We start from the raw sequence: 97,269 nt of genomic DNA on the forward strand, positions 1-97,269 counted from the left end.
GCCGGGCGGCCCCGTTTAGTCCGTGTTTTGGAGTTTATTCTCTCAAATTGGTCATTCTAACTCACACGGACTAAACGGGGCCGCCCGGCGGTCCGTGGGTACGGTATGCCGACATTTTTTGCAACGCCCGCCGAATTTCGCCAGTGGTTGGCGGAGAACCACGAAACCGAGAAAGAAATCTACGTCGGTTTCTACAAAGTCGGATCGGGCAAACCGAGTGTGACCTGGCCGCAGTCGGTCGATGAAGCCCTGTGTTTTGGCTGGATTGATGGCATCCGGAAATCCATCGACGAAACCAGCTACCAGATCCGGTTTACGCCCCGCAAACCCAAAAGCATCTGGAGCGCCGTCAACATCAAACGCATCGGCGAACTCGCTGAACAGGGGCTGGTGCATCCGGCCGGTCTGAAGGTATTTGAGGAGCGGGATTTAAAAAGAGCCGGGCTGTATTCGCACGAGAACGAGGCCAAAGAGCTGGATGCGGTTTCGGAAGCCCGGTTGAAAGCCAACGAAAAAGCATGGGCATTCTTTCTGAAACAGGCCGGTTCATACCGAAAAGCGGTGGTGTACTGGCTGTTGAACGCCAAACAGGAAGCGACCCGCCAGAAGCGCCTGGCCCAGCTAATCGAAGATTCCGCGAATGGCCGGAAAGTCACACCCTTCCGGCGTCCCGGTGAGTAAGTGCCTGTCAAAATTTCAGCCCCAAATCCAGCGAAACCGTGTGGTTTTTTGATACCAGATCCCGCGCCCGGGCCACGTCGGTCAGGCCACGCTGGTAGCTGACGCCCAGGATCAGCGCCTGGCTCTGGTTCAGACGATATTGGATGCCTGTGCCAAGCAGCAAACTGAGGCTGCCCCGGCTATACTGGCGGCTGTAAGTGCCGTTGTCTTCGGCGTACTGAAACAGGCCATTATGGTCGGAGTCCAGCGGTTTTTCGGCCAGTTTGATGTTGATCAGCCCGCCGGTCTGGATGTAAAACCGGGCGTTCGGGAACAGGTTGTTGGCGTACATTTTGACCGAAGCCGGAAGTTGCAGATACTGAAGGTTATACACCGAGCGTTGCAGTTTAGCGCCGGGGTCCCAGACGGGCTGGCCAAACTGCCCCGGAATCAGGTAGCCCGACCGGTGAATGGTGTACCAAATCCCCGAACTGAATGAATACCGGTCTTTGAAAAAGAAATAATCGATGCTGGGGCCGATACTCATGCGCAGGGCGGCCCCGTTTTTCCGAAAACCGGCGTACGAACCGAAGCCTTCGGCCGTGTTAAACGTCACGGAGGGAGCCACCCGGAAGCTCATCTCGATCAGCTTCTGCGGGGGCGCGTAGTCGATGTCCGGTTCCTGAATCCGGCGAAAAACCCGCTCGGTTTCGCGGCTGGTGCGTTCCTCGTCGTTGGTCCGGCGGGTGCGGTTGCGGGGGGGCGACTGCCCCCAGCCGTCGTCTTCATCAGCTGTTCGCTGCGATTTGCGGGGCTCCTGCACCGTGACGCGGCCCTGGCCGTGAGCGTTCGTCAGCGAGATCGCCAACAGGAGGATACCAGCGATTGCCGGTTTAGAAAGCCGGTAGAAACCCAACTTTTTCGTAAATTTGTATGTTTCCAAGAGAACGCTCATTAGTACGAATGAAAATCCGGTCTGTTGTTTTTGGTCTAGTAAGTATACTCATTTTCAATGCCTGTTCCAAAACGGAGGAACTGGTAACCATCGAACGGCCGGAACAGCAGCTTTTTGGCTCCCGAAAACCGGAACAGATCCGCCAGTGGCTGGACGAGCACAAAGCGGTTGCGCAGGCGTATTTCGGGACCACCCGCTTCGGGCAGGATACGGCGTTGGTGAATGAATTGCTCAAACGAGTTAACGATAAGGAGCTTGACGTATTGTACAAGCAGGTCAATGCCGAGTTTGGCACGATGGGCGACGTTCAGGATCAACTCTCGGAAGCTTTCAACCGTATTCACGAAAATTTCCCCGACTTCAAACCGCCGAAGGTCGCCACGATGGTGTCGGGCTTTATGGGGCCGGACCTGGTCATCACCGACAGCCTGATCGTGATTGGATTGGATTATTTTGCGGGACCAGCGGCCAAATACCGCCCCATCGGCGTGCCGGGCTACCTGCTGCGCCGGTACCAGAAAGAATACATCGTTCCGACGATTTTGTTTGCGGTTTCCGAACGATTCAACAAAACGAACGAACAGGACCAAACGTTGCTGGCCGACATGGTGTATTACGGTAAAGGCTACGTGTTCACGAAAGCCATGCTGCCCCAAACGCCCGACAGCCTGGTTATCGGATACACCGAAAAGCAATTGACGCAGACCTACAACGTGCAGGAAGACATCTGGGCGTATTTTATCGATGCCAAATTGTTGTACGAAGTGAGCCCGGCCATCAAAAACCGGTACCTCAGCGAACGCCCTTTCACGGCCGAAATCGGCAGCAAAAGCCCCGGTGCGCTTGGACGCTGGGTCGGCTGGCGGATTGTCGGGAAGTATTTTGACGAAAAAGAACCCGGCATCAAGGCGCTGATGGACAACGCCAACGCCCGGCAGATTTTCGAACAGTCGGGCTACAAGGGATTAAAAGACGAAGACTGATACAATAAACGAAGCGGTTGGCCGACCCTACTGAAAAAAGAATGGCAAAGCGAGGACGAAGTTCGGACGAAAACGAAGAAGATAAAAAAGTAAAAGTGACCCGGGATGCGCTGCAAAAATCGCTGCGGCTGTTCCGGTTTATCCGGCCCTACCGCTGGTATTTCATCGTCGGGCTGGTGTTTTTGCTGCTGTCGTCGGCCACCACGATGGTGTTCCCGAAACTGCTGGGCGATATTCTGAAGGTGGTCGAAGAAAAGGTGTCGACGGGTTCGCTCAACCAGTTGACGCTGGCGCTGTTTGGCCTGCTGGTGATTCAGTCGGGTTTTTCGTTTGCGCGGGTGTATCTGTTCGCGCAGGTCAGCGAGCGGTCGATGGCCGACGTTCGGCGGGCGGTTTACCAAAAAATCATCACGCTGCCGGTTTTCTTTTTTGAGCAACGGCGCGTAGGCGAACTGACGAGCCGCATTTCGTCGGACGTGACGCAGTTGCAGGACGTGCTGTCGACGACGCTGGCCGAGTTTCTGCGCCAGATCATCACGCTCTTTGCCGGGATTGCCCTGATTTCGTTTACCTCTCTGAAACTGACCGGTTTTATGCTGGCGACGGTGCCGGTGGTGGTCATCGCAGCCATTTTCTTCGGGCGGTTTATCCGGAAACTGTCGCGGAAAGCGCAGGACGAACTGGCCCAGGCCAACGTCGTGGTCGAAGAAACCTTGCAATCGGTGAGCGTCGTCAAGGCGTTTACGAACGAACCCTACGAAGTCCGGCGGTATTCGACGGCCCTCGATAAGGTGGTGATGAATGCCCTTCGCGTCGCTAATTACCGGGGCGGTTTTGTCTCGTTCATTGTGTTTGCCCTGTTTGGCGGCATTGTCGGCGTGGTCTGGTATGGCGCGCGGCTAATGCTGGCGGGCGAGCTGAGCTTTTCGCAACTCGTCACGTTCGTAATTTATACCATGTACATCGGCGGGGCCGTGGGCGGTTTGGGCGATCTGTACGCCCAGATTCAGCGGACCATCGGAGCCTCGGAGCGGATTCTGGACATTCTGGAAGAACCCTCCGAAGTGGACTTGCCCATGACCGAATCGACGGCATTGACGGTGCCGTTGCAGGGCGATGTGCGGTTCCAGAATGTGCAGTTCTCGTATCCCTCGCGGCCCGATGTGGAGGTGCTGAAAGGCATCTCGTTGCAGGTTCCGGCGGGGCATAAAATTGCGCTCGTCGGCCAGAGCGGGGCCGGAAAATCGACCATTGTGCAGTTGTTGCTGCGGTATTACGCCACGACGGGCGGTTCGATTACCGTCGACGGACGCCCGATTCAGGACATCGACATCCGGTATTTGCGCCAGAACATTGCCGTCGTGCCGCAGGAAGTGATCCTATTCGGCGGGACGATTCTGGAAAACATTGCCTACGGAAAACCGGGTGCCACCGAAGCCGAGGTGCTGGAAGCCGCCCGGAAAGCCAACGCGCTCGACTTTATCGAATCGTTCCCGGAGAAATTCCAGACGGTGGTGGGCGAGCGGGGCGTCAAGCTCTCGGGCGGTCAGCGGCAGCGGATTGCCATTGCCCGCGCCATTCTGAAAGACCCGGCCATCCTGATTCTGGACGAAGCCACCAGTTCGCTCGATGCCGAGTCGGAACGGCTGGTGCAGTCGGCGCTGGACGAGTTGATGCAAAACCGTACGACCATCATCATTGCCCACCGGCTGGCGACCATCCGGAAAGTCGACACGATTTACGTCATCCGCGAAGGCCAGATCAGCGAAACCGGCACGCACGACGAACTAAGTTTGCTGGAAGACGGTTTGTACGCGAATCTGGTTAAATTGCAATTTGAAACCACGGATCATTAAACGCCGTACCGGCTTTTGAGCCCATGAAAACAGCCATTAAACAGACCCTGGATGACTTCCATCTGCGGCACACAAGTTGTCGGGAAGGCGTACTGGATACGTTTTTCTCGGCCAATTACGCCCTGGCGCACCACGATATCGAAGAAAGCCTGAAAGCCGACTTCGATCGGGTGACCATTTACCGGACACTCAAAACGTTTGTCGATAAAGGCATTCTGCACAAAGTTCTCGACGACGAAGGCGGGTTAAAGTACGCCCTATGCCGCGAAACCTGCGCCCAGGATCACCACCAGCACGACCACGTTCACTTCAAATGCCAGCAGTGCGGCCAAACCACCTGCCTGGAAAATACGCTGATTCCGGCTGTCAGCCTGCCGGATGGGTACAGCCGCAAAGAAACCAATCTGCTGATTCAGGGCGTTTGTTCGCTTTGTAATAAAAACGTTGCGCACTGATGCCGGAGACGATTTTTTCGGAGCGCGAAACCCGGTTTTTGCAGGAAGAACTGAAAGCCCGGGCGGGCTACAACCGCCTGGCAATTTTGCGGGTCGTCTGGTTCGTCGGGGCGGTTTTTGGGCTTTATTTTCTGATCGACCGGGGGCAAACCGCCGGGGCCATTGGCCTGGGCTTGCTCGCGGTGGTCGGTTTTCTGGTGCTGCTGAAACGCCACCAGGCCGTACAGCGCCGACGGGACCGCGCCCGCTGGCTGGCCTTCATCAACCGCGACGAAACCAACCGGCTCGACCGTAAATTTCTCCGCCCCGAAACCGGCCTGAACTTCGCGGACCCGAACCATCCCTACGCGGGCGACCTCGACGTTTTTGGGAATCATTCGCTGTTCCGGCTGCTGAACCGGACGCATACCTACGCGGGAAGCCGCAAACTGGCCTCGTACCTGCTCTCGCCCGTGCCCCTCAGCCAGGTGCTGCTCCGGCAGGATGCCGTGGCTGAGTTAAAACCGCTGCTCGACTGGCGGCAGGAACTGGCGGCTTTGGCCTACCTGAACCCGACCGTCGGCGATTCCCCGCAGGAACTGAAAAGCTGGGCCACCAAACCGGCCGAACCGCTGCCGGGCTATCTGCTGATCCTGCGCTGGCTGCTGCCGACCCTGACGCTGGGGCTGATCGGTTTCTGGCTGGCCGGGCTGCTGCCGGGCTGGTCCGTGACGGTGTCGCTGCTGGTTCATGCGCTCGTACTGAGCCGCGTGGCCGAGCGGGCCAAAAACGTCAGCGAACAGACGTATGCGATGGTCGAAGCCCTGAAGACGTACCGGGATCTGCTCAAACACCTCGAAAATCCGGTTTTTCAATCCGCCCTGCTGCACCGGATTCAAACCGTAACGAAACTTGAAAACCGCTCGGCGGCTGATGCGATTGGCAGGCTGGGCCGCTTAGTCGAAAACCTGAATTTTCGCCGAAATCCGTATTTCTTTCTCCTGTTCGGGATTCTGACGCTCTGGGATGTGCATTACCTCCAGGCACTCGACCGCTGGAAGAACACCTACGGTCCGCATCTGGCCGACTGGCTCGACGCCCTGGCCGAAGCCGAAGCCCTCAACAGCCTGGCCGGTCTGGCCTACGCGCACCCCGACTACGCTGTGCCGGATTTTCAGGAAGAAACGCTGCACCTTGACGCCCGGCAGGCCCGGCATCCGATGCTGGTGACGGGCCGGAGCGTGGCCAATTCGCTCACGATCAACGGGAACGGCCAAACGGTTTTGATTACCGGTTCGAATATGTCGGGCAAAAGTACGTTTCTGCGGACCATCGGCACTAACTTGGTGCTGGCGCTGGCCGGGTCGGTGGTGGCCGCCGAACGGTTTGTCTGCTCGCCGGTGCAGGTGTTCACGAGCATGCGGACGCAGGATTCGCTGGAAGAAAACACCTCCTCGTTTTACGCGGAATTGAAACGCCTGAAAACGCTGATCGACCGCACGCGGCAAATCAGCAACTGGCCGGTTTTGTATTTTCTGGACGAAATTCTGAAAGGCACCAACTCCGCCGACCGGCATCGGGGGGCACGGGCACTGATTCTGCAACTGCACGAAACGACGGCTTCCGGTTTTGTCTCGACCCACGACGTGGAACTGGGCGAACTGGCCGCATCGCATCCCTTTGTGCACAACTACAGCTTCAATTCGGACGTGATTGAGGGCCAATTACACTTCGATTACCAACTGCGCCAGGGCGTTTGCCGCAGCTTCAACGCCAGCCAGTTGATGGAAAGCATTGGCATTGAAATGCATAAGTTTCAGGAGGGGTAGTTATTACTCGTACTTCAACGGAATCGAAGGAAGGTCTAAACGAGCCAGACTCCAGTTTAACCCCGTTAGGATGGAAGCCGGTGCCAGTTGCCATTCCCGCTCAGAGTGAACTTTCCAAACCACATCGATCTGGTGTTTCAGGAAATACGTTTCCGAAGTACCGTCCGTAAGATCATTTGTCCAGACTGGATTGATCTGGTATAGTTTTTTCCCTTTGGTAATTCGTAACGCAGACCCGCCCTGATCGGCTAAATCAAAAGGCAAATAGCACGTAGGCTGATCGGAAAGCAGCATATTTTTCCAGAGATGAATTAATAAAGCTACCTCGGTTTTCTTTTCGGTATTTTCGTCTTCTATTTTGAAGAAATCACCCAGCCAGGTTGTATCCGCTATAAATACGTGCGATATGGTTCCATCAATTTTGATGAACAGATCATTCGTGCAACCTCCATGTTCATCCAGCAAAATTCTTAGCATCACCTTTTTGGGGCATGGTTAATTCGTCGGTTTGTCCGGAACCGGGGCCGATGCGTGGTAGTCCCGGTAAATCCGCTCCATGTAGTCGTCCAGGAGGTGCAAAACCCGCTCCCTTGCAGGTGATTTGACGAGAAAACCGACGTGGTATTCCTTGTTGATGCGCCAGACGATTTCGGCGTCCGAAAAACCGTCGGTGTTCGGCCATTGCTGGCGGGCGAGCGAGATGATCAATCCGGCATAGTGGTTCTGCACGTCCGGCAATTCATACGCTTCGTCGCGGGCCAGGGAGGTTTCGAGCTGGGCCCATTCGCGCCAGAGGTTGATGCCTGACGAGGCTTCGACCAGTTCGGCGATGTTGGCCCCGCCCACGCGCGAAGAGGTTTCCAGAAAATAATATTCGCCGTCGTGGTCGCCCCGGATGTACTCGGAATGCGACGCGCTGGACTGCATCCGGAACGCCCGTAAAACCGCTTCATTCAGCGCGTACAAACTCCGCGCTTCGTCGGAATCGAACGGCAGAATGGCCGTCCGGAACACGCCCCCGCCGTGGGCCACTTCCATCGGCGTCGCCAGGTACTGACTGGCCCGGGTAAACAGCACCTGGCCGTTCAGCGACAGCGAATCGACGTGGAAAACCCGGCCCGGCCGGAACTGCTCGATCAGAAACTGGTGCCGGTGGTCGCCCAGCGAATGAATCACCTGCCAGGCTTCGTCCAGCGAATGAACTTTCTTGATGCCGGTCGCCGAGGCTTCCGAACGCGGTTTGATGAGCCAGGGCGCTTCCGTGCTGCGCAGAAATTCCGTAATGGTTTCGTCGTGAAACAAGCTGCTGAAGGCCGGAACCCGGATGCCTTCGGCGGCCGCCCGCATCCGCATCGCCAGCTTGTCGCGGAAAAACCGGGCTGTGGTCTGCCCCATGCCCGGAATCCGGAACGTCTCGCGCACGAGGGCGGCTTTTTCGACGTCGAAATCATCCAGCGCCACCACCCGGTCGATCCGGCAGGAACGCATCGTGTGGGCCAACCCAGTGATCATCACATCCAGATTCTGTGACGAGTTGTCCTGCGAGGGCAGGTAAAAGAATTCATCAACGGCATCGCGGGGCCAGGGCTGGTCGGCCAGCTTCTCGTAGGTGAGCAGATACACGGTATTGCCCGCTTCCTTGCAGGCTTTCAGAAAAGCTTCTCCCTTAAAATACGTCGAAATGCAAAGAAAGGACAACGGCTGAGTCATATCGATTGGAGGATTAATTTTTGATGGGAACACTGATCCAACGGATTGAACGGATTTAAACTGATTTATCCGTTTTTATCTGTTAAATCCGTCCAATCCGCGTTCCCATCCATCACAGATTTCGCAAAAAATCAAGTAATAACCGAATTCCAAAACCGGTGGCGTTCTTTTGTGTCCCGAATTCGGTGTCGGCGAAGGCCGTACCAGCAATGTCCAGGTGGGCCCAGGCCGGGTGCGATTCGGTGAACACTTCCAGAAACTTGGCCGCGCTGATAGCACCCGCCATCGGTTTTCCGCTGAAATTTTTCAGATCGGCCACATCCGACTGAATGTCTTCCTTGTACACATCCCAGAGCGGCAACGGCCAGAGCTGTTCGCCGGTTTGTTTAGCCGATCGCAGAAGTTGGGCCGTCAGATCGTCGTTGTTGCTGAACAACCCGGCGGCATGGTAGCCGAGCGTGGCAATAACGCTGCCCGTCAGCGTCGCGAGGTCGATCAGCACATCTGGTTTAAAATTGCGGACCATGTAGCCCAGCCCATCAGCCAGAATGATGCGGCCTTCCGCGTCGGTGTCGATCACTTCGATGGTTTTGCCGAGGTACGAGCCAATCACGTCGCCCGGTTTGGTGGCGTTGCCGTCGACCATGTTTTCCGTCGAGGGTACAATGCCGATCAGGTGCACCGGCAGCTTCAGTTTGGCGGCAATTTCGAGCGTACCGAGCACCGCAGCGGCCCCGCCCATGTCACTCTTCATCAGGTGCATACTGGCCGACGGTTTGATCGAAATCCCGCCCGTGTCGAACGTAATGCCTTTGCCGACCAAACCAACTTTTTTGGTAGCTGGCTGGCCTTCCGGTTTGTATTCGGCAATGATGAAAACCGGCGGATGAGCGCTGCCCTGATTGACGCTCAGGAGTGCCTGAAGGCCCTGCCGCTCAATCCCGGCCTGATCGAAAACCGTCACCGAATACCCATATTGCTGACCCGAAGCCACGGCCCAGTCGGCCAGCGTTTGCGGGGTTTTGTAATTCGAGGGCGAATTCATTAGGTCCAGCATCTGGCGGTGCGTGGTCGCCAGGGCGTCGGCACGGGCGAGAATGGGCTGAGCGGTTTCCTGCTGGTTTTCCGCAATGACGATCTCCAAGTGGCCTTCGTCGCCGTAGAACTCACCCGGCTGCGGTTTGTCGGTCACGTGCAGTTTGAGGTCGTAGCCGCCCCAGCGGATGCCCAGCACGACCGATTCGATGAACTCCGCATCAAAATCGCTCAGGTCGACGGACACGGTTTCGGTCAGCCGGTTTTTTTGCCGGAAAAACAGGTCACGAAACGCCCGCAGCCAGATCATCGCGCTGGGCTCTTTGCCCAAACCGAGCAGGTAAATCTTTCGGCCATCGGGCTGGTAAACCGGCAAGGCTTCCTTGAAATCGGCTTTAAAATCGTGTTGCAAGGCCGAAGCGGGCAGGTTCAGCCGACTCGCCAGGGCGTCGAGGACGTTGGCAAGTTCGTCGGTTTGCGCAACCGGAATGATCAGCGTTTGACCGGCTGGCTTTTGTCCGGCGGTGAGTTGAATTTGCATCGTTAAAAATACGATCAAATTGAAATGCTTACGACGTATTTCGCGGTTCTCGTACGCGATTTTTGTTGGCCGTTGTGAATCAGCTACTTTCGCTTTCCCGGTTGGAAAACAAGTAACAAAACTAAAATTTAACTAGCCACAAGCGGCTTGTTTTCGGAACTTTACGGGCCGAAATGTAATACGATGACGTACCAACCGCTACCCCAACCCGAAAAATACCGCCTGCTCGACCATTCGGTTCGCCTGGTGTGGGAGAATTTGACGCTGCCCCAGATCAACTGGCTAGTCAAACAGTCTTTCTATTTCAAGGAGTTTCTGTTTGCCGATCTTTCCTACTACGGCCAGGTCTTCTCGCTCGACATCAAGATTGGGCCGGACCAGTTGACGACGCTGTATTTTCCCAAGTCCGAGGTGGGCACGATGACCGACGAAATGATTCGGCAAATCATCGATGAACTGAGCCGGGTTCCGGTCGAAGCGCCCGACGTGATCGGAGCCGACTAGCCGCCGGTTGAGCCATCAGGCTCCCCAAGTTGGCGGAGTTGACTTAAAAAAACAACCATTCGACGGCTGGCGGAAATTCCCGGCCCCAACGACTCTCATTGTGTTCGCCCTGTGGATCGACCGCGAGCCGGATGTCGACGGTTTCGCTGCCCGGTCGTTGCAACAACGCTTTTTGCAACCGCTGGATGGCGGGCACCATGTATTTCGATTCCTGCTCCCCGCCGTACAAATAGACCTTCATTGCTTCCCGATGCGAAAACCGCAGCGCATCGCCGTACACCTTCGGCGTCGTCCAGAGCGACGGGGAGAAAATCAGCAGCCGTCCGAAAACCGTCGGGTGGAGCAAACCGGCGTACACGCTAATCAACCCGCCCATCGAACTGCCGCCCATGCCCGTCTGCGCCCGCTCCGGTTGGGTGCGGTAGGTCGCGTCGATGTACGGTTTTAGTGTCTGAACCACAAAATCGAGGTACGCGCGGCCCCGGCCCTCGGCCAGGCGGGTGTGGTACGGCTGGTATTCGGCAATGCGTTCGGTTTCGCCGTGGTCGATGGCAACGATAATTAGTTGATGGTGCTGCCGGTGGGCCAAAACCGCCAGTTTCTGGTCGATGGTCCAGTTGCCGAACGGCGAACCTTCCCCGAACAGATTTTGCCCATCGTTCAAATACAAAACCGGGTAGCGGGTGTTGGTCGAATCGTAATCGTGTGGCAACAACACCTGAATCCGGCGTGTGGTGTCGAGTTGCGGGATGGGAAAGGCATCGCTGAGCAGGTCGACGCGGGGCCGAAAAGCCGGGTTGAACGGCAGGCCCTGCCAGCGCCAGTGCGGCACCACGTCGTGAACGGTTCTGCTTTCGGGCTCAACGCGCCGGTTCGGCACGCTCTCCCCCGCATCGCTCAGTTCCACCGAATCCCAGCCACCGCGCGTGTATTTGTATTCCAGCGTCGACGGACTCGCCCCGTCGACCGGAAGCGCCAGTGTATACTGGCCGGGGCCGGTTTTTTGCATTCGAAAGGCTTCGACGTCGGGATACCACTGGCAAAACGGGCTAGAGACGAAAACCGGGCGGTCGTCGTCGGATGGCGTGGTCAGGAGCAGGCGGAGGGAGGCAGCCATATGTGCTGACAAAGGTTATGATTGTGTTGAAAGTACATATTGAAAATTGTCTTATCTTGTTGCAAAATTGGACATCCACGACCAAAAAGTTGGCAAACGGTCGTGCCGGGATAGTCAATTTGCCATTTTACACAAAATAAACCATGATGAAAACCCTGTTAACCTGGATGGCCTTGAGTAGTACGCTCCTGGCGTCGGTTGCGGAAGCGCAGTCGGGCAAAGCGCCACAAGTCAAAATTGCCAACGGGACGCTGGAAGGTGTTACCGAAGCCAGCGGCATCCGCGCGTTCAAAGGCATTCCGTTTGGTCAGCCGCCGGTGGGCGAGTTGCGCTGGAAAGAACCGCAGCCGGTCAAAAACTGGACGGGCGTCCGGAAAGCCGACCAGTTTGGCCCCCGCGCCATGCAACTCGCGGTGTTTGGCGACATGAATTTCCGCTCCAACGGCATGAGCGAAGACTGCCTTTACCTGAATGTATGGACGCCTGCCAAGTCGGCGAAGGAAAAGCTGCCGGTGCTGGTGTATTTCTACGGGGGCGGTTTTATCGCGGGTGATGGTTCGGAGGGCCGGTACGACGGCGAAAGCATGGCGACGAAAGGCATTGTGGCGCTGACGGTCAATTACCGGCTTGGCGTATTCGGTTTTATGGCGCACCCCGAATTGACGAAGGAATCTCCTCACCAGGCGTCGGGCAATTATGCGTACCACGACATGGCTGCGGCCCTGCGCTGGGTGAAGCAGAACATTGCCGCGTTCGGGGGCGACCCCAACCGGGTGACGATTGCCGGGGAGTCAGCGGGTTCGATTGCGGTGAGCGGCCTGATGGCATCGCCCCTGTCGAAAGGCCTGATCAACGGCGCGATTGGTGAAAGTGGGTCGCTGCTCGGCGGACTGCCGCCGGTTCCGCTGGCAAAAGGTGAGGAGGCCGGGGTGGCTTTTGCAAAAGCCGTCGGAGCCAATTCATTGGCCGACCTACGGGCCATTCCCGCGCAACAACTGCTCGAAGCGACCGGCAAACCGGGAATGCCCCGGTTCAGCGCGACGGTCGACGGGTATTTCTTCCCGAAAGCACCGTTGGAAATCTTTACGGCGGGCGAACAGGCTCACGTTCCGCTGCTCGTCGGCTGGAATTCGGAGGAAATGACCGGCCGGGCCATTCTGGGCAAGGAAGCACCCACGCCCGAAAATTACGCCAATGCCGTGAGAAAACTCTACGGTGACCGCGCCGAGGAAGTCCTGAAACTGTATCCGGCTACGAACGAAGAGGAAGTGCTGGAAGCGTCCACGGCGCTGGCGGGCGACCGGTTTTTGGGCTACAGTACCTGGAAATGGGCCGACGTGCAGAGCAAAACCGGCGGCAAACCGGTGTACCGCTACTATTACTCCCGGCCGCGTCCGCCGATGGTGCCCGAAATGGGCAATGCCACGCCCGGTCTGGCCGGTGGCGTTGTGAAGTCGACGGACCCGAACGCCGTGAAAGTGCCACCCGCCCGGGGTGCGGTTCACTCGGCCGAAATCGAGTACGCGATGGGCAATTTGCCGAAAAACAAGGTGTTTGCCTGGACGCCCGACGACTACAAAGTTTCCGAGGTGATGCAGCAGTTTTTCGCGAACTTCATCAAAACCGGCAATCCGAACGGCAATGGCTTACCCAACTGGCCCGCTGTCGACCCCAGCGGCCAGGCGGTTTCGTTCATGCAGATTGATGTGAACACCCGGCTGGAAACCGAGAAAAACCGGGGGCGTTACCTCTTCCTCGACCCGTATTACACGAAGCAGTGAGTAAAACCGGAAGCCCTGTCAGCGCCAAACCCCTGACAGGGGTATCGCTGACAGGGAATTCAACCAGAAAAACCAAACCCATTAACCATGAGTGAACTCAAAAAAGAAAACATCAAACAGGAGGTGTTTGACCTGTACGACGATTATGCGCACAACCGCATCGACCGGCGGGAGTTTGCGCAGCAGTTGTCGACCTATGCCGTGGGCGGCCTGACGGTGGCGTCGTTGATGAGCTTTCTGATGCCCGATTACAAAGGCAACATTCAGGTGAAAGCCGACGACCCGCGCCTGAAAACGGAAACCGTCACGTATCAGTCACCGAAAGGGGGCGGTAGCATCAAGGCGCAGTTGGCCATGCCCGCCGACGCGAAGAAAAAGCTGGGCGGGATTATTGTTGTCCACGAAAACCGGGGCCTAAATCCGTACATCGCCGACGTGGGCCGCCGGGCCGCGCTGGCCGGTTTTGTGTCGATTGCGCCGGATGCCCTGACGCCCCTGGGCGGTTATCCGGGCAACGACGACGAGGGCCGGGCGCTGCAAAGCAAGCGGAATCGCGACGAAATGCTCGAAGATTTTATTGCCGCCTACGATTTTCTGAAAACCAACAACAACTGCAACGGCAAAATCGGGGTGGTCGGGTTTTGCTTTGGCGGCTGGATTTCCAACATGATGGCAGTTCGGATTCCCGGTCTGGCGGCTGCGGTGCCGTTTTACGGGGGCCAACCGACGGCCGAAGATGTGCCCAAAATCAACGCTCCGCTGCTGCTGCATTACGGCGAACTCGATACCCGGGTGAACGAAGGCTGGCCCGCCTACGAAGCCGCCCTGAAGAAGAACAACAAAGTGTATCAGGCGTATATGTACCCGAATGCCAACCACGGTTTTCACAACGATACCACGCCCCGCTACGACAAAGCAGCCGCCGAACTAGCCTGGAAACGCACGATTGACTTTTTCAGCCAAAAACTGGCGTAACCGTTCGCGGGCTGAGTACTCAGTTAAAATAAGTTTAGAGTTTTTGGTTTATAGTCTATTGTTGCCTGGGATAAGTGTCTGACTAAGCCAGATGTGCTTTTTTTTCACTATAAACGATAGACTATCAACTACTTAACTCCTTACCCCTTCTCCCTCCTTGAATCATGAAACCGTCAAGACGTAATTTTTTGCAATCGCTGGGCGTCAGTGTGGCCGGTGTGGGCCTGGCGCAGGAAGCGGTGGCCGCTCCGGTGCGCCCGCCCAAAACCGCCAAACCGGCGGGCGACGATCAGGTGCTGTTTGTGGGCGATACCATCGCCATTGCCAACACGGAATACGGCAAAGTCCGGGGCTTTGTGCTGCGGGGCATCCATCAGTTTTTGGGCATTCCGTACGGGGCCGATACCTCGGGTAAAAACCGGTTTATGCCTCCGCAAAAACCGACGCCCTGGACCGACGTGCGGCCGACGCTCTGGTGGGGCAACTCGGCTCCGCAGATCATGGAAAAACGGTATTCTAACGTCTATGCCTCGTTTGTCGATCACTGGAACTACGACGATGTGTCGGAAGACTGCCTGAAACTGAACGTCTGGACGCCCGCGCCGGATGCCCAGAAACGGCCGGTGGTGGTCTGGCTGCACGGGGGCGGTTTTACCAACGGCAACGGCATCGAGCAGGATGGCTACCACGGCGAAAACCTGGCCCGGCTGGGCAACATCGTGTTCTGTTCGATTAACCATCGGCTGGGGGCGCTGGGCTACACGCACCTGAAAGCCGCCGGGGGGCATCCGGCCTCCGGGAACGTCGGGAATCTGGACATGGTGGCCGCGCTCGAATGGGTGAAAAACAACATTGCCAACTTCGGCGGAGATCCCAACAACGTCACGATCATCGGGCAGTCGGGGGGCGGGGCCAAAGTGACCACGCTGATGAACATGCCGTCGGCCAAAGGCTTGTTTCACAAGGCGGTGGCCCTGAGCGGCAGTTCGCTGTCGGGCGTCAATCCGGAATATGCCGAAAAACTGGGACTGAAAGTGATGGAGGAAGCGGGACTGAAACCGGGCGAAATCGACAAACTTCAGCAGATTCCGTGGCGGCAATACATCGACATTGCCAACCGGGCCGTCGACAAAATGGCCGATGAAGCCAAACGGCTCAACCTCCCGAGGGGCGGTTTTTCGCCGGTGGCCGATGGCGTCACGATGAACGGCGGGGCATTTTTCAGCGATCCGAACCATTTCTCGGCCGACATTCCGCTGCTAATCTGCTCGACCTTCCATGAGCAAAGCCCCAGCCGGACCGACGCGGCTCTGGAGAACATTTCGCTGGCGGAGGTGAAAGAACGGGTCAAACCGCGCTTTGGCGACAAAGCCGGGGAGGTGGTGGATGCCTACGCCAAAAACTTCCCGAAGGCCCGGCCGATCGAGATCTGGTCGCTGGTGGTGTCGAACCGCAAGAACGCCGTAGCAGCCGCGAATGCGAAGGCGTCACAGCAGAAAGCGCCCGTGTACGTGGCCTGGTTTGGCTGGCAGCCGCCCCTGTTCGACGGCCGGATGCGGGCGTTCCACTGCAACGACATTTGCTTCTGGTTTTACAACACCGACCTGATGCTGACGCACACGGGCGGGGGCAAACGACCCCGGGCGTTGTCGGAAAAGATGGCCCGGTCGTTCCTGAATTTTGCCAAAACCGGCAACCCCAACGGGGGCGGTTTACCGACCTGGAAACCGTATACCGTCCAGAACGGCGAAACGATGGTGCTGGACGACAGCCCCCTGCTGGTCAACGACCCCGACCGCGAAGCAAGGAAGGCGCTGGTGTGACCGGTTTTGTCGCCGAGTAAAGCTGAACGCCCCGATTGGTCCAATCGGGGCGTTTTTTGTTAGGAGGGAACCCATTCATCAATACCCGACTGGAATAACAAAAAGTCGGGAAGGGCCTGTCTTATAGCCCATTCGCCCGCGGGAGAAAAGAAAAGCCGAAGCGGTTTGATAAGGGCTGGGCAGTCGTTCGTTGATAAAATTAACATTCGAGACCGGGAACGACTTAAAAATCCGGATATTTGTTCATACTAAAATCGGAGCGGATTTATTTATCCTAAAAAAATGATACTTTCGCTTACCTGAATCACACGCTATGTCTATAAAAGTCCCCTTTATTGAAGCCGAAATTCAGGACCAGTACCTGCACGACGAAAACTCAGATAGACCCTGGATATTGGGTTTCAGCGGTGGCAAAGATTCTACCATGCTGCTGCAACTTGTTTGGAAGGCTCTGCTTAAAATTCCCCGCGAACTTCGCCGACGCGAAATCTGGGTGGTCTGTAACGATACTCTGGTTGAAAACCCGCATATTGTTAACTTCATCAACCGGACACTGGATACAATCAAGGTAGCCGCCGTTGAGCAGGATTTACCTATACTTGTACAAAAAACGACTCCGCGATTGGAGGATACGTTTTGGGTAAATTTAATCGGTCGGGGATATCCGGCACCCAATAACGTGTTTCGCTGGTGTACGGAACGGTTGAAGATTGACCCGACGACGCGCTTTATCAAAAGTAAAATTGCCGAAGACGGCGAGGTCATTATTCTGTTGGGAACCCGCTCGGCCGAAAGTGGCAACCGCGCCCGTTCTATCAAACGGCACGAGGTGAAAGGGCAACGGTTACGGAAGCATTTGCTTCCAAATGCCTATGTCTTTGCACCAATTAAAGACGTCGATACGAATGAGTTATGGCAGTACCTGATGCAGGTATCGCCACCCTGGGGCGGTACGCACAAAGAACTGATGACGCTCTATCGCAACGCCAACTCCGGCGACTGCCCGCTGGTGATCGACGAAACCACGCCTTCCTGTGGCAACAGCCGGTTTGGTTGCTGGGTTTGTACGGTGGTCAAGCGTGACAAGAGTATGGAGGGGCTGATTGGCAATGGTGAAGACTGGATGGAACCGCTCGTTGCGCTCCGCGACTATTTTGTGGAAACCCGGGATAACCCCGAACAATACCGCGAAAAGCGTCGTCGGGACGGAACCGAGAAAGAAGGCGTTTGGGGGCCGTATAAACCGTGGGTTCGGGCCGAATTTCTGAGACAGCTTCTGGAAGCCCAACGCGACATTCAGGCCGAGCAGGGGGAGTCGATGCAACTCATTTCGCACCAGGAGTTGGTAGCCATTCAGGTAACGTGGTATCGCGACAGTATTTTTAACGCGAAAGTGGCCGATATTTATAATTCCGTCTATAATGTTCAACTGGATATGCAAAAGCACGAAGAAAAATTCCGGCAGGAAGAAGAATTGCTGCGGGAGGTATGTGCCGACCAGCCTCAGGACTTTGACCTGATTCAACAATCGTTGAAGGTGCTGAAAACCAAAACGCTCATGGTGAAAAAACGCGGCCTGCAAAACGAAATCGAAAACCTGTTGGACCGTCACATCCGCACGGAGAAAGAAGCCGCTTTGAGTCATGCAGCGTAAAGATTTAGCATATTATATTGAAGCATTCACAACGCTAAAGCAAGACAGAGCGAGCATTAAAAAAAATGGGTTTGCTGCACCGCATATGCCCATATTAGTACTCAGCATTATTCAAGGGTTTGAGCGCAAGTTATTTTCAGACGAACGTATCTATTTGATACCAGAGCTTATAGATCTTTTTACCTCTAATTGGGCTTTGTTAGTTAAAACCGGCAACTATCACCCATTAATCGCTCAGCCATTTTATCATTTAAAAAGTGAAAGTAAAATCCCTCTATGGTGGCTGCTGATTCCTAATCCCGGTTGCGAGTTATGGCTTGAAAATGCGGGCTCTATGCGGTCATTGCGAAACCTCACAAGTGCTGTTGACCATGCTGAAATAGATGTAGAGCTATCAGTTATTCTAAATGACACAAACAGTCGTCAAGTTCTACGCTATGCTGTTTTGCAAAAGTATTTTCCTGAACATATAAACGTTAATCTGGACACCGCCGGTAATCATTTTGAAGAAATCAGTCGGCAGATTGTCAATGAAGATCCTGAGACGTATATAGCGTCCGTTAAGAATCTAAAAGAAGAAATGTCTGGCTCGGATGTACAACGCGAATTGTTTCAGCAAGAGATTATCATTAGGAGCGGGGCATTCAAGAAAGAGGTGCCGAAGCTTTACGGTTATCGTTGTTGTATCTCAGGGCTGAAGATTGATGCTACATTTAACGTGTCAATGATTGATGCCTGTCATATCGTCCCTTTTGCTAAAAGCTACAATGATACGATAACCAACGGTATCGTCTTGTGTCCGAATCTTCACCGAGCGTTTGACAGAGGAATGATTGGTGTAGACGAAAATTTTAAAGTAATTGTTAGTGAACGCTTTACAGAGAGTATAGATAGCTTATATTCAATTAAGCAATTAGCTGGCAGACCGATTTTGCTACCCACCGAGCCACGTTACCGCCCTCTAATCAATAATTTCGCCTGGCACCGGAAACACACGTTTAAGCCGTAAGAAATATGCTTAATTGGAAAAACAACGTGGCTGTTGCTCAAGATGGTGATACGTATGTGATGTACGAAATAAGTGAGCAAGGTGACTTGCTCATTTCAGGCAACAATTGGCGTGGCAAAAAAGGTATTGACGGTTTATACGAGTACCCGAACGTCATATCAAAACTTGGCTCTGTAGAAAAAGCAAAACAGATTGCTGAAGAAATCCAGCGACTTATCAGTTTGGAGCCTTATCAAAAATGAAGTTGCCAACAGCACTAGCGGCTTCAAAATCTTACACGATTTTTCGGCTACGGAGCAAAACGAAGTTGTAACGTTGCTGAACAATTTACGGCACTCGTTTCGTGAAACCTTCAAGAGCACGACCCGCGACTACGAGCGTACGACACTGGAACTGCGCCAAATCCGTAACCGCATCCGGCTGGCCGAAGCCAACGCCGACGGCCCCATCATTCAGGCCGACCGCAACCACAAACAGGATATTGACCGTAAAATTGACGAGATCGACAACGAGTTAATCCGGCTGTCGGGCAAAATTGACGTTTGTCGGTCCGAGATTTTGGTCAATGAACGTCGGCTTAGTGAACTCCGCGACCAACTGACGGTGATCGATAGTCTGAAGGAAAAAGACGAGCGGGTTGAACGGATCATTCAGCGACTCAACGAGTTTATTGCCCATTTCCACGCCCGTAAAAAGAAATCGTTGGAACAGCAAATCCGCGATGGGCTAAAAATGCTCATGCACAAACGGCAATTTATCGATCAGGTCGAAGTGCGCATCGGTTTCGAGAGCATTGAAATTGACCTGCTCAACGGCCGGGGCGACATTATCCGCAAAGACTCCCTCTCGAAAGGCGAGCAACAGATGTACGCTACGGCCCTGCTACGGGGACTGGTTGAAGAATCCGACATCGAGTTTCCGGTTTTTATCGACTCGCCCATGCAGAAGTTCGATGAAGAACACGCTCTCAACATCGTCAAGGATTTTTACCCAACTATTTCCAAACAGGTCATTCTGTTCCCGCTGATCAACAAGGAACTGACCCAGCGCGAGTATCAGTTGCTGCGTCCGCACGTGGCGCGTACGTACCTGATTCATAACCTCCATGCTGACAAATCGGAGTTCCAGCCGGTTGAACCCGGCAAATTGTTTGAAGCCTACAATACCCTTTACAACTAACCCACCCCATGCTCATTAATATTCGGACTTCCGAAGCCGCCGAAGCCATACTGCTTCGTTTGTCGAACCGCTTTAACCTGGCTTCTAAAAACATCCTGATGCGGATGGCCCTCGGCTATTCGCTCTCGCGAAACGTGCGGCTGTCATTGTCCGATTTGGCCGACACACGTGGCAAAGATTACAAAGACATTACTGTCCTGAGCGAAAAATACCGCAGCTTCTACATCGCGCTCATTTGCCAGCACTACAATCTGTATAAAACCGACCCCGACATCGGTAAGTACGTCAAAATGCATATTGATGATGGACTAAACCAGTTAAGTAACCTCTTTGAGGAAAACCCGAGTCATACTTTCACGGATTTTTTGGTGCAAAACATTGAACAGGGCATTAGCGCGCTCGACGGTTTTGGCGGTATTCCGGGCACGGTGAGCAATTACAATCAACGCGTGCAAAAAGGCTATTTCGACGGGCCGCTGACAATTGAAGTGGGTAAATCGCTCATCGATGGGTCACCGGTACGGGCAACGTTCAACGACAAAGAACTCCGCAACAACGCCCACGTCGCCGTGGCCGGTAATTCCGGAACGGGCAAGACGCAGTTTGCTCTCGAACTGCTCCGGCAATTTTCGGATGTTTCGGGCGGCAACGTCAACTTTGTTTACCTAGACTTCAAGGGACTGAAGCAGGACGATCAGCGGCAATTGAAGCCGTTTTTTGAGCAGACCAACACCACACTCGTGGACGCGCCCCAAACGCCCTTCCCGCTCAACCCGCTGACGTTTATTGATAACGTGAATGAGAAAAACCGGTTGATGGGCATCAGCAAGTTTGTGGACATCATTGCTACCTACGCCCCGCGCATCGGCCCGGCGCAGGCCCAAACGCTGAAAGAAGCCACGAAAGAAGCGTTTTCCCGCAAACGCGGGGGCGAATACCCCACGCTGCGCGACGTGGCCGACTGTTTGTTTGAGGTGACGGGCGGTAAAGCCGACTCGCTGACGCAGATCATCCAAAGCCTGAGCGAGTATGAATTGTTTGCGCCAACGACTGACCCCAAAGAGAGCTTCGTCAACCGCAACTACTATTTCAGCCTCTCGGGCGACCTCGACCGAACCATCCGCTTTACGGCTACGTTCCTGACGATCAACTACATCTACAACACGTTCATGAACATGGAGAACGCCCCCGTTGCGGGCCAATACCAGGCAATCCGGTACGTGTTACTTATCGACGAAGCCCACGTCTTATTCAAAGAGAAAAAGGCGCAGGATCTTTTGGAAAAGTTTTTGCGGGAGATTCGGTCGAAAGGTGTCATTGTCGTGCTATTATCCCAGGGCATCGAGGAGTTTAACCAACCCGGTTTTGACTTTTCGAGTATGTGCGAAAACGCTTTCCTGCTCGACATCAAAGACAAAAACCCGAAGCAAATGGCCCGTTTCCTCGGTCTCTCCGACCGCGATACGCAACTTCTCGGCCGAAGTATGGAGCGAATTCAGAAAGGGCAGGCGGTTAGCAATTTGAAAGACCGCGAGTTTAAAAAAGGAGAGTTGTTTGAAGTTAAGCAGTATTGGAAAGGATAGAACATTTATAAAAAAATACAATGTTTATGGGTCAATCCTTAATAGATATGTTGTCTGAATTATTCAGATGGATTTATGAAATTGTTAAATCAATTCTGTTACTACCAGTTAGCTGGGTATGCCAATTTACTGACTCACAAGAGAAGCGTATAGAAGGGTTATGTAAGGAAAACTCTGATGAACTGTGGACTTGGACGGTTCTTACAGCATTACTTCCTATAATTACTTTTCTGTTAGCTGCCTTTGTAAATACCTTCTTTATTGATTACAGTGGCGATATTATACAGCAATTAGGCAAAATTCTCAATAATGGATCATTGCCAATTATTGCTTTCGGAATCGTTACTTCAAGTGTTCCGTATTTAGTAGAGAAGCTTAAAATGAATGAATCAAATGAAGAAGACGAAATATTCAATATTAGAAAGCGTATTATGGCTGTCGCCACTTTGTTAATTTTCTTAACCTCGGGTCTCTTTTTATTACAGTCATTATCTATTCTAACAGATAGGTTCCAACCAGTTCACCATTTAATCTCAATAGCTCTTTCCTTCTTGCTTGCTATTTACTGTGTAGTTATTGGTAGGAAAATGTTTGTGCTGCAGACCACGAAAGTGGTACCTAATGCTAATGAACAGTTGACTAAGAAAACAGAGCAACACAATAACGTTTTGGCTGAAAGATATGGAGAACCAAACTGAGATTCGTCCAAATATTATTCGGGCAAAAAGAGTAGTGCAAAATCAGCAGGAATTTCTAATTTCTGTTGTTTCGGTTGATGGACTACTACGGTACACTAAATACACTGAGCGGATGATATATGGCTTTGATGAAAACAATTTGCCCATATATAATGACCAAGTACAGCGAAAGCCAGATCCCGCCAAAGTAAATTCTATCGTAAATTTTCTGCTTTCTGACCCATACGCAATGTTTCCGACAAATATTGTGTTAGCGCTACCATCTTTTGTTATTGAAGATTTTAAGGAAGATGAAGATGGCGGAGTAGAAATAATCTTATCTGATAAAGTTGAAAAAGAATTGAATAAAAATGGTGATGTTTTTATCACTATAATCGATGGACAGCATAGACTCCGTGGAATCGAAGCAAGCAAAGAAAAGCTTCTAAATGATTTAAACCACCAAGATATTTTCTTTAAAGAAAAAGACCGTATTCAACTGCAAGAGAAGTTAGAAGCACTACGTCGGTTTCAAGTAGCGGTAACTTTTTTCATCGATCCAGTAATTCAGTATCAAGCCGCCATCTTTGCTTCTATCAACCGTACGCAAACCAAAGTTTCTGAAAGTCTCGTATATAGTCTTTTTGGTTTAACAGACACAGAATCTCCTCAAAAGACCGCATTAGAAGTGGCTTTGGCATTAAACAGTTTCAAGAAATCACCTTTTTATGGTAAAATAAAGCTGGTCGGATATAAATACCAACGTGGAGAAACACCTGTATTAACTCAGGCCACTTTAGTTAAGTCTATAATTCGCTGTATATCTCCTTCAGATAGAATAGCAGAACGAGAGAGGTTTTTAAAACGGAGTGATTTGCTGTCAGGTGTTATTCCTGAGTTGTGTTTTAGAAAGTATTATGCAACAAACCGAGATACGGATATTACACAAATAATGTATGCGTTTTTCAAGGCCGTAGAAGAAACTTTTCAAACAACTAATGGAGAGGTTTTATGGAATAATGATAAGATTGATAATATACTAAATACTACGGTGGGATACGAAACTATGCTTAATTTATTAAAACGTTTGATAATACGTATTCCAGATGATGAACGTCGTTTTAATGTAGAAATTTATAGGGAGTTCCTCAGCCCTATTAAGTATTTTCCATTCACAGATGTTGACCGTTACCGAAAAACAAGTGGAACAAAGAAGATATTGTTAATCGATATACTGGCTGCACTAAATATGCCAGTATAGTTTCAGTAAAACCCAACCACCCCAACTTTTCGTTATCTTGCTGATAGCTAAGCATAGTGTTCATACAGAGTACAACACATACCATTATGCAAACAAGTCAGGTACAAGAAGTTCCGCTTTCGGATATTCGCCTTCAGGGAATCAACGTCCGCAGTGACCTTCAGTCGGCTAATTCGCAGGCGGCTTTGGACGAACTGGCCGAAAGCATACGCGTAAATGGCCTGATGCAGCCCATTCTGCTGCGGGGGCCGGAAGGCAACAAACCCTATGATGTGGTGGTGGGTCAGCGTCGCTTTCTGGCGCATCAACGTCTGGGGTGGCCGACTATCAAAGCTACGTTTACCGATACCATCTCCAATACCGATGCCATTATTCTGTCGTTATCCGAAAACCTGCTGCGTCAGGATTTGAACGAAGCCGACATTATGCGCGTCGTTACCAGCTTGTACAACGAGTTTGGAAAAGACGAGTATAAGGTAAAAGATAAACTAGGGCTGAGCATTACGGCCATTCGTCGGTACATCAACGTGGAGGCCACGGCCACACCAAAAATCCTGTCGATGATTAACGACGGGAAATTGTCGATGCTGGATGCCAAACGAGCCATCGAAGCCGCTCAGGGTGATGGCAATAAAGCCGATGCCATTGTTGATCAAATGGTCACCATGACCAAACACGACATACGGAGAGCGGCCGATTACGGAAAGTCTAATCCAGCAGCCACGGCCGAAGAGATTGTCAACTACGCGCTCGCTCCTGTTTTGGAACCTACAATTATTTTAAACTTACACCCTCGGATTAAGAAAGCTCTACAAAAGGCTTCAGAGGCCTTAACAAAAGACTCTGAAGAGATCATCATGGATGCGCTGACAGAGTGGTTGATAACCAATGACTTCATCAGTAGCGACTTCTTAACGAATCAATCGGCATGAAAACGGAGACTGAAGTAATCGGAAGGCTGCTTGCCAATACACGCAGGCCCAAACGCGCCCTATCTATTTTCGAGATTGCCGAAGACATCGATTGGCTGAGCAATCACCTGGGAAGTCTGTCGGCTGCGGCTGCTTTGTTAAGTCTCTCAACCAGCATGTTGAATCAGTTCCTGCGGGTGCACAAGCTTTCGCCAAAGGCGCAGACATTAGTAAAGAATCGAGCGATTGACAGCGTTTCGGTAGTGCATAATCTGGCTAAGTTTTCCAACGCCGATCAAGATGTTATCGTCGATCAGATTAAGGAAGGCCAGTTAGCTTACGCGGACCTTCGGTTGCTAAATCCGTTGCGAAAACAGCTACCTAATGAGCCTATTGAAACCCTGATTAGGAAGCTGCAAGACTCGAAAAATATCAAGGTCTCCGTCGTTCAGTTTCCGGCCGAGTCGTTGCAGCGGGATATTAACGAGCTACGTACCGAGTTATCTAAAATAACCGGCCCTTCGGAAATTGTAGATGTCGTTCTGGAGGATGGCGTTGGTTCGATGAAGCTAACCCCTAAAGGCGAACAGGCTTTGCGTCAGGCGGCCCGCCGTCAGCACAAAACACTCCGAGATTTTACCTACGCCTTATTGCAGTAATGGAAGACGGACACAAGAAAGTTTTGATACGGCAGAAATTTCAAACCATTAAAGCGGGGCTACAGGAATATCGTCTTGATAAGTTCATCCGGATGCTTGAAAGCCAGCCGGGTAAAAACAAAGGTAATATCCTCCCTTTTGTACGTGGGTTACGTTTTTCGGCATTGCTGATCTATACAATCCGTGAGTTCTTACAGGGAACCGGCTTGACAGCAAGCTGGGGGCATATCATCGACGAAAACGGAGTCTTCTGTTCCCGCGAGTGCGACATCATTATCCACAGGGAAGGGCACATTATGCGCTGGAACGGCGATGGGGGTATCCACCCGGTAATGGATTTTAAATTTATCGAACAGGAGGACACGATTGCTGTAATTAGTTGTAAATCATACCTGGAAAAAAGTCATATCGAGAAAGAGTACTGCGAAGACTTAAAAAAGTACGTTTCCAAGGTATGGCTTTTCTCGGAGTGCTGCCCACCGGATAAAGTAGCGACGATACGCGAAGCCGCTGCCCAGATTGGCTATGAAAGCTTCTGGTCGCTCTATACCTGGGATAGAACTACTGATGCGATTACAGATTTACTGGAAGATTGGGAAAACTTTGTAAGTGAGGTAAAGAGGCTGGGAGGCAAATAGCGATTCGGCAAAGATAAAGTAAGTTGGATGCTCACGAGCAACAGCACCTTGAAGACGAGTTTGCCGAATTTGACCAGCGATTTCCAAGAGTAAATCACCAATACCTTTAACCCTGCAAATTTAAAGTCGCACTTTAAATTTGCAGGGTCTTTATCCTGCTATCGCCCGCAGTCCTTCTACGACTTCCTTCATCGCCTTGACGGTTTGGGCAATCTCCGCTTCGGTTGTAAACCGCCCCAGGCTAAACCGCAGGCACGAGAAGGCTTCGGTTTAGCTGAGACCCATCGCCAGCAGGACGTGCGAGGGAGCCGCTAATTTTGATGATTATCGCACAAAACCGGTGCGATTCCGTTATCTTAGCAGACTACTTACCCCGCAGCGCTATGGAAGCGACGTTTGTACTGAAACAGGAACAGTTGACACCCGAATGGCTGGAGCAGTTGAAACGGCTGTTTGATGAGCAGGGAACGCTTACAATCACGGTTAGCGGATCGGGAAAGCCGCTATCGGCTGAGAATCAGCGAGTTGTTGATCAGCAGAATATGGTGAAGCGTATGCTGGAAACCCAAAAAAAATATCCGCCGAAAAAGATTTCTCCTGAGATCGACATCAACAAGCTGATCGACGAAATGTATTGGGAGGGCAACCACTAATGATTTATTTTGACACGGATCTTCTGGTTAACTTTTATGTTGAGCAGGATAACGCCAAACATGAAACGGCCAGGCGACTCATCGAACAGGCAGCTAGTAAGGGCTAGTTTTTCATTTCGACTCACTCGCTCAACGAACTAGCCTTCGTGCTGGCTAAGTGTCGGTTAAGTTGCGATGCGATTAGGGAAAGCTTATCCGATTTGTCCATTTCCGAGCCCGTTGCCGTTACACTAAATCATTTCAGGCGAGCAACCGCTATTGCCTATCAAGTTGGCTTTCATCATACCAGCGACTGCCTGCATACCGCCATTGCCGAAGAGTTTTGCGACGAACTGATAACCTTCAACCGGTCTGATTATCAGCTTATCCAGCATCATACTCCGTTGAAAATTACCATTCTGTAAGCACGCCCGCAGCCCCTCTACCACGTCCCTCATTGCCTTCACAGTTTGGGTAATCTCCACTTCGGTCGTAAACCGCCCCAGGCTGAACCGCAGGCAGGAAAAAGCTCACGGACTGATGGGATAAATTAATAAACCGCAGGCCCTACATACCCCTGATGCAACTGCGAAACCGGAAAAATTAAATCCCAATCCTGGCCCCAAACAACATTTCCCCGTTCAATCCGAAAGCGTTTAAAATTAGCTAATTGACGATACTTGTTGTGCTGAGGATGTGGATGAGTATGCAAAAAAGGGCCAAAGTCAACAACCTGGCAGGTTCCGTCTGAAAAATGCAGCCGAAGCCGATACTCTCCTTCGTATGCTGCCTCCGTTATGGCTAATGTTCTCATAACCTTTTAGTGATTTTTCGAAGCGCAGGCTTCTTTTTCAAGACAAAAAATTCAAGCCATTTCTGGGCAATTTCGTCGGCATAGGTTTCAACTACTTTCAAGGCTTCTTTCTGGTCTTTTGCCGGCAGCATCTCAATACCGTCGGCCTTCCGGATTTGCACATCTGTTAACTGACCATCCTCGAAAAAAAGTTCAAAAATAGTCTCATATTCCGCCTGGCTCACATGGACGTGAACCGGTAAATGCTCGTTACTATAGAAGTAAAAAATAAGTCCAAAGTATTCAATAACCTTCGGCATACGTATGACTTTCTGATTGAAAACAAAACATGACTTACCCCACCATCGCCCGCAGCCCCTCCACCACGTCCTTCATCGCCTTCACGGTTTTTGCAATCTCCGCTTCGGTCGTAAACCGCCCCAGGCTGAAGCGCAGGCACGAAAAGGCTTCGGTTTCGGTGAGGCCCATCGCCAGTAAAACATGCGACGGGTCGATGGAAGCCGCCGTACAGGCCGAACCGTTCGACACGGCAATGCCTTCCAGTCCCATAATCATCGCGTCGGAGTCGCAGTGTTCGAACAGGATGTTCGTCGTGTTGTAAAGCCGGTTTTCCCGGTTTCCGTTGACGCGGGTGCCGGGGATTTCGAGGAGGGCGGTTTCAAGGTGGTCCCGTAGAGACGCAATTAATTGCGTCTCTACCACCATCCCATGCCGGGCCAGCTCACACGCCTTGCCCAACCCCACAATCCCGGGCACATTGAGCGTTCCGCTTCGCAACCCGCGTTCGTGGCCACCCCCGTGCAACAGGGCCGGAATTTTTACTTTGTGGGGCCGTCGTTGCCGCACATACAACGCACCAATGCCTTTCGGGCCGTAAAGTTTGTGTCCAGATAGCGTCAGCAAGTCAACCGAAGCGTCGGACCGTCCCAGGTGATCCACAGCAATCGGCAGTTTACCCACGGCCTGGGTGGCATCGGTCATGAACAGCGCCCCGGCTTCGTGGGCCAACTCGGCAATGTCGGAAATGGGCTGAATAACGCCGGTTTCGTTGTTCACCAGCATCACCGACACCAGGATGGTATCGGGCCGGAGAGCGGTTTTCAACGTGTCCAGGTCGAGCAGGCCGTCGGGTTGCACCGGCAGATAGGTTACCTCAAAGCCTCGGGTTTCCAGGTATTCGCAGACATCCAAAACCGCCTTGTGCTCGGTTTGCACCGTTATGATGTGCCGACCCTTTAATTGATACTGTTCGGCAACGCCCTTGATCGCCAGATTAATGGCTTCGGTGGCCCCGGACGTAAAAATGATCTCGTGCGTTTCGCTCCCGATCAGGTCGGCAATCTGTTGCCGGGCGGTTTTGACGGCTTCGTGCGCCACCAGTCCAAACAGGTGCGTGCTGGCGGCATTGGCGTACGTGTCCGTCAGGTACGGCATCATCGTTTCCAAAACGCGCGGGTCGATGCGGGTCGTAGCGTTGTTGTCGAGGTAAATCATCACAAAACAAATCTACCCAAAAACCGCATCGCGTCGGAGCGAACGGTCCCTTTTTTGCCCCACAAGGTTTTCGGATCGGTTTTGGTAGAGACGCAATAAATTGCGTCTCTACATTTATCGCGTCTCTACTTCCGCAACACCACCTGCACCGCGCCCAGCAAACCCGACGGCAACAACGGTGCGTTGGCGGGATAAAACGGCATAGTCGTGAAGGTAATCTTGTTGGCAACGCCGGGTTGCGCATCGCCAATCAGGCGGTTGACCCAAAGATTCGTGACGTTGACCTGTACGGTATTCCGGCCGGTTTTCAGCGCGTCCGTGATGTCGAGCCGGAATGGTTTTTTCCAGGCCGTCCCGACGGTTTTGCCGTTCACGATCACCTCCGCCAGATTCTTTACTTCGCCCAGATCCAGTATGTAACGGCCCGCGTTGGCGAGGGTTGGCAGGTTGAATGCGTTTTCGTAGGTGGCCGTTCCCGAGAAATATTGGATGCCGGGCTCGGTGTGTTCGGTCCAGGAGGTTAGTTGGGCAAAGGTCGCCTGCTCCGGCGCCCCCCGACCCGCCTGAAACCGTACCGTCCAGGGGCCGTCGATTTGGGCGACGGCCGACTCGGAAACCGGCGGTTTTGTGTACGCGGTGGTCGTCGCTTTTTGCCGGAACACCAGAAAATACGCATCCCAGGGGTCGAATGGCAGCGGCACGATGGTCCGCCCGTCTTTGATCTGGTACGATACCTTCTCGACTTTTCCGGTTTGCGGGTGCCAAAGCTCGGGTACTTTGCCCGTCACCCGAAAGCTCACCATGGCTTCGTTCGGAGTCTCGCTGCGGCTGTTGAGCCAGTAAATGTCTTCGCTGGCGGTTTGTCGGTGGACGTATAAAACCGGGGCTTTCGCGTTCGAGACGGCCACATCCTTCGCCAGTTTCAGCGTTTGTAACGTTTCCTGAATCGACGCTTTCGACACATTCGGGTGTTGCCAGAGCGCGTCGGCTACCGCCCGGAATTCCACCGGATTGTCGCTCAGGCTCGGGGAGCTTTCCGGCTTGGTTCCGGCGAGTTTCATCCCGCTTTTCACCAGCTCATTCAGTTTCTTCAAAACCGGCAGCGTCATCTGCCGCGCCGACGAATCGAGCACCATCAGGCGGTAGCGCATCCCGCTCGGAGCCACAATGTTGCCGCCTTCGACTTTCAGCGCCGTCCGGATGGCCGTTGCATTGACAAAATCGTATTCGTAACCCGCCGGAACCGGGGGCAACTGGCTGGCAAAGCGCGAGGTGATGTTCTGGTTCTCGCCGTAGTAATAGAGCACATCCACCACCGGTTTTCCCTGCTGGAGCAGATAGGAGCTTCGGGCCAGGTAATCGACCCAGGATTTGGCCTGCTCGGCCCAGGTTTCCTGCCGGGTAAAGTATTGCCCGAACGGCCCCAGCGAAAAACCGGGTTTCCTGTCGTCGAGCGGCTGGTGGACGGAGGTGTGAATTACAAATCGGTTCAGACCCGAGGCCATTTCCATGTCGGCCGTGCGTTTCAGTTTCTCCGGATGGAACGAAAACGCATTGCCTATGGAGGTCATCGACTCGGCCGCGACCAGGTTTTGCCCATAAATATGCGCCACCGAGGCCGATTCACGGATGTCGGCTTTGCTGCGGGTTTCTTCTTCACTGCCACCCGCCAGACTGCCCGGCATCCACATGGCCGACATCGGAATATCGGCTTTGCGCTTCACGTCCATGCCGTCGGCCAGGTAGATCCGCTTGTTTTCGTGCGACTCGGTGTAGCGTTTCATCCCGCGCTGGTGCAGGGCATCGCCAATGACTTCGTAATGGTTTTCGGTAATTAGTTCGCCGATGGTTTTGCGAAAATCCCACAAAAACCGCTCGCTATCTTCGGTGCTTTTCACGACCCGGCCGGTCAGCACCGGAATCCACGGTTTGAGGTCGTAGCCGCGCCGACGGGCAAACTCCTCGGGCAGGGTTTTCGTCCAGGTCATGTGCCCCGCTTCGTAGCTATCGAGCACCATGTACTGAAGTCCTTTGGCACCCATCAGTCCGCCCGTCGCGTCCTTGTACAGATCAAGGTAGGTGTTGATGTAAGTCCGAACGGCGGTTTTGTCGAGTTTGTCCACTTCCAACCCGGTCGCTTCGGGCGAAGCCGGGTGGTTTTGCCGACCCGTCAATGAATAGCCCAGCCGGATAACGACCCAGTTTCCGGCCGGAGCGTTCCAGTCCAGCGAACCGTCCGGTTTCAAGCTGGCCGTCAAATCCACGATGTCCTCCGTGGGAATAGCGTCGGCTTTTGGGTTGGTGGCCAGGCTTGTCGTTTCTTTCCAGGGCGTAAAACCGGCTTTGTCTTCGAACAAGTTAATGCGGTCAGTGTTGTACAAGACCACTTCGGCCACGTTCACGCCCACCGGTTTCGGAGCTTCGGCTTTTCCGCCTGCCATTGCGGCAAACACATTGACTTCGGGCGGCAGGGTTTTGAACGTAAACCGGAAAAACCGGGCCGTCGTCGGCGGAATACTGAGTGTGTTTTGCGGCACAATACTCCCCGGAATAGCCGCAATCTCCCGAAAATTGATACCATCGTCGCTCACTTTCAGCATCCGGTTTTCGGGTCCGCCGTTGAACTCCTGCAAGGCCGTCTGGCTGGCCCCGGCAATGGAAAAGGCTTTGAACGTTTGCGGGGCGTCGAATTCGTACTGAATCCACATCTCTTCGCCGACTGCTAGGGGCGGCAGGTACTTCGCATTGGTCAGGTCGCCGTCGGTCAGCTCGTTCAGGCTGAATGTGCCGCCACTGGACGTTACTTTCGGGTTGAGTTCGGTAAACGGTTTGTCGCTGGCCGGTAAGCGGTAGGCCATGACGGCGGCATCCTGGTAAAAATTGGGCAGGTTGGCAGGGGCTTGTCCCAGCATACTCGATTGCAGGGCTACCTGCTGAAATGGCCCGGTTTTGTCCGATGGCTGGGGGAGTTTGCCCGAAAACCGCTGCCCGCCCGCGACGCGCGTTTCGGTCCAGACGTACTTCTTCATGGCGTCCGGCGGCTGCACCCACGGCCCACCCGTCACGCTCCAGCCCGGCGATCCGGCAATGGCCATTTCGAGCTGGAGTTTGGTTGCCAGGTCGGTGGTGTGCCGGAAAGCGTCTTTCCACTCCGGGGTCATGAACACCAGTTTTTTGGCAACCACCTGGGGCGTAAACAGGCTGGCGTCGAAGTTCTGAAAACCGCCAATTCCGATGCGCTGCATCCACTCCAGGTCTTTCTGAATGCCGTCTTTCGTGATGTTGCCGTTCATCCAGTGCCACCAGACCCGGGGCCGGGCCGCGTTGGGCGGATTTTGAAAACCGGTTTGCAAGGAACTGGCTGTCTGCGACAGCGCGGGCAGACCAAGCAGCGACAAGGCCAGCAAGCCAATGGCTTTCCCGGCCGGTTTGGTAAAAAAGGTCATGGATCAATGGGGGGTTAGGAAAAAACGGGGTAACGGGGTAGGGTAGCCGGTATACGGTTCACCGACATTTCGATATTCGTTATTCAGTGTTCATTATTCGATATTCCGTGGTCGTTGGTATGTCGCTCGTGACAACGGAGTAGTGAATAATGAACGCTGAATAACGAACACCGAATCCTGAAAACTGTATACCGAAAACTGTAAACCGTAAAACCGTCAGGATTCTTTCTTGCCTTCAAAAACCGATCCCTGCGCTTCCAGGGTTAGGCCTATCACCTTCTTGTCGGCATCACGCACAAATTTCAGTGTGGCCTGTCCGGACGCATCGAACGTGTCGGGATCTTTCATTGGTGTCACAGGGCCGCCTTCGCTGCCGGTGCTGACGGTCAGCTTCCCATCCTGCACCTCGATCGTCAGTCGTTCGAACGGAAGACCCTCAAATTTGTACTTGCCCACGTACTGCGTCAGATCGACGGAATCGGCCAGCACCTGCACGTCCGGACGGTTGGGGGCCGCGACGGATGGAGCGGAAGCATAAGCCGCAGAGAGGGTAGTCAGACAGGCGATGGTAAATACAAGCTTTTTCATGCGATAGATTGGTTTGCGTATCCCGGCCTTAAACAGGGAAAGTCAATAAAATCAGTAATGTGTAGTTTATACGCATTAAAGGTAAGGGATAATTTTTCGATTGCAAGAATAGTATTGATTAAATTTTTAATACTCTTTTATCAAGAGTCCAGGCTTTGTTTTTGGGACGGAAAGATACCTGCGAAAAGCTTGTTCAGGCCGTCCGCAGAAAGGGAAGCTGCGGGGAAGGTCGGTCTTTAGGTGATAGAAAGCGGCCCTTGGCCTGACCAGTTGCCACAGAAAAAAAGTAATGCCCTGTCAGGGTGTTCAACCGCCGACAGGGCATTGCCAAATCTCTGAATTAACAGGAACTAGGAGATTTTTTGACCCCATCGGGGTCGAATGGTTATAGAAAATCCGGTTTTCTATACACTTTACGCGTGCCGTAGGTACGCAACCCAAGTTGAATGGCGTACCTACGGCACGCTGATAAACAAAATAACCGTGATTCTCTACAAACATGACGTGCCGCTGGCACTGAAACGGCTAATAATCAGAAAATAATTCCATAGTTCGCGTTGAATCAATACCCCGGATTCTGCTTCAATTTGCTGTTGTTCCGGATTTCGGCGGTCGGAATCGGGAAAAGCAGTTCGCGTTCTTTCAAAACCGGGCCGTACGAGAACTTGTGGCCCACGTAGTTGTCGAAGCCTTTCGTGGTCACGTTGAACGCTTTCCGGAGCCGGACCATGTCGAACCAGGTGATGTTCTCGAAGCTCAGTTCGTACCAGCGTTCGCGCCAGACGGCTTCGCGCAACTGTTCTTTGGTCAGGCCGCTGAGGTTGGGCAAATTAGCCCGCCGGCGGATTTTGTTGACCGCTTCGTAGGCTTCCGGCGTCGGTCCCGACACTTCGTTCTGGGCTTCGGCGTAGGTCAGCAGCACCTCGGCATACCGGATCAGTGGCCAGTTCAGGTCGCTGCTGGTGGTGGTCAGGTGAGCGGCCGTGTCGAAATGCTTGTAGATGTAGTACCCGCCCAGATCGACCGTGCGGGAGCGGTTGTCGCTCAGCGTGTACGTTTTGTAGTAAAACTGCTTTTCCTCGGCCCGTTTGTCGCCTTTGGCGTACGATTCCACAAATTCTTTATTGGCAAAAATAGCCCCGGTTTCGTCGGAATAGGCCGAAATGCCCTGGTTGTAGGGAATGATGGACGTTTGCCAGTTAGATGGCTGAATGTTGGCGGCAAACTGCACCATGAAGATGTTTTCGCCGGTATTTTTCTTCGTCGGGTCGTGCAGGTCGTCGTACGACGCAAACAGGCTGTACTGGTTGGACGTGATGACTTCGTTGGCCTTGTCGGCGGCTCTCTTATAATACTCGGCCCCTTTTTGCAGCGGGTAGCCCGCCATCGTCAGGTACACACCCGCCAGCAGCGACTTCACAGCACCCAGCGACACCCGGCCGCTTTTGTCGAGATACGGCAAACCGGAGGCTTCGGCTTCCGTCAGGTCGGCCACGATCTGGGTGTAAATGGCTTCTTCGGTGGCCGCTTCGGGAATCAGATTTTCGGAGGTCAGGCCGATGGGTTCGGTAATCAGCGGTACTTTGCCGAAAATTCGCACCAGGTTATAATAGTACCAGGCCCGCAAAAACCGGGCTTCGCCCAAAGCTTTCTTTTTGGCCGCTTCGTCCATCGCAATACCCGGAATTTTGGCAATCGCCAGGTTGGCATTGCCGATGCCCTTGTAGCTGCTGGCCCAGTAAATCCGTCCGTATTCGTTGTCCGAGGTGTTGTTCAGATTCCGGACGAAAATGCTGTTGACGGCCTGCCCGAGTTCGGTGTTGGCCAGGCCGGTCGCAAATTCGAGCATCATCCAGGGTGCGCCGTTAAAACCGCCCCCGGTGGTTGTTTTCAGGGCGTCGTAAATCGAGTTGACGGCGCTGGTAGCGTGTTCGGGTTTGGTAAAATAGCTCTCCACCGTAAAGTTGGACGGGTCCGTTTCGTCCAGAAAGTCGGAACAACCGGCTCCGCTCAGCAACAGCGCGGAGCAAAGCATCCATTGGCCGACGTTTTTTTTATTCAATTTCATCGTGATGGGCTGTTTTGAGTGAATTAGAAACCAACGTTCAAACCGATCATAAACACGCGCGGTTTGGGATAATCGTACAGCGCAACTCCCTGATCGAAGGCGTTCCCGGTGGTCGATACTTCCGGGTCGTAGCCCGGATACTTCGTGCTCAGGAAGAAGTTCTGGACGGAGGCATAGGCCCGCAACCGGTTCAGTTTCAGCTTACTGGTGACAGGGCTCGGGAACGTGTAGGCCAGCAGCAGGTTGCGGCCCCGCAGGAACGAACCGTCTTTCACGCGGTGCGTGTCCTCGTTGGTGTTGTACCCCGCCGAAACGGGCCGCAACTGCGCAATGGGCGTGTTCTGGTTTTCCGGCGTCCAGGCATTCAGGACGGTTTTGAAACTGTTGGCAATCCCGGTGCGGTCTTCGGCCGAGTGTTCGCTGCGGTACAGCACGTCGTTGCCGGTCATGAATTGCAGATCGACCGTCAGATCGAAGTTTTTGTACTTGAACGTGTTCAGGAACGTACCGAAGACATCCGGAATCCCTTTGCCGATGATCACCCGGTCGTTGTTGTTGATAATGCCGTCGCCGTTGACATCCTGGTACTTCACATCCCCCGGCTTTTTCAAGTATCTGGCCGCTTCCGACTCTTCGGACGTGCTCCAGGTGCCCTGGTGAACGAAACCGAAGAACGAACCGACGGGCTGGCCCTCGCGCACGACCGTCGAGCCGATGAAAATGTCGGAACCGCCCGTCAGCGCAATGACCTTGTTTTTGTTGTAGGAAACGTTGAAGGTCGTGTTCCAGGCAAAGTCTCCGCTATTGATGTTGACGCTGTTCAGGGCAAACTCAATCCCTTTGTTTTCCATACTGCCCACGTTTTTCGAAACCGTCTCGTACCCACTGCTGTAGGGCACCGGCGCGCTCAACAGCATATCCGTCGTTAGCTTCCGGTACACGTCGACCTCGAACGAGAAGCGGTTCTGGAGCAGCCCGAGTTCGATCCCGGCGTCGATCTGGTGCGTTTTTTCCCAGCGCAAATCCGGGTTCGCCAGCCGCCCGGTTCCGATGCCGATGGCCCGCGCACCCCCGAAAATCACCGAGTAGTTGCTCATCCCGGCCAGGGCCTGGTAGGCCGTAATTTCGGAGTTCCCCGTGACGCCGTAGCTCGTCCGGATTTTCAGGTTGGAGATGGCCGGAAGGCTTTTCATAAAATCCTCTTCCGTGACGCGCCAGGCCAGAGCCGCCGAGGGGAAAAACGCATACCGGTTTTCGGAACCGAACTTCGACGAACCGTCGATCCGGCCGGTCAGCGTTAGTAAGTACTTGTCTTTCAGTCCATAATTGACCCGGCCGAAATAGGAGTTCAGCCCATAGGCCACGGCCGACGAACTCGGTGCCTGCGGGTTCGAACCGGCCCCGAGGTTGTTGAACAGAAAGTAGTCGTCCTGAAAATTCTGCGTGGAAGCCACCGCCGTAAACCGGTCGACGTGCTGCCACGACAGCCCGAGCAGCCCCGTAAACGAGTGGATGTTGTTGAACTGCCGGTTGTAGGTCAGGTAGTTTTCAAATTGCCAGGAGTTATGCCGTTCGTTGGTGACGGTGGCAATCCCGTTCTGGTTGCGCGAGATGTAATTGAGCGTCCGGCCGCTGTACAGGTCGATCCGCTGGTTGATGATGTTGGTGCCGACGGTTGTGCGCAGTTCGAGTCCTTTCGCCAGGTTCAGGTTGGCGTAGACGTTGCCCAGCATGGTCTGGGTTTTGATGTAATTCAGCCGCTCCTTCAGGATGTTGATCGGGTTGCCGCCCCCTTCCATACCGGGGTAATCCTCATTGCCGCCCCAGCGACCGTCGGGGTATTTCACCGGAATGATCGGCAACGCTTCCAGCACCTGCCGCATGGCAATGATGCCGCCCGCGCCCAGTGGATCGATCTGGTTTTCGTTCTGGTCGTTGTAGCTTAGGCTCCCGCCCACTTTCAGCCAGCTTTTGAGTTGGCTATCGAACACAAACCGCCCGGCAAACCGCTTCAGCCAGGATTCTTTGACCAGACCGTTCTCGTTCCGGTAGCCGAGGTACACGCCGTAGCTGTCGGTAGCGTTTCCGCCCGAGAACGACAACTGGTGGTTTTGGGTGAAGGCTCTCTGGAACGCTTCGTCCTGCCAGTCGGTGTCGTACAACGGTTTTCCGCTGGCGTCGAACAGCAATGGGTTGGTGCGCTTGGTTTTCGGATCTTTGTATTTTCCGCCCGCCCAGCCGACGGGGTCATATTTCTGGGCATTGACGTACGCAATATCTTCCACCCGCAGAAACTCTTCCGAATTCAGGAGTTCCAGTTTTTTGGGCAAAACCCCGATGCTTACGTCGGTGTCATACGTGACCCGTCCGCCGGTCTGGCTGCCGCGTTTGGTCGTGACCAGAATGACGCCGTTCGCGCCCCGGGCACCGTAGATGGCCGTAGCCGACGCATCTTTCAGGACTTCGATGCTTGCAATGTCGTTGGGGTTGATGTAGTCGATGGGTGTACTGCCGTTGGTCAATCCAGTGGCGTTCAGAATGACACCGTCGATGACATACAGCGGGTTATTCGCTACACTGACCGAGGTGTTTCCCCGGATGCGGATGTTGGCCCGCCCGCCCGGCCGACCCGAGTTAACCGACACGTTCACGCCGGTAATGCGGCCCGCCAGCCCCTGGTTGAGCGAAGCCGCCGGGCGTTCCTGCAAGGCTTCGGCTTTCACGGTTCCGACGGCCCCCGTCAAATCCGATTTGCGTTGCACCCCGTAACCCACCACCACGACTTCGTTCAGCGTCTTCTGATCGGGCGCGAGTTGGACGTTGATGGTGGAGCGATTTCCAATCGCAACCTCCTGATTCAGATATCCGACAAAGGAGAAAACCAGGGTCGCGGCCCCATCGGGAACGTTCAGCCGAAAGGCACCTTCGGCGTCGGTCGACGTGCCGCGCGTGGTGTTTTTGACCACCACGCTGACGCCGGGCAGGGCTTCACCGGTTTCACTCTTCACGGTTCCGCTAATCGTTCGGTCAACGGCGGCAACGGGAGCCGGGGTGACGGACGGGTTTGTTGCGTCCGGGAGTTTTTCGGCGGCTGCCGATTCAGCGGGTAGGGTGGTGGGGTCCAACTCAAGCAGCGAACCGTCGATACCGACCAGTTTGCGCGTCTTTTTGTCGCTGATGACCAGGTACGAGCTGTTGTTGACTTTCTTATACCGGAAGCCAAGCGGTTTCAAGATGGTGCTCAGGTTTTTCTCAAGGCTCACGTCAGGGCGGATGCTACCAGCCGCCACCGAAACACCTTCGACAGCCCGTAGTTCAAACAGAATATCGACGCGATACCGGGTTTTGAGTTCGGTCAGCACATCTTTCAACTGCCGGGAGGGACCGTTGAACAACTTCAGGGTGCGCTGCTGCACACTGCTCGCCAGCAAACCTGCCTGCGCCCAGCCGGGCTGCTGGCTGAGTAGCAGCAAAGTTAAAAGAAGCCCCGTCTGGGTAACTTTCTGAATAGAGTTGGTCATAGAACAAAGGGATAAGGGAATGAGTATTCAGTTTAAAGTTTATAGTTTAAGGTTTATAGCAACAGGTTGATAGATAGTTGGTTATGATTAACTATAAACAATAAACCAAAAACGATGAACTACTTAGAATCAATGGTTGGTTAGTTGAACGCGGTTACCCTGGCGAACGACGCTGATGTCCAGCAGTTCAGAGATCGATGCCAAAAGCTGATCGACATTGTCGGCCCGAAACGAGCCCATCAGCACCCGGTCGGCCAGCGTCGAGTCGCTGATGCTGACCTGCAAGCCGTAGTTTTCTTCCAGTAGGTAGGCCACTTCCTGCAGCGAGGTTTCTTCAAAGACAAACCGCTTTTCGCCCCAGGTCGGCCGGAGTTGCGACGAGCGGACTTTCCGGAGGGCAATGCGGTTTTGGCGGTCGAGCGTCACGAGTTCGCCCGGTTTCATCGTCACTTGTTTGTAGGTAGCGCCTGCCTGATAGTTGAAGCGGACCTGCCCCTTGGTCAGCGCGACCCGGGCGCCCCGTTTGCGGGCAAAAACCGTAAACTCGGTCCCCAACACGACCACCTCGAAGTTTTTCCGGGTTTTGACAATAAATTTCTGACTATCAGGCGTGTGGACCACCGAGAAATTGGCTTCGCCGGTGAGCAGCACTTCGCGGGTCTGGCTACCAAAGCCCCAGCGCGGAACCCGCAGGCAGGAGTTGGCATTCAGCGTGACTTTGCTGCCATCGGGTAGCCGGAGAGAGCGGGTTTCTCCATAAGCGGTTTTGTAGGTTTTGAACAGCAGTTGGTTTTTAAACAGCAGACCGCCCAGCCCCAGCAAACAGATCACCGAAGCGGCCACCAGCCAGGGACGCCAGAACCCGGTTTTAAAGCCGGGAACGGGCGGTTGCCAGTCGGGTGATGGTTCCGAATGTGGGTGGCTGGTCAGAAAATCCGTATAGCGTTGCTGCGCCCGATCCGTTTCTGTCAGGTATTGCGGGTGGTTATTTTCCCATTCTTCCAGCCATTCATAATAAAGCTCTTCATTCTTTTCGTCCCGCAGCCATTGTGCAATCAGCTCCCGTTGCAAGGGCGAGGCTGTGCGGCTGAAATAGCTAAAAATCAGGTTCTTGTTCACTTCAGATTCCATAGTTCATCATAGTGTAAGTACTCAGTTTAAAATAGTTTATAGCTTTTAGAAGAAGGGGCTGACAATTAGATGATTATCTTTAACTATAAACCATAAATTAAAAACCATAAACTACTTGGTAGGCATAGAATTCCGTTGGCCGGACGGTTTCGGCTAGGTGTGGTGAATCAGAAAAAAAGGAAATGCCCGCAGATCGGAAAGGTCATCAGCCAGTAATCTTTCAGGCCTTTGCGGACAATGCTAAGCGCCTTAACGATATGAACTTCAACGGTTTTGATGGAAAGGCCGAGTTCGGTAGCGATGTCCTGGTATTTTTTGCCTTCAAACCGGCTCATCAGAAAGACTTTGCGGCATTGCGGAGAGAGTGACTCCACGAGGTCTTCGACTTTGTGGGCTACTTCCTCAAACTGAAGCACCTGGTCGGGGCGCTGGCTGAGCGCGCCCTCACGAACCTCGGCGGTCTCGATGCCATCGAGCTTCTGAAATTCCAGCCGGAGGTAGTTATACGCTTCGTTCCGGACGCTGCGGAAGAGGTAAAGCCGATAGGAGGTTGTAACGGTCGCATAAGCCCGGGTTTTCCAGAATTTGCAGAAGACGTCACTGACCAGATCTTCGGCGGTTTCTTTCGAGTACACATACCGCACGGCGTGGCTGCACAGGGCCTGGTGATAGCGCCGGAACAACAGTTCACAGCCCTTCTGGGGACTTTCCTCGAACGTCCGGCGGATGAATAACTCGGTATCGACCCGACCCGGTTTTTCGTCCACAGCCTCACCTTCCGACGCGGCAGGCGTCAGCGGTTTGGCGTTTACCTGAAATGGCTGATTAGAAAAGTCGATCCGTTGACGAGGTGGCATGATCTTGGGTTTAGCCTATTTGATCCTACTAAAAGTCAATCCTCTCTTTATAAAGACAACTTTTCCATAAAACCACCTTAGTTGGTTTTAAAAATTTCTGAAAAAAGTTAAAAAATGATCGTTTGATACCTTCCGAAGTAAAGCCGTAGGGAGGGGCGATGAAGGCGAAAACCGGTTGATTCACTGGATCAAATGATGATTTTTAAGTCATTATTATTTCTGAGTCAGCGAGTTATCAGGCGAGCGATTCCGGACCTTTTGTCAGGCCGTGACTTTTTTGCTACCTTGCTTCAGGTCCGTTCCGACGGTTTTTTCTTCAATTAAACGTATGACTGAAGCGCTGGCTGCCCAACCTGGCCCGATGGATATAACGGGGCTGCGAACCGTGCTGAATTTTGTGGCTTGCGGAGTCGTGCTGTATGAGCCTTCGTATGATGAACAGCAAGGTATTACCGATTTTCGGCTGTTGACATTGAACGAAGAGGCAGAACGAATTACCGGGCAATCTGTAGCGGATGCAGCCGGTCGTATGGCCCACGAATTGTGGCCGGAGGGATGGCAGACCAACCTCTGGGAATGCGCGGTCCGGGTGGTTGAAACGGGCGTTGAACAACAGACCAGCGCCTGGCTGACCAACCGTTGTACCGGTTTTCGGACATTTTACCAGGTACTGGTTCGACCGGCGTTTCAGGGAATTGCCATTTCATTGACGGAAGCCACCTTTCTGGCTCCTGAACACGAGTTGCTGGCGACCATCGTCGACCACTCGCCGAACGGGATTGCCGTATATAGGGCCGTTCGCGATTCGAATGGCCAGATTGTGAACTTCCGCACGGTGCGCTACAACCAGAAGGTGCTTGAACTCTGCGGTTTCAGCCCGGCCGACATGGAAGAAAAAACCATGCTCGAGCGTTTTCCGGCCGTTCAGGATTACCTGCCGCGCTACCGGGCGCTGATCGATGAAGGAGCCCCTTTTGTCGGCGAGCATTACTTCGAAAAAACAGGTCGTTGGGTTGAAAATCAGGCGCGTAAGCTTGGTGACGGCTATTTCTCGATGCTGCGCGACGTAACCGAACAACGCCGGGCCATTGAGGATCTGACAGCCCAGCAACACCTCCTGCAGACTATTCTGGATACGGTAGAAGCGGGCGTCATGCTGTATTCGCCGGTTTATGACGATACAAATCAACTGATCGATTTCCGGTACGAACTGGCGAACCAGACGATGGCTACCTACGCGGGCGTGTCGGCCCATGAACTGGTTGGGACGCGGGTCAATGAATGGTTTCCGTCGTACTACGACAACGGAAATTTTGCGGTCTACCGCCGGGCCTACGAGTCGGGTCAACCGGAGCAGTTCGATCAGCATTACGCCGATGATGGGCTGGATGTCTGGCTGACGGTCAATGCAAACCGGCTGGGGGATAAACTGCTGGTTACCTTCACGGATTTTACGCCCATCAAGCGCGCCGAGCAGCAATTGAAAGCTACCCTGGATGCATCAATCAACAGCATCCTTGCCATGACGGCGATCCGCGACGGGCGGGGCGAGATTATTGATTTCAGCATGGACATGGCCAATGGCTCCGTCGAGCGGAGTTTGGGCCGAAAACCGCAGGAACTAGAAGGTCATACCTTGCTGGAACTGTATCCGGGAAATATCGAGAACGGTTTTTTTGACTTGTACGCAAAAGCTACCGACACCGGGGTTCCGCAACAGGGAACGCTGCACTATACCGACAGCAATGGGTTTGAAGGTTGGTTTGAGGTATCGGCGGTGCGGCAGTCTGAAAACAAGGTAGTGATCACGTTTATGAACGTGACCCAGCAGAAGCAGAACGAACTCAAAGTCCGGGAGCAGGCTGAACTGGTCGAAAGTGTACTCAACGCCACCCTGACGGCGGTAGCGGTTTATGAACCGGTGCGCGCCATTGACGCAGATGGTCAGCCCGGCCCGATTGTCGACTTTCGGTTTACGCTGGCCAATCAGGCATCGGTGGATACGCTGGGTTTATTGCCGGAGGTGCTTTATACCAAAACGCTCTGTGACATGAATCCGGTGCTGCGAAACAGCCCGGCCTTGGCCCGCTACGTCGAAGTGGCTGAAACCGGAGTGCCGGTTACGCTGGAGCGGCAGGTCGGCGACCGCTGGTTTCTGGTTTCGGCCGTACGTTTCGGCGAAGATGGGCTGCTGACGTCGTCGATCGACGTAACGGAAATCAAACAAGCCAAGGAGCAGATTGAACAGATGAATGCGCAACTGAAACGCAGCAACGAAAGCCTGGACCAGTTTGCAGCCATTGCCAGCCACGATTTGCAGGAGCCCCTCCGCAAGATCGAAGCTTTTGGCTCCTTGCTGTTGGACCGCTATGGCCCGGCCCTGGGCGAGGGCGTGACCTTACTGGAACGGATGCAGTCGGCAGCCCGGCGGATGAGTAGTTTAATTCGGGATTTATTGACGTATTCCCGCCTTTCCAAAACCGGGGCGTTAGCCCGCAAACCGGTGAACCTGAGCCCTATCGTGACTGAGGTGCTTGTCGATCTCGAATTGGCCATTACCGACAAGGGGGCCGTTGTCGAGGTTGAGCCGTTGCCCACGCTGCTGGGTGACGAGCTGCAACTGCGGCAGGTATTCCAGAATCTGCTGGCCAATGCGCTCAAGTTTACCCAGCCCGGCCGGTCCCCACGCATTACCGTCCGGGCCGAACGTCTTGACGCGCAGCAACTCCCAACCGATATCCCGCTGCCGGATCGCTCCCGGCCGTATCACGTTCTGACGGTTGCCGACAACGGCATCGGCTTTAACGACGAATACCGCGAGCGCATCTTTGGTGCTTTTGAACGGCTGCACGGCAAAGGTAGCCCCTACAGCGGTTCCGGAATCGGCCTGACCATTGTTCATAAAGTGATGGAAAATCACGAGGGCATCGTCTCGGCCCGGGGCGTACCGGGCGAAGGAGCCGTCTTTCAGCTCTATTTTCCAATCGGCTGAGGGCGACTGGTTTCGAATCCTTGCAGGGCTTTGTGCTTCAAAATATCAGCTTCGGCTGGTGTCGGGTTCTGACCGCGCCAGAGGGCGGACTCCCAGTCGCCGTAGATCACGTTGGGCAGCACAATGAATTTTGTCCCGAATAGCATATGGTGATTGGCTACCAACTGGTTGCGCTTCTCGGCATGCTGTTGGTAAAACATGGGATCAAAATCGTTCAGGTTATCACCCAACAGCATGACGATCTGGTGCTTCTCGGCGACGGTTTTCCGGCGCGGCTCTTTGTCGGCCGAGGTGGTTTTCATGAGCACATGGGCCGAGTCGGCCTGCGGAAAACCGGCGGTTTTCAGGTTCCGGATGCTGGCGTCCAGCTCATCCTGGCTGCGGTTGCTGATGTAAAAAATCTGAACGCCATTCCGGGCGGCAAACTGAAAAAACGCAACGGCGCCCGGCAGCGGTTTGGCGCTGGCCTGAGCGGTCCAGGCTTTCCAGCTTTTTTCGGTGTATGTGGTATGATTCAGCAAATCCTGCGCCTGCTGCGGGCTATTGTCCAGCACGGTTTCGTCGATGTCGGTCACAATGGCCAGCGGTTTTCCGGTCGGCTGGTTTTGTCGCAGGGCTTCCTGAAGCTGCATACGGGCCAGGGTGAAAGCCTGGTAACACAGCGCCCGGTATTCGCCTGCGTGCTGCTGCCAAAGTACGGCATTCAGGCTATAGTCGAGACTGGTGATGCTTCGCGAGCTGCTTTTGTGGGTGACCGTTGTGACGGCCGGCGTAGTCCGGGGTGAGCAAGCCGAAAGCCAAAGGGCCAGCAGCGTTCCCGGTAAAAAATACGTTCGCTTCATGGTGTGGAGTCGGTTTCTGTATGGCGCAAACTTAGTCCGCTGACCCGTATTTGGGCAACGAGTGAGCGATAACGAGAGCAATTGAACTGGCAGCCAGTCTGGAATGGCTAATAACGGGCCGGAGACGAAGCCAACTATTGTTACAATTAAAATATACCAATTTGTCAACAAGGGTAACTTAAAGGGCTGCTCCGGCGAAGGATGGAAAACCGGCCGGAAGAATCAACCATGAAAAAATGACCGATTAAAAAATTATCGTAGATTCACTTAGTAAATCTACTTATCTTGCCGGGTAATCATTTCGGATCTTTCCTATGGCTTTGTTACAGACGCCTTTTCAGTCGGGCGAGATGGAACAATGGATTGACGGTCTCAGTCAGCTTCCGACTTACACCATTGGGCGACGGGCGGATAATGCGATTTCGATTCCGAATACCAAAGTCAGTGGGCAGCACGCCCGGTTGATTCGGTGTACGGATCATCTGTTTGTGCTGGAAGATCTCGACAGTAAAAACGGGACATTCGTCAACGAAAATCGGATCACCCGGAAAATCATCGACCGCAAAGACCGGGTACGACTGGCTGATGCCGACTATAGCGTCGAGGAATTGCTGGGGCTTTTGCCGTCCGAAACGGTTCCGTCTGCTGAAGCTAATGTGGTTTCTGTGCCTAAAGCGGCTGACGTTTTGGAAAAACAAGGCCTGGATTTTCGGCAAGAATTCGCTGAGCTTCAACAGGTTTTTGAACAATATCCGAAGCTGCGGAAAGCCTGCCGCAACCGCGAAAAAATGATCCGGACGGGCAGCGTCATTCTGTCGTCGGTGATCGGTATCAGCGCCGTGCTGACGACGGGTGGAGGGGCCGTGCCGTTTATTCAGATCATGTCCGGCGCGGGCCTGAGTATGCTGATTCCGACGCTCTGTTCTACGCTGCTTTCGACGGACGAGAAACTGGAAATTATTGATAAAGAGTACCGTGAACGCTACCGATGTCCCAATCCACGCTGCCACGATCCGTTTGGGAACCGGGAGTGGAAAGTGCTGGCGCAGCAGAAAACGTGTCGACGCTGCCAGGCAATCTGGGCAAATTGAAAAAATATCCGGTTTTTCATTCACCTTTTCGTCGTTTCTCCGATATATCGGCATCGTTCACGTTTCCGAAGTAAACCGCATGGCACACGTTACCGACCAGACCGAATCGCACACGGACGCCTTTCCGCTGGCTCCGCCGACGCGTCCCGCCAAACCGACATCCGACATGGATCAGAAAAAAGTATTGGGAGTTTCGGCAGCAGCCCTGCTTCTGGGCGGAGCTGCCTGGGCCGTTGCCCAGAAAATTCAGACAACTACCGGTGAAAAAGATTCAGATGGAGAGTCAGGGGTGGGCATAGGAGAACCTTTTTCCGTCGAACTCCCGGCCGATATTGAGGTGGCCCGAAACGTAACCGATGAAATGTCGTTTGACAAGGCGTTTGCAGCCGCGCGCGGGGAAGTTGGCATGGGCGGGGTGTTCAGTTGGCACGGGCGCTGGTTCAATACGTTCGAAAAAGAAGAATGGGGCAGCCTTTCGCTCGAACAGCGGAAAGAATATACCGAGCAGGTGCTGGGTGAAAAACTCCCGATCAAAACCTATAACCTGGTTTCGGAACCGCTGGCGCAGAATCAGCCGGTTTCGCCCGGAACCGAACCAACCGTGATCGAAGGCTTCCTGAACGGCCAACGTGTAATGGGGCTGGATTTTGATCAGGACGGCATCATCGATTCGGTGGTGCTCGACGGTGCGGATGGCTACGCCTACAGCGTGGTCGATGCCTCCGGAAACGCTGGGCTCGATACCCTGTACCAGTACGACACGCTCAGTGGCGAAATCAGGACCACCATTTGGCTTGACGAACCCTTTGTGCTAACGAACGACGATTTTAGCCAGGCGCTGGAAAACACGATGTCGCAGGAGATCATCGACTCAATTCTGGAACCGGATGCGGCTGCACCGGTCGTGGCCAGCACGATGCCGGAATTTTCGGATGGCAGCGCCGATGCGGAGGACAGCTATGTCGGAGAGGAATTGCCGGAAGACGATACGTACGTCAACGATGGCGACGTGCGGGATATGGACCAGTAAGCGTTATGCGTAGTGGTTTTAAACTAACGCTCATCACCTGCCAGCAGTGCGGTCGGCGGATTATGGTGCGGGCTTCGGATGCGGAGCGCGGGTCGATTCGCTGTACCCACATCGGGTGCGGAGCGGTAAATGGGTTATCCGCCGGTTTTCACTATAGCGACGCCCTGGTGCAGGGGTTGCCCGCCTTTGGGCAGTTGACGTACCTGGAAAATCCGGCTATGGCGTACCCCCTGCGGTTTGGACCGAACGTGATCGGCACGGCGGGAACCTGTACGGTGCCGGTCGAACGGTTTACGCACGAGGGACGCTGTTTCATCAGCCGACGCCACTGTACCTTGACTGTAACGTTTGATAAATGGACGGGGCGGTTGCGTTACCAGTTGCAGGATGGGGTTCAAAATGCCGGTCAACTCAATCGGCAGCACAGCCTGAACGGAACGTTTCTGAACGGGGTGCCGCTGAAGAAAATGGAAATTATCGATGTGGAAAACGACGGAATCATCACCCTGGGCGGGGTCGATCGGTTCCGGCTGACGCATTACGTGATTCCCCCCGCGATGCTCGATACGTATCGCGTTGCCGTAGCTTTTAACCCCGACCGTACCGAATAACCCATGCAGATTCAGATTCGTTTGCCCTATGCGTTTTCGCACATTGGTCAGCGGACGACCAATCAGGACGCTTTGTTTCCCGGCGGAACGGCCGATCCGCAGACGCAGCTTTTCCTGGTGTGCGACGGCATGGGCGGGGCCGATAAAGGTGAAGTGGCGAGTGCGTTGCTTTGCCGGGGCATTGCCGATTACGCCCGTTCGATGGGCGAGCCGGTTTTCGATATTGTGCATTTGCAGGTTGCGCTCGATCAGGTGTACGAATCGTATCACGAGTACCTGCAAGAGCACCCGTTTGTTCACCGCATGGGGTCCACGCTGGCACTAGTGCAGTTTCACGAACACGGCGTGACCGTGGCTCACCTGGGCGACAGCCGGGTTTACCAGCTTCGGGCGGGAAAGATCATTTTTCAGACGAAAGACCACAAGCAGGTGAATGACATGGTCGACGCGGGCATCATCACCGAAACGCAGGCGCTGAGCCACCCCTGGCGAAACCGGCTCAGCCGGGCGGTTGTCGTCCATGCCGGCGAAAACCCGGCGCAAACATCCCATCCGATACCGGATATTCTGGTGCTGGACGATGTTCGGGCGGGCGATTATTTTTTTATGTGTACGGATGGGGTGCTGGAACGGGTCGACAACGCCACGCTGGAATCGGTGCTGGGCGGTGACATTCCCGATAAAGCCAAGATGGCGGCTTTGATCGGGCTGTGCAACGGCCAGACGCAGGATAATTATTCGGGGTATCTAATTGGTATCGAAACAGTTAATCAGGCTGAAGAAACTACAAAGCCGCAGGTTGTTCGCTCATGAGTCTACCGTTGTTTTGGGTGTTCTGGCTGTCGGGCTGGCTCGGGAAAGCGGTTCCACTGATCAACGGAGAAACCTACGCCGTAGTGGTTGGGATTTCGGATTACCAGGCGCTTTCGTACGCAACCGGCGACTTGCGGTATGCCGACCGCGACGCCCGACAGGTGGTGGCGTTTTTGCAGAGTAAACCGGGTGGGCGCGTATCCGACGCCCACATCCGGCTGCTGACCAACCGGCAGGCGACGCTGGCCGGTATTCACCAGGCCATGCACCTGTTTCGGCAGGCCAAAACCGGGGATCGAATTATTCTGTATTTCTCGGGTCACGGCTTGCCGGAGAGCTTCGTGCCGTACGATGTGAACCCGGGAAATCCGAATCGGGCGCTGACGCATCGGGCGATTAAAGAAGCGTTTCGGGCGTCGAAGGCAACGACCAAATTGTGTATTGCCGATGCCTGTCTGTCGGGAAGCCTGACGAAACCATCGAACCGGCAGCGCGTTGCTCAGGCGATTGGCCGCGAGCCCGGACCCGGCAGCACCGTGGCCATGCTGCTGGCCAGCCGTTCGACGGAGTTTGCGGTGGAGGCCCGGAAACTGGCCGGGGGCGCGTTCACGCATTATTTGCTGAAGGGCTTATACGGGCAGGCGGATTTCAACCACGACCGGGTCGTAACGATTCGCGAGTTGCACCGGTACGTATCACTCAATGTCCGGCAGACAACGCGGGATCGGCAGGCACCGGTTTTTTACGGTCGTTTTTCGGATGATCTGGCGTTATCCAACCTTTGAACGAAAAAAAGTGTCAAGATAAGTAGTTAATGGTTTTTAGTTTATTGTCCAACACAATCATTCAATTATGGCTTCCAAAACTTTAAACCTTAAACTATAAACTACGTTGAGCGACCACCCATGTAACCAGAACAGACCTTAATGACCGAGTCAATTACGTCGTTTCAGGAATTTAAACGACGCTACCCCATCCGCCCGAGTGATCCGGCGGCTTTATTGGGTAGTGGTTCCTACGGTCGTGTCGTCAAAGTGGAAGATCAACTGGAAACCGAGTGGGTTGCCATCAAAATCAGTGAGTTCAAGGGTCACGACGCCCGCTCGCTGAAGGCGGAGGTCGAACTAGCCCGGCGCGTGCCCCGCCAGGCCAATATCGCCCGGTACGACGCCTGTTACCGGCTGGAAACCGACACCAGCATCAGCGATTTTGCCATCATGAGGTACTACCCGGATGGTAATCTGGCCGATCTGCTCCGGCGCGAAACCCTGTCACCGCAGCAACTGGACGATATCACCCGGGGCATCCTGCTGGGGCTGCAACACCTGCACCGAAACCGCATTGTTCACCGCGATTTCAAACCGGCCAACATTCTCATTTCCCGCGATAATGCCGGGCGTTATATTCCCAAAATTGCCGATTTTGGGCTGAGCAAACTCGTCAACAACGACGAACTCGACAGTTCGGACTTTGACCTCAGCGACGGGCGGGGTACGCCCTCCTACAAAGCACCCGAGCAGATCGAAGGCAGCCGGGTGAGCTTTAACCTCGATTTGTGGGCGTTCGGCATCATCCTCTACGAAATGCTGACGGGTGAAAAACCGTTTCGGGCCGATCCGAGAAACCTCAGTGAGCAATCCGCCCGGCGCGAGATCGAGCTAAAGATCATTACGGTTGAACTGCCCGACCGGCTGAATGACATCCCCGAACCGTACCAGACCATCATTCGCCGGTGCCTGGTGCGCGACATTCACGAACGGGTCCGGAAGGAAGACGAATTGCTGGATTTGCTCGATAACATCCCGACGCTGCTGAACGAAGCCCGGAACCAGTTCACGGAGCACCACTACAGCCAGGCGATGTGGCTCTACGAGCAGGTACTAACCCGGCGCGAGCAGCATCCCGAAGCCAAAGAGGGCCTGACGAAGTGCCGGGCCGCCCTGGAGCAACAACATAACATCCAGACCCTGCTGGACGAAGCCGACGAATGGGTCAACCAGCGGCAGTATGAGCAGGCCCGGATTCTCTACGAACAAGTGTTGCGGCTCAGCCCCGACGACGACCGGGCGGTTCAGGGATTGGTGCAGTGTTTCGAAGCGGTAAAACCGAAGCGGGTGGTGCCAGAAGCCGAATCGACGGATGCCTACGAACCGGAGCGAACGGACGTGTACGTGGATGACTACAAAGGCCCTTCGTTTCTGACGCCAACCGAAACGCCCACGGACATCCTGACCGATTTGCCCGTGCCGCCCACGTCTACTCCGGTCGTTACCCGGTTTTCGGAATCCACTCTATCCAAATCTCAGCCCAAACCGGCTCCGGCAGTTTCGTTGACTCAGCCCGTTGCGCGTCCGCTGGGTGGTCTTTCGCGCTGGAGTCTGCTGGCTGCTGCGGTGCTGGCTGGCGGGTTGGGATGGTATTGGATTACTAAATCAACTGGTATTAAGATCATTGGTAAAGCAGAAAAACCGGTTTTCCAACAACCGGGGAGTAATACCCTTGACGAACCGGAAAAGTACGATTCGCCAACACTCTCAAAACCGCTGGTAACCAGAGCCGATACCATAAGAAGAGTTAACGTTGCTTTTGGCAAAGCGCGCCGGGCTTTTACCGGGAAAGATTATGAAACGACGCTGATGTTTACAAACAGCGCCCTGCAACTTGATCCGACCCGGAAGGATGTGCAGCGACTACGCGACGCGGCTGAGGCAGAGAAAGTCAAACTCGGTCAGGGGCTGGTAGTAGATTCCGGAAAACCGGAGGCTCCCAAAGAAAACCCGGTAGTTACAGCGACAGAGACTGCAAAACCGACCGAACCCATCGAAAGTCCGGCTGAAAAGCTCCGGAAGGAAAAGCAGGAACAATATGACCAGTTGATTGAGCAGGGCCTGAAAGCCGTCAACGGCAGCAACAACAAATCCAAAGCGATGACAACCTTCACGAGCGCTCAGTCTTTGGCGAAAGAACATGATCTGAATACCACGAAAGCCGACGGCGCTTATTCCCAAATGATGAGTAAGGGTAACAAGTACTTCGAACGGGACGAACTGGAAGGGGCCAAAGCCTGGTACGAGGTGGCACAAACCCTGAAAAATACCGACGAGGTGCGCCGACGAATCAAACAATGTTCGAACTAGTGACCTCATTTTATGAATACAACGCTACGCCATTTTCTCTTTTTCCTGTTGTTTGCCTTTGCCGGTTTGGTTCACGGACCGGCAAAGGCCCGACCGGTTCCGATCCCAGTCGTGGTCGACGAAGAGTACGACCGGTATAAAAAACGCGGAGACGATTTTTTCAAGGAAGGCCGCTATTTTGAAGCCCGTCGGCAATACCAGAACTGCCTCGATGTACCCGGTTTTGAAAATGATGCCTACGCAAAGAAAAGAATTGACGAATGCAATACCGGTATTGAGCTTCGCGACAAGGTGCAGGATGCGCTGGATCAGAAAAGCGGTCAGGTGGCCATCGACCTGCTGCATCAACTGCTGGCGCTGAACCCCGACGATATCATCACGCAGGGACAGATGGCCGATTTCTACGAGCGCGAGGGAAATCGGCTTTTCAATGAAAAACGGTACCGCGAGGCCCGGACGTATTACAATGAAGCCCTCCAGTTTGCGAGTGCCACGAAACGGGAAACACTGACCATTCAGCTTCGGACCATCGAAGATCTCCTGCGGCCGAAATACCCGAACCGGATGGGCCTTAAAATCGCTGCGGGTGTCGTGGCGGTGGGGGCCGGGGCTGCTGCGGTGATGCTGTGCAGTGATTACCAGTCCAAAATCAGGGCGCTTAACCGGATCAGCCAGGGCGCCGATCCGAACAATACCGGGGTGATTGACAATCCGCTCCAGTACGACGAATACGAAAATGCCTACAAGGCTGCCGAAGCAGCCAGCCAGCGCAGGGGCGTATTTGTGGCCTGCGTGGGGGTAGCCGCCGTGGCTACGCTGGCCGAAGCGTATCTGTGGCTCAAAAAACCGAAACCCCGAATGTCGGCTTTCCGCTGGCAACCCGCGTCGCAATCGCTGGGGCTGGCCGTTTGGTATACCTTTTAACTTTTCCGCACCCGGTTATTTGTCAAACGTATGAAATTTGTTGTCCGTGTATGGTCTTTTCTGCTGATTATCAGTCTGGCAGGAGGGAGTTTTGTGGGTTGTGAACGCTGGGAGTTGCCCGAGCGAAAAACCAAGCGCAACTGCGTGAAACCGGAAGGAACCCTGAACCACCAGGCCCAGCAACGGAAGGTGGATTTTGCCATTACCAACAGCAGCGGCACCATCGACGGCATTTCCTGGGATTTCGGCAACGGAAGCACCACTGTCACCACCGGCCTGACCGCCAGCATTACCTACGCAACCGCCGGGACGTATAACGTCAAAGCGATCCTCAGCAACACCTGCACCCAGGAAACCACGTTGCTGCTGACGGTAACGGTGAGCGATGCCGTGCGGCCCACCGTCAGCGTCTTGTCGGCCGCCGACCTGACCATCAACTCGGCCCGATTGGGCATGACCATTATTTCGTACGGAAATGCCACCGTGACGCGGCACGGCATCTGTTATTCCAAAACGAACACAACACCGAGTTTAGCCAATGATAAGACGAAGGAGAAAGACGGCACCGCGATGCTGAATACACCGGTTTTCTTTACGCTGGATGGGCTGGAACCCAATACGCTCTACTACGTTCGGAGCTTTGCCATCAATCAGGCGGGTGTGGGCTACAGCGAAACCATTCAAACCTTCCGGACGGGCTCCAAACCGGCCGTGAGCACCGTCACGGCGACGAACATCGGCGTGACGACTGCGAATGCCAATTTTGTGGTGACAAACCCCGGCGACCCGGCCGCCATTGAGTACGGAATTTGTTATTCGTCGAACAGCACCCTGCCCAGCGTCGAGAACGCCACGACGGTCAAGGTCGTCACGCCGACCGTTGGTTCCGCAACCCCGGTTTCGCTGACGAACCTCAACCAGAATACCACCTACTACTACCGGGCTTACGCCAAACTAGCCTCGGGTGAGATCATTTATGGCGAGGTCGAATCCTTTAAGACGCAGCCGGATACGCTTCTTCAGGATCTGGTCGCGTCGGTTTCGTTTACCAATGGCTCGAAAAACGACGAAAGTGGATTTAACAACCACGTCATTTTTGTCAATAACCCGACGTTTGTGGCCGACCGGAAGGGCAAGACCAATTCCGCCGTGCAACTGAATGGCCAGGGCGATTATTTTTACATGAACGAAAACAACGTGCTGCGGCCCGCCAACCTGACCGTCAGCATCTGGATCAAACCGATTACAGTAGACCGCCGGATGCAGATTTTCAACAAAGGGCGGTTTAACGACGGAGCGTATGAAATGTACAGTTCGCTGATCAAACCCAACGAAGCCGGGCCGGGCATTGTGGTGAATACGGATGTGAAGCAGAACAGCAATTGTCAGCGCGGCATCGGCTGGCAAACATTTACGTTCAACAGCAGTTTCCCGCTGAACACCTGGCACCACATTGTGATGGTGTACAGCGGCAACACCGGCCGGATGTACTTCGATGGGGCGCTGCTGTCGACGACTTCTAACCTGCCCAAAACCACCATCGACGACTGCATCGGGGGCGAGCTGAAATTCGGAGCACAATCGCTCGATTTCCCGAATTACTTCTACGGTGCCATCGATGATATCCGGATTTACCGCAAGGCGCTGACCGACAGTGAGGTACAGGCATTGTATAACCAGTGATTACCGTTACTGGATCTTGTTCAGAACGCGTTGCGCCAGTGAGTGAAAGGGGTGGGCCTGATCCGTGCTGATCCGTGTCAGAATGGGCAGAGCCTGTTCTTTCTGACGGTTTTTGACATACGCCAACGCCAGAAACCATTCCGCTTTTTGCTGTAAAACCGGTGAGGGAGTTTCCCGGGCCTTCGCCAGCAACGGAATGGCCTCGGTCGACTGGTCGTTAGCTAAGTAGCTCAATCCCAGTAAATAGTTTTTGTAATGGATGGTCTGGCGGTCGGCCGGAAGCACCTTGAGCTTCTCAATGGCTTCGTCGTAGTTTCGGGCTTTGTAGTTTTTCAGGGCGTCGAGAAAACCGGTTTTTGTCGAGGATGCGGGGAAACTCTTCAGTAACTCGTCGTCAGTGGTCGCGCCAACCGATTCAGTATAGATGCCATCCACTTGCCGACCCGCCCCTTGCCGATATTGGTACAGCCCGATGCCCAGAACCACGACGACGGAAGCCGCTGCGGCCCAGTACTGCCAGGAAATGAGCGGGCGGACGACGGGCTTCGTTTCGCTAACTGGCTCCGGTTTGACCACCGATGCCTGATAGCTTGCTTTGGCCTGGTCGAGCGCCTGCTGGATGCCCAGGGCCCTGAATCCCAGCCGCAGGTTGCGTTGCAGGTCCACTTCGGCGGCCAGTTCCGGATCCGCTTGCAGGTCGGTTTCAAACGATAACCGGTCGGCTTCGGACAGTTCGTTGTTCAGGTAAGCTGAGAGTACTTCGTACTGATCTTCGGTTAGTTTCATTGTGCTTTTCTTAGGGATTGGTGGTTTTCTGAAAAATGGCCTTCAGTTTTTCGGCGCACTGGTACCGTTTCGATTTCACCGAGTCTTCCTTCATGCCCAGCCGTTCGGCAATTTCGCGCAGGGGCAATTCGTCAACGTAAAACCATTCCAGAAGCTTTCGGCAGGTGTCTTTCAACAGGCTGAGGGATTGCTGTACCGACTTAACCACGTCCATTCGTTCCAGATCTTTTTCCACATCACTGGTGTCGGCCAACTCCAGATGTGCCGGCATTTCTCCGCGATGCCGGTGTCGGGCGGACCTCAACTCCGTGATCCAAAGGCGTTTGCAGTATTCAAAAGCCACGGTGGTAATCCGGGTTCCGGCCTGAAGCTGGTATTTGCCGGTTTCCAGATTCAGCATAAAATTTAGCAGCCCTTTCTGAAACGCATCTTCGGCATCCATTTCGTTCCCCTGGTTATTGAGAACCCAGTGGCGAAACGACGGATATGTGCTGGCATACAGAAAATGGTACGCCCGTTCGTCGCGACGCAGCAATGCTTCGTAAAAATCCTGATCGGTGGGATAAACGGATAAAGGGTGTGTGGCCATAACAATAGGGTGTGAACAAAGATAAACCCGTACCCGGTATTCGTCTCACCTGTTCGTATGCCTGAATCGGTACAGGCTCAAAAAGGTAATCGGTTCACGGCTGATTTTTTGACACAATTGTCTGATAATCTAAAAAGTCTGCCCAAACCATTCACCTTTCAGCGGTGAGGCTGATAAAGAGCAGTCGGGATTTGCATACCACCTTTCCGGCTATTTCCACACTGAACGCGTTGACAGAAACATGGCTGACGCCGTGTTTCTGTTTACTTCCCGGCATTTGGTTCCTATAAATCTTGGTCTGGCGCAAGATTTTTTGGTCGGCACCAGGCTAGCTTTGGCCACACATGAACTTATCAAAGCGATGGAGCCGCTTGCTATTCCCTGGTTGGACCGGGCCGAATACCCATTTCGGTCCAATTTTATTACCCTCAACGGACAAAGACTGCATTACATTGATGAAGGAGCGGGCGAAACTTTGCTTTTTGTGCACGGAACTCCTTCCTGGTCATTCGATTTCCGGAACGTGATCAAACCACTGTCCAGTCAGTTTCGCTGCGTCGCTCTCGATCATATCGGTTTTGGCTTATCAGCAAAACCCCGGCAGTATGACTATTCAACCCAGCGACATGCCCAAACGCTGAGAGAGTTTATAGAATCCCTTCATTTGCAGGATATTACGCTGATTATGCATGACTTTGGCGGCCCAATTGGCTTTTCGTATGCTTTGCAGCAGCCCGCGCAAATCCGGCGGATCGTGGTGCTCAATTCCTGGCTATGGAGCAGTGAGTTGGAGCCTGGTTTTCAGAAAATGCGCAAGGTGTTGAGGAACCCCTTGCTGCCTTTTTTGTACCGTTATCTGAACATTTCGCCCAGGTTTATAGTACCGGCTTCGTTTGGCGATAAATCCAAACTGACACCGGCGATTCACCGACATTATACCAGGCCATTCGCCCGACCTGCCGACCGCAACGGCTTGCTGGCTTTTGCGCGCTCCCTGCTGCATGATCAGCCCTGGTTTGAAAGTCTTTGGGAGCAACGTCATCGCCTGACCAACAAGCCGATGGTCCTGGTCTGGGGGTTGAAAGACCCGCTGGTAACCCCGGAGTATCTGCGAAGGTTTCAGGCCGGTTTTCCGCAGTCACAAACACTGACCTTACCCCAAAGTGGTCATTTTCCGCAGGAAGAAGAAAGCGAAGCCGTGGTCGGAGCTATTTTCCGGCTTATGCAGGAAACACCCTGACGGGCCGGTGAAACGATCTGTTGCTATCTTTGCAAAAGTCCATTTCTCTCTAAACGACCGTTCATGCTAGCTGCCATCACACCCGCCGATTACCCCGAAGTGGTGGACGTTTGGGAAGCCTCCGTCCGGGCCACGCACCATTTCATTACAGAAGACGATATTCAAACCTTCAAGCCACTGATTTTGAACCAGTACCTGGACATGGTCGATCTGTTCGGCATCCGGGATGAAACCGGTAGGCTACTTGGGTTCCTGGGCGTGGCCGATCACAAGGTCGAGATGCTCTTTCTGCACCCGGATGCGCGCGGCAAAGGGCTCGGCCGGATTTTTATGAACCACGCCATTAACACCCTGGGAGCCACGAAAGTAGATGTGAACGAGGACAATCCGCAGGCCGTCGGTTTTTACCAGCACCTGGGTTTCCGGACCGTCGGCCGCTCGGAACTAGACCCCAACGGGAACCCGTACCCCATTCTGCACCTGGAATTGGTTTAACTTTACCCCCAACCTCCTAAAGGGGGGCTTCTTGATCTGGGTCCAGAAAGCCCCCTTTAGGGGTTGGGGTAAAGGATAGAAACTGCCTGGATTAGCGGCCACTTTCGGTCGATGACGAACCGGCCGGTTTTGGGCCGAACTTCGTCCCGAAAAAGTCACCTTTATTCCAGGTCGGGCGTTGCGGATTCTGGGCTGCGAGGTAGCCGATCAGAAACTGCAACTGGGCGTGTTTGGCGGCCGCGCCGAAGTCGAACGGCTGGTCGATTTCGTCTTCGGGTGAGTGATAAATCGTCGCGCGCCAGTCGAGGTTCAGCTTCAGACCGTCGAGTTGCGGATTGCCGGTTTCGGTACCGCTTTTGATGTAAATCGCCGGAATACCCTGCCGCACGAAGCTGAAATGGTCGCTGCGCATAAACACCACCTGCTCCGGCATGGGGTCTTTGGCAACCTTCACACCAAGGTAGTTTGCAACGGTGTTGACTTCCTTCGCCAGGCTCGAATGCTCCGAACCGTAGGGCACGATGTCGACCAGCGGATGGAAGAAAAACGGCATATCCAGGCAGAGGTTTGCAATGATCTTGTCTTTCGGAACGGTAGGGTTACTAGCAAAATAATCGGAACCGAGCAGCCCCATTTCCTCCGCCGTGACGGCGACGAACAGAATCGACCGTTTGGGTTTGGTCGGCAGCGAGGCAAACATCCGGGCCGCTTCCAGGTTGATGCCGACGCCCGAGGCATTGTCGTGCGCACCGTTGAAAATCGAATCGCCTTTAATGGGACGTGCTACGCCGAGGTGGTCGAGGTGCGAAACGTAAACGACGTACTCATTTTTCAAAACCGGGTCGGTGCCGGGCAGCACACCCACCACGTTATAACCCGCGATGTCGCCCCCGGAGCGGGTTTCGGTTTTCATCCGAACCGACAGATTGAGCGGAAAGGCTTGTGGAATGCTCCGGTTGGCAGCCGCAATGATGTCGGCCAGCGACCGGCCGGAAGCCGCAAAAACCGTCCGGGCCGTCGAGTCGCCGAGGGCGGCCACGCCTTTCAGCTCCGGAAACACCCGTTGCGGGTTGCCGTCTTTGCCGAGCCAGCGGTAAGTGCCTGCCCGCGCCCGGGCCGACGAAGCCTCCATCCGGTTTCGGACGTCGGTGGGCAAACTGAACGAGATGACGCCCACGGCCCCGTGCGCAGCGGCATTTTCGAGTTTGGCCGAACTGTGGTAGGCGCGTTGGTTGGACGGAAAAGCTGCCGGAGCGCCGTTGAAGTAGGCCACGATCTTTCCCTTCACGTCTACGTTTTTGTAATCGTCGTAGTTGAGATCGGGCGCGGTGACGCCAAAACCGACAAACACGACGGGCGCGGTGATCTCGCTTTTTTCGTCGCCATACACCGGGCTGAGTGTATAGTTTTTGCCGAAAACGAGCGGTTGCTCCTTGCCATTTTTACCGATCAGGGTCAGCGAACTCCCTTCTTCCCGAACCTGCCATTGGCGCAGCGGGACTTTTTGGAGGTATGTCTGGTCTTCGCCCGCCGGTTGCAGGCCCAGGGCTTCAAACTGCGCGATGACGTAATTGGCCGCCAGCCGGTAACCGCGCGTACCCGGTCTTCGGCCTTCCATCGCATCGTCGGCCAGGAAACGCATGTGGGCACGGATCGCTTCCGGTCGGACGGATTGGGCGGCTGCGCGGGCATCGGCCGGGATGCCGGATTTATCCTGAGCGAAAAGAAACGAGATGCTAAGCAGTAAAAAGTTTAGGGTTAAGACGGTTTTCATAGCTGGGTTGCTCGAATTGAAACAACCAAGATACGGAGAAGATCAGAATAAAATTAGGTCTAATCTCCAATTATTGCCTTTTCGTTTTGCCTACAACCAAACAAACAGGATCGGTACAAACAAAGACGACCTGAATTTGCAAACGAAATTCAGGTCGTCCTTGTTTATGGGTGAAAACCGGCACTCAGGCAAATTCGCTGCGGGCACGGGCCACCAGGTCGCGCATATCCATGCTTCCGCTCGCACCATTATTCGAGCTGGTTTGCCAGGATTGGACGGCTACTGCCCGTGGGCCAACATCGCCATCCCAGAAACCAAAAACCGGCCCCCCGGACTGGCCCGGAAACACATCCGCTTTGTGCAGAATGGACTGGGCGTCGGCATCGGTGCCATCGACGCGAAAACCGCCCTGCCAGGTCGGCCGCTGGCCCCCGTTCAGATCGCCCGGATAGCCCATGTGCGACCAAACGGCCAGATCATCCCAGTCGTCGTTATAACCCCGGGCACCCATCCAGCCGGTCGTTTCGCCCAATCGACGGTCGAGAACAACAACGACATAGTCAAAATTTGCCTCATCGCCGGTAATAAAACCGTCGCCGTCTTCTTTCACATACCAGTAAATGTGGCTTCCGTACGCTTCCCCGAACGGAGCCGTTCCGTCGTAGTACGAAGGGGTAAACCGCACCCAATCGGCGGCAAATCCTGCCGGAGCGGTCCAGTCGATGACGTGACTCACAGTTAACAAATGGCGGGGACCAATCATCACGCCTGACCCGGAACCCCGGTTGGTTTGCACCAGCCCGACCGTCGACCACGGGTAGGTTGTATCCCGGAACGCCCGGCGGTTGTCTGTCCCAAAAATGGTGGTCGCTACGCGCCGTTCGCCCACAACTTCGCGAATGGTTTTGATGCTTTTCTGCAACTCAACGGGCGTGGCGTTGAAGCCGAGGTGATCCGGAATAAAGCTGGTCAACTGCCGGGCCAGTTCGTCCTCGCTGACTTTCCGGCGTTCGGCTTTCACGGCCTGGCCCTTCAGGGCGGGGGGCAGGGCCCGACTTCCGGCGCGGATGCCGTCTAATTCGACTACAATCTCCCAATGAAGCTGGTTGTCGCCCCGGTCGACGCGTTCCAGGCGGGTCTTGACGACCGGTTCGCGGTCGGCCTGAACATGGAACCGGCGCTCGATTTGGATCGGGGTGTCGTTGACGGCTTTACGAGCCTGGAAATGCCGTTCCAGTTCCTTGAACGAAACGGGTTTTTCATTACTGTCTGGCATGGATGTAGGGATTTAAGGGTGAAAAAATTGCCGGGTGGGTCAGTCGGGCGGTACGGGATGGTAGCACAAAAGTGTGAACCGATTGTATTCTGTTGATGCAATAGTGAGTAAATAAAGAAGACCAGCGGCAAACGATCTACTGAACGGTCGGCCGATTGACGGAACGGTAAATGGGCAGGAGCCGCATCAGGTGGGCCAAAAGAGCGGGCTGCTGCGGCCAGCGCAGGATTGTAGTGTCGGACTTTTCAGCCAATCCCCTTTGTTTTCTGCACCAAAAGCTATTTCTTTGTTTCTCTATTTAATTGCTAGATATACAAGATTTTTGTTTTCCGGAATTGAAAATGACAAAGTCACTCTCCTGGGATGTGCCCCCTATAGTCTATTGCCTAATCAATCGCCAAAGCGGATTCGGGACCCAAAACCGGGTGGTTGAATCTGAAATAAAGTAAAACAATGAACTTTACTGCTTTCAACATAGAACCGGTGACCTGGCCGGAGGAAGCAATGCAACCCGTACCCACGGACTTTAGTCCGTGTGAGTTTATATCAGCATCTGGATTTGTGATAATTTGCACGGACTAAAGTCCGTGGGTACGGGTTGGCTAATTGACTGTTAATCAACGGATATTTGAAATGAATCTACGCATTGGAATCGGCATTTTAGGCATCTTCTCGGCGCTGGCGGCTTTGGTGGTCGTGCCGGGCTACACGCCGAATGAAGCGGAAACGCAGCAGGCCAACCGCCCGAACGTCATTTTTATCTTCTCCGACGACCACGCCTACCAGGCCATCAGCGCTTACGGGAGCAAACTGGCCAAAACGCCGAACATCGATCGGATTGCGAACGAGGGTGCCATTCTGTACAACAACGTCGTGACGAACTCCATCTGCGGACCCAGCCGCGCGACCCTACTCACTGGCAAGTACAGCCACCTGAACGGCTATAAGGAGAACGAGAAAAAGTTTAACATCAACCAGCCGGTTTTTCCGGAAGAGTTGCAGAAAAATGGCTACCAGACGGCCTGGATCGGGAAAATGCACCTGGGTAGCCTGCCCAACGGCTTCGATTACCTGAACGTGCTGCCGGGGCAGGGTCATTACTACAGCCCGACGTTTGTGAATTCGAAAGGGGATACCACCCGCTACCCGGGCTACGTTACCAATGTCACGACGAAACTGTCGCTGGATTGGCTGAAACAGCGCGACAACGCCAAACCGTTCTTCCTGGTGGTCGGTCATAAGGCGACGCACCGCGAGTGGCTGCCCGATTTGCAGGACCTCGGTGCGTACGACAACGTGACGTTCCCGCTGCCCTCGACGTTTTACGACAACTACGAAGGGCGCGAAGCTGCCAAGAATCAGGACATGACCATCGACAAAACGATGCGCCTGAAAGAAGACCTGAAAGTCCATGCCGATTATACCAAAAGCGGGATTTACAACCGGTTTTCGCCCGAAGAAAAGAAGCGGTTTTACGAGTATTACGAGAATAAGGTTAGCCGCGAATTTGACGAGAAGAAACTCAGCGGCAAGGCGCTCGTGGAGTGGAAATTCCAGCGGTATCTGCGCGATTACCTGGCAACGGCCAACTCCCTCGACCGCAACATCGGAGAATTACTAAAATACCTGGATGAAAGCGGTCTGGCGAAAAACACGGTGGTCGTTTATGCCTCCGATCAGGGCTTTTACCTGGGCGAACACGGCTGGTTCGACAAGCGGTTTATTTACGAACAATCGCTGAAAACCCCATTTGTGATCCGCTATCCGGGTGTCATTAAACCGGGTACAAAGGTGAATGAACTGGTTTCCAACATCGACTGGGCACCTACGATGCTGAATATTACCGGCACGGCCATTCCGAAAGAAATTCAGGGCGAGTCGTTTCTGCCGTTGCTGACGGGCAAAAAAGTGGCCTGGCGCAAGGAGGCTTATTACCACTACTACGAATTCCCGGTGCCGCACCACGTCTATCCGCACCTCGGTTTGCGCGGAGAACAGTACAAGCTGGTGCGGTTTTACGGCCCGAAAGATTCGTGGGAACTGTACGACCTGAAAAAAGACCCGCAGGAACTCCGGAATCTGTACGGTTTAAAGGGCTACGAAGCGATTACGGCCGATTTGAAGAAAAAACTCAGCGAGCAAATTCGCCACTATAAGGATGATGAAGCGCTTAAGATTGTGGAGCAGGGGCAGTAAAACCGGCCTGGCGCTCGGGCTTTCGCTGATCGGTTTGCTGGCTTGCAACTCAGAACAAAAATCAACGGCGGAGCAAACCGCCGAAATCGACAGCGGAGCACATTGCGTTGCGAAAGGCATGCCGTCGCGGTCGGCGGCTATCCGGCAGGCGGCTTCCGTGACGGCCGGGAGCGAAAGCTCGACCGACGGCATGGTCTGGATTCCGGGCGGGACATTCCAAATGGGTTCCGACGAATTTCCGGACGCCCGGCCGCTGCACGCCGTGACCGTCGACGGTTTCTGGATGGACCAACACGAGGTCACCAACGCCGAATTTGCCCAGTTTATCGAAGCGACCAAGTACGTGACCGTGGCCGAGCGGCCGCTCAATCCCAAAGATTATCCGGGCGTTCCGGCCGACAAGCTGGTGCCGGGTTCGGCGGTTTTTACGCCCACGGTCCAAAAAGTCTCGCTCGACAATCCGTTGCAGTGGTGGGAATACGTGGCCGGGGCCAACTGGCGGCATCCCGAAGGCCCGAGCAGTAGCCTGAAAGGCCGGGAAAACCTGCCGGTGGTGCACGTGAGCTACGAAGACGCGGCTGCCTACGCCAAATGGGCCGGAAAACGCCTGCCGACCGAAGCCGAATGGGAGTTTGCGGCCCAGGGTGGCAAGGGCAACCATACCTACTATTGGGGTGAGGAGCAAAAACCGGGGGGCAAGTGGATCGCCAACATTTACCAGGGCGAGTTTCCAAACAAAAATACGCTCGAAGACGGCTACGCGTCGGCGGCTCCAGTGCAGTCGTTTCCGGCCAATCCGTATGGCTTGTACGACATGGACGGGAACGTCTGGGAGTGGTGTCAGGATTTGTACCGACCTGATTATTATAGAAATAGTCCCAAAGATAACCCTAAAGGGCCGACCGACAGTTACGATCCCGACGAACCCGGCGCGGTGAAATACGTGCAGCGGGGCGGCTCGTTTTTGTGCAGCGATCAGTACTGCATTCGTTACAAAGCCGGGAGCCGGGGCAAGGGCGAGGTCAGCAGCGGTAGCAACAACCTCGGATTCCGGTGCGTGCGCTCGAAATAGTGAAAGAGAATGGCAGGGCTAGCCCCGCTCTGTGTTGATAAGCGGAAAAGAACGCTCGACTTATCATGAAATGGATTACCCGCGAACGCCCGAAAATTGACCGGATTGCCTGCCCGTGGCTCATCAAGCGGTTCATCGACCCCCAAGCTGAAATCATCTTTGTGCCTGATAATCAGGTAAAAGCAATGGCTGTAACCTTGCAGGCTATTCCGTTCGACATTCCGGGCGTCGAATTTACGCACTACGAGAACCAGTGTACGTTTGACTATTTTCTGAAAAAGTACGAGCTGACCGATCCGGGGCTGCACATCATGGCGCCGATCATCCGGGGGGCCGATACCGACGACCACGCGATCGCCAGCCAGTCGGCGGGCTTGTGGGCCATCTCGGCCGGGCTGGCGTTTCTGATTCGCGACGATCACGAACTGCTCGAAAAAGGAATGCTGCTGTACGACGCGCTCTACGCCTGGGCGAAGTATCTGCCCCAGGCCAAACACGTCCAAAACCCCACCGAAGCGGTGCTATTGCAGATTTACCGGACGTATCTGCACGAGAAAGGCGGGAAGAAAGCCAAAGTGCCCGGCTGGACCACTGAACTGCGCGAACTCATTCAGAATCACATCGATACGAACCTGAACCTGAGCCTGAAAACCGTCTCCGAAAACCTCGACATAAACCCGACTTACCTCTCGCGGGAATTTTCGCGGTATTTCGACGATCTGACGTTTGGCGAATACATCCGCAAGGTCCGGATCGAGAAAGCCATTCAACTGCTCGAAACCGCCGACAACACGCTCTCCGAAATTGCCTACCTGACCGGTTTTTCCGACCAGAGCCATTTTACCCGGATTTTTAAGCAACATACCGGAAAAAGCCCCTCGCAGTACCGAAAAAATCTGGCAAAACGTAAAGCCGATTCCAAAGGTTAAATCTATTCTATTTTAAAAACGCTGTCTTGTCTAGCATTGTGGTGGAGTAACCGTCAGGAAGGCGGTTTTGGATTGTTTCACCCCAATTTCAGTCATCGTGCGGACCGTTTACCAGCTTCTGTTCATTCTTGTATTTTTCTTCTTTTCAAAAACTGGGTCGGCCCAGGACAGCTCGCCGGTGTATCCGCGCGTTGCGGGTTATGTCGGCATTCTGCACCCCATCGTGACCTTCAGCGACGAAGGCACCGTGACGAACTTCGATTCGTATTACGTGGTGGGCCTGCCGACGGGCATCAACATCTGGAAAAGCGCCAGAATTGGTTTTTCGGCCGAGTTTGTGCCGTTTGTCCGCGCCGAGAACGGCACCAGCCGGATGGCAAATTTTCTGTTCCACCCGGGTGTGTTGGTAGGTCTCGGACACGGCTTTACGTTTGCAGGACGGGCGGCTTTCGAAACGAACGGGCGGTACGGGTTCACGCCGGTTTTGAACAAAATCGTGAAAAAGAACAAAAACAGCGGCTATTTCGTGGCCATGCCGGTTCCGTTTCGGTTTGGCAACAACCACCCGACCAGCGTGACCATCGGTTTTCAGTTTGGAATTTCGTTTTGAACAACAAAACCGGGCACAAAAAAACCGGCCCGCTGGCGGGCCGGTTTTTTTGTAGCAATCACGTAATTACTGAGCCGCCGGACTCAGCCGGACAATCCGGCCGGAGTTTTCGAGCACCACGTAAATGTTGCCGTCGGGGCCTTGCCGCAGGTCGCGGACGCGCCCGATTTTCTCGGCAATCGTTTCCTGGCTGACAATTTTGTTGCCCCGCACCACGCAGTGTTTAATGTACAGAAATTTCATCGAACCGACCAGCAAATCGCCGTTCCAGTCTTTGAATTTCGGGCTGGTCACGAACGTCATGCCGCAGGGCGCAATCGACGGTTTCCAGTAAATGACCGGTTGTTCCAGGCCCGCGCGGGCGGTGTCTTTCGATATGATGCTGTTGTCGTAGTCAATGCCGAACGTGATCAGGGGCCAGCCGTAGTTTTTGCCTTTTTCCACGATGTTGACTTCATCGCCCCCTTGTGGGCCGTGTTCGTGTTCCCAAATCACGCCCGTCGTCGGGTGGATGGTCATGCCCTGCGGATTTCGGTGGCCGTACGACCAGATTTCGGGCCGGGCGTTGGCCTGACCGACAAATGGGTTGTCTTTCGGAATTCGGCCGTCGTCGTGCAGCCGCACCACTTTGCCCTGATCGGTGCTCAAATCCTGTGATTTTTCTTTCTGACCGCGTTCGCCGAGCGACAGGAACACGTAGCCTCTGTTGTCGAACACAATCCGGCCACCGTAGTGCGGAGCGCCGGTCACGTTCGGCATGGCTTTAAAAAGCACCTTAACATCGATCAGATCATGGTCTTTCAGGCGGGCGCGCAGCAGGGCGGTGTTCGCGCCGTCGCCCGCTTCGCCCTCGGCTTTGGGTGAGGAGTAGCTGATGTAAATCCAGCCGTTTTCCTTGTAATTGGGGTGTAAATAGATGTCGAGCAAACCACCCTGGCCCCGGTACAGAATCGGGGGCAGGCCGTTGATGGGCGTGGGGTCGAGTTTGCCGTTTTTGACGAGCCGAAGCTGGCCGGGCCGTTCGGTCACGAGCAGGTCGCCGTTGGGCAGGAATGCCATCGCCCACGGCATTTTCAGGCCCGAAGCCACGGTGTCGATTTTCAGGTTTGGAGCTAGTTTGGGACCCGGTTCGGCGGAACGGTTGCTCATCAGGAAGGCCGATCCGGTCAGGGCCAGCACACTAAGCACCAGCGACGGTAGGCCGACGCGGGAGAATACGTGTTTCATAGGGTATAGCGACGTGTTTAAAAGGCCCGAAAGTACGGAATTTTCAGGACATTTGGTGGTCACACCGTGCCGTACACCAATTGCAGGTACCGCTTTTGCAGGTTCGAAAAATAAACCCATAGCAGCAGAAAACCGATGAGGAATGCGCTCAGTGAAACCGGGTTATGCAGGTACGGCAAGGTCATCAGAATCAGCAACGTAACCCGGGTAACTTCCAGGTAAAAGACCCACTGCCGCTGTTCGAGCAGGGCTCCGCAGTTGACGAGTGTAATCAGAATGAACAGCGATAGCAGAACCTGATGATACACGGAAACATAGTTTTCCAGCAGCAGAAAAACGAACAGAATGGTCAGAATGCCGATGAGCTGGCCCAGGACGTAGCCCCGGAACCGGCGGCTGGTGGCATGAACCGACGAGCGCGACAAAAACCGGCGTTCCAGATGATCCCGCACTTCCGGGTCAATGTCGTCCGGACGGCCAAACAGAACCTTGATTTTTGCCACAAAACCGGGCGTCTGCCGAACCGTAGCGGCCAGTTCCATCAAAAAATGAAATTGCTGCCACAAAAAGCTGTGGCTTTCGAGGGGCTTGGTCAGGCCGTAAACCAGCTCCTGCGCATCTTCTTTTTCCTCGACAAACGTACCGAACAGTTTATCCCAGATGATCAGCACGTCACCGTAGTTTTTGTCGAGATACTCGGGGTTGCTGGCGTGATGGACACGGTGGTGCGAAGGCGTGACAAAAATGTATTCGAGCCAGCCGAGCTTGCCAATCGTGCGGGTGTGAATGAAGAACGGGTACAAACCGTGCAGAATCAGCATGGTGCTAATCATCCCGGCCGGAAAACCGATGAACGGCAGAATGGACCAGAAACCGGTCCGAATGAGGGCTTGAAAAACCGTGATCCGCGCCGAAGTCGTGTAGTTGAAGTCTTCGCTCTGGTGATGCACCACGTGGGCGCTCCAGAACAGGTTAATCTCATGCGCCAGCCGGTGGTACCAGTACCAGACAAAATCGGTGGCCAGAAACAGCGCCACCCAGCCCAGTACCCCCGGTTTCAGGTCGTATAGGGCGTAATTGCGGTGGATGTAGTCGTAGAAAAAGTAAAAAACACCGACGGTGAAGGTGTCGAGCAGCCGTTCGGCGATGCCGACACTGATGTTGGCGACGGAGTTATTGAAGCGAAAATAATCCCGTTTCTGCCATTTGGAAACGAGGTATTCCAGCCCCATGAAAAACAGAAAGAAAGGGACGGCCAGCGCCATCCAGTTCAGATTTGTAAACTCTTCCATACAAGTTACCGGTAATGGGTGGTAAAAACGGGTTAAATGCGTACGCTTTTATCGTTTTCATAACGGAACTGACAGTTTCAGCGAATACTGCCGGTTGGGCTCAAGGGTCGGTTTTACGCTTACGCCCAATTTTCACGAGAGAACGTTTAAAATCACCAAAACAGTTTCAACGTTCTGGACTTAATGAACGTTACGACCTATTGACTGACCGAAAGACCCTCATGTGGCTAAAGACCCCTATTTGATGAGGAGTGTTGCAGCCGGAATGGTCATCTTCACAACCGGCTCAATCGCTCACCGGCCCGCAGCAGCGTTTCGTCGTCTTTCGCAAAACAGAACCGCAAGCGTTTGTAATCGTCTTTTTGGTGGTAAAACACCGAAACCGGGATCGAAGCCACGCCGATCTCGCGGGTCAGCCGGACGGCCAGCTCGTAGTCGGGTTCATCGGTCATGGCCTCGTAGGAAACCGTCTGGAAAAAACTACCTTCCGTCGGCTGGAAATGAAACCGTGAACCCCGAATGCTTCCGAGAAACAAATCCCGTTTGCGTTCGTAGAAGTCAGGCAGGGTTTCGTAATGCGCCGGGTTTTGCAGGTAGTCGGCCAGCGCGTGCTGAATCGGCGTCACGGTGCTGAAGGTCAGGTACTGGTGAATCTTGCGAAATTCGGTCGTCAATTCCTTCGGGGCCAGGCAGTAGCCGACTTTCCAGCCGGTAATATGAAACGTTTTGCCGAAGGAACCGCAGACGAACGTACGCTCCTGCAAAACCGGGTGGGTCGCCAGCGACCGGTGCGGTCGGCCATCAAACCGGATGTGCTCGTACACTTCGTCGCTCACGATCCAGATGTCGCGGTGCTGCACCAGTGCGGCCAGTTGCGAAAGGTCGTCGGCGGTCCAGACGCGCCCCGTCGGGTTGTGGGGTGTGTTGACGAGGATCAGCCGGGTTCGGTCGGTGATTTTTCCGCGCACAGCTTCCCAGTCGATGGCGTAGGTCGGTGGGGTTAGCGTGATAAAAACCGGAATGCCACCGTTCAGTTCAATGGCCGGAACATAGCTGTCGTAGGCCGGTTCGAAGACAAGTACTTCATCGCCGGGCCGGACCACGGCCGTCACGGCGGCAAACAAGGCTTCGGTGGCGCCAGAAGTAACGGTTACTTCGGTTTCGGGGTGGTAATGGATGTTGTAAAGTTGTCCGGTTTTTTCGGCCAAAGCTTCCCGTAAGGCAGGCACGCCAGTCATGGGCGCATACTGGTTAAATCCACTTTTTAAATACCGTTCCACGAGGCCCACCAGTTCCGGTGAACAATCAAAACCCGGAAAGCCCTGCGACAGATTGATAGCCCCGGTTTCAGCCGCTAGTTTGGACATGACCGTGAAAATGGTCGTTCCAACCCACGGTAATTTGGAGGGCAACGCACCTAAACCTGATGCCGTCATGCTGATGGAAGAGTAAGTAGCGTATCGATTAATCCATAACGTCGACCGAAATTCTACCTCGCAAACCGCTATCGACTCCGAAAAGTATAAAATAATTGTCAGGAAACCATCAATTTTATTTTAATTCTATAGTACAACTAGATTTAATTTACTTCTCTTTCACAAAAGCCCTGCGGGCTTACAGAGTTAGTATGTTACCAGCAGGGAGCCCCGGTATTCGGGCAGGAGGGGTTGGTTGGTTTTGATCCGGTATTGATAATTTCCGGCTTGCACTTTCTGGTTGCGGTAGGTGCCGTTCCACGGACTTTCGTACCCTTTCGAGTAGAAAATCACCTCACCCCAGCGGTTGTAGATGGTCACCTCGCAATCCGGGAACTGCTCGGTATTACGGATTTCCCAGGAGTCGTTGATGCCATCGTCATTAGGGGTGAATACATCGGCCATAAACATTTGCTTCAGTACGTCGACCAAAATGCTTTTCTCGGCCTGACAGCCACCCGCTGAACTAACCGTCAGCTTGTAGGTCGTCGAAACCGGGGGCGTCGATACCGGGTTGGCAACGGCCGGATCGGAAAGGTAGTCCGGTGGAGTCCACTGGTACGTCATGGCCTGCCCCTGAAGCGTCGGTTTCAGGGTGATCGAATTCCCCAGCAGCACGCTGACCCGCTCCGGCATCTGGATGTCGGCCGGCGACTCCACCCGGATTTGCCGCGAAACCGTGACCGGGCAGATTCCGGCGCTGGTATAGGTGTAAGTAATCGTATGTAACCCGACTCCGGCTTTGGATGGATCGAACAGATTGCCGTTGACGCCCGGCCCCGCGAACGTTCCGCCCGCCGGACTGGCCGCGAGCGGAATGCCGGTGGCCTGGCTGACGCAGACCGGCGCCAGTGAATCGAATTGCATCACGGGTCGGGGAATGATGGTCAGGGTTATGGCATTGGACAGCCCCTGACAGCCGTTGCCGTCGGTAATGCGAACCTGATACGTCCCGGCTTGCGCAACCTCTCGCGATGCGGTTGTGCCGCTGTCCAGCCTTGATTGATTAAAGGACCAATCGTAGCGGTAACCTGTTCCCACGGTCGCATCCAGCCGAACGGCGCCATCCTGACAAATGGCTGTTGCCGAACTGGTTAGGGTTGCTTCCGGATTCGGATTAACCACCACCGCCAGGCTATCCCGGTTGGTGCATTCCTGCTCCGAAGTTGCCAGAACGCCGTACGTACCGGTTTCGGTAACGGTCAGCGAATTGCCGTTGACACCTTTCAAGGCTGTCCCGTTGGCGGTCCATTGGTACGAAACGCCGGTTTCCGGTTGGATAGACAACACCACCGATTGCCCCTCGCAAAGCGGCAGTTCACGGTCGGGCGTAATGGCAACGGTAGGAAGCGGCATTTCCCGCGCTTTCGTGATTTTCGAAATCGTATCGTTCCCACACACCGTCGCAAAACTCTTCACCACGGCGTAATCGCCCGGTTCGGTGACGGTCAGGGTGGCCGCTGTGGCACCCGGAATATTTGAGCCGTTGCGTTGCCACTGATACGACCATTGCGGGTCCGATTCCGTGGAAAGCGTGACGCTAGCTCCTTCGCAAAAGGCCAGATCAAGGGTCTCAACCGCGTTATAGCTGATGATCGGCGGAGGGGGCGTGTTCCGGCCACAATCGACGACCGGCATCTGGAATTCGCGCCGAACAGCCCCGATTCGGACGCCGTTGCGGTATTCTTCACACAAAACTGCAAAAATGAACAGGCCCGTCTGGTTGGCCGTTACGCTCAGCAGGCCGGTTTGGGCATCGATAGACAACGCCGGATTACCCGGAATGGCGCTGGTCGCGCTAAAACCGGGTAACCAGATGACATCCGGATACGTCGCATACGAACGGCCGGAGCCAACGGTGTTCTGCCCCGTATTGTCGGTATAGCCCGCCAAAGGGGTTACGAGGGAATAACGGAGTTGGTCGCCATCGGCATCGGTGGCCGCAAAAGGGAGTTGAAACGGCTTGCCGATGCAAATGTATTCGCCATTCGGGAAGTTGAATTTAGGCGTAGAATTGAGGAAAGAGGTGCCGTTGCGAACCACGGCCGGAAATTCCATGTAAAAAACCATGCCTTCTCCGCCAGGATTCTGAATGTTGCTGATGGCGTCATTGCGGCAACACCGCTCCCAAACGACGTAATACCCGCCGGGGTCGCTGTAGGTGGTCGGATTCAGGTAGATTTCGGTGCTGTAGTTCATGGCCAGCACACTCAGGTTGCGCAGGCTGGCGCAGGCCTGGTTGTCGTACCGAACCTGTTGGGAACCCGCCTGCCGGACATTGACGGTACCGACGCGGACGTGGTCGCTTTTCCGGAAGATATGCAGATCAATATCGCGTTCGTACGAGTCGGGCGTAGCATTGGCCTGATCCAGATACAACGTCAATGTCAGGGTGTAATAATTGGTGCGGGCGGTGGCCTGTAAACTGAGTTCCCCGCCGTAAATGTGCTTGCCAAAACCGGCGGTCAAAACGCTGAAAAAAAAGAGGACACTACATCCGGAAAACCGAAACCATCGAGCGCCCGGAATATCCGGCAGCCGCCGAATCTGCAACACATTCATAATCGGAGCTTGTAAAAGGTTTGAGCATGGAAAACGGATTGATAAAACGGTTAGAAACGCAAGTAGAAAGATACGTTGATGCGTGTGGTAATCAGCTAAATTGTTACCAAAATTGATGGAACGGTATATCACCTAATACGCAAAAGCCCCACAGGGTGTTGCGGGGCGAATCGTTTTTCGGAAAAGACTTGGGGTATTGGCGGATCAATTCACGACATTTCGGGGCTGACCGGCAAAATAGGCGCGGATGTTTTCGACGATTTCGTGCAAAAGTCGCTGGCGGGCTTCGCGACTGGCCCAGGCCAGGTGGGGCGTAATCAGGCAGTTTCTGGCCGTAAACAGTGGATTGTCTGTCGCGGGCGGTTCGGTCGTCAGCACATCCAATCCCGCCCCGGCCAGCCGGTCGTGATTGAGCGCATCGGCCAGATCGGCTTCGTTGATGAGCGCCCCCCGGCTGGTGTTGATCAGGAATGCCGTCGGTTTCATCTGATGCAGCAACTCCCGGTTGACAAAGCCCCGGTTTTCGGCAGTCGCCGGGCAGTGGAGCGAGACGACATCGCTTTCGGCAAACAGCGTCGCCTGATCGACATAGCGAATGCCCACCGGGGGCGGCTCGTCGGTGTGCCGCCGGTTGACCAAAACCGTCATCCCAAACGCAAGCCCAATGTCGGCCACGCGTTGACCAATGTCGCCGAAACCGACCAGGCCAAGCGTTTTGCCAGCCAGTTCGAGCAGCGGTTTTTTCCAGTAACAGAAATCCGGGTTGCGCGCCCAGTCGCCCGCCCGGACGCTGTCGGCGTGCAGCCCGACGTGCTGCGCCAGTTCGAGCAACAACGCAAACGTCAACTGCGCGACCGACTCCGTGCTGTAGCCTTTGACGTTGGTCACGGTTATGTCCAGTTCGCAGGCGGCTTTCGTGTCGATGATGTCGTAGCCCGTGGCCGTCACGCCGATGTACCGCAGCCGGGGCAGTTGCTCCAGCGTCTCACGGTTCATTTTAATTTTATTCACCAGCACCATATCGGCTTCTTTCAGCCGCTCGATCAGTTGGTCGGGGGCGGTGCGGTCGTGCAGGGTAACGCTGCCGAGAGACGTAAGCGGGGTCCAGTCCAGGTCGCCGGGGTTCAGGGTATAGGCGTCTGCGTAAACGAGGTTCATGGCAAGGAAAAGAGTTAGTCCGAAAGATACACGGAAAATGGATGGATCATCCGACGTTGGTGACAAACTCCAGCGCTCGGCGCTCGATCCAGGTAAATTCGTCGCCCCGAACGGCAAAACCGACGTGTCCACCGGTTTTGGGGGTTTCCAGGAAAATCAGCGGGTGCTTCTCGGCCAGGTCGGCGGGCGAGCATTCGGGCGACAGCAGCGGGTCATTCTGGGCGTTGACCAGCAGCGCCGGAACCGCAATGCCCGTCATGAAGTTGACGGCCGACGCCTGGGTGTAAAAATCGTCGGCGTCGCGGTAACCGTTGACGGGGGCCGAAAACCGGTCGTCGAAATCGCGCCAGAGCCGCACGTCCCGCAGGCGCGTCATGTCTAATTGGCCCGGAAACCGGTCGGCTTTCTGCTGCAGTTTGATGATGAGTTTTTTCATAAACCGGTTGCGGTAAAACCGGTTTCGCGGCAAATCAAGCTGCCGGGCGCTGGCTCCCAAATCGGTGGGCGACGAAACCGCCACAACTTTCCGCAGGACTTCGGGGGCGGTTTTGCCGTGAACGCCCGCGTATTTCAGCGCAATGTTGCCGCCCATGCTGTAGCCGATCAGCACCAGGTTACGGTACGGTTTGGTTCGTAGCGCGTGGTCGATCACTTCGCCGAGGTCGCCGATTTCGCCATGATTATACAGCCGGAAAGCTCGGTTCATCTCGCCACTGCACGAGCGGCAGTTCCAGGCCAGCACATCCCAGCCGTGCCGGGCAAATAGTTTGGCCGTTCCTTTGATGTAATGCCGGTTGGAGTCGCCTTCCAGCCCGTGCGTCAGGATGACGAGTCGGTCGCTGCGCCGGTCGATCCAGTCGAGGTCCACAAAATCGCCGTCGGCCAGCGTCAGCCGCTCCCGCTCATAAACGACACCCTCGACCCGGCGGGTCATGCTCGGAATGATGGTTTGCAGGTGGCCGTTGAGCTGGTAACGGGGTGATCCGGGGAAAGAAGAGTGGCGAAGAACCGGCATGCCGTAACTATTTCGTTGGTAATCCGTTATTTTTAACGAAATTTAGTCCGGTTGGTTCCCGCTATGGAATTCGCAAAGTATTTATCGGTTTTGGTAGCCAGCATGGTCAAGTTCATCGGCGGTCCGGTTACGGGTGTGGCGATGGGTCTCAACTGGCTGGAAACCTGGGCGTTTACGGTCGTGGGTATGATGGCGAGCGTCGTGCTGGTCACCTACGCCGGGGCTATTTTGCGAAATCTAATGAATCGGTTCCGGCGCCCGGCTCCCCGGCGGTTTAGTTCCCGGACGCGGCTGGCCGTTCGCGTCTGGAAACGCTCAGGCATGGCGGGCATTGCCTTCCTGACGCCCCTGCTGCTGACGCCCATCGGCGGCACCATTCTGGCGGTGTCGTTTAAGGTGAGTCGTTCGATGATTTTCAGTTACATGCTGATGAGCGCTCTGTTCTGGGGAATTGTCTTCACCCTGGGCGTTTACCAACTGCCGGAGTTATTTGGACGGTTTACGGGTACGGGAGCCGGGAAGTAAAGGCTCATTTAGCCGCCAATCCGCTCCATTCATCCCACACGACCCGGGCAACCTGCGCAATGACGTTTTCCCGGTCGGCGTCAGGGGCTTTGGAGTCGGCCACAAAAACCGCAATGGCTGCGTGCTGGCCGGTTGGCAACGTAATGATACCCACATCGTTGGTGGCCCGGGTGAAGCCGTCGAACGTTCGCGAACTGCCGGTTTTATGGGCGACAACCGTTCCTGCGGGGAGTAATCCTTTTAGCCGATGCGGGCCGGTAGGCGTTTCGGTCAGCCACCGGCGGAGCAGGACGGTGCTGGCTTCGGAAAGTTTTTTGCCTTCGTGAAAAACCGTCAGCAGCCGCACCATCGATTCGGGCGAGGCCCAGTTGCGGTATTGAACAGCTTCATTTTCACCCATTTCCTTTTCAGTCGTTCGGACCATCACGCCGTTGACGCTGAGGGTGCGGAGGTATTCCGTCACCGGGTAAGGGCCGCCGAGTTGCGCCAGCAGCACGTCGCAGGCGGTGCCGTCGCTTTCCGAGACCATCAATCGCAGGAGTTCCGCGAGAGTCAGTTCAACGCCCTCCGGGTGGGCGTCGCGGATCGGGCTGTGTTGCTTCGGGCCAACGAAGTCGCTTTTTTCGACTTTCACTTTCTGATCAAGCCGGAGTTTTCCCTGATCGACCTGGTGCAAAACCGCCATCGCGATCGGGAATTTATAAACGCTCTGCATCGGAAAGTGTCCATCCGGGTTCAGACTGACCGACTGCCCGGTTTCGATGACCGTTGCCATGACGCCTACGCGACCCCGGGCGGTTTCGGCGATCGTCCGGATTTTTTCGGCTAATTGATCCGTGGAAGGAGGGGCGGTTTGGCCTTGGGCCAGCATTGGCAACAGCAACAAAACCATCAGGCACGTTCGCATCCGTAAAAAAGAGGAGTTAGGTTGAGATTACCGATCGGAAACCGTTCAAAAAAAAGTGGGCGCTTCTTTTTATGTCTTACTGCTTCGCCCGCTACTTTTGAGTTCTTAACGCTTTGTGTTCTATGGTATTTCGCCGAATTGAAGAAAAAGACGCCGACGCACTCTGGGACATCATTCACCGGGTGATTCGGTCCGGGGATACGTGGGTTTTCGCACCGGATTCGTCGCGGGAGACGATGCTGGCCATCTGGTTCGATCCGCAGAAGTACTCGTACGTCTGCGAAATCGACGGTGAGGTAGTCGGCACCTTCTTTCTGAGAGAGAACCAGCCCGGTCTGGGGTCGCACGTTGCCAATGCCGGGTACATGGTCAAGCCCGAGTCCCGGGGGCGCGGCATTGCCGAAGCGATGTGCCGGTTTTCGCAGGAGGAAGCCCGGCGGCTGGGGTTTCGGGCCATACAGTTCAATTTTGTGGTCAGCACGAACGAGGTGGCCATCCGGGTTTGGAAACGCTGCGGGTTTTCGGTCGTCGGCACGTTGCCCAGGGCGTATCAACACCAGACACTGGGCCTGGTCGATGCGCTGGTGATGTACCAGTGGCTGGACGATTGAAAATGAAGTGATTCCAACCATTTCCCGGCGAAACGAATCTCCTTGTTACCTCTTTTTCAAAAAACGACATGAACGGGAAGACGGTTTTACTGGGAGTATTGATTTGTCTGCTGGGAAACTGCCGCTCCAAAACGGAGGTGTTGCCCAGCGAAGTGTGGTCGGAAGGATGCGCCGAGTTAGCGCCGTACCAAGGAGGCTACCGCCTGAGCGGCATGTGCTGTGAATATGTTTTGTTACCAGGCCCGTTAAGCCGTTCCTTTCAGGTTAATGGAACGTATCATGGGTTCACCGGAGCGGGCTTTAGCAACATTCCGATTGCCATCACCGGCACCGCGCTTTCCGACACTACCCTCGTGCTGAGTTACTCGGTCAATACGAAAACCAGTACGTTCACGCTGAAACCTGGTCGGGCAAGAATGGCTTGCAACTGCGCCTGCGACTAAGCCGTTACGGTTTTTCGGGCAACCGGTGGTCGGGCCGGAGCCAGAGCCTGAACCGCTGCCAGGCTTCCCAGGCATGGAGCAGCAAAAATCGCCCCCAGGACGCATCCCGTCCGCAACTAACCACCTGAAAATCGGTAAGATAATGGCTGAAAATATATCGCGCCCGGGCCACATGCGCGGGTGAGGTCACAACGATGGCCTGCTGAATGTCCAACTGGCGCATCAAGTCGCCCGCCCGGGCGGCATTGTCGTAGGTACTTCGGGCGGTCGGTTCCCGGATGACCGCTTCCGGCGGCACACCCAGCGAAACCGCGTAGTCGGCCATGACTTCCGCTTCGACGAACGAGTTGTAAACCGCTGCCCCCGAACACACAATCACACTTCCCAGCCCCTGCTGATAAAGCCGGACGGCGGTCGCGACGCGGGCTTGCTGGGTTCGGCTGGGCCGACCGTCGGGCGTGGCCGGATTGCCCAAGACAACGATGGCGGTTTTTGGCTTCATGAAAAGTCGGGCGGCTCCGGGTAAAACGTCGTATTCGCCTTTGGTCATAAAACGATTTTACGAAGGTATTGCATCGGCTATTTTTAACCAGCAACAACTACGAATGACAATGGCCGGGGAATCCGCGCGGTTCCTGGCCCCTAAGGTATGAAGGAGATTTTATATAGCATCAGCATGGCGAACCTGCTCTTTTTCGGCGTGGTGCTGGGCGCGGTTAAACAGGGCAACTGGCAGGCCAATCGCTGGCTGGCCGGTTTTTTTCTGATCGCTGCCATTTTGTTATTACAGACCATTCTGGAATACAGCGGCTATTTTCAAACACATCCTGAGTTCATTGATGTCCTCATGCCTTTGTCATTTTGCTGGGGAACCACGTATTATTTTTATACCCAAAGGCTCACCGACGGGTCGACTTCCTTTCGGCCCTATGCGTGGTTGCACGGCCTTCCGGCCTTGTTATGCTTTTTACAGTTTCTTCCGTTGTACAGGGCTTCCGACAGTCAGAAGCTGGATTACCTGGCGCGGCTGATGAACGACCAGCCGACCGATTATGATCACATTGCCGGTCTAAGCTTGCTGCATTTTTTGGGGTATCTGCTGCTCAGTTTCCGGCTGGTGAATCGGCATCAGCGGCACGTTAAGAATTACTTTTCGGGTTCGCTGGAAAAACGAAACCTGGCCTGGCTTCGGCGGTTGAATTACGGGTTGCTGCTGGTTTGGCTGCTTTGGGCCAATTTCCATTTGCACGAACTTTTTCCCGACTATATTCCCGCGTTTCCGGTTTTGCAAGCCTTCACCCCGTTGCTGTTGATTGGCATTCTCTTTTCCCTGGGGTATTATGCGGTTCGCCAGAATGCGATTTTCCCGAAGGAAGAGCCTCTTGCTCCGCTGCCCATCGGGCCGGAACTACCCGACGAGCCGGTTTTGCGGATTCCGCGGTCGGCCAGCTTACCCGATGCCCGGAAACAACAGCTAAAACAACGACTTTTTGAAAGCATGAAAGTGGGAAAGGCCTACCGCAATTGTGATCTGACCCTGCCCGAACTAGCGGCTCATCTTGCCACCACAACCAACATTTTGTCCGAGCTGATTAACAACGAACTGGGGCAGAATTTTTATGACTTCGTCAACAGCTACCGGGTTGAGGAGTGTAAAGCGCTGATGCTGGATCCGAAATACGACCGGTACACCCTGCTGGCGCTGGCGTTTGAAGCCGGGTTCAATTCGAAATCCACCTTTCACAAGGCGTTCAAGGATTCGACTGGCCAATCGCCCGGGCAATACCGGAAAGAAATGCGGAAAGTTAGTCTGTCTGTATAGATTCGGACGACTGGCATGTCCGCAGCCCTGAATTTTGTGGCCTAATCAATCAATTACCAATGGCCGCAAAGTTTTTTTCCCTGGGCGTTGCCTTGTTGCTCAGTCTGCCTGCTCTGAGCCAGTACGCCCCTCCGCTTCCCACGCAGAAACATCTGGTGGGGGTTGAAGCGGGCTATGATTACAGCGTAGTCACCGTCAATTTCCGGTACGGTTTTCACCTGCCGCGTTTACGCTCCGCTCCGTTCGTCGAATTTACGCAAAACACGGCGCTGCCGGGTCTGAACAACAGCCGGTCGCAGATCGGCATCCGGTCGTGGCAGGGGAGCGTGGGGCGGTTTTTGCTCACAAGCCAACTGGCGATTCAGAGCATCGGAGCGTCTAACAAGGCGGGCAATTACAACGCGGTCGGCGCGGTGGTCGAGCTGAATCCCGGTTTGCTCTTCAACCGGTTTGGGCTGGGCCTGAACCTGGCCTATAATCCGGTTTTTGCTACGCACATCACTCATTCGACGGATTTTCATGACCGGTTTTTCCGCGAAGCCAAAGACGGCTGGTATCGCCAGACGGCTACTAACCTCCGGGCAGGCGTCAATCTGCTTTATTTGCTCAACAGCCACAAGAGCCTGGAAATGAGCCTGAAAGGTGGTTATCAAACCAGTGGCTCGCTCGACCAACTACTTCCTCCTGTCTATCTTCTCCTCGGTGTAAACAAACGATTCTGATGAAAAAAGCGTATTTAATCGGCTTGCTGGCCCTGGCGGCCTGTCAAACCCTTGACCCAGCCGAACCGGGCAACCTCGTGGCGCGGACGGTCGATGACGATTCTTCCATTCCGGCGGTGGCGTTGTCCGAAACCCGGCTGCACGTTCAGCCCTACGGGGATGCCAAAAAAACCAAGGTGTTTGTGCTCGAAGGTGGTCCTGGCGACGACTTTCGCTCCCTGCTGGCGCTCAACCAGTCTGTCGAAGGCTGGTCGTTACCGGCCAATTATAAGGTAATTTACCACGACTATCGGGGCTGTGGGCTATCGCGTCGGCATCCAATGAGTGAGTTAACCGTGGAAAAGTCCATTAAAGACTTGGAAGAGCTTATTGACCATTTCGCGCCGAATGAGCCGGTTATTCTCGTCGGACATTCCTACGGAGGTCGAATTGCTGTACAGTACACAAACACCCATCTTGAGCGTGTAAAAGGGTTGATTTTACTGGAGCCGGGCTCTTTTTCATCTGAAATTGAAAAAAATACTCCATCCGCCATCAACCGTCTGAATTTTTTTGCGAAAGATATCAATCAGTTCCTTTGGGTAAAGCAACTGATTGGAATGGATAACCACGCACAGGCGGATTATGTCTATGACCTTGCCAAGGCCAACAAGGAAAGTACCGACCGGGGGTTGGATTGCCAGGCGACGTATTATCGGTCGGGGGCGGCTTCGACCATCGCCATTGCTTTAGGGGAGGCCCAGGATGCTGCTTTTGACTGCACTACTCAACTGCATCTTTTTGAAAAACCCGTTCTGTTTATCAGCAGCGAGCTGACCGAAGACATTGGCTACGATTTTCAGGAGAAGTACCAGGTCGGGTTCTTCAAAAACCGCGAACACGTCAAAATTTCCGGAACAGGCCACGAGGGCATTGTCAACTGCCAGGCCGCCGAAAGCCTGAAGCATATCAGACGCTATCTGGCCAAACTAGAAGGCGGGAAGTAAGCAAGTGGTCGCATAAGCTGGTCTTGAAAACCGCTTGATGGTTACAGGGCCAGTTTCATGCCTTCGTGCGTAGCCACAAAACCGAGTTCTTCGTAGAAATGGATGGCTTTCGGGCGTTTTTTGTCGGTAGTCAGTTGCAACACGTAAGCGCCTTGCTGACGAGCCCAGTCGATGGCATGGCGGAACATTTTGGTTCCCAGCCCTTTGCCCCGGTGAGCGGAGTGAACCCGCACGGCTTCGATCTGCGCCCGCAGCCCGCCCTGGTGTGTCAGGTAGGGCAGGAAGGTCAGGTGAAACGTGCCGACGGTTTCGCCGTCGATCTCAGCAATCGTTAATTCCTGATTCGGGTCCCGGCTGATTCGCGCAAATGCCTTCCGGTATGATTCGGGCAGCGGGTCTTCCAGCTTTTCACGCTGCGCACCTAGCGCGTCGTCGGCAAGCATGGTAACAATCGCAATGAGGTCGTTTTCGGTCGCCAGCCGGAAGGTTAGTTCGGAGGTCATCATTACCGGCTGACCGGCGCGACCGGTTTCGTTTTCTTCCGGAAATCCCCGCGTGAGAAATATTTCTCAATCAGGCAATACATCAGGATGAAGAAATACCGGCTGCCCATCTCTTTGATTTTCAGCTTCGATTCGCCGTACTTCCGGTTGGTCCAGCTATTGGGCACCACCGCGAAAGAATACCCCCGAACGATGGCTTTCAGCGGGAGTTCGACGGTCAGGTTGAAGTGCGGGGACAGAAACGGTTTGAGCCCTTCCATCGTCTCGCGTTTGTAGAGTTTAAAAGCGTTGGTGGTGTCGTTGTACCGGATGCCCATCACCATCCGAACGATGAAATTGGCCAGCCGGTTGATGTATTTTTTGAGTTGCGGATAGTCGATCACCTTGCCGCCTTTGATCCAGCGGCTACCAAACACGCAGTCGTAGTCGCCTTCCAGCATTTTGTAATAAAACTTCACCAAATCCTCCGGATCGTCGGACATATCGGCCATGAACACCGCCACGCAGTCGCCCGTAAACCGCTCCAGTCCGTAGCGGACGGCGTAGCCGAAACCGTTCGGGCCGGGATTGGTGTAGTACACCAGCGTCGGGATTTCGAGCATCAGGGCGTCGAGGACCTCGGCCGTGCGGTCTTTGGAATTGTCGTTCGTCACGCAGATTTCGTGCGGAATGCCGTATTTCGACAGCGTCTGGTACAACGACCGCAACGTTTCAGGAATGGAGTCCTGTTCGTTATAGGCGGGAATTACTACGCTCAGTTTCATCATGGAACCGTCCATACGGCAATTATTTTAAATATTGTTGATTCGATTCAGTTGTTCATCATACCGGGCGATGGTCCGTTGCAAGGTGGCGTCATACCGGTAATCCGTCCAGGCATTGATGGCCTCAAACATCTCCCTGCGGTTTTTCAGAAAAAAGCAGTTCACATTCGAATGAACATTGCTCAAACCGCCCCGGTGCTTGCGGTACACACCCATCGTCTCATTAAGATAATGGATTTTTCCTTGTGCTGCCAATTGAATCACCAGCGCCCAGTCGCCTGAAGCCGCCCGGTGGTGCCAATCGGCAAAATCCTGTTCCCTGAAAATATTCCGGTACAGCGTACTGGCGGTAGCAATGAACCAGCGGTCTTCCAGCACATCCGTCAGCGTACTATCGGATTTTTGTTCCGGTGTGTTAAACAGATGCTCCGGAGACCCATCTTCGTAAATGACCCGCAAATTATGGTGACAGATGGAATAGGCCGGATGAAAATCCATAAAATCGACCTGCTTTTGCAATTTGAACGGATCGGTCCAGTAGTCGTCACCTTCGCAGAGGGCTACATATTCACCCCGGCAGGCTTTCAGCAAGCCCAGGACATTGTTGCGACCAGCAAATTCGCGCGGCTCCTGCGGACCGAGGTTGTGCGGGTGCAGGAAGGCCCGGATCAAATCCGGATGTTGGTTCGCATACCGGCGAATGAGAGCCGGAGCGCCATCGGTCGAGCCATCGTCCCCAATCACAATCTCAAAAGGAAACGTGGTTTGCTGCATCAAAGCGCCGTCGAGCGTTTGGGTAATAAACTGCTCATGGTTGTAGGTCGGCACGCATACGCTAACTTTGCAAGCTTCCATCTTACGGTTTGGGTTTCCAGTGATCGGGAACATCTGGCACGGCCATCCGGATTTGTTCAAGGACTTCAGACTGCAAAGCGCCCAGGCGTTCGGCGTTCATGTTGGCTTTTACCTGCCCGGCATTTCGCATCCCGGGAATGACGACCGATACGGCGGGGTTCGATAGACAAAACCGCAGGGCTGCCGTGGCAATACCGCCCGGCAACTCGTTCAGAAACGCCAGGTTTCGAACACTGCTGAGCAGCCAGTCGCGGTCGCGATCGGGCAGGTAATGGCGGTATTGGTCGTCCGGAAAAACCGGGTCTTCCGTCAAATACGCCGGATTCAGAAAACCGGATGCCAGCGGAACGCGGACAATCGATTCATAATTTGCAGCCTGCGGCAAGGCCCACAGAACCTCCTCAGCCCGGCGGTCGAGCGCATTGTAGAGCACTTCGACAACACTGCCAAAACTGGCTTCCAGGACGCGCTTTGCCCCGTAAACACTTTTCGAGCTAACGCCGTACGCCTTGATTTTTCCGGCCTGCCTTAAGGTCTCGAACGGCGATGGATCGTAGCTGGCCCAATCGAAGGCATCGGGTGGGCTGTGGAGCAGCAGCACATCGAGCGAGTCGCGCTGCAACCGGCGCAGGCTGTCTTCGACGGCTTTTTGCAAATGAGCCGGACCGAAATCCTGCCCCGGTACGCCATGGGCGTCGAACACATTGCCAAATTTGGTACAAACGATTAGGTCGGCTGCGGACGTCTGGCTAAGGGCTTTTCCGAGAATGGTTTCCGATTGGCCTTGTCCATAACTATCGGCGGTGTCGAAAAACGTAATGCCTTCTTCGAGGGCAGCGTGAACGGCCCGGATGGCTTCCGATTCGTCAACGGCCCCCCAGCCGGTGGGTTTGCCGTTGACCCGGTTGGGCCCACCGAATTGCCAGGTACCAAAACCGATCCGCGACCGCAGGCGTTGTTTGAAATTTATCATTTTACCGGAAACACGAAAGGCTTCTTTACATCGCGCAAAGAAGCCTTTGAATGGATTTGCAATCGAGTTATCCTGCTCATTAAGCCGTAGCCGGATTCAGAATGATTTTCCCTTTGATCAGGCTCCGCTGACCCGGGTATTCGGCAAAGAAGCTGTTCCGGCCGTGCAGAATCCGGTCGTCGTGAAAAAATACCGCTTCACCTTTTTGCAATTGCAGGCCATTGAGCAAACCGGAGTTCAGGATGCGGGTTTCCAGGAAGTTATGGAAGCGCTCACAGAGATCGATTACTTCCGGCGTATTTTCCGTCCGGTCGATGCAATAGTAATTCCAGTTGGCCAGATAACCTTCCGAGTCTTTGTCCAGAATCTTGCGAACTTTGCGGCTTCCGCCTTTCGAAAACACGACCTCGGTCGACAGCAACTCGTCCAGCAATTTGTCTTCGCCGTCCAGCTTTATGCAGTCCACCAGTTCCGTCAGTGTGAAGAAGGTGGTTGCACCCCCGGCCTTGGCGCGCGAGGCACAGTAGAAAAAGTTGACAGCTTCTTCGCCATGCAGTTCGACATACGAGTCGTCGGTATGCAACGGCTGGCGGGTGTTGCTCGACCGGTAGCGGTCGGGAATATTCGGGTCGAAGGTGATGTCGATCCAGCGGTTTCCGGTGGCCGAACCAGTTTTGATGTCTTCATCAGCCGCGTGAATTTTACCGATCGTTTCGGAAAGCTGGCTGTAAAACTGGTGAACCTCTTCAACCGGTAGTGTGGAGTCGAAATCAGCTAAATGAACCAGCACATTATTGAGAACGGCCTCTTTTACATTCTGAATGGTTTCTTCAGGCGTCGTAAACGTAACTCGTTTAAAAACGTTCATGTCGTTATAAGTTAATCACTGAGTTAAACACCTTAAAATCACATTAAAAGTACGAAATGTCAGGTTATGAACTGAAACTTTTTCTCAAGCGGTACAATCCAATCGCCACCGCGCTGTAGGCCCGGTTTAGGACCGGCGGGATGACGTGGTCGCGCAGCACCTCCTTGGTTTCCGACCAGTCCGGTTTTCGCAGGTACAGGTACTTCAGGGCCACCCGGTTTTTGGGGTAATACTGATCGCGGTACTGGCGGCTATGTAACATTTTTTCGTAATACCGGGCGATGTTTTTCTTGAGAAGGTCATCAAACTGGTAATTCAGTTCCTGGTTAATGCCCTCATACATTTCGATTCGGTTTTGCAAAAAACGCGCATCGTCTTCCCGGTCTGTAAAGCTGGTGCCGTTGCTGTTTTTCCGGTAAACCGACATCATATCCGGCAAGTACCCGATCTTGCCGTATTTGGCGAGCAGGACATAGCGCGGGATATCGCCACTGACCGACTTCTTGAACCAGTCCGGATACTCGGTAATAACATTCCGGAACATGACGCTCGACGTGGCCATAAACCAGATCTCGTCTTCACCAATCAGATCCTCTACCGTACAAACCGGTTTCTGATCGGGCGGATTGAGAATGACCGACGGCGAACCGTCTTCGAAGGTGATCAGAGCGTTGTGGAAACAGGTGGAAAAATCCGGATGCGCATCCAGGAAATCGACCTGTTTTTGCAACTTCAGCGGATCGGTCCAGTAGTCGTCGCCGTCCATTGCCGCAATGTACTCGCCCTTCGCCAGCCGGTAGGTTTCAAGGGTGTTGAACAACCCATTCTGCCCCAGATTTCGCGGGTGCAAAACCGGCCGAACCAGGTCCGGATACCGTTCGCCGTATTCGGTAATGATGTCGCGGGTTCCGTCGTTCGAAAAATCATCTCCAATCAGGATTTCAAACGGAAACGTCGTCTGTTGGCGTACGACGCTGTCGATGGCTTCCCGGATGAACTTTACCTGGTTATAGGTTATGATGCAGACGCTGACTTTCATTCTTACTTAGCCCTGAAAACTAGTTGCGACAGTTCTCAGGGCGTTTGTTAGGCATAAACTTCCTTCACTTGATCGGCCGACGGAAAACCGGGTGTAACCAGTTCTTCCTGCGGTTTATAAATGTAGGGCATCGGATACCCTCGTTCAATGAACGTCGGTTCGGCCAGGTTGTTATACCGAAGTTGGACGGACCAGCGGATGTTCGGACTGACGTTATTGCCGGACCGGTGGATGAGAAAGGCCGAGAAAATCAGTACATCACCTACTTCGTATTCCGTCTGAATGAAATCTTCATCCTTCAAATTATCAGTGATATACCCGGCGTAGCCGGTCGTGTTGGCCTGCATCAGCCCGGCGGTGTGGCTTCCCGGAATGACCTGCAAAGCGCCGATCTCGGCATCCGCCGGAACCATCGGAAACCAGATCACGACGCTGTCGAGCGAGCCCTGACCGGTACGCCAGTCCTGATGTGCGCCCAGCCGCCAGTGCGTGCTGCCGTCTTTCGACAAAAACCGGCTGTTGAACTGCATGGCCGGACGAACCGCAATGGACGGTTTTTCGATGCCTACGCCCTTCACGATATCCAGAATGGCATTGCTCGTTCCCAGCTTGTGGAGTTCGATGGTATGCTGAACTGTTTTACCGGTGCTGACGAAGGCGTCGAAATCTTTTTCAAAAAATTCGTACATCGCCTGCTCAAACGCGTCGCGGTTGTCGATGTCAGGTTTGGTGCCCAGCACTTTTTCAATCTGCAACGCGAAAATTTCGCGGGCTTCGCGGTAAATGGCTTCAATTACGGAAGTATCCAGTGCGTTTTTCAGCAGCAGATACCCATCTTTTTTAAATTGCTCAGTTTGTTCGGCTGACAACATGGTGGTACTGTTTTAAATGATTCGGATACAGGTCGTTTTGCCATCGGAAAACGAAACCCTCGCAAAGAACGTTCTCCGATTCATACTAAACTATGACGCTCGTCAGTCTTCCCAAACGGCGTATCCGAAGCCTGACGCTCCGAAACCATTGCCGTTATATAACAAATATTTCCGGCCTTTGTGTTCGTAATAATGGGCGTAGCCGATCATCAGGTAGTCGAAATCGTCCGGATTGTCGGACATTTGGATGCCCACCAGATGGTCTTTTCGCTCCCAGTTGACGCCATCCGCCGATTCGGCATAGCCGAGCCGGTACGCCTGATTTCGGTCAGTCCGGTAATCCCGCGTGTGACGGTACGAATAATACATTTTGTACAAACCGTCCTGTTTGAAAACGCTCGGACGGCCCACGGCGTGCAGAAAATCGTCGAAATCCAGTGTCGGAATGTCGTTAATTTCCCAGTGAATACCGTCTTTCGAAAACGCCGACTGACAGCGGTAGAACGGTTCCGGATAGCCGTGAATGTATTCGCACTTATGCCCCGAAATGTACCACATCTTCCAGGTTCCGTCGTCTTCCCGAATCACCGACGGCTGACCCGCCCAGATCGGATTCTGAATGCTCCGGTCCATGATCGGGCCGGTAAACATTTTCTTAAAGGTTAGTCCGCCATCCGTGCTGACCGACAGGCCCATCGAAAGCCGGTAGGAATTCCAGGTCCGGTTCCAGCCGGTGTAATATAACCAGATATCGCCATTGGGCTGGTTGACAAACCACGCCGGCATGGCACCGGTTTCATCGTATTCACCCGGACCGCCCAGTTCCAGAACCGGTCGGTCGTGGATGTATAAGATTTTCGTCGGGTCATCATAATCCACGTCGATGAACGTCGGCCGTGACTGAACACTATCGTCGCGCGACGAAAAGTAAATCCGCAGAAAATCGTCGTGTTTATAGGCAAAAGGAACCTGTGCGTGCGACCGGCTGTGGGCCAGTTTGCCGTCCGGTTTATAAATCACTCCTTTTTTGATCCAGGGCATAGTTTGAGGTTTAACGTTTAACGTTTGAGGTTTAACGTGGAAAGCTGCGCACGTTAAACCTCAAACGTTAAACGACAGATTATTCAGCTTTTTCGCGGTCTGCCGCTTCGGCCCGTATCCGCCAGGTATCTGCAAAATCCTTGCCGGGCATCGGCAAATCGATGAGGACTTCGGGGGCTTTCTCGCCAACGGTATATTCCATGACGTAAAACGCGTTGCCAAAAATCCAGTGGAGTTTGAAGTCGAGGGCGTTGGCCGGAACATCCTCCAAAGGCACGTCGGCCCGGAACAGCGGGTTGGCTTTTAGGAGCGTCGCGTAAGTTGGGGTGTTTCGGAGCCAGGGCGCTATGCTTTCGTCCCCGACGACGACTTTTCCACCCGGTTTTACAACGCGGGTGATTTCTTCGAACGCCAGTTTTCGCTCCGAAAAGGTGTTGATCCCGCCAAAGTGGAATAAGGCATCGAACGTGCCATCCGCAAAAGGCAGGTAAGAGCCATTGGCCAGCAAAAAGTGAATGTCGACCGTTTTAGATTGTAGCTTTTCCGTTGCCAGACGCAGCATGTTGGGCGACAGATCAGACAGAACGGCGGTGCCGCCCGGTGAAATCTGGTCAATAATCAGCGCCGAATCCTTGCCGGTTCCGGCTCCGACTTCGAGCACGGACATCCCCGGTTTGAGATTCATCAGGCCGATCATGAACCGGCGCGTGGCCGCTTCGTCCGAGTCATTGAGGGTCTGAAAGACCCAGGAGACGCCCCGGTCGTAGCGCAGGTAAGCCTGGTCGTAGAGGTACTGCTCCCGGGCATCTTCGGCCAGTAGGTTTTTGGGGTACAAACCGTTGAAAATGCCGCCTTCCAGCACGTCGTAGGTCGTGCCATTCTGGCTGACCAGCGTTTTCTGATCGTCGGAAAGCGTCAGGGGCGTCCGGTCCTGGGGGTCAACCAGCGAACGCAAAAAGTCTTGATGTGTCATGGATATAAGTAAGACGCTGAATCAGCGTAAAGTCACGCAGGTTGGCTCAACCGTTTCACCATGCTGTCGTGCATTTGCACGAGGGTTTGGTGCAGGTCGTACTCCCAGTTCCAGCCGGGGTAGTGGCTCTTGAATTTCGACAGGTCGGAAATGTACCAGATATGGTCGCCGATCCGGTTGGTTTCCGAATAGCTGTAGCTCATTGTGTTGCCCGAGATTTCTTCACAGATGGCAATGGCCTCCAGCATTGAGCAGTTGGCGTGACGGCCCCCACCAGCGTTGTAGACTTCGCCCGCGCGCGGGTTCTGGTAGAAGTGCCAGAACATGTTTACCAGGTCGTGGCTGTGGATGTTGTCGCGCACCTGCTTGCCTTTGTAACCAAAAATGGTGTAGTGGTTGCCTGTAATAGCGCACTTCATCAGATACGACAGAAAACCGTGCAACTGCGCGCCGGAGTGGTTCGGCCCCGTCAGACAGCCGCCCCGGAAAATCCCGGTTTTCATGCCAAAATACCGGCCGTATTCCTGCACCAGCACGTCGGCAGCTACTTTCGAAGCGCCGAACAGTGAGTGTTTAGTGTGGTCGATGGACATGAATTCGTCGATGCCGTTGGTGAAGTACGGGTGATTTTCGTCAATCTCCCAGCGGGTTTCGGTTTCGATCAGGGGCAGGTAGTTGGGGTTGTCGCCGTAGACTTTGTTGGTCGAGGTGAAAATGAAAACCGCATCGGGGCAGTGCAGGCGGTTCATTTCGAGCATGTTCAGCGTGCCGTTGGCGTTGACGCTAAAGTCGGTAAAGGGTTCGCGGGCGGCCCAGTCGTGGCTGGGTTGGGCGGCCGTGTGCACAATGAGTTTGATGTCGGTGCCGTATTCCTTGAAAATCGGTTCGAGTTCTTCAACTTTGCGGATGTCGGCGGTGTAGTGACGGTAGTTGGTATAGGTATCTTTCAGCCGGTCACGGTTCCAGTCGGTTGAGCCGTCGGTGCCGAAGAAGTACTGGCGCAGGTTGTTGTCGACGCCGATGACCAGATCGAATTTTTCTGAGAAAAAGGCAACTGATTCGCTGCCGATCAACCCGGCGGAACCTGTAACGAGTGCAATATTCATATCGCTTTCTGGTGGAATGAGGTTGGATATATCGAAAAAGTACTATTCTACTTTTGAAAGAAGGCGTAAAGTAAATCAAAAAAAGCCTAATTGTCTAACCACTTGATAAATGCCCCCAAAACGCAAAAAGCGATGCACTGACTCCGAAAGTCCTTACATCGCTTTATCTCGTTTTATTTTCAGTGGTGTTCCGGCTTACAATCCTGAGTTGCCGAACAGCTTTTGACGAATCTTATTCGTTCGATCCGCCAGTTCCGGGCGGGCGGTGTATTTATAATTCGTCTGAACGGCTGGTGAATCCAGGCCCGGGCCGTATACATACTTATCGCCCTCGCGGTAGTCCTTCTGGCGGATGGTATTATATTTCTGGTAATCGCAGGAAGTCAGCAGACCGACGACCAGCAAACATACTCCTGTGCTTAAAAGCCCTTTCATACAAACGGTTTCAAAAATTCACCACAAAACTATCAACTACGGGCCAATTCGCCAAGGCTCCGTTTAATTTTTATCGGCTTTCCCCTCAGCTTTTCAGCCGCCCGATCTCGGCCCAGACAAAGCGGATCAACCGGCCAATGTTGGCTTCCGAGAAGTCGAACGGAACGTTGGCGGCCCGGTAGATTTCGCTGATAGGGGCCGTGTAGCCCAACTTCAGGGCATCCAGGTAGCCCTGTAATCCTTTTTGCCGGTCTTCCCGGAAATTCATCCAGACGCCGATGGCCCCCAGTTGAGCAATGCCGTACTCGATGTAATAAAACGGGACTTCGTACAGGTGCAGTTGCTTCTGCCAGGTGTAAGCTTCGTACTTTTCCAAGCCCTGCCAGCTCGTCACCGAGTCGGCGAATTCTTCAAAAATGGGCACCCAGACCCGTTGCCGCTCTTCGCCGGAAGGTGATGTTACGGCCGCACTTTCGTACACCCGGTGCTGAAACTTGTCGATCGTGGCTACCCAGGGAAGCGTTTCGATAATCGATTCCAGGTGCTGAATTTTGGCCCGTTTCAGGTCGTCCGGATTTTCAAAAAACACATCCCAGTAATCCATCGTAAGCAGTTCCATCGCCATCGACGCCAGTTCGGCTACTTCCATCGGCGGGTTCCGGAACGACTTCAGCGGCAACGTACGCGTCAGGAAGGAATGCACCGCGTGGCCGCCTTCGTGCACCATCGTCACCAGGTCGCGCAGGCTCGAGGTCGCATTCATGAAAATGAACGGCACGCCGATTTCTTCGAGCGGGTAATTGTAACCGCCCGGCGCCTTGCCTTTCCGCGATTCGAGGTCCAGGTGGCCCATCGCCTTCATGATGCGCAGGCAGTCGCTCAGGTAGGTATTGCCCACGGCCGCATCGAGCCGACTGAAGCAGGTAATGGTTTTGTTCAGCAGTTCTTCGCCGGTTTCAAACGGTTTCAGGGCCGGTAGGCCGTCAGGGTCTACTTTCGAATCCCAGGGCCGCAACACCTCCACCGACCGATCGACCCGGGCCAGCTTCTGTTTGCGTTCCTGCGCGAGTTCGTCCAGCAGCGGCACCACGGTTTTGGACACCGACGCGTGAAAATCGAAGCAATCCTGCGGGGTGTAGTCGAAACGGCCCAGCGCGGCAAACATATAGTCTCGGAAATTAGTAAAACCGGCATTGACAGCTACCTGATGCCGGAGTGTAATCAGGCGATTGTACAACTCGTCGAGTGCGTCTTTGTCCTGGTACCGCCGTTCCTGAATTTTCAGCCAGACTTCTTCCCGCAAGGCGCGGTCGGGCGATTGCAACAGGGTGCTGGCCTGCGGCAGCGTCATCTCTTCCAGAACGCCTTCCGTGTTCCTGACTTCGATGGTCATGGCCCCGACGGTGGCTCCGTATTTACGCTCCTGGGTCTGGAGTTCGGTTTGCAGCGGAATGTTTTCGTCCCGGAAGATTTCAATGGCCTTTTTCATACCGCGAACCGTAATGTCGAAGCCTTTTTCCTGCAACTCGGCCAGGTAAGGGCTTTCGACGGCCATTTTGTCCAGCCGGTTTTCGTAAGCCGATAAGTTAGGTTGAATTTCAGTGATGAAGAAATTGAATTGGTTAACCAGATCAGTATCGGCTGTGTCGCAGGTCATCCGGATATACCGCCAGGCAAAGTTTTCCGACAAGAAGGATTCAAGTTCACTGCGGTCGGCAAACCATTGCCGCAGGTCTTCCGCATTATGAATGGGGCGTTCGGCCAGATTATCGTACAGCGGTTTTATTTCGCCCCAGGTCTTCAGGCTAAAGTCTTCGCCGATAAACCGCCGGGCCGGGCGGGTTGGTAATTCTAAAGTCGTTTCCATACAGGAAAAACAGGTTTATGGTTTTGGGTCGATAGGCGGTTTTGATGCGGTTTTCTGAAGGATTAATCAGAATCCCGAAACGTTCACGCTTTATTCAATTTCAATGACCACATCCGGGGTTAGCGGGTGCGCGACGCAGGTCAGAATGTAACCGGCCTGGAGTTCGGATTCGGCCAAACCGTCTTCTTCATCCAGATGCACTTTGCCCGACAGGCAACGACCCATGCAGGCCGTACACATCCCGGCCTGGCAGGAATACGGCAGGTCGATGTCTAGTTCGAGGGCGGCTTCCAGAATCGTCTGGTGTGGTTCGACCGTAACTTTGTATTCACTGCCTTCGTAGAGAATGGTTACTTCCGGGTGCAGCGAGGCCGTTACGGGCGCTTCTTCCACGACTTCGCCGTGGCTTTCGTGGGGCGCGGTAGCAAAGCTTTCCTTATGAACCCGTTCGGTGGGCACGTTGAGGAGCTTGAGCGCACCGCGCGCTTCGTCCATCAGTCCTTCGGGGCCGCAGATGTAAAAGTCGGTTTGCCGGAGGGCTTCCACCGGCAGTTCTTCCAGCAGTTTCAGAATGGCCGATTGATTTAGTCGACCGTGCAGCCCGCTCCAGTCGGCTTCGGGCTGGCTCAGCAGGTGCGTAACCCGAAAGCGCCCCCCAGCTTTTTCATTCAGTTCAGCGAGTTCTTTCTCGAAAATGATCGACGTTCGGTTCCGGTTTCCGTACAGCAGCCAGACGGTTGTTTGCGGCTCAACGTGCAGCAGCGACTTCGCCATCGAAATCAGGGGCGTAATGCCGCTTCCGGCCCCGATCAAAATCACCCGACGCCGGTTTTGCGGGTCCAGTTTCGGAACAAACGTACCGAGCGGTTCGAGCGTTTCGAACACATCACCGGGCTTGGTATTGTCGCAGAGGTAATTGGACACCACACCGCCCGGTAACCGCTTGATGGTGACGGCCAGCGAAATATCGGTATGGGGTGAACTGGACATGGAATACGACCGGCGGATTTTCTGTCCTTCGTGCGGTAAAATAAACGTCAGGTACTGGCCGGGCTGATACCGGACCTCTTCATTGAGTGGGTGCCAAAAGTGAATCGTAACGGCGTCCGGCGTTTGCCGAACTACTTCTTTTACTTTCAGGAAATAACGAGTTGCCATAAGTCAATGTCGCCGGAGCGACGCCTAATTCTTCGTGTATTCGGCGGTACGGTGGCCGCATTGGCACCGGTTTTAAGAACCGCAAAACCAACGGGTTCGCAATATACTATTCAATTGCCAATCGGTTGGAGTAACAATTTGTCGGCGCTTCGAGTTTGCCGCTATCGTAGCCAAATTTCTGATTTTGTTAGCATTTTGTGGTTATTTCGGCGCATATTCGCGGACCAAGCGGTTTTCGAGACATGAAAAAAATACTATTTTTCACCCCCTATGGTTCGTTTACGGGTTCAGAGGTCGTGCTGTGGACCTACCTGCAAAACTTCGACCGGCAAAAACTCCGGGCGGCTTTGTACAGTGAGCAGCAAGGCCCACTGACGGCCCAGTTACCCGCCGACATTCCGCTGTTTACCTCGCCGTTCAATCGTAGTTTTGCCCGAAAGATCGTCTCGAAGGTCACGCACGCGATGGGGATCAAGGTTTATGAAAACAACATCCGAAGGGTGCAGGAACAGGTAAAAGCTGATTACTGGTACCTGAATACCGTCCTGATGTTTCCACTCTCGTCGCTGGCCGAACGGCTGGGCGTGAAGGTGATTTCGCAGATTCACGAACTCCATTCGTCGTTTGAGTCGATTTCGTACGGGGAGATGCAGCACGCGATGAATTATTCGGATCTGGTGATTGGGGTCACGCAGCAAATCTGCGATCTGGCGACAGTGATGGGCGCGAAGCGGACGGCCTTGCTCTACCCAGTGGTGGATTTGAGCCGTAAGCAGGTTTCGGAACAGCAGGTGCAGGAGCTTCGTCGGAAACTCGGAATCGCGCCGGGCGCTTTCGTCTGGACGATGGTCGGGACACGGATTTACCGGAAAGGAGTCGATCTGTTTCCATTCATTGCGCAGGCGATGGCCGATCAGCCGTGTCATTTTATCTGGATGGGCAACTCTAAACCAACAGGCCTGAATTACCTGGTCGATAGTCAGATTAAAGCGCTGAACCTGCCTAATGTGAGCTTCGTGGATGTGCAGACGGACGATTATTACAACTATCTGCAACTTTCCGACGGGCTGCTCATGACTTCCCGCGAAGAACCGTTTGGGAAAATCATGACCGAAGCGGCTTCCCTCGGCAAACCACTCGTAGCGCCGAACGCGGGTGGGGCCAAAGAATTTATTATTCCGGGCATGGGCGAACTGGTGGCCTACCCCGCCCCGGACCAGTTCCGGACGGCCATGCTGCGGGTGATGCAAAATCCAATGTCTTATAATCCGGTTTTGTTAACCGAAAAAAGCCAGCAGTTCGATGCTGAACGCCAGGTAAAGTTGTGGGAAAAGACTATTCTTCAGTTAAAAAACACAACCGTTAGCTAACATTTAGGAATATTTTTGGGCTGAATAATAATTTTGGAAGCCTGCCGCACAATTTTTAGCAATATTCTACGATACACAGTTAGGAAGACGCTGATAAGCTGTTTGATAAATGGCGTTTAGGCGGTTTTGCATTTATAACTCAATCGACCTCCCATCGATTCATTCGTGCATTTTTAACCCGCACGCTCTGGGAGATATCCTGCTTTCATTCCAGCGAATCATACATTGGAATGATTTTTGTCCTTCTTAGTTTTCGTAATCGAATTACAGTCGACTTAATAGTCTGACTGCTAATCAAATCTTGTGATTCGGTCACTCGTACGGAGTACTTTCTCCGTCTGAATCAATTAATCGGAACCAGCCTGGAACAGCTATGAACAGGAGTACCACGAGGAAGGCTGCGGCCTGCTCCCCGCCCTGGAATACCTATGACCAGAGTAACCAGATAGACAAAGTAAACTTAGCCCAAGCACTGATGATCAGACAATTATTCGTAACGTTAGTCAGCTTCTTTCTCTCTCTGGGCCTGACCCATGCACATACCCCGGCATTAGGTACTTCCGGATACTCTGCCAATAACCTGATTTCTAACAGAACATCCGCACCCACTATTTCTGAACGCCAGCGTTATCTGGCCATCGTCGTCTTTAACTACGAAACTGATCCACAAATCGATGATGAACGGATCGAAAACGCGGGTCGCATGGGTTGCAATGCTGCCGAAATCTCGGTACACTGGGATCAGGTTTATCCAACCCGCAACAGTGCGCCCAACTGGCGGGTTGTTGATTCTCACGTGAATACGGCTCTGCGCATGGGGATGAAAGTAGCCATCCGGATCCAATTAGCCCGGGAGCCCAAATGGATCAACGGCTTCTGGACGGAGAACGAAACCATGCAGGCAGGAGATAACTCCCGGATGTTTTTTGGCGGAGCCGCTCAGTTTAGTTTTGCGCACCAGCCCACCCTTGAATTAGCCAAAGACTTTGTTCGTCAAGTGGTGCAGCATTACCAGTACCTGCAAAACCAGGACCATTTGCTGTTTATGTCGGTGACAGCCACGCCGATACAGGAGGCCGAATATTCACCGCGGAACAGCCGGGGTGACAGCTCATATCCCATTCCATTCGATTACAGTGATCCCATGCGGCAGGGCTTTCGGCAGTGGTTGCAGGGGCGGTTTTCGCTGGATGCTCTCAACCGGCGCTGGGGCAGTGACTTTAGTAATTGGGAGTCGGTGGTTCCGCCACCATACAACCAATCGGACCCGTATGTTTCTTTTAGCCGGGGCCGTTGGGGCGAAGACTGGTACGTTTTTCGGCACCTCATGCTAAAGCGGTTTATCGATGAAACTAATCGCACGATTAAAGAAGTAAACGGATCGATTCAGGTTGTTAATCAACATGGGTGCGTATGGGATCGGCAAAGCGGTCTGCGTGGTACATTTGCCTTCCGGAATCTGGCCCAAAATGCTGATGGAGTTAAAATCAATGATGGCCCGGATTATAACCATCGGTTTTCGATGGACGTGGTGCGCAGCAACGTACGGAATGGAGCCTGGGTTTGTAACGAAGTAGACGGGCTGTTTCACCGGACTGTATCGGTGCAGCGGTTTTATGAACAAGTGGCCGAAAGCTTCGAACACGGTGCCCGGCTGGTAACCCTGGCCAACTTTGGAGGATGGGATGCGCGGGGAACCCTGAATCAGCTCATTCAGAAGGTGGTTGGTCAGGGACTGCTCACACAGCCCGTTACGCAGGTCGAGGTGGGCAGCAGTACTTCCTACCGCCTGTCGTCGATGGTTCGCGACGACGTTGCCGATCCGTCAGGGCGGGCTAGTGATCAGTGGTCGAAAGCCTACAACCAGAACGGCCGTCGACCAGTAAACATCACCATTAATGAAGACTGGCTGGAAGATAATGCCAACCAGGACCCCCGGGTCCGGCAGCCGATTCCGAATCAGACCGCCTATGTCGAACGACCGTTTGAGTATACCATTCCGCCGTCTACTTTTGAAGATCCCGACGGTTCGATCACGAAAGTGGAAGTGACTTCTGGTTTACCGGCCCTAGGCCTTTCAGTCAATGGCATCACTATTTCCGGTACACCCAATACGACCGGGACAATCACGGTGACCGTTCGGGCCGTTGACAACAAAAATTCACCGGTAACGACGCAGTTTCAGATTAACGTCCAAGGGCCAAATGCTAACCAGGCCCCCATCGTCGCCAAACCCATCGAAGACCGTTCGGCCGTATTGAACCAGAATTACTCATTTCGCATACCTGATGAAACATTTAAAGACCCGGATGGCCGCATCGCCAAAGTTGAGGTCATGGACCTGCCGCCTGGGTTGAGCTACAATATTGAAACGGTCACGATCAGCGGTAAACCGTCCAATGAAGGCGTTTTTAATATCAACCTGAAAGCAACGGACGACAAGGGAACCAGCGTTACAACCAACTTTAAATTATCGGTTACCAAGCAGGAAGAAGTTAACAAGCCACCGGTGGTCAGCAAAACTATCCCGGCCCAGACTGCCACCGTCGGACAAAGCTTCAGTTACACGATTCCCAACGAAACATTTTCCGATCCGGACGGGCAAATTGCGGGACTGGAAGTATCGGGTCTGACGAGCGGTTTAGGCTACGATTCCGACAGCCGTACGGTTCGTGGGACTCCGAACATCGCCGGTATTATCACCGTTCGGGTAAAAGCCATTGATAACAAAGGGGCCAGCGTTACCACAGAGTTCCGGCTCACGATCAACAGTTCGAACTCAACCCAAGAACTGGCTATTCTGGAACCTACCGTCGATTGCGGGACTGGAGAGATTCGGTTTCGGACCAGCGGGGGCGATGGGACTAAAATTGAGTTTCGGGCCGTCGGAATTGTCGAAGACTGGACCACCAACGCTACCTTTACCATTCCGGCCTGGCTGCGCAACGGGGTCACCTTCGATATTCAGGCCCGGCAAAGTGGCAAGGAAATCAAATTTACCTACACAACGCCTTGCAAAAATTACGAGCCGCCGATTGTCGCCAAACCCATGAGCGACTACACGTATCCGATTGGACAGTTCTTTATTCTGCGCATTCCGGCGGAAACATTCCAGGCATCGACTTCCCTCGAAGTAGCGGTTAGTACGTTGCCCGCCGGTCTGGCGTACGATAAAGTCACGAAAGCCATTTCAGGTACGCCGACCAAAGCCGGATCAACCGAAATCACGGTTACCGCTACCGATGAACGGGGGGCTAAAGTCGAAGACAAATTTGTGATGACCATTCAGGGAGCAAACACTCCGCTGACCATGGTCGCCCCCACGTTGAATTGCCAGACACGTCAGTTGACAATCCGGACCGAAGGCGGGAACGGAAGCGCGCTGACGTATTCCATTGCGGGCCTTTTCGAGTGGAGTAGTAATCCGACGTTTACGCTCAGTGTCGATAAACTGAACGGAGCTGAACTCAGGTTGCTGGCTCGTCAGGGTGATCAGGAAGTGAGTTATACATACACGACTACCTGTTCAGCGCCTGGTTCTTCCACCCTGGCCGACCAGACCATTTACGTAGGATTGGCCTATTCATACACCTTGCCCGATCCCGGACCAGGGATTACTTATACCGTTGCCGGTTTGCCTGATGGACTGGCCTACAACGCTGGAAACCGTGCAATTGCGGGAACACCAAGCAAAGCCGGAACAACGACACTTAGCATTAAAGGTGTTGATGACAAGGGGAATATCGTCGGAACGCTGACGTTTAAACTAATCGTAATCGAAAAACAGGACAATCCGGTTACAGGGAATTATGAAGGGTATCTGGACCTGGTGAATTGCACAGTGATTGCGGGTTGGGTTTGGGACCGTGACCGTCCGAACGTACCGCTGACGGTGGAGTTTCTGGTGGGCAGCAGTCTGGAAACCGCTCGGCTGGTGGGCAGCACCAGCGCCGGTATTTACCGGCAGGACCTGCAGGCCGCGGGCAAGGGCAATGGCAGCCACGGGTATCAGTGGATGACCGCCGAGGAGTTGAAGAACAACCAGACCTACTCGCTGTGGGGTCGGGTGCAGGGCACGAGTTACCTGCTCAAAGGCTCGCCGAAGAGCTTGAACTGTAGTGGCACGACAACGCCGACGAATCCAACCAACCCGACCAATCCAACGAATCAGGCCCCGGTGGCTCCGGGAGTGACCAGCTTTTCGGCGGTGGTGAATGTGCGTTTCGAGCAGGTCTTGCCGGTGTTCACAGATCCGGAGGGGGGGCGGTTGACGTATGCGTTGAGC

At 54.0% G+C, this 97,269-nt stretch carries 84 protein-coding genes; 44 read left to right on the forward strand and 40 right to left on the reverse strand.

Translation table 11 applies throughout. The features are described from left to right. Window positions 1-105 precede the first annotated feature (105 nt). A complete protein-coding gene (locus ACO2Q8_RS21440) occupies window positions 106-681 on the forward strand; it encodes a YdeI/OmpD-associated family protein (protein WP_423346911.1) in 576 nt (191 codons plus the stop codon). Between the two features lie 7 nt (window positions 682-688). Here the strand turns inward: ACO2Q8_RS21440 and ACO2Q8_RS21445 are convergent, their stop codons facing one another. Next, window positions 689-1,615: an outer membrane beta-barrel protein gene (locus ACO2Q8_RS21445; RefSeq protein WP_423346912.1), complete on the reverse strand. Its 927-nt coding sequence runs from the start codon at window positions 1,613-1,615 to the stop codon at window positions 689-691. An 8-nt stretch (window positions 1,616-1,623) separates the two neighbouring features. Here ACO2Q8_RS21445 and ACO2Q8_RS21450 point away from each other — a divergent pair, with 8 nt between their 5' ends. The 4 genes from ACO2Q8_RS21450 to ACO2Q8_RS21465 are packed head-to-tail and all read left to right on the forward strand — an operon-like array spanning window position 1,624 to window position 6,717. Continuing rightward, on the forward strand, window positions 1,624-2,598 hold the full coding sequence (locus tag ACO2Q8_RS21450; protein WP_423346913.1) for a gliding motility protein: 975 nt from the start codon (window positions 1,624-1,626) through the stop codon (window positions 2,596-2,598). Window positions 2,599-2,639: 41 nt separating this feature from the next. After that, window positions 2,640-4,454, forward strand: coding sequence for an ABC transporter ATP-binding protein (locus tag ACO2Q8_RS21455; protein WP_423346914.1), 1,815 nt, complete (start codon window positions 2,640-2,642; stop codon window positions 4,452-4,454). A gap of 23 nt (window positions 4,455-4,477) precedes the next feature. Continuing rightward, complete coding sequence (locus ACO2Q8_RS21460) at window positions 4,478-4,909, forward strand: Fur family transcriptional regulator (RefSeq protein WP_423346915.1); 432 nt, start codon at window positions 4,478-4,480, stop codon at window positions 4,907-4,909. Then, window positions 4,909-6,717, forward strand: a complete 1,809-nt coding sequence (locus ACO2Q8_RS21465; protein WP_423346916.1) for a MutS-related protein — start codon at window positions 4,909-4,911, stop codon at window positions 6,715-6,717. Before ACO2Q8_RS21460 ends, ACO2Q8_RS21465 begins: the two co-directional genes overlap by 1 nt. A 3-nt stretch (window positions 6,718-6,720) precedes the next feature. Here ACO2Q8_RS21465 and ACO2Q8_RS21470 read toward each other — a convergent pair whose 3' ends face one another. The 3 genes from ACO2Q8_RS21470 to ACO2Q8_RS21480 form a co-directional block, all read right to left on the reverse strand. After that, window positions 6,721-7,194 (reverse strand): hypothetical protein, encoded by a 474-nt coding sequence (locus ACO2Q8_RS21470; RefSeq protein ID WP_423346917.1) that lies wholly within the window; start codon window positions 7,192-7,194, stop codon window positions 6,721-6,723. A gap of 18 nt (window positions 7,195-7,212) precedes the next feature. Continuing rightward, window positions 7,213-8,427 (reverse strand): ATP-grasp domain-containing protein, encoded by a 1,215-nt coding sequence (locus ACO2Q8_RS21475; protein WP_423346918.1) that lies wholly within the window; start codon window positions 8,425-8,427, stop codon window positions 7,213-7,215. A 112-nt stretch (window positions 8,428-8,539) separates the two neighbouring features. Further along, the gene (locus tag ACO2Q8_RS21480; protein ID WP_423346919.1) at window positions 8,540-10,003 is read right to left on the reverse strand and encodes a leucyl aminopeptidase family protein; all 1,464 of its coding nucleotides are present in this window, start codon (window positions 10,001-10,003) and stop codon (window positions 8,540-8,542) included. Between the two features lie 183 nt (window positions 10,004-10,186). On the opposite strand from ACO2Q8_RS21480, the gene ACO2Q8_RS21485 reads away from it, so the two are divergent. Next, window positions 10,187-10,507 carry a hypothetical protein gene (locus tag ACO2Q8_RS21485; protein ID WP_423346920.1) on the forward strand — a complete coding sequence of 107 codons (321 nt, stop codon included), beginning with the start codon at window positions 10,187-10,189 and terminating at the stop codon, window positions 10,505-10,507. Between the two features lie 43 nt (window positions 10,508-10,550). Here the strand turns inward: ACO2Q8_RS21485 and ACO2Q8_RS21490 are convergent, their stop codons facing one another. Continuing rightward, entirely contained in the window at window positions 10,551-11,624 is a 1,074-nt protein-coding gene (locus ACO2Q8_RS21490) for an alpha/beta hydrolase (RefSeq protein ID WP_423346921.1), read from the reverse strand. 146 nt (window positions 11,625-11,770) lie between these two features. On the opposite strand from ACO2Q8_RS21490, the gene ACO2Q8_RS21495 reads away from it, so the two are divergent. The 15 genes from ACO2Q8_RS21495 (at window position 11,771) to ACO2Q8_RS21565 (ending at window position 26,831) form a co-directional block, all read left to right on the forward strand. Beyond that, window positions 11,771-13,405 carry a carboxylesterase/lipase family protein gene (locus ACO2Q8_RS21495; RefSeq protein WP_423347120.1) on the forward strand — a complete coding sequence of 545 codons (1,635 nt, stop codon included), beginning with the start codon at window positions 11,771-11,773 and terminating at the stop codon, window positions 13,403-13,405. Window positions 13,406-13,492: 87 nt separating this feature from the next. Continuing rightward, window positions 13,493-14,380, forward strand: a complete 888-nt coding sequence (locus tag ACO2Q8_RS21500) for a dienelactone hydrolase family protein (RefSeq protein ID WP_423346922.1) — start codon at window positions 13,493-13,495, stop codon at window positions 14,378-14,380. A gap of 164 nt (window positions 14,381-14,544) precedes the next feature. Further along, on the forward strand, window positions 14,545-16,203 hold the full coding sequence (locus ACO2Q8_RS21505; RefSeq protein WP_423346923.1) for a carboxylesterase/lipase family protein: 1,659 nt from the start codon (window positions 14,545-14,547) through the stop codon (window positions 16,201-16,203). 313 nt (window positions 16,204-16,516) lie between these two features. After that, window positions 16,517-17,857, forward strand: a complete 1,341-nt coding sequence (gene dndC, locus ACO2Q8_RS21510) for a DNA phosphorothioation system sulfurtransferase DndC (RefSeq protein WP_423346924.1) — start codon at window positions 16,517-16,519, stop codon at window positions 17,855-17,857. Further along, on the forward strand, window positions 17,847-18,866 hold the full coding sequence (locus tag ACO2Q8_RS21515; protein ID WP_423346925.1) for an HNH endonuclease: 1,020 nt from the start codon (window positions 17,847-17,849) through the stop codon (window positions 18,864-18,866). Before dndC ends, ACO2Q8_RS21515 begins: the two co-directional genes overlap by 11 nt. 5 nt (window positions 18,867-18,871) lie before the next feature. Then, window positions 18,872-19,108 (forward strand): hypothetical protein, encoded by a 237-nt coding sequence (locus ACO2Q8_RS21520; RefSeq protein ID WP_423346926.1) that lies wholly within the window; start codon window positions 18,872-18,874, stop codon window positions 19,106-19,108. Between the two features lie 73 nt (window positions 19,109-19,181). Continuing rightward, on the forward strand, window positions 19,182-20,045 hold the full coding sequence (locus ACO2Q8_RS21525) for a hypothetical protein (RefSeq protein WP_423346927.1): 864 nt from the start codon (window positions 19,182-19,184) through the stop codon (window positions 20,043-20,045). Between the two features lie 8 nt (window positions 20,046-20,053). Further along, window positions 20,054-21,628 carry a DndE family protein gene (locus ACO2Q8_RS21530; RefSeq protein WP_423346928.1) on the forward strand — a complete coding sequence of 525 codons (1,575 nt, stop codon included), beginning with the start codon at window positions 20,054-20,056 and terminating at the stop codon, window positions 21,626-21,628. A gap of 47 nt (window positions 21,629-21,675) precedes the next feature. Beyond that, entirely contained in the window at window positions 21,676-22,326 is a 651-nt protein-coding gene (locus ACO2Q8_RS21535) for a hypothetical protein (RefSeq protein WP_423346929.1), read from the forward strand. After that, window positions 22,310-23,566 carry a DGQHR domain-containing protein gene (locus tag ACO2Q8_RS21540; protein ID WP_423346930.1) on the forward strand — a complete coding sequence of 419 codons (1,257 nt, stop codon included), beginning with the start codon at window positions 22,310-22,312 and terminating at the stop codon, window positions 23,564-23,566. Before ACO2Q8_RS21535 ends, ACO2Q8_RS21540 begins: the two co-directional genes overlap by 17 nt. An 86-nt stretch (window positions 23,567-23,652) precedes the next feature. Beyond that, window positions 23,653-24,498 (forward strand): ParB/RepB/Spo0J family partition protein, encoded by an 846-nt coding sequence (locus tag ACO2Q8_RS21545; protein ID WP_423346931.1) that lies wholly within the window; start codon window positions 23,653-23,655, stop codon window positions 24,496-24,498. Next, complete coding sequence (locus tag ACO2Q8_RS21550) at window positions 24,495-25,136, forward strand: hypothetical protein (protein WP_423346932.1); 642 nt, start codon at window positions 24,495-24,497, stop codon at window positions 25,134-25,136. Before ACO2Q8_RS21545 ends, ACO2Q8_RS21550 begins: the two co-directional genes overlap by 4 nt. Then, window positions 25,136-25,774 carry a hypothetical protein gene (locus ACO2Q8_RS21555; RefSeq protein ID WP_423346933.1) on the forward strand — a complete coding sequence of 213 codons (639 nt, stop codon included), beginning with the start codon at window positions 25,136-25,138 and terminating at the stop codon, window positions 25,772-25,774. The genes ACO2Q8_RS21550 and ACO2Q8_RS21555 overlap by 1 nt, the downstream gene beginning before the upstream one ends. A 383-nt stretch (window positions 25,775-26,157) precedes the next feature. Further along, complete coding sequence (locus ACO2Q8_RS21560; protein ID WP_423346934.1) at window positions 26,158-26,427, forward strand: hypothetical protein; 270 nt, start codon at window positions 26,158-26,160, stop codon at window positions 26,425-26,427. 113 nt (window positions 26,428-26,540) lie between these two features. Further along, a complete protein-coding gene (locus ACO2Q8_RS21565; RefSeq protein WP_423347121.1) occupies window positions 26,541-26,831 on the forward strand; it encodes a PIN domain-containing protein in 291 nt (96 codons plus the stop codon). Between the two features lie 125 nt (window positions 26,832-26,956). On the opposite strand, the gene ACO2Q8_RS21570 is transcribed toward ACO2Q8_RS21565, so the two are convergent. From ACO2Q8_RS21570 to ACO2Q8_RS21610, 9 genes are all read right to left on the reverse strand, one after another. Continuing rightward, on the reverse strand, window positions 26,957-27,220 hold the full coding sequence (locus ACO2Q8_RS21570; RefSeq protein ID WP_423346935.1) for a DUF2442 domain-containing protein: 264 nt from the start codon (window positions 27,218-27,220) through the stop codon (window positions 26,957-26,959). Beyond that, window positions 27,217-27,519, reverse strand: coding sequence for a DUF4160 domain-containing protein (locus tag ACO2Q8_RS21575; protein WP_423346936.1), 303 nt, complete (start codon window positions 27,517-27,519; stop codon window positions 27,217-27,219). The genes ACO2Q8_RS21570 and ACO2Q8_RS21575 overlap by 4 nt, the downstream gene beginning before the upstream one ends. A 34-nt stretch (window positions 27,520-27,553) precedes the next feature. Beyond that, window positions 27,554-28,714 carry a cysteine desulfurase family protein gene (locus ACO2Q8_RS21580; RefSeq protein WP_423346937.1) on the reverse strand — a complete coding sequence of 387 codons (1,161 nt, stop codon included), beginning with the start codon at window positions 28,712-28,714 and terminating at the stop codon, window positions 27,554-27,556. A gap of 125 nt (window positions 28,715-28,839) precedes the next feature. Continuing rightward, the gene (locus ACO2Q8_RS21585; RefSeq protein WP_423346938.1) at window positions 28,840-32,160 is read right to left on the reverse strand and encodes a glycosyl hydrolase; all 3,321 of its coding nucleotides are present in this window, start codon (window positions 32,158-32,160) and stop codon (window positions 28,840-28,842) included. 216 nt (window positions 32,161-32,376) lie between these two features. Next, window positions 32,377-32,748, reverse strand: coding sequence for a DUF3471 domain-containing protein (locus tag ACO2Q8_RS21590; RefSeq protein WP_423346939.1), 372 nt, complete (start codon window positions 32,746-32,748; stop codon window positions 32,377-32,379). 562 nt (window positions 32,749-33,310) lie between these two features. After that, window positions 33,311-34,816, reverse strand: coding sequence for a RagB/SusD family nutrient uptake outer membrane protein (locus tag ACO2Q8_RS21595; RefSeq protein WP_423346940.1), 1,506 nt, complete (start codon window positions 34,814-34,816; stop codon window positions 33,311-33,313). Window positions 34,817-34,839: 23 nt separating this feature from the next. After that, window positions 34,840-38,337 (reverse strand): SusC/RagA family TonB-linked outer membrane protein, encoded by a 3,498-nt coding sequence (locus ACO2Q8_RS21600; protein WP_423346941.1) that lies wholly within the window; start codon window positions 38,335-38,337, stop codon window positions 34,840-34,842. A 129-nt stretch (window positions 38,338-38,466) separates the two neighbouring features. Further along, complete coding sequence (locus tag ACO2Q8_RS21605) at window positions 38,467-39,468, reverse strand: FecR family protein (RefSeq protein ID WP_423346942.1); 1,002 nt, start codon at window positions 39,466-39,468, stop codon at window positions 38,467-38,469. Between the two features lie 167 nt (window positions 39,469-39,635). Next, window positions 39,636-40,325, reverse strand: a complete 690-nt coding sequence (locus ACO2Q8_RS21610) for an RNA polymerase sigma-70 factor (protein ID WP_423346943.1) — start codon at window positions 40,323-40,325, stop codon at window positions 39,636-39,638. Between the two features lie 328 nt (window positions 40,326-40,653). Between ACO2Q8_RS21610 and ACO2Q8_RS21615 the strand changes: the two genes are divergently transcribed. Further along, a complete protein-coding gene (locus ACO2Q8_RS21615; RefSeq protein WP_423346944.1) occupies window positions 40,654-43,317 on the forward strand; it encodes a PAS domain-containing sensor histidine kinase in 2,664 nt (887 codons plus the stop codon). Here ACO2Q8_RS21615 and ACO2Q8_RS21620 read toward each other — a convergent pair. Continuing rightward, a complete protein-coding gene (locus ACO2Q8_RS21620) occupies window positions 43,299-44,159 on the reverse strand; it encodes a 5'-nucleotidase, lipoprotein e(P4) family (protein ID WP_423346945.1) in 861 nt (286 codons plus the stop codon). The genes ACO2Q8_RS21615 and ACO2Q8_RS21620 overlap by 19 nt on opposite strands. 314 nt (window positions 44,160-44,473) lie before the next feature. On the opposite strand from ACO2Q8_RS21620, the gene ACO2Q8_RS21625 reads away from it, so the two are divergent. The 8 genes from ACO2Q8_RS21625 to ACO2Q8_RS21660 all read left to right on the forward strand — a co-directional run bounded on the left by ACO2Q8_RS21625 (window position 44,474) and on the right by ACO2Q8_RS21660 (window position 53,448). After that, window positions 44,474-45,250 (forward strand): FHA domain-containing protein, encoded by a 777-nt coding sequence (locus ACO2Q8_RS21625; protein ID WP_423346946.1) that lies wholly within the window; start codon window positions 44,474-44,476, stop codon window positions 45,248-45,250. 79 nt (window positions 45,251-45,329) lie between these two features. Further along, complete coding sequence (locus ACO2Q8_RS21630) at window positions 45,330-46,280, forward strand: hypothetical protein (protein ID WP_423346947.1); 951 nt, start codon at window positions 45,330-45,332, stop codon at window positions 46,278-46,280. A gap of 5 nt (window positions 46,281-46,285) precedes the next feature. After that, on the forward strand, window positions 46,286-46,891 hold the full coding sequence (locus ACO2Q8_RS21635) for an FHA domain-containing protein (protein WP_423346948.1): 606 nt from the start codon (window positions 46,286-46,288) through the stop codon (window positions 46,889-46,891). Between the two features lie 3 nt (window positions 46,892-46,894). Continuing rightward, window positions 46,895-47,704, forward strand: coding sequence for a PP2C family protein-serine/threonine phosphatase (locus tag ACO2Q8_RS21640; protein WP_423346949.1), 810 nt, complete (start codon window positions 46,895-46,897; stop codon window positions 47,702-47,704). After that, window positions 47,701-48,489, forward strand: a complete 789-nt coding sequence (locus ACO2Q8_RS21645; RefSeq protein WP_423346950.1) for a caspase family protein — start codon at window positions 47,701-47,703, stop codon at window positions 48,487-48,489. Before ACO2Q8_RS21640 ends, ACO2Q8_RS21645 begins: the two co-directional genes overlap by 4 nt. A gap of 141 nt (window positions 48,490-48,630) precedes the next feature. Then, entirely contained in the window at window positions 48,631-50,841 is a 2,211-nt protein-coding gene (locus tag ACO2Q8_RS21650; RefSeq protein ID WP_423346951.1) for a protein kinase domain-containing protein, read from the forward strand. 12 nt (window positions 50,842-50,853) lie between these two features. Beyond that, on the forward strand, window positions 50,854-51,765 hold the full coding sequence (locus tag ACO2Q8_RS21655) for a tetratricopeptide repeat protein (protein ID WP_423346952.1): 912 nt from the start codon (window positions 50,854-50,856) through the stop codon (window positions 51,763-51,765). 30 nt (window positions 51,766-51,795) lie between these two features. Then, window positions 51,796-53,448, forward strand: a complete 1,653-nt coding sequence (locus tag ACO2Q8_RS21660) for a LamG-like jellyroll fold domain-containing protein (RefSeq protein WP_423346953.1) — start codon at window positions 51,796-51,798, stop codon at window positions 53,446-53,448. A gap of 6 nt (window positions 53,449-53,454) precedes the next feature. Here ACO2Q8_RS21660 and ACO2Q8_RS21665 read toward each other — a convergent pair whose 3' ends face one another. Further along, window positions 53,455-54,234 carry a hypothetical protein gene (locus tag ACO2Q8_RS21665; RefSeq protein ID WP_423346954.1) on the reverse strand — a complete coding sequence of 260 codons (780 nt, stop codon included), beginning with the start codon at window positions 54,232-54,234 and terminating at the stop codon, window positions 53,455-53,457. A gap of 10 nt (window positions 54,235-54,244) precedes the next feature. Beyond that, window positions 54,245-54,823, reverse strand: a complete 579-nt coding sequence (locus tag ACO2Q8_RS21670; RefSeq protein ID WP_423346955.1) for an RNA polymerase sigma factor — start codon at window positions 54,821-54,823, stop codon at window positions 54,245-54,247. Between the two features lie 361 nt (window positions 54,824-55,184). On the opposite strand from ACO2Q8_RS21670, the gene ACO2Q8_RS21675 reads away from it, so the two are divergent. Next, window positions 55,185-56,063 carry an alpha/beta fold hydrolase gene (locus ACO2Q8_RS21675; RefSeq protein WP_423346956.1) on the forward strand — a complete coding sequence of 293 codons (879 nt, stop codon included), beginning with the start codon at window positions 55,185-55,187 and terminating at the stop codon, window positions 56,061-56,063. Between the two features lie 63 nt (window positions 56,064-56,126). Then, on the forward strand, window positions 56,127-56,558 hold the full coding sequence (locus ACO2Q8_RS21680; RefSeq protein WP_423346957.1) for a GNAT family N-acetyltransferase: 432 nt from the start codon (window positions 56,127-56,129) through the stop codon (window positions 56,556-56,558). A gap of 91 nt (window positions 56,559-56,649) precedes the next feature. On the opposite strand, the gene ACO2Q8_RS21685 is transcribed toward ACO2Q8_RS21680, so the two are convergent. Then, window positions 56,650-58,332, reverse strand: a complete 1,683-nt coding sequence (locus ACO2Q8_RS21685; protein ID WP_423346958.1) for a M28 family metallopeptidase — start codon at window positions 58,330-58,332, stop codon at window positions 56,650-56,652. A gap of 184 nt (window positions 58,333-58,516) precedes the next feature. Next, window positions 58,517-59,608 (reverse strand): trypsin-like serine peptidase, encoded by a 1,092-nt coding sequence (locus tag ACO2Q8_RS21690; protein WP_423346959.1) that lies wholly within the window; start codon window positions 59,606-59,608, stop codon window positions 58,517-58,519. A 633-nt stretch (window positions 59,609-60,241) separates the two neighbouring features. On the opposite strand from ACO2Q8_RS21690, the gene ACO2Q8_RS21695 reads away from it, so the two are divergent. The 4 genes from ACO2Q8_RS21695 to ACO2Q8_RS21710 all read left to right on the forward strand — a co-directional run bounded on the left by ACO2Q8_RS21695 (window position 60,242) and on the right by ACO2Q8_RS21710 (window position 64,415). Beyond that, complete coding sequence (locus ACO2Q8_RS21695; protein WP_423346960.1) at window positions 60,242-61,804, forward strand: sulfatase family protein; 1,563 nt, start codon at window positions 60,242-60,244, stop codon at window positions 61,802-61,804. Beyond that, window positions 61,770-62,876: a formylglycine-generating enzyme family protein gene (locus ACO2Q8_RS21700; RefSeq protein WP_423346961.1), complete on the forward strand. Its 1,107-nt coding sequence runs from the start codon at window positions 61,770-61,772 to the stop codon at window positions 62,874-62,876. The genes ACO2Q8_RS21695 and ACO2Q8_RS21700 overlap by 35 nt, the downstream gene beginning before the upstream one ends. A 65-nt stretch (window positions 62,877-62,941) precedes the next feature. Further along, a complete protein-coding gene (locus tag ACO2Q8_RS21705; protein WP_423346962.1) occupies window positions 62,942-63,805 on the forward strand; it encodes a chromate resistance protein ChrB domain-containing protein in 864 nt (287 codons plus the stop codon). Window positions 63,806-63,902: 97 nt separating this feature from the next. After that, window positions 63,903-64,415 carry a hypothetical protein gene (locus ACO2Q8_RS21710; RefSeq protein WP_423346963.1) on the forward strand — a complete coding sequence of 171 codons (513 nt, stop codon included), beginning with the start codon at window positions 63,903-63,905 and terminating at the stop codon, window positions 64,413-64,415. A 66-nt stretch (window positions 64,416-64,481) separates the two neighbouring features. On the opposite strand, the gene ACO2Q8_RS21715 is transcribed toward ACO2Q8_RS21710, so the two are convergent. The 6 genes from ACO2Q8_RS21715 to ACO2Q8_RS21740 all read right to left on the reverse strand — a co-directional run bounded on the left by ACO2Q8_RS21715 (window position 64,482) and on the right by ACO2Q8_RS21740 (window position 73,144). Continuing rightward, the gene (locus ACO2Q8_RS21715; protein WP_423346964.1) at window positions 64,482-65,642 is read right to left on the reverse strand and encodes a PQQ-dependent sugar dehydrogenase; all 1,161 of its coding nucleotides are present in this window, start codon (window positions 65,640-65,642) and stop codon (window positions 64,482-64,484) included. 59 nt (window positions 65,643-65,701) lie between these two features. Continuing rightward, window positions 65,702-66,934, reverse strand: a complete 1,233-nt coding sequence (locus ACO2Q8_RS21720) for a sterol desaturase family protein (RefSeq protein ID WP_423346965.1) — start codon at window positions 66,932-66,934, stop codon at window positions 65,702-65,704. A gap of 275 nt (window positions 66,935-67,209) precedes the next feature. Next, entirely contained in the window at window positions 67,210-68,370 is a 1,161-nt protein-coding gene (locus ACO2Q8_RS21725; protein ID WP_423346966.1) for a methionine aminotransferase, read from the reverse strand. 186 nt (window positions 68,371-68,556) lie between these two features. After that, a complete protein-coding gene (locus ACO2Q8_RS21730) occupies window positions 68,557-70,971 on the reverse strand; it encodes a gliding motility-associated C-terminal domain-containing protein (protein WP_423346967.1) in 2,415 nt (804 codons plus the stop codon). A 204-nt stretch (window positions 70,972-71,175) separates the two neighbouring features. Then, window positions 71,176-72,129 (reverse strand): D-2-hydroxyacid dehydrogenase, encoded by a 954-nt coding sequence (locus tag ACO2Q8_RS21735; RefSeq protein WP_423346968.1) that lies wholly within the window; start codon window positions 72,127-72,129, stop codon window positions 71,176-71,178. A gap of 46 nt (window positions 72,130-72,175) precedes the next feature. Further along, the gene (locus tag ACO2Q8_RS21740) at window positions 72,176-73,144 is read right to left on the reverse strand and encodes a YheT family hydrolase (RefSeq protein ID WP_423346969.1); all 969 of its coding nucleotides are present in this window, start codon (window positions 73,142-73,144) and stop codon (window positions 72,176-72,178) included. Window positions 73,145-73,207: 63 nt separating this feature from the next. Between ACO2Q8_RS21740 and ACO2Q8_RS21745 the strand changes: the two genes are divergently transcribed. Beyond that, a complete protein-coding gene (locus tag ACO2Q8_RS21745) occupies window positions 73,208-73,669 on the forward strand; it encodes a hypothetical protein (RefSeq protein ID WP_423346970.1) in 462 nt (153 codons plus the stop codon). A 4-nt stretch (window positions 73,670-73,673) separates the two neighbouring features. On the opposite strand, the gene bla is transcribed toward ACO2Q8_RS21745, so the two are convergent. Continuing rightward, window positions 73,674-74,576, reverse strand: coding sequence for a class A beta-lactamase, subclass A2 (gene bla / locus ACO2Q8_RS21750; RefSeq protein WP_423346971.1), 903 nt, complete (start codon window positions 74,574-74,576; stop codon window positions 73,674-73,676). A gap of 122 nt (window positions 74,577-74,698) precedes the next feature. Between bla and ACO2Q8_RS21755 the strand changes: the two genes are divergently transcribed. Together ACO2Q8_RS21755 and ACO2Q8_RS21760 are read left to right on the forward strand one after the other, a co-directional pair. Beyond that, window positions 74,699-75,187, forward strand: a complete 489-nt coding sequence (locus ACO2Q8_RS21755) for a GNAT family N-acetyltransferase (protein ID WP_423346972.1) — start codon at window positions 74,699-74,701, stop codon at window positions 75,185-75,187. 68 nt (window positions 75,188-75,255) lie between these two features. Continuing rightward, a complete protein-coding gene (locus ACO2Q8_RS21760) occupies window positions 75,256-75,630 on the forward strand; it encodes a hypothetical protein (RefSeq protein ID WP_423346973.1) in 375 nt (124 codons plus the stop codon). A 4-nt stretch (window positions 75,631-75,634) separates the two neighbouring features. Here the strand turns inward: ACO2Q8_RS21760 and ACO2Q8_RS21765 are convergent, their stop codons facing one another. Further along, window positions 75,635-76,180, reverse strand: a complete 546-nt coding sequence (locus ACO2Q8_RS21765) for a YdcF family protein (RefSeq protein WP_423346974.1) — start codon at window positions 76,178-76,180, stop codon at window positions 75,635-75,637. A 99-nt stretch (window positions 76,181-76,279) separates the two neighbouring features. Here ACO2Q8_RS21765 and ACO2Q8_RS21770 point away from each other — a divergent pair, with 99 nt between their 5' ends. Genes ACO2Q8_RS21770 through ACO2Q8_RS21780 form a run of 3 tightly spaced genes read left to right on the forward strand, consistent with a single transcriptional unit; the run spans window position 76,280 to window position 79,160 of the window. After that, window positions 76,280-77,452: a helix-turn-helix domain-containing protein gene (locus tag ACO2Q8_RS21770; RefSeq protein ID WP_423346975.1), complete on the forward strand. Its 1,173-nt coding sequence runs from the start codon at window positions 76,280-76,282 to the stop codon at window positions 77,450-77,452. A gap of 59 nt (window positions 77,453-77,511) precedes the next feature. Continuing rightward, the gene (locus ACO2Q8_RS21775; protein WP_423346976.1) at window positions 77,512-78,174 is read left to right on the forward strand and encodes a hypothetical protein; all 663 of its coding nucleotides are present in this window, start codon (window positions 77,512-77,514) and stop codon (window positions 78,172-78,174) included. Then, on the forward strand, window positions 78,174-79,160 hold the full coding sequence (locus tag ACO2Q8_RS21780; protein ID WP_423346977.1) for an alpha/beta hydrolase: 987 nt from the start codon (window positions 78,174-78,176) through the stop codon (window positions 79,158-79,160). The genes ACO2Q8_RS21775 and ACO2Q8_RS21780 overlap by 1 nt, the downstream gene beginning before the upstream one ends. Before the next feature lie 41 nt (window positions 79,161-79,201). Here ACO2Q8_RS21780 and ACO2Q8_RS21785 read toward each other — a convergent pair whose 3' ends face one another. The 13 genes from ACO2Q8_RS21785 to ACO2Q8_RS21845 all read right to left on the reverse strand — a co-directional run bounded on the left by ACO2Q8_RS21785 (window position 79,202) and on the right by ACO2Q8_RS21845 (window position 91,614). Then, entirely contained in the window at window positions 79,202-79,663 is a 462-nt protein-coding gene (locus ACO2Q8_RS21785) for a GNAT family N-acetyltransferase (RefSeq protein ID WP_423346978.1), read from the reverse strand. Between the two features lie 2 nt (window positions 79,664-79,665). Then, the gene (locus ACO2Q8_RS21790; protein ID WP_423347122.1) at window positions 79,666-80,427 is read right to left on the reverse strand and encodes a glycosyltransferase family 2 protein; all 762 of its coding nucleotides are present in this window, start codon (window positions 80,425-80,427) and stop codon (window positions 79,666-79,668) included. Window positions 80,428-80,454: 27 nt separating this feature from the next. Then, a complete protein-coding gene (locus ACO2Q8_RS21795) occupies window positions 80,455-81,282 on the reverse strand; it encodes a glycosyltransferase family 2 protein (RefSeq protein WP_423346979.1) in 828 nt (275 codons plus the stop codon). Window position 81,283: 1 nt separating this feature from the next. After that, window positions 81,284-82,255 carry an aldo/keto reductase gene (locus ACO2Q8_RS21800; protein WP_423346980.1) on the reverse strand — a complete coding sequence of 324 codons (972 nt, stop codon included), beginning with the start codon at window positions 82,253-82,255 and terminating at the stop codon, window positions 81,284-81,286. Window positions 82,256-82,334: 79 nt separating this feature from the next. Beyond that, on the reverse strand, window positions 82,335-83,123 hold the full coding sequence (locus ACO2Q8_RS21805; RefSeq protein WP_423346981.1) for a TauD/TfdA family dioxygenase: 789 nt from the start codon (window positions 83,121-83,123) through the stop codon (window positions 82,335-82,337). A gap of 64 nt (window positions 83,124-83,187) precedes the next feature. Beyond that, complete coding sequence (locus ACO2Q8_RS21810; RefSeq protein ID WP_423346982.1) at window positions 83,188-84,162, reverse strand: glycosyltransferase family 2 protein; 975 nt, start codon at window positions 84,160-84,162, stop codon at window positions 83,188-83,190. 47 nt (window positions 84,163-84,209) lie between these two features. Next, window positions 84,210-85,034: a phytanoyl-CoA dioxygenase family protein gene (locus ACO2Q8_RS21815; RefSeq protein WP_423346983.1), complete on the reverse strand. Its 825-nt coding sequence runs from the start codon at window positions 85,032-85,034 to the stop codon at window positions 84,210-84,212. 102 nt (window positions 85,035-85,136) lie between these two features. Further along, the gene (locus ACO2Q8_RS21820) at window positions 85,137-86,075 is read right to left on the reverse strand and encodes a hypothetical protein (protein WP_423346984.1); all 939 of its coding nucleotides are present in this window, start codon (window positions 86,073-86,075) and stop codon (window positions 85,137-85,139) included. 79 nt (window positions 86,076-86,154) lie between these two features. After that, window positions 86,155-87,048: a class I SAM-dependent methyltransferase gene (locus tag ACO2Q8_RS21825; RefSeq protein ID WP_423346985.1), complete on the reverse strand. Its 894-nt coding sequence runs from the start codon at window positions 87,046-87,048 to the stop codon at window positions 86,155-86,157. Between the two features lie 32 nt (window positions 87,049-87,080). Continuing rightward, on the reverse strand, window positions 87,081-88,154 hold the full coding sequence (locus ACO2Q8_RS21830; protein WP_423346986.1) for an NAD-dependent epimerase/dehydratase family protein: 1,074 nt from the start codon (window positions 88,152-88,154) through the stop codon (window positions 87,081-87,083). A 195-nt stretch (window positions 88,155-88,349) separates the two neighbouring features. Continuing rightward, window positions 88,350-88,589 (reverse strand): hypothetical protein, encoded by a 240-nt coding sequence (locus tag ACO2Q8_RS21835; RefSeq protein WP_423346987.1) that lies wholly within the window; start codon window positions 88,587-88,589, stop codon window positions 88,350-88,352. Between the two features lie 85 nt (window positions 88,590-88,674). After that, window positions 88,675-90,456 (reverse strand): M3 family oligoendopeptidase, encoded by a 1,782-nt coding sequence (locus ACO2Q8_RS21840; protein ID WP_423346988.1) that lies wholly within the window; start codon window positions 90,454-90,456, stop codon window positions 88,675-88,677. 90 nt (window positions 90,457-90,546) lie between these two features. After that, window positions 90,547-91,614 carry a 2Fe-2S iron-sulfur cluster-binding protein gene (locus ACO2Q8_RS21845; protein ID WP_423346989.1) on the reverse strand — a complete coding sequence of 356 codons (1,068 nt, stop codon included), beginning with the start codon at window positions 91,612-91,614 and terminating at the stop codon, window positions 90,547-90,549. Between the two features lie 242 nt (window positions 91,615-91,856). On the opposite strand from ACO2Q8_RS21845, the gene ACO2Q8_RS21850 reads away from it, so the two are divergent. Then, on the forward strand, window positions 91,857-92,984 hold the full coding sequence (locus tag ACO2Q8_RS21850) for a glycosyltransferase family 4 protein (RefSeq protein ID WP_423346990.1): 1,128 nt from the start codon (window positions 91,857-91,859) through the stop codon (window positions 92,982-92,984). Window positions 92,985-93,459: 475 nt separating this feature from the next. Continuing rightward, on the forward strand, window positions 93,460-97,269 hold a 3,810-nt coding region (locus tag ACO2Q8_RS21855), incomplete at its 3' end, for a putative Ig domain-containing protein (RefSeq protein WP_423346991.1).

Source organism: Larkinella sp. VNQ87 (genome assembly GCF_049445795.1).
In the GTDB taxonomy this organism is placed as follows: domain Bacteria; phylum Bacteroidota; class Bacteroidia; order Cytophagales; family Spirosomataceae; genus Larkinella.

What these genes read in the sequence shown, in the direction of transcription:
- ACO2Q8_RS21445 (WP_423346912.1), bottom strand. Translation starts at nt 1,615, where the DNA reads ATGAGCGTTCTCTTGGAAACATACAAATTTACGAAAAAGTTGGGTTTC.
- ACO2Q8_RS21755 (WP_423346972.1), top strand. Translation starts at nt 74,699, where the DNA reads ATGGTATTTCGCCGAATTGAAGAAAAAGACGCCGACGCACTCTGGGAC.
- ACO2Q8_RS21845 (WP_423346989.1), bottom strand. Translation starts at nt 91,614, where the DNA reads ATGGCAACTCGTTATTTCCTGAAAGTAAAAGAAGTAGTTCGGCAAACG.
- ACO2Q8_RS21640 (WP_423346949.1), top strand. Translation starts at nt 46,895, where the DNA reads ATGCAGATTCAGATTCGTTTGCCCTATGCGTTTTCGCACATTGGTCAG.
- ACO2Q8_RS21800 (WP_423346980.1), bottom strand. Translation starts at nt 82,255, where the DNA reads ATGATAAATTTCAAACAACGCCTGCGGTCGCGGATCGGTTTTGGTACC.
- ACO2Q8_RS21645 (WP_423346950.1), top strand. Translation starts at nt 47,701, where the DNA reads ATGAGTCTACCGTTGTTTTGGGTGTTCTGGCTGTCGGGCTGGCTCGGG.
- ACO2Q8_RS21560 (WP_423346934.1), top strand. Translation starts at nt 26,158, where the DNA reads ATGGAAGCGACGTTTGTACTGAAACAGGAACAGTTGACACCCGAATGG.
- ACO2Q8_RS21580 (WP_423346937.1), bottom strand. Translation starts at nt 28,714, where the DNA reads ATGATTTACCTCGACAACAACGCTACGACCCGCATCGACCCGCGCGTT.
- ACO2Q8_RS21825 (WP_423346985.1), bottom strand. Translation starts at nt 87,048, where the DNA reads ATGACACATCAAGACTTTTTGCGTTCGCTGGTTGACCCCCAGGACCGG.
- ACO2Q8_RS21500 (WP_423346922.1), top strand. Translation starts at nt 13,493, where the DNA reads ATGAGTGAACTCAAAAAAGAAAACATCAAACAGGAGGTGTTTGACCTG.
- ACO2Q8_RS21520 (WP_423346926.1), top strand. Translation starts at nt 18,872, where the DNA reads ATGCTTAATTGGAAAAACAACGTGGCTGTTGCTCAAGATGGTGATACG.
- ACO2Q8_RS21665 (WP_423346954.1), bottom strand. Translation starts at nt 54,234, where the DNA reads ATGAAACTAACCGAAGATCAGTACGAAGTACTCTCAGCTTACCTGAAC.
- ACO2Q8_RS21770 (WP_423346975.1), top strand. Translation starts at nt 76,280, where the DNA reads ATGAAGGAGATTTTATATAGCATCAGCATGGCGAACCTGCTCTTTTTC.
- ACO2Q8_RS21585 (WP_423346938.1), bottom strand. Translation starts at nt 32,160, where the DNA reads ATGACCTTTTTTACCAAACCGGCCGGGAAAGCCATTGGCTTGCTGGCC.
- ACO2Q8_RS21505 (WP_423346923.1), top strand. Translation starts at nt 14,545, where the DNA reads ATGAAACCGTCAAGACGTAATTTTTTGCAATCGCTGGGCGTCAGTGTG.
- ACO2Q8_RS21610 (WP_423346943.1), bottom strand. Translation starts at nt 40,325, where the DNA reads ATGCCACCTCGTCAACGGATCGACTTTTCTAATCAGCCATTTCAGGTA.
- ACO2Q8_RS21530 (WP_423346928.1), top strand. Translation starts at nt 20,054, where the DNA reads ATGCTCATTAATATTCGGACTTCCGAAGCCGCCGAAGCCATACTGCTT.
- ACO2Q8_RS21730 (WP_423346967.1), bottom strand. Translation starts at nt 70,971, where the DNA reads ATGAATGTGTTGCAGATTCGGCGGCTGCCGGATATTCCGGGCGCTCGA.
- ACO2Q8_RS21535 (WP_423346929.1), top strand. Translation starts at nt 21,676, where the DNA reads ATGTTGTCTGAATTATTCAGATGGATTTATGAAATTGTTAAATCAATT.
- ACO2Q8_RS21795 (WP_423346979.1), bottom strand. Translation starts at nt 81,282, where the DNA reads ATGGAAGCTTGCAAAGTTAGCGTATGCGTGCCGACCTACAACCATGAG.
- ACO2Q8_RS21570 (WP_423346935.1), bottom strand. Translation starts at nt 27,220, where the DNA reads ATGAGAACATTAGCCATAACGGAGGCAGCATACGAAGGAGAGTATCGG.
- ACO2Q8_RS21790 (WP_423347122.1), bottom strand. Translation starts at nt 80,427, where the DNA reads ATGAAACTGAGCGTAGTAATTCCCGCCTATAACGAACAGGACTCCATT.
- ACO2Q8_RS21540 (WP_423346930.1), top strand. Translation starts at nt 22,310, where the DNA reads ATGGAGAACCAAACTGAGATTCGTCCAAATATTATTCGGGCAAAAAGA.
- ACO2Q8_RS21850 (WP_423346990.1), top strand. Translation starts at nt 91,857, where the DNA reads ATGAAAAAAATACTATTTTTCACCCCCTATGGTTCGTTTACGGGTTCA.
- ACO2Q8_RS21720 (WP_423346965.1), bottom strand. Translation starts at nt 66,934, where the DNA reads ATGGAAGAGTTTACAAATCTGAACTGGATGGCGCTGGCCGTCCCTTTC.
- ACO2Q8_RS21550 (WP_423346932.1), top strand. Translation starts at nt 24,495, where the DNA reads ATGAAAACGGAGACTGAAGTAATCGGAAGGCTGCTTGCCAATACACGC.
- ACO2Q8_RS21450 (WP_423346913.1), top strand. Translation starts at nt 1,624, where the DNA reads ATGAAAATCCGGTCTGTTGTTTTTGGTCTAGTAAGTATACTCATTTTC.
- ACO2Q8_RS21705 (WP_423346962.1), top strand. Translation starts at nt 62,942, where the DNA reads ATGAAATGGATTACCCGCGAACGCCCGAAAATTGACCGGATTGCCTGC.
- ACO2Q8_RS21625 (WP_423346946.1), top strand. Translation starts at nt 44,474, where the DNA reads ATGGCTTTGTTACAGACGCCTTTTCAGTCGGGCGAGATGGAACAATGG.
- ACO2Q8_RS21480 (WP_423346919.1), bottom strand. Translation starts at nt 10,003, where the DNA reads ATGCAAATTCAACTCACCGCCGGACAAAAGCCAGCCGGTCAAACGCTG.
- ACO2Q8_RS21615 (WP_423346944.1), top strand. Translation starts at nt 40,654, where the DNA reads ATGACTGAAGCGCTGGCTGCCCAACCTGGCCCGATGGATATAACGGGG.
- ACO2Q8_RS21475 (WP_423346918.1), bottom strand. Translation starts at nt 8,427, where the DNA reads ATGACTCAGCCGTTGTCCTTTCTTTGCATTTCGACGTATTTTAAGGGA.
- ACO2Q8_RS21495 (WP_423347120.1), top strand. Translation starts at nt 11,771, where the DNA reads ATGAAAACCCTGTTAACCTGGATGGCCTTGAGTAGTACGCTCCTGGCG.
- ACO2Q8_RS21470 (WP_423346917.1), bottom strand. Translation starts at nt 7,194, where the DNA reads ATGCTAAGAATTTTGCTGGATGAACATGGAGGTTGCACGAATGATCTG.
- ACO2Q8_RS21820 (WP_423346984.1), bottom strand. Translation starts at nt 86,075, where the DNA reads ATGCCCTGGATCAAAAAAGGAGTGATTTATAAACCGGACGGCAAACTG.
- ACO2Q8_RS21655 (WP_423346952.1), top strand. Translation starts at nt 50,854, where the DNA reads ATGAATACAACGCTACGCCATTTTCTCTTTTTCCTGTTGTTTGCCTTT.
- ACO2Q8_RS21735 (WP_423346968.1), bottom strand. Translation starts at nt 72,129, where the DNA reads ATGAACCTCGTTTACGCAGACGCCTATACCCTGAACCCCGGCGACCTG.
- ACO2Q8_RS21740 (WP_423346969.1), bottom strand. Translation starts at nt 73,144, where the DNA reads ATGCCGGTTCTTCGCCACTCTTCTTTCCCCGGATCACCCCGTTACCAG.
- ACO2Q8_RS21775 (WP_423346976.1), top strand. Translation starts at nt 77,512, where the DNA reads ATGGCCGCAAAGTTTTTTTCCCTGGGCGTTGCCTTGTTGCTCAGTCTG.
- ACO2Q8_RS21670 (WP_423346955.1), bottom strand. Translation starts at nt 54,823, where the DNA reads ATGGCCACACACCCTTTATCCGTTTATCCCACCGATCAGGATTTTTAC.
- dndC (WP_423346924.1), top strand. Translation starts at nt 16,517, where the DNA reads ATGTCTATAAAAGTCCCCTTTATTGAAGCCGAAATTCAGGACCAGTAC.
- ACO2Q8_RS21545 (WP_423346931.1), top strand. Translation starts at nt 23,653, where the DNA reads ATGCAAACAAGTCAGGTACAAGAAGTTCCGCTTTCGGATATTCGCCTT.
- ACO2Q8_RS21725 (WP_423346966.1), bottom strand. Translation starts at nt 68,370, where the DNA reads ATGACGGCATCAGGTTTAGGTGCGTTGCCCTCCAAATTACCGTGGGTT.
- ACO2Q8_RS21490 (WP_423346921.1), bottom strand. Translation starts at nt 11,624, where the DNA reads ATGGCTGCCTCCCTCCGCCTGCTCCTGACCACGCCATCCGACGACGAC.
- ACO2Q8_RS21700 (WP_423346961.1), top strand. Translation starts at nt 61,770, where the DNA reads ATGAAGCGCTTAAGATTGTGGAGCAGGGGCAGTAAAACCGGCCTGGCG.
- ACO2Q8_RS21620 (WP_423346945.1), bottom strand. Translation starts at nt 44,159, where the DNA reads ATGAAGCGAACGTATTTTTTACCGGGAACGCTGCTGGCCCTTTGGCTT.
- ACO2Q8_RS21840 (WP_423346988.1), bottom strand. Translation starts at nt 90,456, where the DNA reads ATGGAAACGACTTTAGAATTACCAACCCGCCCGGCCCGGCGGTTTATC.
- ACO2Q8_RS21635 (WP_423346948.1), top strand. Translation starts at nt 46,286, where the DNA reads ATGCGTAGTGGTTTTAAACTAACGCTCATCACCTGCCAGCAGTGCGGT.
- ACO2Q8_RS21460 (WP_423346915.1), top strand. Translation starts at nt 4,478, where the DNA reads ATGAAAACAGCCATTAAACAGACCCTGGATGACTTCCATCTGCGGCAC.
- ACO2Q8_RS21785 (WP_423346978.1), bottom strand. Translation starts at nt 79,663, where the DNA reads ATGACCTCCGAACTAACCTTCCGGCTGGCGACCGAAAACGACCTCATT.
- ACO2Q8_RS21465 (WP_423346916.1), top strand. Translation starts at nt 4,909, where the DNA reads ATGCCGGAGACGATTTTTTCGGAGCGCGAAACCCGGTTTTTGCAGGAA.
- ACO2Q8_RS21590 (WP_423346939.1), bottom strand. Translation starts at nt 32,748, where the DNA reads ATGAAAAAGCTTGTATTTACCATCGCCTGTCTGACTACCCTCTCTGCG.
- ACO2Q8_RS21595 (WP_423346940.1), bottom strand. Translation starts at nt 34,816, where the DNA reads ATGAAATTGAATAAAAAAAACGTCGGCCAATGGATGCTTTGCTCCGCG.
- ACO2Q8_RS21765 (WP_423346974.1), bottom strand. Translation starts at nt 76,180, where the DNA reads ATGACCAAAGGCGAATACGACGTTTTACCCGGAGCCGCCCGACTTTTC.
- ACO2Q8_RS21810 (WP_423346982.1), bottom strand. Translation starts at nt 84,162, where the DNA reads ATGAAAGTCAGCGTCTGCATCATAACCTATAACCAGGTAAAGTTCATC.
- ACO2Q8_RS21485 (WP_423346920.1), top strand. Translation starts at nt 10,187, where the DNA reads ATGACGTACCAACCGCTACCCCAACCCGAAAAATACCGCCTGCTCGAC.
- bla (WP_423346971.1), bottom strand. Translation starts at nt 74,576, where the DNA reads ATGCGAACGTGCCTGATGGTTTTGTTGCTGTTGCCAATGCTGGCCCAA.
- ACO2Q8_RS21695 (WP_423346960.1), top strand. Translation starts at nt 60,242, where the DNA reads ATGAATCTACGCATTGGAATCGGCATTTTAGGCATCTTCTCGGCGCTG.
- ACO2Q8_RS21515 (WP_423346925.1), top strand. Translation starts at nt 17,847, where the DNA reads ATGCAGCGTAAAGATTTAGCATATTATATTGAAGCATTCACAACGCTA.
- ACO2Q8_RS21760 (WP_423346973.1), top strand. Translation starts at nt 75,256, where the DNA reads ATGAACGGGAAGACGGTTTTACTGGGAGTATTGATTTGTCTGCTGGGA.
- ACO2Q8_RS21455 (WP_423346914.1), top strand. Translation starts at nt 2,640, where the DNA reads ATGGCAAAGCGAGGACGAAGTTCGGACGAAAACGAAGAAGATAAAAAA.
- ACO2Q8_RS21830 (WP_423346986.1), bottom strand. Translation starts at nt 88,154, where the DNA reads ATGAATATTGCACTCGTTACAGGTTCCGCCGGGTTGATCGGCAGCGAA.
- ACO2Q8_RS21805 (WP_423346981.1), bottom strand. Translation starts at nt 83,123, where the DNA reads ATGAACGTTTTTAAACGAGTTACGTTTACGACGCCTGAAGAAACCATT.
- ACO2Q8_RS21650 (WP_423346951.1), top strand. Translation starts at nt 48,631, where the DNA reads ATGACCGAGTCAATTACGTCGTTTCAGGAATTTAAACGACGCTACCCC.
- ACO2Q8_RS21715 (WP_423346964.1), bottom strand. Translation starts at nt 65,642, where the DNA reads ATGAAACACGTATTCTCCCGCGTCGGCCTACCGTCGCTGGTGCTTAGT.
- ACO2Q8_RS21745 (WP_423346970.1), top strand. Translation starts at nt 73,208, where the DNA reads ATGGAATTCGCAAAGTATTTATCGGTTTTGGTAGCCAGCATGGTCAAG.
- ACO2Q8_RS21685 (WP_423346958.1), bottom strand. Translation starts at nt 58,332, where the DNA reads ATGAAAACCGTCTTAACCCTAAACTTTTTACTGCTTAGCATCTCGTTT.
- ACO2Q8_RS21660 (WP_423346953.1), top strand. Translation starts at nt 51,796, where the DNA reads ATGAAATTTGTTGTCCGTGTATGGTCTTTTCTGCTGATTATCAGTCTG.
- ACO2Q8_RS21815 (WP_423346983.1), bottom strand. Translation starts at nt 85,034, where the DNA reads ATGTTGTCAGCCGAACAAACTGAGCAATTTAAAAAAGATGGGTATCTG.
- ACO2Q8_RS21690 (WP_423346959.1), bottom strand. Translation starts at nt 59,608, where the DNA reads ATGCCAGACAGTAATGAAAAACCCGTTTCGTTCAAGGAACTGGAACGG.
- ACO2Q8_RS21675 (WP_423346956.1), top strand. Translation starts at nt 55,185, where the DNA reads ATGGAGCCGCTTGCTATTCCCTGGTTGGACCGGGCCGAATACCCATTT.
- ACO2Q8_RS21630 (WP_423346947.1), top strand. Translation starts at nt 45,330, where the DNA reads ATGGCACACGTTACCGACCAGACCGAATCGCACACGGACGCCTTTCCG.
- ACO2Q8_RS21600 (WP_423346941.1), bottom strand. Translation starts at nt 38,337, where the DNA reads ATGACCAACTCTATTCAGAAAGTTACCCAGACGGGGCTTCTTTTAACT.
- ACO2Q8_RS21555 (WP_423346933.1), top strand. Translation starts at nt 25,136, where the DNA reads ATGGAAGACGGACACAAGAAAGTTTTGATACGGCAGAAATTTCAAACC.
- ACO2Q8_RS21780 (WP_423346977.1), top strand. Translation starts at nt 78,174, where the DNA reads ATGAAAAAAGCGTATTTAATCGGCTTGCTGGCCCTGGCGGCCTGTCAA.
- ACO2Q8_RS21680 (WP_423346957.1), top strand. Translation starts at nt 56,127, where the DNA reads ATGCTAGCTGCCATCACACCCGCCGATTACCCCGAAGTGGTGGACGTT.
- ACO2Q8_RS21835 (WP_423346987.1), bottom strand. Translation starts at nt 88,589, where the DNA reads ATGAAAGGGCTTTTAAGCACAGGAGTATGTTTGCTGGTCGTCGGTCTG.
- ACO2Q8_RS21440 (WP_423346911.1), top strand. Translation starts at nt 106, where the DNA reads ATGCCGACATTTTTTGCAACGCCCGCCGAATTTCGCCAGTGGTTGGCG.
- ACO2Q8_RS21605 (WP_423346942.1), bottom strand. Translation starts at nt 39,468, where the DNA reads ATGGAATCTGAAGTGAACAAGAACCTGATTTTTAGCTATTTCAGCCGC.
- ACO2Q8_RS21575 (WP_423346936.1), bottom strand. Translation starts at nt 27,519, where the DNA reads ATGCCGAAGGTTATTGAATACTTTGGACTTATTTTTTACTTCTATAGT.